Raw genomic sequence first — 115,343 nt, 5'->3', positions numbered from 1 at the left:
TATTAAAATTTTACTTAAAAACAAAATTACGGCGAAGCTCACTTAAAAAATATTATTTATTTCAAAAGTGTACATGCTTTGATTTATAAAACTGATTCAACAATCCTATCGCAATCTCCTCAACAAAAATGTATCCAAGCATTTAATCTGCATAAAGTGGATAAACACATGGAAAATCTGGATAGAGCCCTTCTTTAAATCGCGGTTCAATCAAACAAAGGACTGATTGGACAGAGGAAGAGCCCATGACTGCACGTAACCTCGCCGAATGGCAAAATTTTGTACACAGCTGTATCGATTTTCGACCAAATGATGGTGTTTATCGGATTGCTCGCGATATGTTTACCGAACCAGAACTGTTTGATCTCGAAATGGAGCTCATTTTTGAAAAGGTCTGGATTTACGCTTGCCATGAAAGTGAAATTGCCAATAACAATGATTTCATTACAGTACAGATTGGCCGTCAGCCGATCATTATCAGCCGTGATGGTAAAGGCGAACTACATGCCATGGTCAATGCCTGTGAGCATCGTGGTGCAACCTTGACCCGTGTGGCCAAAGGCAATCAGTCTGTATTCACCTGCCCGTTTCATGCTTGGTGTTATAAGTCGGATGGCCGTTTAGTCAAAGTCAAAGCGCCAAATGAATATTGTGAAGATTTTGATAAATCCAGCCGTGGTTTAAAACAAGGCCGTATTGCCAGCTATCGTGGATTTGTTTTTGTCAGTCTGGATACTCAGGCCACAGATTCACTAGAAGACTTTTTAGGTGATACTAAAGTGTTTCTTGACTTGATGGTTGATCAATCACCAACAGGTGAGCTTGAAGTATTACAAGGTAAATCTGCTTATACTTTTGCAGGCAACTGGAAACTACAAAATGAAAATGGTCTGGATGGCTATCACGTTAGTACCGTGCATTATAACTATGTTTCCACCGTTCAACATCGCCAGCAAGTCAATGCAGCCAATGGCAGTGAACTCGACACACTCGATTACAGTAAATTAGGCGCGGGTGATGCCGAAACTGACGATGGCTGGTTTAGCTTTAAAAATGGGCATAGTGTGCTGTTTAGCGATATGCCAAATTCAGCAGTACGTCCTGGTTATGATGTGGTGATGCCGTATCTGCTGGAAAGATTTGGGGAAAAACGCGCTAAATGGGCCATGCATCGTTTACGTAACCTCAACCTTTATCCAAGCCTGTTCTTTATGGATCAGATCAGTTCACAACTGCGTATTGTCCGCCCAGTGGCGTGGAATAAAACTGAAGTTATTAGCCAATGTATTGGTGTGAAAGGTGAATCAGCGGAAGCACGTCGTAACCGTATTCGTCAGTTTGAAGACTTTTTCAATGTATCTGGATTGGGTACACCAGATGATCTGGTTGAATTCCGCGAACAACAAAAAGGCTTTCAGGGTCGTTTAGAACGCTGGAGTGATATCTCACGTGGTTATCACCAATGGAATTATGGCCCATCACAAAATTCACAAGACCTTGGTATTGAACCGGTGATCACAGGACGTGAAATTACTCATGAAGGACTATATGTCAACCAGCATGGTCACTGGCAACGCCTGCTCCTCAATGGACTCAATAAAAAAGCACTTAAGATGCAAGAAGTCACTTTTTTAAATCAATCTGTTACGGATGAGGTGTAACCATGTCTCTAGAACTTCATTTTGCAGTTTCTCAATTTCTTTATAAAAAAGCGGAACTGTGTGATCGCTATGATTGGGATGCTTATCTCGAACTCTATGATGAAGACAGCGAATATCATATCCCACAATGGATTGATGATCATCACTACGTTGAAGATCCCAATCAAGGTTTGTCCTATATTTATTACCCCGATCGTTCAGGACTTGAAGATCGTGTGTTCCGTATCCGCACTGGAAAAGCAGCTTCTGCAACGCCTTTACCGCGCACTCAACATAATATTCACAATGTACAAGTAAAGACTCAAGAAGATGGTTTGGTCGAGGCAAAGGTAAGCTGGCGCACGCTTTATAATCGTCAGGGCCTTGAAGGATGCTTTTATGGTCATGCCACTTATTTGCTGCGTCCAACTGAAGATAGCTTCCGTATTCGTCGTCAACACAGCGTATTGCTTAATGACAAGATAGATTCGGTTCTCGATTTCTATCACGTCTAAGGAGAAATACAATGAGTCATTCTGTTGCACTCAACTTTGCCGATGGTAGAACATTTTTTATCGCGGTACAGGAAGACGAATTGCTGTTAGATGCAGCGGTTCGTCAAGGAATCCACCTCCCGCTCGACTGCCGTGAAGGTGTTTGTGGAACCTGTCAGGGAAAATGTGAAACGGGTATTTATGAACAAGAATATGTCGATGAGGATGCATTAAGCGAACGTGATTTGGCTGAACGTAAAATGCTGGCTTGCCAAACACGGGTTAAGTCTAATGCTGCTTTTTATTTCGATCATAGTTCCGAAATCTGTAATGCGGGTGAAGCTTTAAAAATCACCACGGTGGTTACTGCTGTTGAATTGGTTTCAGAAACCACCGCGATCTTGCATCTCGATGCCAGTAGTTTTGACAAGGAACTGAATTTTTTACCAGGTCAATATGCACGTTTACAAATTCCAGAGACTGACGATTGGCGTTCTTATTCATTTGCCAATCGTCCTAATGCCAACAATCAACTTCAGTTTTTAATTCGTCTGCTTCCGGATGGTGTAATGAGTAATTATCTCAGGGAACGTTGTCAGATTGGACAAAGCCTGATGATGGAAGCACCTTTAGGTAGTTTTTACCTACGTGAAGCTGAACGCCCTCTAATCTTTATTGCAGGTGGTACAGGCTTATCGGCTTTTTTAGGTATGCTCGATAATATTGCCGATCAACCAAATCAACCCTCAGTGCAACTCTATTATGGTGTCAATACAGAAGCCGATCTATGTGAACAAAAGCGTTTGATCGCCTATGCAGAAAAGATCAAAGACTTTAGTTATCATCCGATCATTTCAAGCGCCTCAGAACTATGGCAAGGAAAATCAGGCTATATCCATCAACATCTGGATAAACAACAACTTCAACAACAACGCTTCGATATGTACTTATGTGGCCCGCCACCGATGATCGAAGCCGTCAAATCTTGGCTAGATGAGCAGTCTATCGAAGATTGTTCGATTTACAGTGAGAAATTCTTACAGAGCAATACAGTTAGAACTTAGTTTTAACAACAAAATGCGTGTCATATCTTAAGATATGACACCAACTCACAGCAGGGTTAAGCTCAAGATGATTCAAATCTTATTTGGGCAACAAAACTTATTAAATAGCGAAATCATAGGATGATTTATTGATGGAATTTGGATATTTTTTCTACGTCGTCTGAATATTTCAGTTTTGTGATATCCTGATATTTAAAATAATATGAGAGTTTTTAATATAATTATATTATTCAATAAGTTATATCATTAAAGACAACTAAAAATAAATTGATCATTTTAGTCAGATTTGCTATACATAGAGATAGATCTTAAGGAATAGGATCATATAAAGAGTACAAAGCATGATCAACGCTATCCTTTATTTTTTTTAAAATACCATGACGTTTTTATTGATTTGATCACGCCAAACTAGACTAAAAATATGTTGTATCGAGGTATTTTACTTGGTCTATTTTTTGCTTAACTCTTTATATCACTGCCAGCCACTTAAAGTTTTAAGTATTGTTTAGTGCATTTTTAATCAGGTCATCATGTGACATAAAGATTAGCTGTAATAAACAAGCCAGCCAAAAGGAATATTTATGAGTCAGGTCGATCCTACTATGGAATTCAATGGACGTCATTTACAGCAATGTCCCATTTTTTCATCGCAAAACTTAGTCTTTCAGCATCAAGACTTGGGCGAAACCTGCAAAAGTGTTGGGCAAATCTTCAAACCACATCTATTAAAAATCGTACAACAACAAAACGATTTTCACTCATCCATGCACCATCTTAAAGCAGGACGATTATCCATCAGTCGTCTGGAATACAGTGCCGATGTCTATATTGAACCTGACCATTTAGAAAAATTTTATCTGATTCAAATCCCAACACAGGGATATGCAGAAATTGAAATGAATCAACAAAAATTTATTTCTTATCCGCAAGTTGCCTCTCTAATTTCACCCGAACAATCGCTAAAAATGCGCTGGCATGCCAACTCACCACAGCTGATTCTCAAAATTGATAAAGATGACCTTTTACAGCACTGCCGCCAGCATCTTCCAGACGCACAGCAGCACCCTCCTATTTTTGAACCCAAGCTTGATCTTTCTACCCAAGGCGGTGCTTATTTTTTCCAATTGATGCGTACATTGATGGATGCGCTTGCTTGTGAACAGCATCCTTTGCATCACCCAATGGCATTTAAGCAGTTTGAATCCAGTCTATTTAATGCCCTGATTTACGGCCAAGCCAACAGCTTATTGCATCAAATCGATCAGTACCGAGAAAAAGCCATTTCACCTTATTTTGTCAAACGTACTGAAGCCTATATGCGTGAAAATCTACACGCAAATTTAACCATTGAACAACTGGCTGAACAGGCAGGCGTAAGCGTACGTACCTTGTTTGCAGGATTTAAAAGCTTTTTAAACACCACGCCAATGTCATATTTAAAAGAGTTGCGTTTTGAACAAGCGCATATGGAACTGCTACAAAATGAGCATGTCTCAGTCACAGATGTCGCGTTTAAATGGGGCTTTAGTCATCTTGGGCGTTTTTCTCAGGAATATAAACGTCGTTATGGTGAATTGCCCTCATGTACACGCCGTAGCACCCTTGAACAGCAAGATCTTAGGTTTAAGCCGTATTCTTAAGCAACCGATGATTTTTAGTTAAAGAGATTTTATTCATTATAAAAAATTAAAAAACCTATTTAGACGTATCTAAATAGGTCAAGTATATCTGTCAGTATGTTGCCATAGCGTTTCAAATTAGAAGTGATGAATATAACGTAATTGCAAACGAGTTCCTTCAGGACGATTTTTTGCATCCTGTTCAAAATAGGCATTTGTCACGATATGATCATGTTTAGAAAAGCTATACATCGCCCCCGGTCCAATCGCCCACACTTGTTCACGTGTGCCTGTTAATTTTTCACCCTCTACTTTCGTGTCGGTCATTTGCTTGAGCCAGTAACCATTGATCCCTAAGCGTAATTGTGGTGTAAGCGCATAGTCTGTTGCAAAATTGGCATGGATCGCTTGCCCTGCTTGAATATCATCTGCAAGACCGAAGCTATAATTTGGATCATCATTTTTAAAATTGTACAAATAGTGCAGACGTGTAGAAACCGTCCACTTGGGATTAAACCAATAAGTTGCTGCCCAGTATGGATCAAATGAGACGGCATTATTGCCCGGATTAATATTTTTATTCTGATCATATTTTCCTGTCGGTAAATTAACCTGAAATTCAAAACGTTGTACGAATTTGGGCCCATCTTTGCCCATGACTGGGTCAAACTGGATAAATGGCCCAATCATCAGATCACCAAAACCCCCTTGGGCTTTAATCGCAGCATTATTTAAACCATCATCCATATCCATTTTGCTGACAAATGGAATCAGCACATTCAATCCTAACGATGCGTGTTCACCTACACGCACATCGGACAGATAACTGACTTGTTCAACAATGACTTGATAATTTAAATCGGTCTTGGGTAAAGCTAACCGATGAGCTTGATTGTCTTTTAACTTGTTCGAATCATAATTTTGCAGATACGTTTGAGAATACCACCCCGGCCCAGCAGGCAGTCCACCATCCAGAAAACTGGTCATGCCCAGATTCACTGTCGGCAAGTCATATGCCTGTGCTGCAACCGCTGTTAAGACCACTGTTCCAGCAAGAAAACCTCTTTTGATCACATTATTTTTCATTTTCGATCCCCGAAAAAATCACGATCAAAATTGATCGTGATTGTTGCTGTTAAATACTCAGTTCTGGATGCGCTGCAGCAATACGATACTTGCCCGCATGAAACACCAAAGGCTCACCAATACGATGTTGATAATGTTCAATCTGACCAATAAAAATCAGATGATCCCCCCCTTCATATTGATTTACGTTTTTACATACCAATGTTGCCAATACATCTTCTAGTAGGGGTAAACCGCGCTCACACTCACGATGTGCAATGTTGGCAAACTTATCCTCTGAACCACGGGCAAAATGCCCTGAAAGTGAGTGATGTTCTTGTGCCAGCATATGAATCGCAAAATATTCGGCCTCAGTAAAATCCAATAAGCTTGGTGCAGTCTTTGACAAACTCCATAAAATCAGCGGCGGATCGAGTGATAGTGAAGAAAACGAGTTGGCTGTCATCCCAATTTTTCGTCCATCTCGTCCACGGGTTGTAATCACCGTAACCCCTGTAGCAAACTGCCCTAACAGGTTGCGGATTTCTCTTGGATTTTCCGTATCAATCGGTTTTAAATCCAGTTCCTGCGATGTATTGATATTCATACCATTCACCTTTGACTTTGCTTTCCTGTTAAGCCACTTTTTGACAGCTTTTCGATTCGATAAAATGCTGCGCCTGTTCTGGATCAAACCACCATGGGGCAAAATTGCGTGGATTATCAAAATTATTGGCAATACTCGAAGCAATGGCATGGTTCTGCTCAGCCGCCGCCAAAAGCTCAATCATGTGCGGTTGTGGTGGTAACAATAAACTGTTGGTCCAAGCCACGACTTTTTCGGCATATGCCCAATAACGTTCAAATGTCTGTTGCATCCATTCATCTGTAAATGTTTGATTGTCATGCGCTAAAATGGCATCGAAATAAATTTTGCTACACTTGGCGGCATTGTTTGAACCTTGCCCAGTGATTGGGTCATTCACCACTAACGCATCGGCCATACCAAAAACTTTACGACCAGATGGCAGGGTTAATATCGGTTTACGCACTCCCGGTGGAAAACGTCCAGACAGATAGCCACCAGCGTCGGTTAATTCAATATTTTCACAACGTGCTGCTTCCCAAGGCACATATTTGTTTAAAATATCTTTACTCATTTGCAAATGCTGTTCTGGTGTTTTTGCATCTTGCCAGCAATCCATCGGCCCACCAGGAATGCCTTCAAACACCATAATTTCACAAGCACCTGTGACTGTAAGCGCAGGAAAACAGAAATATTCACCCACTTCTGGAATCACATTAAAAGTCACACGTGAATACGGCGACATTTGCTTCATACCTGTCACATAGGTCAAGGCAAGCGCGCGTTGTGGCTTATCAAAGCAACTACGCGCTTCATCACGCTCGAACTGTTTAACCACTTCCCCCTTACCTGCGGCCAGTAAGACCAGCTCATATTCAGCAGTGAGTTGTTCCAGTTCCTCTATCCCAACATCTTGAATAATCAACTGACCACCACGACGCTCAAACATTTCCATCCAGTACGGCATCTTGACGCGCTGATCTACAGATTGTGCATAACGCTCCAATCGCGCACTCCATGCAAAGGCAGGCTGTTTTGTTTCTGGGTTGACCAGTGTAAATCCAATCCCTTCAACCGCTGGACATTGCTCTTCCCAAAAATTAAGTCCAACATCACGCTCTGTTTGCAAGGCCGTGTGAAACATACACTGACTCGACATGACCTTGCCCTGACGAATTTCATCACCAGTACGGTTGGTGACAATCGTCACCTCATAGCCTGTGTCTAATAATCCTAAACCGAGCTGTAATCCAGATTGACCCGCTCCCACTATAGCGATACGACGCATCATGGTTCTCCCATATTTTTTAATTCATTGAGTGTTTTAAATGTTTGATTTGCTATCACGCTTCATCGGCTAAACGTGGAATAGCTGGTTGATTCCTTTCAGGCCCCATGACGGAGTAACCACCATCGACGGCATAATCTGCGCCTGTCACAAAACTTGCGGCTGGCGAGAGTAAAAACAGCACCACATTGGCCACCTCTTCGGGATGACCTAGACGTCCCAGCAAGTGATAGTCAGCTGCTACGGCATCAGCTTTACTTCGGTTATTGCAACTGACGTCGGCTATCACCCGTGACCATGTCCAACCAGGTGATACTGAATTAACCCGCACCCCATCTGTTGCAAAATCCATCGCCATGGACTGAGTGAGTTGTCGCATCGCTGCTTTTGAAACGGGATAAAGCCAACGTCCTGTTTGTGCGAATTTGGCGGAGATCGAGGTGAAATTAACAATCGCACCATGCTTGGTTTTTAAATCCTCATAAAACGCACGGGTCAGTTCGACTGCTGAAAGCAGATTAATATTCAATGCTTGTAGCCAGTCTTCACGTGAGGATTTAAAGCCATCATCCAGATAGGTACAGGCCAGATTGACCAAATAATCAACTTTGCCAAAGCTGTCGTGAATTGTTTTCACTGCGTTTACAATCGCCACATCACTGCTTAAATCAGTTTGAATAAATTGCGCTTGCCCGTGCATGGCATCCGCTACTTGCTGTCCTTGTTGGTCAATATCCAGAATAATGACTCTTGCGCCTGCATCAACCAGTGCTTGAACTACGGCCTGACCAATCAGGGTTGCGCCGCCACTGACCACAGCGATTTTCTGGTTCAATTGAATATCCATATTCCACTCCTAGATAGTTAAAACGATTTGCCTTCGCTGCTTGACCAAGACGGCATGAGGGTATTGGATGGCAAATCTTCATCCAGTAGTTTTTGAGCAGTTTCTACACCAGCAACAGGTAGTCCTTTAGGATTGAGTAATCCAATTTGAACCAGAACAGATGCCTGATCCCAGTAGATATGTTCATGGCAGAGTTTTGGGCCACGAAACTGAATCACACCCAACATTGGAATCTCAACATACTTTCCTGTTGGCGCGACACCCGGCAGTAACCAGTCAATTGCACTGTCATGGGTAAAACTCATAATGAATTCATCCACCACCTGTGTTGAACCGACAGTGCGTGAGATCGACGTGATCTTCATATCTTTTGGATTTTGATGAACGAAGTGATATTGATAAAAACGGGCAAGTTGGCTATATCCCACACCACCTGTCAATGTTGGAATATGATTGACATAGGGTTGCGCCACCATGGTTGCCATAGTGGCAGGCACATCGCGTGTATCAAATTCATAACGGATATGCGCTTCCCAAAGTGCAACCAAATCATAAACTGGTCCAATACTTTGATGCAGTGCGGTAATACTGCGTTCATGGGCAAAGCGTGCGGAAGGTTTGTGATAATGTTCGCTGTTTGGTCGGGCAAAGGCATGATCTACACCCTCATAGACATAAGCCTGAACATTGCTATATTGGGCGGCAGCATCCAGAATCTTTTGGCGTGCCTCTGGCGGTGTAAACTTGTCTAATTCAGCAATATGTAAAACTACTCGCCCTTTGGCATTTTCAAGTTCATCGAGTGCCTTCTCTATTCCTACCCCGTAATAACCCACAGCACAGGCCACTTCAGGAATACGGCAACCTGCCAGATACGCCAGTTTTCCACCCAGACAATACCCAACGACACCCAATCCTGCACTGGCATCGCAACTCTCTAAAGTTTTGAGAAAATTCAAGCTATCTTGAATATCTTCTACACCTTGATCTTCATCATAGTGTTGATAAAGCTCAAAGGCTTTTTGGAAATCTTGCTCGGTATAACCCAGTTCAATGCGAGGTGCAGTCCGCCAGAATAAATCTGGTACCAATACGGTATAACCTTCCTCAGCCAAAAAATCAGCCTTGATACGCATTGCTGCATTCACACCAAAAATTTCCTGACACAGTACAATTCCAGGCCCTTTTCCGCCTTCTGCAATTGCCAAATACCCAGCAAATGACTTCCCTGTTTGTGTTTTTACTTCAATATATTGACCTGACATTTCATCCACTCCAGACCTAACCGTTAGCGTTATCATGTCTGTGAAAGGTATTTAACGTCTGTCCAAAATCTGCGAGGATTATCCAATCAGTGCGGAATACTGTGAAAGATGAAAACTCAAGCCATAAAATTTATTTTAGAAATTGTTAGATCTTTCATAAATCAAAAAATGAGCATATTGAGCGAATCATTTTGATATTGAAATTGCCTTTGGGCTGAGGCGAGGATGAGAGGGCTTTTATGTTGAATTATGGTTTTAATAAGGACTTATGATAGAAGCCGATTGCCACTTTTTATAAATATCTTGTCATCTACTATTCTGAACAACATTATCTTAAACAAGATTTTGCTCACCACATCAATAAGCCATAGTTAAATAAGTAAATCTGCAATTTTGCAAAAGTTCTCAATAAAAGCCATTGTTAAAGTCCATCTCACTTAGCAATACATTGCAACAATACCCTGTTGTTCAGTAAGCTATGTCTAATGCTACATGTAATGCACGCTTCTGTGCGATTCGTCCCAACTTCTATAAAGCGGATTCTACCAAGCTGAGTGAATATATTAGACATGGTTTCTGATTTATTAAATTCTAATATGCACCCTGCATTTTCTGACAACAATCAAGTTCGTGTTGTAACGACTTTCTCTGAACTTGTAAATACGACATTTCAAGGCGAGATAAATGCTATTTGTTGGAACAGAGATTTGCTGGGTGATTTTAAAGAAATTGTGTCTAAACTTGAGTTAAAAGAAAATATTACCGAAGTTTCCACTGAAGATCTTTTAGCACTACAACTTTCAGAAAAAGGCATTTTGGCAAGAGATGTCATCTTAAGGGATATACAGCTTCTAACTGATTTCGGTGCATCACCTTCACTGAATTTACTTAAACATTATGAACGGGATCAAGATCTGGATTTCATTTCTACAGATGTATATTCGTATCATGTTGATCGTTCGCCCATTGAAACAGATACTTTTTTATGTACCTATCATGGCGCTGCCAGTGACATCATCTCCAATGATCAAGTGGAACAAAAAATTTTGATCCCAGAAATCAGGGAACAGCTTAAAGCATTACATGACGGTCCTGAAACGGAATTTGAAACCTTTCTACAAGAGTATTTTTTTGATCTGCATTACCAGCCAAAACCCGACTCAGAACCTGTAAATTTAGGCTCAGGACAGCTTTGGCGCTTAGCGGTAGATCATCCAACCCAACAGGTTTTACCTTGCGTTCATCGAGCGCCCGTTGAAAAGGATGGCGAATATAGATTGTTGTTAATTTGTTAGATCATGCCCCAATATACCTAATAAATAGAGAAAAACTGCCTCTTGAGATGACAAGTCTAAAAAGAATGATCAAAGCACGCGCTTGTAAATAATGCTGTGTAATTCCATTTTAAAATAATCAACGACTCGCACATTAAGCAAGAGTCTAAAGTGGTTTATTAACGCTTTCCCATTTTGGAAAGAATCAGGTTAAAAGCGCGAATATATTCACAGATTATATTTTTACTCGATTCTTGGTTTCACTTGGATTCTCTCCAAATTCTTCACGATATTCATGCGAAAAACGGCCCAAGTGATTAAATCCCCAATCGAAAGCTAATTTTGAAATGGAAATATTTTTATCCATAGAGGTACTTAAGGTCTTATAAACTTGTTGTAAACGATATCTACGTAAAAAAGTCAAAGGACTTGTTCCATAATACTGTTGAAATTCAGCATATAATTTAGACTTTGATACGCCAGCTAATCTTAGCAAATCTTCTGCACGAATCTCCTCATGGGCATACTTCTGAATATAGTCGCATACCTTACGTAAGTATTCTGGCGCTTGTTGATCAGATAAGGATCTTAACAAGCTTGAATAATTATTTTCTTGCGAGAGTAATAAAGCTTTAATCAGGAAATTTTCATAATCCTCTGACCAAAGTTGTAAGCCCTGCATACTTTTGTATTGAGATCGCAGCAACAAAAAATGATCAATATTTTGCCACCACATCCCGATACCCTGATCAATCTTCAAACTCATTTCAGGATTGAAAACCACGGGCTCTTCAACAGACCGACGTAGTAATTCGCCTAACACCTTCTGCATACTTTTTTCAGGAATAACCACTTGATATTTTTTACAATCTTTATCAATCGCTAAATCCTGCAAATCTGCATTAGATAAAATTAACCCTTTATCAGCACTGGAAATATAATTGGTGCCATTGATTGCTAAAGTCTGCTTACCTTGAATCGGTAAGCTAATACTATATGCCCTTAAATTAGACGTGTTAATGAGTACATTTGCACCATAGCTGATCTTACCGATCGCCATACGCTTGTGGGGTAATCGAATCCCTTCATAATGAAAATCTAATACATTTCGACCGCATGTATCTAAGTGATGCTCCCCACATATTGAGGACATTAAACTGTGTGCAAATTCTGCCTGACGGGAATAGTGATTTAGATCCATCTCTTGGCTTAGTGATAACATATTCTTTTCACCTAGCTAACGCTCAATACTTGTTAAGGGGCAAATTACGTGCCAATTCCTTTACTTAAAATATTAAGCTCTGTTTATCCATAAACAATGTAGAAAATCAATTTTGTATCTTTCTTTATAACAAATTTAATTGAGAACTTATATACTATTTGAGTATGAAATTATTACTAAAATAAGTCCACTTGCAAAAGGTCTCCAGCGTTTAAAAATCTGACTACAACATAAAAAATATTATTTTCTTTAGCTTGTGATTAAAAATATAAGCATAGATATTAAGATATCCAAAAAACCAGAATTCCCATCATCTATATTGTTTATTTAAGCTATCTTCAACATAATGAAAAATTATGAGGCTATTGACTCTAATTCACCTTAACTTGTAGCGATACTCAATATAACCTGCAATACTTATCATTATTTATTAAAGCTTACATCTAATAATCAAAATTATTTAAAATAATTCGACCTCTATTGAATAAATCAAAAAATAAGCATGTTAAGAAAATCATACTGCTATTCAAAGTGCCTTCTCCACTTTGAAGAAGGCTAGAATGATAGGTTTATTATAGATTTATGCTTTAAAAAAACTTATGCAAGAAAACTACTGATGATTACCATTGATAACGAAGTCTAAATAAATGCAGATCAGGCGTTGCTTTACTATCACTGGTATATAATCGTTCATAGTCAAAACCAATACCATAATTAAAGCGCAATGCCATACCTACTCCCAAATCGCGTCTTGAAAAATCCTCACCTTGAGTATATTTAATATGATCACCCATAACATAAGGTTGTATCGATTGAATACCATAATTTTGCACTTTAAACTTATATCCTGCATAGTATTCAATACCATAAGCTTCAGTATCCAAATAATGTTCTACGCCATAAGGTGCTGGCTGATTGCGCGCAAGATTATTCGGCACTAGGTTTTTATACCATCCTGCTCCCACTCCCCACATCCATTGACCATCAAAATAATATAAAGCTGTAGCGATTACATGTTGAGATAGATCATGATTATCTTGTGAATCAGATAAACTGACTTGATTATGTTTATAAGAAGTTCCCCAATGTAAATTTTTGCTCAAATGAACATCGGTTGCGATCTCTTCACCTGATTTCAACTTATAGTGGAAGTTGTTCAGTGAGGTTTCATCTCCAAATAAATACGCTGCATAAAAATCAACATATTGATTTTTCTTTTCATAACGTAATGTTTTACTTGAAACTAATGTACCATCATGAAATGAAAAAGGACTCCACGTAGAAACTTGACCTAGCATATCGTAATCCCAAAGATCTGTTTTTACTCCAACGACATCATGGTAAATACTATACATTTTGCCAAACTTTAATGTGCCATATTGAGAATTTTCCATACCCACATATGCTTGAATCGTTGTGAACTCTTCATCATTCTTAGCATAATGACCATCCCAATCCAAGATTTTTGGTAAATTAAAATAATTTTGATACCCTGCAATTAAATGTGTATTTTCATCCAATTTATAATCAAGATCTAAATACATACGGCTCGCAGCACTATAACCATTTCTACGATATTTTTGACTTTGATTGTTCGCATTATATTGATCAAAGTTTAAAGCTTGTAATCGCATGCTCCCATATGTTTTAACTGTCAAACTATCTTGATCAGAAAAAATTTGATCTTGGTGGATCAGCTCAACTTCAGCAGATACTGTTGTTGCATTTAGTATTACCCATGTGGAACACACAATTTTTAATGTTCTTTTTAACATTTCTACATCCTTGTCATTCAGATTTAAATCGTTAGACTATCCTTTCTAACCATGATGAAATTTATAACAATTAAATATTATCCGTGTATTTCAATGTAATATGAAAATTATGATTAAAATTGTTTAAACTTTTTACTTACTCAATTCAGAACATCAACAACCATAATATTAAAGATCACATTTACGGCAAAATACTCAAAGTATCAAAATTTTATAATTACTCATATTACTATAGTTTTTTTAATAATTTATTCGATAATCTCCTATTAATGTGCATATTAGCTAAACCTAATATCACATTTATTAGAAATTTTAGAAAAATATATTAATACGACCTTAGGATTATCTCATCGATTTTATGTGTTATTAAAAACCAAATTTCTCTTGGTTTATTCTCTTCAAAAAAACCGAAATGGATAACCAATTCGGTTTTAGATTGCATATCGTCATAAAACTATTTTTTATGAGTATTCCCTTGATTCTGGATAAATTCAGCAATATTAATTACATCAAGATCCTCACTCGCATGGACAGGACCTTTAAACTCACGCCCTGCTGTTGTTTGTAGATATTCACTATTAATTTTTTCATTATCGGGCCAAATATGGTTCAATACCAATCCCTTAGCCCCCATTTTCGTAGCAAATGCACCCACACCTAAGGTTGCTTTACGATTACGAGGATCTGTTCCTGAAATAATCGCTGTATGACCATCTAAAATCTGTGTCGTCATGGTTTTTTCTAAAGGTGTACCTGCAAACACTGCTACGGCTGCATTTACATCCATCACTTCATTAATCAAAATATCGGTATTTTTACCCAAACGAAGTAAATTTTCATTTGGAGCAGTATCACCACTAAATGTGACCGATCCATATTTAGTATCGAAGCGATAAGACCAAGCTGGATATACCAGTGGATGCTGAGCCAATGCTGCTGTCACTTTTACATAATCATCTTGATAGACCTGTATCGGATTCATCACAGGTGACATATTGCTAGGACTGGCATTTTTAGGTGCAGGTAATGCCATAATATTTAACATCCCTTGACCATTTGTTCCTGTTAAATCTCGTGGATGATCATCTGCACGACGTACTGTGTGAATTGCATTATTCATATCATAAGCATTCGCAGCAAAATGCAGCTGCATTAATTCTTTAATGCCTGGCGTTGGGTCCTCAGCATGGATTAATTTAGTATTTGGTAAATGACCAAATCCAGCATCATCACCTAATTTACCATTCGAGTCAGCACGATCTGGTCCAACCAATGCAATTTCTTGTTTGCCATATTTCCAGTTAGGGAAGTTAACATTCACAAATGGATAGAGATCATCTACATGATCAGAGTGCAAGTGTGTAATAAAAATCCCACGCACATCGCCAAAATTCAGACCACTTTCATAAAAGCGTTGTACCAAACCTGATCCTGCATCAATAACATAGACTTGACCATCTACAACCAGTGCTGTTGATGTCGCAGCCCTTAGACTTGGGAAAGGTCCTGCTCTAGTCCCCAACATAACAAGATACATACCATCGCGTGGCGGTGGAGTCGCTCTAACTCGTTTAGCTTGACGCTGCAAATAACTCGGTGTCGCACTCTTTAAACTCTTTGATTGTGTATCAGTACGATTAAAAGCTTGTTCATCTGCTGCAAAACTCAATTGGCCAATAAAACAAGTTGAAATAGCAACACACAAATATTTTTTTAAATTTTTCATATTAATTCCCTTTATATCAAACAGTCTTTAAAAATCACAGCACATCATTTTCTGTAATTTCATCCATTACGGTATTTTCAAAGCAAAACTATTGAGTTAATAGCGTTAGTTTTCTATTAATCTCAGCCAGAAAGAGAGTCCTTCACTTAATGTTTTACATTTTACTCATCATAATTTTAACAATCATTTTTGAACAATCTTTCTAATTTTTAGGTTAATTACAACGATATTTTGAATAAAATTTAAATAATAATGAAAAATCACTCATTATATTCTATTTTATAGATCCCATCCTATTCACTGGGTCTAGCTAACATTATGCTACTCACCTATATAAAAGCTTAATGTCATTAGACCTCAATAAATTGCTTGATGTTTAACATGCTATCTTGCATTGTTATAAGACTATTCCTTATCACCCATTCCACGATTTAATAGACAGTGAATTGTTTTAATATTATTCCATTCGTTCAAGAAATTTTCTTTTTAAACCAATAAACTATTAATAACACCATTAAAAATGGAATACCAAACTGCAATGTTGATTTAAACTCGTCGGTAAACCAAGTTGTAATCATAATGCTAAATATACTGACCAAACCTAGTACAGAAATAAGTCGACTTGCTGGAGTTTTAAATTTCAGTACCGTTTGATGGCTTGCAAGATGTTTTCGGAAAAAAATATGTGTTACAAAAATACTTCCCCAAGTAAATAATGCACCAAACATGGAAAGTGCAATCATGATAGGAAATGCTGACTCTGGATTAATGCTATAAACTACACTCGCAACTCCAATCCCTATAGCAGACAGCATTAATGCATTTATAGGCACACCATTGCTGCGGATTTTTCCAAAGATTTTTGGAGCATCTCCTGCACGTGATAAACTAAAAAGCATACGGGTTGAAATGTAGAGCATGCTGTTCATCGCTGAAAGTGCGGCCACAACAACAATAGCGTTTAAAATACTGTCCGCATATGGGATACCGACCAGTCTCATGACTGTAACAAACGGACTAGTTGCATCTTTTCCAATCAATTCAGTCCATGGTACTAGTGTCACAATTAAAAATAGTGACAGTAAATAGAATAGAATCAACCGTACAGCCGTACTCTTAAACGCATATTTTACCGCTTTTTCTGGATCAGCAGCTTCACCTGCTGCCACAGCAATCATTTCAATACTAAGATAACTAAAAATAGAAATAATGACACCAATCCAGACCCCACTAAAACCATTTGGGAAAAATCCCCCATGATCAGTTAAATGAGCCGTGATATGGCTTTGCTCAGTATTTTGCGTGAGAATTCCAATTGCGAGTAATATAAATACAATAATGGCAAAAATCTTAATGGTAGAGAACCAATATTCAACCAGTCCAAAGGCTTTAACACTATAAGCATTAACCGCGAGCAAAGTCCCTGAGAAAAACATGATCCAGAACCAAGCATGAACATCTGGAAACCACATTTTCATATAATCAGCGACAGCGGTAATTTCAGTACCAACAGCAAGAACCATACAAGCCCAATAACTATAACGCACTAAGAACCCAGCTAATGGACTAATATAGTGTTCTGCATAAGCTCCAAAAGATCCTGAGGTCGGGTGCTGAACCGTCATTTCTGCAAGACATGCCATCAGTGCAAAAGCGATTAATCCACCAATAGCGTAACTGACAATAACTGCAGGACCCGCATAACTAATCGCAAACTTACTTCCCATAAATAAGCCAGTACCAATCGCACCACCAATGGCAATCATACTCATTTGCTTTGCAGTCAATTTTTTATGTAGGCCCGATTCCCTAGTTTGAATTTCATCAAAATTATTCATAAACCCCTCCTGGGTAAATGTATTTTTGTTTATAAAGCAACTTAAATTAAGTGACTTGCCCGCGAACTTGATATTCGCTGTTCTCCCATTCACCTAATATCATGACTTGCTTTAGGTGCTGTACAGCATCCCAAATATCAACAAAACCGAGATATAAAGGGGTGATTCCAAAACGCAATACTTCAGGCTCTCGATAATCACCTATTACCCCGCGCTTAATTAAAGCTTGGATAATCTCATAACCAAATTGATGTTTATAACTCACATGACTACCACGATGTTTATGAACAACTGGGGTAATCATTTCGAATCCAAAGTCAGTACATTCTTGCTCGACTAAAGCCATAAATAAATCTGTCAGCTTTAGCGATTTTGTTCGAATTTTCTCCATGCTGGTATTGAGGAAAATATCTAAACCACACTCAATGAGACTCATTGAAATAATACTTTGAGTGCCACATAAATAACGACGAATACCTACTGCTGGTTCATAGTTTTGAGCCATATCAAAAGGTTTGTTGTGCCCCCACCATCCAGATAAGGGTTGCCAGAACGTATTGTGATGCTTCGGATTAACCCAAAGTAAAGCTGGAGAGCCAGGGCCACCATTTAAATATTTATAAGTACATCCAATCGCAAAATCACTATCTGTCTGATTTAATTCAATCGGAACAGCACCAACAGAATGACAAAGGTCCCAAATAATCAAAGCACCTTGAGCATGAATTTTTTGGTTAATTTCGTTCATGTCATACAAATAGCCAGTACGATAATTCACATGTGAAAGCACCACCACAGCAACATCGTTTTGATTTAAGAGTACATCTAAGTCATTTTCGTTTTCAATTAATTCCAAACGATAGCCTTGATGAATAAGATCCAAAAATCCTTCAATGATATAGATATCCGTTGGAAAGGCATCCTTCTCAGCAATAATTACTTTACGTGAAGCATCCTTTTCTGCTTGAATTTTCACAGCTGAAGATAAGACCTTAAAAAGGTTTAATGTCGTTGAATCGGAAATAACCGTTTCACCAGCATTTACACCAATTAATTCAGCAACTTTATCTCCCAAACGCGTAGATAATCCCCACCAATCTGCGGTGTTCCAGCTATTAATCAGGTCATTGCCCCATTCTTGAGAAATAACGTGTTGTGCTAAATCTAATGATTTGGCGGGTCGAGCACCTAATGAATTACCATCAAGATAAATAACATTTGTTGGAAGTGAAAATTCGTTTTTAAATTGTGCTAGTGGGTCTTCCTTATCCCAAACTTGACATTGTTCACGTGTAATCATATTTACTCCTTTTGAAAATCGTCCTTTATTTAGTTAAATATTATCATGATGAAAATATGATTTATTCGATAGTATCTAGTCATTTTCTTATATTTTGATATATAATTCTAATTAAATGGATTATATTTGAAGGATATCCCATCATGGATTTAGATGTTATTGATCTTAAAATTCTAAAACTGTTGCAAGGAGATGCACGCTTAAGCAATCAAGATCTGGCTGATCTTGTGCACTTATCTGCTTCTGCTTGTCATCGTAGAGTAAAGATTTTGGAATCAAATGGAATTATTGAAAAATACCAAGCGAAAATAAATTATGCAAAATTGGGTATCAAAATAGAGGCAATGGTTGAAATCAAGTTGGCTCATCTTACCGATGAAGATCATCACACCTTTATGACTCAAATTAGGGATTTTGATGAAGTAATCAACGTTTATATTATTACTGGCGAATCCAACTATGTATTGTGGGTGGCAACAAAAGACCTAGATTCTTTTTCACAATTTATCATCAACAAACTCAATAAAATTAAAGGTATTATGAATATAAACTCGAAGATCGTTTTGAAAAAAGTGGTGCAAAAGAGTTTGATTTAAAATTCACTTAATTTTATTATCAACTTACAATAAAAGTATTAACAATATTCTAATAAAAATTTAGGAAGCCTTCTGATAAATATTTTTCCGTTTTTTTTTTACTTTTGGCTATATCTTGAGCTAATCATTATTTTGACATCTGGATATATTCCAACGGCTTTGTTGCACAAAGATTTGAAATGCAAAGCGCCCCTAATTGAGCCAAATTTAAGGCGTAACTTGGGTAAGTGGTCGACCTAATTCCGTAAATCTGTTAAGGACTGCTACACGTGCATGGATCTCATTCACTTGGCTATCAAAACTCCTTGCACTGAGTTTATCTCCTAATAATTTGATGCAATGCATCTTAGTTTCAACCAAACTTCGCCGATGATAGCCTGACCATTTTTTCCATAGTGTCCTGCCTAAACGTTTAATTGTTCGAAGTAATTCATTTCGCTCTAGCGAGCTACTCTTTGTATCTTTCCATGGTTTCGCATTTTTTCTAGGTGGAATCACCGCATGCGCTTGCCGATCTGCAATGACCTGACGGCATTGCTTGGTGTCATAAGCTCCATCGGTATAAACAGAGTTAATCCGCTCATCTTGTGGAATCTGATTAAGTAAATCACCAAGCACCTGTGAATCACTGACATTATTGGTTGTAAGCTGAACTGCTCGTATTTGCAGGGTTTTAGCATCTATACCAATATGAAGTTTACGCCATTGGCGACGATATTCAGGTCCATGTTTCTTGCGTTTCCATTCGCCCTCACCTAGAAACTTCATGCCTGTAGAGTCCATGAGTAGATGCAGCCCATCGCTACTTTTTTGGTAGCTGATTACAATATCAATATGCTTTTGTCTTCTACAAAGCGTGGTGTAATCTGGAGCTATCCAATTTAATCCGCAAAGTTTAATCAGACTTTGCACAAAGCCAGTGACCATACGTAAAGACAGACGGAATAAGGATTTAATCATTAAGCAGCATTGGATGGCTGCGTCGGAGTAGGTTTGATTTCGCCCTTGTTTGCCTTTTGATGGCGCATACCATTGCGTAGCAGGATCAAACCAAATGGCAATATTTCCGCGACTCATGAGTGCTCGGTTATATGCGGGCCAATTGGTTGTGCGGTAGATTTTGTGTGTAGGCTTCTTCATTTGAAAATTATATCGCTGAAAAACCCTTTACAGATAGGTTTGTGCAACAAAGCCTATTCCAACTGTAGTTTGAATTGACTAAATATATCTAATTTAATTAGACTTCATTAATGAAGTCTAATTAAATTTTCCATATAAAAGCACATTAAAAAATTATTTTTCCTAAATTAAAGAAATTACTCTTACTTTTAAAAACTAGCAAACCATCTTGAAACGTCTTTTAAGAAGTAATCTGGTGGGTAATGTCCTTTTAAACTTCCACCTCCAGAATACTGACCAAGTTGATAAAGAGTCAATCTTACAGGTGCGACCTGACATTGGGTGTATTCAGTTGTTTCGATTGATAGTTTTTTAGTCGAAGAGATTTTACATTTATGATTATCTAACCAAAATGTATTCTGCTCTTTTCCAAACAATCCATTTGGACTCTTACTGCCAAAAAAATCATCTGCCAAACCAAATACAGTCCAAACTGCAGGATTACCTTTGCATTTAACAGCATTATTATTATCATCATAAAACCAATATGGACTATTGGCTGCAACTGGTGCAATTGCTTTAAACTGATCTCCTAGCGAACATCCAACTACAGCAGCCATATCGCCTCCCCAAGAATGCCCAGTAACAAATATTCTTGTTGAATCAATTGAATAATTACGCTTAACTAAAGAAAGTAATTCCTCAGTAAATTTGATATCATGATTTCCAGAAAAATCCCCACCGTTTGGCCCTAAGGCCCAACCTTTATCAACTCCCCAGCGCCATTTTTGATCAGGATAAATAAAAATAGTATCAGACATATTTTTTTCTAATCCATGAGCCGAAGAACTCCATCCCTGCCCAAACCAATCCTTCATTTCTTTACCTGTAGTATCTGTTCCCGCAAAAACCAATACCAACTTATATTTTTTCAATGGGGTATAATTTTTAGGTAAAGTAACGAAATAACTTCTATTTCCTCCAGCAGCTTCAGAAAAGCTATTATTCAGTTGCCCACTTGGGGGCATAGCCGCAAAAACCATATTAGTAAATAAGAAAAATAATATATTTATCTTAAATAAAATTTTTAAAATACGTTTTATTCCCATATCATCCACCTAATTTTAAACATCATATAATTTAAGAGTTATATCTAGATTAAAATTAATATATTTAAAATATATTAATAATATAGCAACATGAAACAAACCAATCTTGAAATTCAGTTAAATATAAGATTGCACAACAAGCTTCTTAAAGCTAAAAATATTACAACCCTTTTTAAACGATCATAAATTCAATAACTTTCCTGTTAATATGTCTTCCTAAAAAGAAAAATCTGGTACCACGACTAACTCGAAGATAACTAAGCATTCTTTTTCTTTTTAAAATAAGGAGCAAGTAAAGAATCCCAAGCATCAACTATTTGTTGATATTCATGTTCACAGTCTTCAGCACGTTCCTTATGAAGCAACTCATCATCTATAAGACTCTGGAAGTTCTTCGGATCAGAACCGTAAACGTAACAAAGAAAATTTACAGCACGTTGTGCATCTAAAGAATGTGAATCATAAAAAAGTAAATCATCCAATGAAGTCGCTCTTCTTGCAGCAAGACCGTAGGTATCTGAAACTGTAAGAAGGTAATCTTTATCTTGGTCGTCATAAGTTAAAATATATGCTGCCAACTGATCTGCTACATCTTCTTCTCTACCCGTAATTTTTAAATCGAGCTCTGCAATAAGGGCGTGTCCAGTTTCATGGAATAAAGTTCCCACGGCGCTTTGATATAACTCGTTTTCTAATATGGCACCTGAATCGCCAGCTTCAGTGAACATTTTCCTTTCTTCTGCACCCAATTCGTAACATAGTTCAATTGTTTTCTTATCACTGTCATAAAATGCATTCGCTTCATTACACTCTTTTGCAATAACTTTGATATCAGAGGGAATATTAACAAAATCATTCATTTCTTCAGTATAGCCTTCTAATAACTTCCGACTACGCCAAAGACCTTCCTCAATTCTATTGTCTGCATTTAGAGCAGGTTCATAAATTGGGATAAATTTTCCTTGTAAAGTAGGTACCTTACTTGATGCCTGTTGTTGAGTATTTGTAGATTTACTGTCTGAACTATCATTACAAGCCGTCAGGCCTAACAGCGTTATGAATGTAACAGAAAATAATCTTAAAATTTTAGAGTATTTTAAAACATCATCTTTCATATATAGATTTCCTTTTTAATTAAAATTATTTGAATATTAATCAAAGATAAAATTCAAATAAAAAATAGATTATTAAATTCTTACACTAAAAAAAATCATTTCAATTAAAATAATAAATACCCCTTGATCATCAAAAAAATTCATCGATATCTTTTCTTTCAATTTAAAAACTAAAAATTAAAAATCCATTACAGATTTTATTTTAGTTAAAAAATCCTCTATGCAATTATTTAAAATATTTTAGCAATGCTTATACTGGTACCAATTAATTGCATTTTTAATTAATAAATCAGTTGCATCTATGAATAAATCCGGGTGTATTTTAATCCAATCTTCTAAAATTAGAGGAATTTCTGTACATGCAAGAAGGAACTTTTTATCATCTTTTAATGTATAATTTTTAATAATGCTGTTCATTATTTCTTTAGCTTTTGCATATTCTCCAGCTTTATACATATAAATGCTTTCCATTATTAGATTCTGAAAAACAGAAGGAGGAATAGTGAAGTTAATTTTATTATTAACAAATTCCTTTTGATAAAGTTGAGTACTAATTGTAGCCGTAGTCGCTAAAATACAGACTTCATGAATATTACTATTTTTAATATATTGAATAGCTGATTCAACAATACTAATCATTTTTGTATGAGTAGATTCTTGCAACCGATCAAACCAAAAGTGGGCAGTATTACATGGAATGATTATACATCCGACATTGGCATTTTCTAAAATTCGTAAATATTCAACCATCTTTTCTAATGGTTTATCATTTTTATTCAAAATGGATTTTGTTCTATCAGGTATGTCTGGAATACATACAGTTATGACCGGAATATGTTCTTGATCACAGTTTGCTCTAGTATTTTTAATAATTTTATTCATGGCATCAACTGTCGCCTGTGGCCCCATTCCACCTAAAATTCCAATTGGTTTATTCATATCCATTTCCGAGCAATTACTATATGAAATTAGCATTGCAAGAAAAAAATCTATTAGTTTGCAAAAAATAGATGTAAAATCCAAAAAATGCATAATCATTCTATTTGTATTTTTTAAATTTTAATATTAAATTATTGATTTAATTACATTAATTAAATCTAGGTATTATATAATGATGCGTAATTTGCATAGCTATATTAAAAAATGCATAAGTTTTGCATCATTTTAATGCACTCTTTGGGGAATGATGTTGATATTTAAAATACCTTTTAGTTTAATCATTATGATTAACTAAAAAATAGGCTAAACAATAATATTTTTTTTGATATTTTTGTATAAGCATATTAAATGATTATAAATCTATATGATTTTATTTTTATTTTAATGATTTTGACTGTATGAATATCTTCACTTTTTTGAGTTATTGGTGTGTGCAATAGACTGATATAAACATTATTATTAGATCAGAGCTACAAACTTAAAAGTACAATTATTTAAAAAACTAAAGTGCTACGGATTTATTTCCATCTATGTAATTTCCCAATCTATAGCTTTAACAAAACTCCATAATCCTTCTGATGCGGCATTTAATCTAGAACTACTTCTATATAAATATATATCAACAGATAACACAGAGTTTTTTAGAGGAATAACCATGAGTTCATTATTTTTAAGTTCATCTTGGATACTGTAATCTGGCAACCAGCCCACACCATATCCCCCTTTAATCATATCTTTAAGTAAGATACTCATTGATGATACAAACGTAGTACTAAAAGAATGAGATTGATGTTCTTGAAGAAATTTATTTACTTTCTTTCCCATATAACTATCATCGGTATAATTCATTAAAGGAAGCGAACCATCTTCAAGGGAAAACTTAGGACACCCTAAATGATTTGGGGCCGTAACTAAATATAATTTTGCTGAGAAAAGTTTATGACATAAAAATTGAGTGTTCATAAGCTCATCATCATAAAAAGAAGCGATAAAATCACATTTCCCATTTCTTAGATGATCAACTGTCTAATTTACATTGATTGACTCAACATAAAAGATTTTTTCTTGATAATTTTTTAAATTCCCCAAAATTTTAGGAAAAATATATCCTGCTAATGAATGTGCTGAAGCTATAGTTACTCTACTTCTTATATCATTAGTACCTTTAATTTTATCGATGTTGTATTCAAAATCATCTAATAAACTTCTTACATGTAAAAGAAATAGCTTGCCCTTTTCTGTCAATTTTAGAGGAGATGTATCCCTGTCAAAAACCTCAAATCCCAAAGAGTTCTCTAAAGTCTGAATACGTCTACTTAAAGAGGATTGCGAAATATTTCTTATATCTGCGGCAACTGTAAAGTTTCGATACTTTTCTAAAACAATAAGATCATACAACCACCTTAACTCTATGTTTTGTATCATAAAAACTTACCACCCATTTATAACTAAATTTATACTTTAGCAATGAAAAGTTCACAAAAATATGACATAACTCATTTATTTTGAGCTACTGCCAAGACTGGTTCTACAAAGTTATCATCTCATGATTTAATCAAACATGAATATAGAAAAATCTTCACTTAAGGTTGTCACTAAATGGTTTAAATATCTATAACTTCCTATATTTAATTTTCCAATAATTAATATGATTTCTGCTAATCTTTCTTTATCAAAATTATCAGATTTTATTAGATCGTAAAGGAAATTAGCAAGCACAGCAAAAATGCTTATTTTTTGACTAGAACCTAATTATTTATAGCTAAGATTCTAAAAAATATACTTAAAAAAACCATTCATTTTAAATTAAGCAATATTTATAATAGCGTATATTCTAAAAATTGGTTAATAATTATCAAAAAAAACCTTGCAATAGAAAATTGATATTAAAATTATTTTTTTATTTTTTAAAAATATTAATACGTTAATTTTCCATATAATATATTATAATTTATAAAAGTCTGCATTAAGTATTAGTTATGACATTAGTAATTCGATGGATTGAAGACTTACTTGCTCTAGAGCAAGAAAAATCAATTTCTCAAGCAGCAGAGGTACGACATGTCACACAATCTGCATTTACACGGAGAATTCAGAACATTGAAAATGCATTTGGATTCCAAATTCTAAAAAGATATAGTAAAAATATTGATTTTACCGAAGCGGGACAAATTTTATTAGCTTCCTCAAAAAATATCCAAAACCAACTTAATGCAACAATCAACTATCTTGAAAAAAATATTAAAAATAATGAATTAAATATAAGGTTTGCTGTATCACACTCCTTAACAACCCAATTTTTCCCACGATTTATCAATGATTCATTAATAAATTTAGAAGATTTAAAATTAGAAATTATTGCATCCAACTTCAAACAAGGGCTGGGTTTACTCAAAGATGGCTCTTGTGATTTATTAATTTGCTATTGCGATCAAAAAACATTACAGCAACTTGATCTTTCTCTTTTTGTCTTTCATAAAATTGTGAAAATGGAAATACTCCCTGTTACTGCACTTGATAATGGTATTCCTAAATATTCAATTGATCAGCCTTTCCCCCTATTGGCATATAGTAAACAAGCATATTTAAGAAACTGCGTTGATGAGGTGATTGAAAAAAATCTAAATTATCGAACTCTATATGAAACAGATAATGCCAGTGATTTAAAAGAATTAGTTATACAAGGTTTGGGTATAGCATGGCTACCAAAATTATTAATTGAAAAAGAGATCTCCGAAAACAAATTAAAAATAATAGATAACAAAAACTATAATACATCTCAAGATGTCTACATTATCAGACACAAAATTATTATTTCAAATAGTATTAATCAGATATGGAGATCAATAACTGCACCAAAAAAATAAAAAATTAGCATATGGTATTTTAATTATGATCTTAAAAACCCGCATCAACATAGTGATCATTAAATTAAGTGACAAATACAACATCAAGCTTACTATTTAAAATCACTGTTGATACTCTTTTTTAGTAGGTTATTTATATGCTACATAAAACAGATTAGCAATTATCTGCTAATCGATTTACTGGGGTAGCATTTGAGTCAATCACTTCATTCTCTTGTTCAGCATGCTCATATTTATCGCCTTCTGTACGAGCAATTACAGCAGTTGCAATACTATTGCCAATGACATTAGTTGCAGTACGTCCCATATCTAGAAATTGATCGATTGCTAAAATTAATAAAATACCAGCTTCAGGCAATTTGAACATGGCTAGAGTTGAAGCGATAACGACAATAGATGCACGAGAAACACCAGCAATTCCCTTACTGGTTATCATTAACGTAACTAGAATTAAAGCCTGCTGAGTCCAGCTCAAATCAATATTATAAGCTTGTGCAATAAACAAAACAGCAAATGCCATATACATCATAGACCCATCAAGATTAAATGAATAACCTAATGGAAGCACAAAGCTGGTAATTCGTTTAGGAATCCCAAATTTGTCTAAAGCCTCCATCGTTTTTGGGTATGCTGACTCACTACTGGCTGTAGCAAATGCCAATATGGTAGGCTCGCGAACCACTCGCATCAATCTAAATACATCTTTTTTCAAGAAGATGTAGCCGAATGAAATGAGGATCATCCAAAGAATCAGTAATCCGATATAGAATTCTCCAATAAAAATACTATAATCAAGAATTAACCTAGGTCCTTGAACTGTAATGGCAGAAGCAATTGCCGCAAAAACCGCAACAGGTGCAAAAGCCATAACATAATCTGTAATGCGGAACATGACTCGACAAAGCTCATCAATAATCCGGCCAATTACAGTAGCTTCATTTTCGTGCTGAACATAGGCTAATGCGGAACCAAAGAAAATTGAAAAAACTAGAATTTGCAAAATCTCATTATTCGCCATTGCTTCAGCAAAACTGCGTGGAAAAATATGAGTAATAAAAGTTTGTAGACTTAAACCTGATGCACTAACACCAACATCGATAGCTTGCTTCGGAATAGTCAGGTTCATTCCAGCACCAGGTTGGAAAAAATTTGCTAGACTCATACCGAGTAAAAGTGAAAGTAAAGATGCCCCAATAAACCAACTCATAGCTTTTAAGGTAATTGATCCTAAAGAAGATGACTTTCCCATTGATACCAAGCCAGAAACAATTGTTGCAAATACTAAAGGCGCAATAATCATTTTAATTAATCTTAAAAAGACATCAGTGACAATCTTGAAGTATGAAGAAATTTCAGTTGCTTGTATGGTATTTAAATTACTATGGCATACCCAACCCACCAATACTCCTGATATCATTGCAATCAAAATATATTTGAGTAATTTTTTTTGATTCATAAAACAAATTCCTTCTTTAATATTATTTACATCAAAATTTTGATCTTACATACAAACTTTGATGATTATCCATTTTGGTTACATAGCGAAGGCTTTACTTTTTCGTTAAAAAAATTGGCTCAACAATCCGCTGTCGCAAGTGTTGCTTTTTTTTTTATAAAACGACAATGCAAAAATTAAATCTTGTATGCAAATAATGCATATTTTTAACCACACCTTATCATTACCAAAACAGCTATTTTTTAATTCATCTATTTGTTAAAAATCGAATACAAATGATGTATTGGAGCAATCTCATTTCATTTTATTGTTTTAAATCATATCACTAGATAAAATTAAAAATCATAAGTTTGAATTACAAATTTTGTCTACCTTAGTACTTACTTTAATATTTGCTCTATTAGTTTTTGATTAAACGCTGCTACCTTGATGTGCTTTAAAAGAGCTTTTAATTTCTCTTGCAGTCATTTTCTAGTAACCCTATTATTTTTCTAACATAGGTTGTTATACAAATCTAGAATTGAGTTGCCATATTTATTTTATGGTTCTAAATTTCTAAAATATCCCCAATTTATTCTAAAAAAATATAAAATGAATTTTTCAAATTAAACCCAATCGACAATCATCCTAAATGCCAAATGCTATCTGTTAACAGTTTGACTTCCTCGATATCATGAGTCACATATAACATAGGAATTTTAATCTCATTCTTTATTTGTTGAAAGAATGGAATAATTTCAGCTTTATGCTCTGCATCTAAGGCTGATAAAGGTTCATCTAATAGCAAAATATTCGGCGAATATAAAATCGCACGACCCAATGCTACACGCTGTTTTTCACCACCAGAAAGGTGTATTGGCATCCGATCAAGTAGATGGCTCAGCTTTAATAATTCAACGATATAGTCCAACTCAAATTGACGTCGCTCAACATCAATTCGGTTATATCCAAACTTTAAATTTCCCATAACATTTTTATGTGGGAATAATTGGGCATCTTGAAAGACTAACCCCACACGGCGTTTTTGAGTGGGGATATTTATTTTTGTTTCATGATCAAACCAAGTATCTTGGTTCACTTTGATCCAGCCTTGTTGTGGCGTACGTAAGCCAGCTATCGCATTTAAAATGCTGGTTTTACCTGAACCAGAATGTCCAAATAATCCCACAACACTTTCATCAGACTTAAATTGCTGATTTAAATTAAATTTATTAAATTTCAGGGTTATTTTAAAATCGAAATGCATTACGTTAACTCTGTTTTTTCTTTTGATAGCGGTGAAACCACTGCGCAAACCATAATGCCAAAAATGCCACAGTCAATGAAATCATAATCAGACGTTGTAATGCATGATTCATATCAGGCTGTTGCATCAAACTATACATCGCAAGCGGCAGAGTTCTGGTTTCACCCTCAACATTCCCCACAAATGTAATTGTTGCGCCAAACTCTCCTAAACTACGACAGAAACATAAGATTGCACCAATTAAAATACCGCTACTCGCTAAAGGCAAGGTCACATGCATAAAAGTTGAAAATGCAGATGCACCCAAAGTTTTTGCAGCCATTTCTAGCTTTTGATCAACAAGCTCAATCGCCAGACGAATCGATTGTACCAATAATGGAAATCCCATCACTGCTGAAGCCAAGACTGCACCTTTCCAATTAAATGCAAAATCTAGGCCGAACTCCGTTAAATATTTCCCTAAGAAGCCGCGATTACCAAAAACTTGTAAAAGTAAAAAACCTGGCACAACTGGCGGTAATACCAAAGGTAAAAAAATCAATGTTTCAAATAATGATTTTCCGAAAAAATCTTTACGTGCCAAAATCCAACCAACGATAATGGCTGGAATCAAGCTAAAAATCAGACAAAAACCAGCAACTTTACAAGAGAGTTTTAAGACTTCAATTTCTGCTGGTGACAGTACATCAAACATAACCGATTTCTAATTGAGAACGCTAAAGCCATATTTCTTAAATATGGTTTTAGCTTCATTACTTTGTAAATATTGATAAAATTTAACAGTTTCAGGAGTAGCTTTTACCATACCCATAGGATAAACAATCGGTGTATGCGTGTTTAACGGAAACTCAGCGATAACCTTAACGTCTGGGCTAATTGCAGCATCAGTTAAATAAACAATTCCCACATTACATTCACCACGTGCCACAAAATTCAGTGCAACGCGAACATCTTCTGCTTGAACTAAACGCGGCTGAATTTTTTCCCACCACTGCAATGAGGTCAAAGCTTGCTTCGCATACTTTCCAACAGGAACACTTTTGGTATCGCCTGTACAAAGCTTGCCTTTAAATGCGGTGGTCGGGTCAAAGGACGGAGTCATTTTGAATTGTATGTTTTGATTTTTCGGGCTAATCAATACCAAACGATTGCCAAGTAGATTCTTTCTATTTTTAGGGTCAATCAATTTTTTATCTTGTAAATAATTCATCCACTGCTCATCGGCAGAGATAAACAAATTGGCTGGTGCCCCTGCTTCAATCTGTTTTGCCAGTGTCGATGAACCGGCATAAGATGTTTTAATTTTTATATTATTTTTCTTTTCATATTTTTGATCTAGTTCTGCTAGAACATTGGTTAAACTGGCTGCAGCGTAGACTGTGATTGTATCTTCTGCATAAGCATGGCCCATAGCAAGCAAACTTAAACTAAATAAAATTTTTTTCATCGACATCTTCCTTTGAATAACAAAAAATTGTTCGCTAAGCATTACTGACTATAAAGGACGAAACCGTCACCCCGACAAAAGCTTGCCAATGTGAGACTTGAAGCTTGTGCCATCTCTATTGCCAAACTGGTAGGCGCAGAAATTGTTGCAAGTAATGCGATATTTAATACAACACATTTTCTAATCAGTTCATAACTTGCTCGACTGGTCATCACCACAAATCCTTTTGACAAATCAAAGTTCTCTGCTGAGATATGGCCCAGTAATTTATCTAGCGCATTATGTCGTCCAACATCTTCAAAAATAGCATGAATGTTCCCCTCCACAACCCAAGCAGCAGCATGCGCTCCGCCAGTCACAGCAGTAATCTTTTGCTGGTTTTTTAATTGTTTGATTGCGTTAGGAATTTCTCTTAACCATTCTGGTTGAATTGTAGAACTAATTTTTGGTAATGAAAATTGAAGTTGTTGAAGACTTTCTATACCACATAAACCACATCCTGTTCTACCAATCAGCATTCTGCGATGTTGTTTTAATGCCATAAAAGCTTTTGATGAAATTTTCATCTCAACCTGTATACCAAAATTGTTGTGAATAATATCAAGCGAGTAAAGTTCTTTTAAACTTGCAATTATTCCTTCAGAAAGGCTAAATCCTTTTGCGAATTCAGCGATATCAGTTGGTGTAGCCATCATCACCGCATGAGATATACCGTTATAAACCAATGCAATCGGATATTCTTGAACAACCTGATCAAACTGAACATCTGTTTTATCTTGATCAAATCGTGTAATTTGAACTGACGCATAACCTGAAAATTGTGGTTCCAACTTGAGCTTTCCTTACCATTCAGGATAGCAACCACAGGTTACTATCCAATTTCACATATCCTGCAATAAACCAGTAAATAATTAAATCTCAACCTTTTTTTCTGCATTCTCAGGATCAACTTCAGTAAATAAATTGAAGTGCTCAGGTGCATCGCCAGCATGTAAAATAACAGGAACACTTTTTGAAGCTGGAATCTTGGCAAATTGATCATGACTTGAAAGCGCAACCAGTGGATTGGTTTCAGGATAATAAGCGGCCAGACTTCCTGATGGAATGTTATAGGGAACGATTCGGAAACTTTTCACGACTCTTTTTACCCCATCAGAGAATACACTTTCAATATCAACCCATTGATCAGCAACAAATCCTGCTTCATCAATATCTTGTTGATTTATAAATAATACACGGCGCTGACCAAACACACCTCTATAGCGGTCATCAAGGCCATATAAAGTGGTATTGTACTGATCATGCGAACGAATCGTCATTAAAGTGTAGACTTTGCTCTTCGTATACTGGGCAGAAAATTGATTTTCTTGATCGTTATAGACTTGGGTTAATGGCGTAATCAGGAATTGTGCTTTACCCACAGGGGTATTCCAAACTTTAACATTGGCAGGATGAATAAGATGGAAACCACCCGGTTGATAGGCTCGCCCATTGAAATCTTTAAATTCCTCAAAAACCTCTTCAATAGAGTCACGAATACGATCATAGTCCTCAACATACCAACGCCATTTAATTTTAGAGTCAGGTAACGTCGCTTCAGCCATTCGTGCAACAATATCAGGTTCAGAAAGCAAGTTCTTTGATGCAGGTTCATTGCGCCCAGCGGATAAATGAACATTACTCATTGAATCTTCAACTGAGATCGCCTGATTCCCTTTCAGTTGCTTATCAAGTTCGGTACGACCTAGACATGGAAGAACCAAGGCGTCTTTACCACACACGAGATGGCTACGATTGAGTTTTGTTGCGATATTTACCACCAGTGAGCAGCGTTTTAGCGCTTCTTGAGTATATGGGGTGTCAGGTGTCGCAACTGCAAAATTCCCGCCTAAAGCAATAAAGACCTTAACATCGCCCTCATACATCGCTTTAATCGTTTCTACCACACCATAGCCATGTTTGCGTGGCGATTTAATGTTAAAAACACGATCAATATCATCCAGCATTTTTGCACTTGGTAATTCATTGATTCCCATGGTCCGATCACCCTGCACATTACTGTGCCCACGAACTGGACATAGGCCTGCTCCAGGACGACCAATCTGTCCTTTCGCCAAAAGTAAATTAGCCAACATATGAACATTTGCAGTACCGTGTCTATGTTGTGTTATGCCCATTCCCCAACAAAAAATTGAACGCTCAGACTCGCAAAACATTTTAGCAATTGATTCTAAGTTTTCTGGAGAGAGGCCTGAATACTGATAGATATCACGCCATTCTGTTCGGTCAACTTCTTTTAACATTTCATCAAAACCAACGGTATTCTCAGCAATATACTGCCGATCAAATACCCCTGTTTTACCTGCGAGTATTGCCTGTTTATCCCATTCATGAAGATGCTTCATCATACCTAACAGAAGCGCATAATCTCCGCCAATTTTCGGCTGGAAATAAAAACGACTAATGGGCGTACTGCCATTCGTCATCATCTCAATTGCTGCTTGAGGATCCTGAAAACGCTCTAATCCACGTTCTTTGATTGGATTAATCGCAATAATATTTCCACCTCTACGCGATACTTCACGTAAAGTTCCTAACATTCGAGGGTGGTTGGTACCAGGATTATGCCCAAAGCTAAATACCGTATCCGCTTGATCAAAATCATCTAAAGTAACGGTCCCCTTGCCAAGCCCAATTGAATCTTTCAAACCAATACTGGTGGTTTCATGACACATATTTGAACAATCAGGGAAATTATTTGTTCCATAACTTCTGACAAATAACTGGTACAAGAAAGCCGCTTCATTGCTTGCCCGACCAGACGTATAAAATGCTGCCTGATCTGGATGATCCAAAGCTTGAAGATGTTGAGCGATAAGCTTAAATGCATCATCCCAAGAAATTGGGACATATTTATCTGTAGCCGCGTCATAACGTATTGGATCTGTGAGTCGCCCCAAATCTTCGAGGTAAAAATCATTTTGCTCAGCTAACCAACTCACCGTGTGATGCGCAAAAAATTCGGGAGTAACTCGTTTACTGGTTGCTTCGAATGCAACAGCTTTTGCACCATTTTCACAAAAGTTAAATGCGTGCGTATCTTTTTTTTCAGGCCATGCACAACCAGGACAGTCAAAACCTGTCGGTTGGTTAATATTCATTAATGTAATTGAGCCTTTGGCAAAGACTTCTTGCCTTTTTAAATTTCTAGCAACACTCAACAAAGCGCCCCAACCTCCAGCTGGGTGCGTATAGGGTTCGATACGCGCGAAATTAGTATTCTCCTGAATATGGCGTTCTTGGCCTTCTGTTTCAGCTTTATTTTTTTCTAAATCGTTCATTTGAGTGCCCTCTTTAATGGCTTATCTGATTAAAAAATCAGCTCAAGAAAAAATTCATTTACTTTACATGGTAACTTTTCATAATAATCATTCATCATTCTTATAACTTAAGCAGCTTAATTTACAACGACTTAATGAGAATGTGAATTCAAATGAAGATGTTTATGCGAAACATCGTCATCTTTTCGGATACAACAGCCAGCGACATATTCACTGGAACCATCTGAGTAAAACTCTTCCTTCCAGACTGGAACTTCATGTTTTACACGTTCTACAGCCTCTTCACACGCCATAAAAGCTTCTCTTCGATGCGGCGCATAAGCCACTGCGATGATTGCTTTGCCTCCGATTTCTAGAGCGCCAATTCTATGAATGACCTGAATATATGATACTGCATATTTGTTTTGTATTTCTTGCTCAATTGCACGAATCATTTTTTCAGCAATGGGCGTATAAGCAGTATATTTTAGTGCCTTAACACTGCGACCTTCATGATGATTTCGAACCGTTCCAATAAAAATTCCAATACCACCACACTCAGGAAAATCATCGATGGTTTTAAAATCATCTAAACTCAGATCCGTTTCCTTAATCCGAAATCCATTTGTCATGTTAGCCTCCTGCTACAGGGGATAATAAAACCAATGTACAATGGTTTGTTAATCGATGTCGACGGGGAATAATTTCTTCACCAATCGCACATGCGCACTTCTCTAAAAGACTAGCGCAATCAGGATATTGATCAGAAATTTGCTGCAAAATTTCTGAGACCATACTATTTTCAACACAAGAAAAATTTAAATCTTTAGGTAACAGTCTTTCAATTGCACCATAAGTTTCAATCTTAATTTGAATCTCTGCCATTTAACACCTTTACTTAACCATAGCGCCACAATGAGTATTTAGGGTGAACTAACTTGATTTTGAATGACTGAATATATGTAATTCTTCACGGTATAGTCTTAACTCCTGTTCTGAATTAATGCTATGGAAACTTATAGGACTTTCGTATTTAACGACTTGTGGCTTTAAATCATCAAAGCACTTTCGAATACTTAATTGCTCGTTAGCCAAATGCTTTTCAAGCGTAGCTAAGCTGTCTCTTTTCAACAAGCAAAAGGGGTAAAGGTTTTGTTCGTTTATAGAGATAAATACAGCTTGAGAATTTTCTGCCTCCAATAAAGTTTGATGCATTTTTGATAAGACATCTTTAGGGATAAAAGTAATATCACAAGGAATAAACAGAATATAATCTGTAGTTACATGTGCCCATGCGCTTTTCATTCCCATTAATGGCCCTAAAAATCCCGCCTGATCATCTGAAAAACAGGCTATTTCAGCGATGATCTCCTGATAAACAATACAGTCCTGATGACTATTTACCCAAATTTTCGCAACCTCATCACAAAATTGACGATAGATTTTAAGCAGTTGCATTTCATGATCAAACTGCTGCAAAAGTTTGTTTTTACCTTGCATCCGTCTAGCTTGACCACCAGCTAAAATGACTAAGTCAGTATTTGGATATTGAGACATTTTATTGTTACCCAAGCGTATCAGACTCAAAATACTAAAGACGAATGAACTCAATGAATTTGGGGCAATTTTCAGTATTGTTAAACACTGGAATTCGACCAATGACATTCGCTTCACTTAAATTACTTAGCATATGCGATTGCTGTTTTTTGAGTTTTGAAACACTAAGTTGCCCTTGCTCATCAACATTCAGTTTCATACGCAACAGTTGTTCTCGACTATCACCCTTTACAGCTTCGCTTAAGCTTGCCTTCTCCCATTCTGGTTTGGCTTCTTTTAAACCTTGCATTGCTTTAAGCAAAGTCAACACATGGATTTCTAAACAAACAAATACTGCTGCTGGATTACCCGGTAACCCTAATAAATAGGAAGTCTGGTTTGGTTTTTTATATTCAGCAAAATAAATCGGTTTGCCTGGTTTCTGAGCAACTTGCCAAAAAATTTCATTTGCCCCTAATGCAAGAGAAACAGGACGAATCAAATCATAATCTCCAACTGAAACCCCGCCAGTCGTGATAACTAAATCGTAATGATCTAATGCATTTGCTAAAGCCTTTTTCAAGACAATTTCGTCATCTATCACATGTTCTAAATGGATCGAGTAAAAACCTCTTTCCTTCAACCATGTTAAAACCATTGGCGAATTCGCATCAAAAACCTGAGCGCTATTATCAAGACTTTTGCTAACTTCATCGCCTGTAATCAGTACAGCAATATGAGGACGGTTAAAAACACTGACCTCTTTTACCCCTGCCATACTTAGTGATGCAACTAAGCCACTTTTTAGATATTGGCCCTGCTTTGCCAATATTGTCCCAATAGATAATTCTTCGCCTTGATAACGAATATCCGTCCCTTTGTTAAGCGCTTGATTTAAGCTAATTCGGCTATCTAGTTTAGATACTATTTCTTGTCTGGCAACCGTATCAGCCGACTCTGGTAATTTACCGCCTGTGAAAATTCGAACACATTGTCCAGACTCGATCTGGATATATTCTTCAATACCTGCGCGTATTTCTCCAACCAATTCAAACACGGTAATACCAGCAAGAATATCTTCACTTTTTAAGGCATAGCCATCTACTGCACTCTGAGTAAATAGAGGTAATGCAATCTCAGACAGAACATCTTGTGCCAGATAATGTTGATGTGCTTCTACCAGTGGCAGAGTCTGAACCGCTCGCGGTTCAACCGTAGAATAAGCTGCCAATGCTTGATCTAAACCTATTAATCCTTGACCAGAACAACTCATTCATAACCTCCTGGGTGTGGTAAGTCTCGACATACATCAAAGATATGCACCAAGGCAGGTAAAATCGCTGCCATAGATTCAGATGCGCCACCACGGCTTCCTGGTAAAGTAATGACCAGTGATCGGTCAATAAAACCAGCAACACCACGAGACATTGCAGCATAAGGTGTCCGTCTTTGACCAAAAGCACGTGCTGCTTCCATCAGGCCATTCAGCTCTCGTTCCAATAATGGTTCTATCGTATCGACAGTAATATCGCGCTTACCTATGCCTGTCCCACCCACCGTAATGATGCATCCATAAGATTGCACCAATTCTGAAATCAATTGTTTTAATTGCAAAGGCTCATCAGCGATGATTTGATAGTGAATTGGATCAAATCCAGCCTCAGTTAAGGTTTCAACCACAGAACGTCCCGCAGTATCAGGTTTTTTACCAGAAGCGACGCTATCTGATAAAACAATGACTGCAGCTGATACAGCTTGTCGAAGATGGCGTTTATAGTGCGATTTCCCGCCCTTTTTCAATTCAAGTTTGCAATGACCAATCATCAGTTCATCTGGTTCACAATGCGGTTTCAACATGTCATAAATCGTGAGCGCAGCCAGACTTGCGGCAGTTAAAGCCTCCATTTCAACACCAGTTGGCGCAATCGTTTCTACGGTTGCCGTAATCTTGACGTGATCTGCTAGTATTTCAAAATCGACATCAGCTCGATAAATAGGTAAAGGATGACAAAGCGGAATAAGCTCATCAGTACGTTTGGCTGCAAGAATCCCTGCGATTCGTGCTGTTTTTAGTGCATCGCCTTTTTCAGTATTACCCTCTGCTAATAATTGTAAACAATGCGGAGGCGCGAATAACTCTGAACTTGCAGTAGCAATACGATAACTCTCAGGCTTCATGCCTACATTTTTCATAAAAAATCCTGTCAATTTAAATAATACACAACTTCACAATAAGCGATTCATTTCAAATAAAAAAAGCATATACAATTCTATCTCTATGTATAAAATCAACCGCCAATAGAATGCATACTAATCTTACGAATAGGTGCAGCTTGGTAAGCAATATATCCTGCCTTTTTTTGCCAAACCGTATCCAAAATTGTTGCTATCAATTGTTTTCCCTGAGCTTTATCCAATAAATGTCGAACAGAAATACCTGTATTGGCAAACAAACATGTAAATAACTCACCGGTCGCGGTTAAACGCAAACGATCACAACTTTGACAAAAAGGCTTGCTGATGGTGGAAATAATACCCAGTTTAAAACGTTGATTGAGTGTATATATTGTGGCTGGGTCATTATTTCGCTCTAATTTATCGATGCGAAAATGTGGCGAAAGTATATTGATAATGTCATCCTCAACCACGACTTTCTCACGCTTCCAATGCTCAGGTTGATCCAATGGCATGTATTCAATAAATCGTAGTTCAAAGTCATTTTGATAAGCCCACTCAGTTAATGACAATATTTCCTGATGATTCTGTCCATACAGCAAAACACAGTTGAGTTTAATTGGGATATTTGCAGCGTTTGCCGCCTCAATTCCTTTTAATACAGGCGTTAAGGGTTTTTGAGTCATTTTAAAAAAGGTGGCTGGATCAATACTGTCTAAACTTATATTTAGATCATCAAGCCCAGCTTGTTTTAGCTCAACTGCATATTTTTCTAAATAATAAGCATTCGTCGTCATTGAGACACGCTGTAAACCTAATGGTCTTAACGTATTGAGCGTATAAATAAAATTCACGAGCCCTTTTCGCATCAACGGCTCGCCACCCGTTAAGCGAATTTGAGTGATGCCAAGCTTAATCATCACTTCGCAAAATCTATAAAGTTCTTCAAAACTTAAAATATCCTGTTTAGCTAACCAGCTCGGATGATCAGGCATACAATAACTGCATTTAAAGTTACATCGATCAGTCAACGAAATTCTTAGTTTTCTTTTGTGTCTTTGAAACTGATCAACTAATTTCGATTCAGGTAAATGTGCTGATAAAATAGATTCAAACTGGCTTTTTGTTTCAGAGCTTATGCTTACAGAGCTTTGTTTTGATACCTTCATCGTTTTATTTCTCAGCACTTAAAAACAGTTTTGCTTCGTTAAAGTTGCGTGGCAAAAATAGATAAAACCAGCAATAACGCCTAATCTAGGTACCCTACACTTGCTCATTCAAAGCCTAATCAACCTTTCTTATTGAACTTTGTTGTAAAACCAGTCCGTATGGCCTTGTTCAGCAATATCATTCACAGATCAACAAACTCGTACCTAAAACCTATCATACAAGCCATTCATCTTCTACTGCCAAGCCCCGATAAATCGATGAAATCTTTTAATCTTCTTTGATCCAAAACGTGGTCGTATTTACCAACGCAAAGGCAAACATAATAGAAACACACCATCCAGGATATCTTGGAGCAAAAGATATCTTTTACGTTGGCAATCTCAAAGGTGTTGGTCGAATCTTTCAACAAACTTTCATCGACACCTACAACAAAGTCGTTCGTAAGCTCTATACAACGAAAATACCGATTACAGCAGCAGATCTTTTTAAATGATCCTGTATACCATTTTATCAGTCACAGGATCTACCAATGCTGCGTATCCTGACAGATAGAGGTACTGAATATTGCGGTAAGGTTGAACAACATAATTATGAGCTATGTTTAGCCATCAATGATATTGATCACACAAAAACAAAACCAGCACTCCCACAAACGAATGGAATATGCGAGCGTTTCCATAAAGACGATCTTGCAAGAGTTTTATCAAATTACATTTAGGAAGAAGCTATATAGTACATTAGAGGAATTACAAGCGGCTCTAGACGTTTGGCAAAATTCTATAATACTGAACGAACTTATCAGGAGAAAAATGTGCAGTGGTCACACACCACTAGAAAGATTACTTGAAGGGAAGCGAATTTAGCCTGAAAAGAATCTAGCTCAAATTTAACCTGACAGACACACTAAAAAAGGGTAACTGTCAGATCAGGTTTGAGCGAGTACATGTAAATTTAACAGAAGTAATTTCTGAGCCATTTCTAATAAAACTTAGTGAATTTAACAAAACAAATATAATTCTTTAACTTTACCTATTTCAAATAGCATCTTTATTAAAATCTTTTCTCCATTGTATTGGGCTCATACCAAACCAAGTTTTAAATGCTCGGTTGAAAGAACTTTGTTCGTTATAAGCGAGCAAAGCTGATATCTCATTAATGTTCAATGACCTGTCCTCAAGGTATTGTAATGCCAGTCCTTTTCTAACTTGGTTAAGACGTTGCTTAAATGTATAACCTTGTTTTTGTAATTTGTATTGAAAAATTCTCGTAGGAAGACCTACTTTTTTGGAAACATATTCAATATTGATATTACCTTGATGAATAGCTTTGATAATATTTTGTTGCACCAATTCATCAAATGAATTCACTTCTGGTAGCTCAATCAACAAAATGTCTGCTTGCCTATTTAAAATATTTTTTAAAACAGGATCAGCCTTATTTATGGGCAACTCTAAATTACTTTTCGCAAAAAGCATTCTTGTTCTATTTTTCGAAAACTCAATATTACAATCAAAATATTTTTCATAAGTACGTGGATTTTTGGGTCGATCGAATACAAACTCCACTTTGTTCAACTTCACAACATTGGGTGCTACAATGATGTTTACAATATTAAAAAATATAGCAATCATTGTCTCATCCGCTAACTTACCTGCTTTAAAGTTTGCATCAAACTCCCATGACACAACAAGGCTTTCATCTTCAATAGAAACTTCCATTTGCATAAAATCATAACAAAGCCTTTGATATTTAATAAAAAAAGGCAGTGCATCATATAAGCTTTCACATGATAAGCCGATGTATCCTAAAATACCTAAATGTGAAGGTTTTACATATCTAGCAATTTCTAATCCTAGAGATGGTCTATTATATTTTTCTTCAATTGCTTTCAACATTGCTAACCATTCAGTGAATGGAATTCGTTTGTCTTCATACAAATTGTTTGCAATTTTAGCGACATTTAAATTTTTTTTTAAAATAAAAAGCTCTAACAAATCAATTAAACCGCTCGTCACAGACTTTAAACTATAAATACGCTTCATCTTTAATTTTCCCTGTACATCTAAAAAAGATTAATCGCTAAGCATCAGATTTTATTAGAACATATAGAACTATACCAAGGTTCTATATCATTAGCTAAATGGGTTCAGATTTCTCTGAAAGTGAATTGCATTACCATCATCATCAAGGAAATCAAAGCTAAGTGTATATAAATTATCATTTTTATTAAGTTCACCAGCTATTTCATAACGTTTAGTTGAATACGGGTAGCACATCATGTCCATTTCTGATTGTATATATTTTTTTTGAGAAAGACTTTCAATTTTTAAGTTGATCAATGAAGCATGATAAGGCGTGGGATTTTCACACTCGATATAATTTTTTTTATCTTGTTCAACGATTTTGAAATGTATTTTTTCTACAATCATTTCAGGCAACATTTTTGCGATCTGTTTAGGACGATAAAATAATTTAAGCTGAGTATTCATTGCTAAATTCATATACGCAGCTTGATCGCTATGGCGCTTAATCATTGGTATTTCATATAGATTTAACCAAAAAACAGTCTCTCTATCGTTTGGTAGAGCCTTGCCATTATACAAAATTCTAAGCCCGTGAATGTCATTTGATGCGAGTTTTACAAAAGGTGGTAATATTAGAAACGGCATATTATTAATATCAGGATCCCCTTCTCCTTGATCAACCCATGTTTGTAGAATAATAGGATAGTCATTAGTATTTGCTAACATTAGACTTTGCTCATGCTCACCGTCCTTAAAAACTATCCGTGTTTTAGCAGCCAATACCCCAGCTTGACATAGAAATGAATAAAACAAACAAATACATAATAGTGTAAATTTTGTTATTTTCATTACTGCACCTTAACTAATACATATGCTGTGGAATTAACTTTTCCAGCTTTAATCGGTTCAGTTCCAGGTAGTTTTTTTAAGATTGCGGTAAAATTATGTAGATAATGCGTATAGCCTGATTCTGTTGATGCCCCTGTTTGTGCTCCACTTAGTACAGGATACCAACCTGCAGCTGTACCCCCACCTGCTAAACCTGGCTGACCAACAAAATTCATATCTGTCCCAGTATTTGTGTTTTTTAAGAAAATTCCTACACCTTTTGCTGATTGTGCATCAGTATAATTATCTGAGAGTAAAGCAGTCACACCATTTTGGGCATTTACTAAACCTAATTGTTGTGCTGCTGCAAATGCACCATTTGAAGTCTGTATTCCAATAGCAGTCTGATTACTTGCTGTACCTGAAGTAACTTGATTGGAACATTCAATAGATACATTAAAGTTCTCTTGTACAGATTGATTTGCACCAAGCGCTAGAGTATTAATCGTATTGAAAAAAACAATAGGAGTCGCATTGCGAGCAACACAAGTTGGCTGATTCGAAAGTGAGTTTCCAGTGCGCATTCCATAGCCTATCCCATTATTTACTCCCCAAAATCTATAATTTGTATTCGAATCTTCTCCAACATTATCACTGGTTAAACCTGGTCCTTTTAATTGAATATATGCATTAGGCTGTATACAAGTATATGAACCCACCGTGATTTGATTGTCTATACCAGTTCCACAATAAGCGCTACCTGAACCAGACTGAGGTGCTAAACGGCTAACTCTATAGAGTTCTGCATAAAGCGATGGGATATCTTGTAGTCTAATTCGTATTTTACTTCCGACAGTTTGGTAATTTTTGACCGGCAAGGATTTCCAATAGCGAGTTAAAACTACCCCATCCATTGTTTGTTTAAGACCAACATACTTATAGTAAGTTGCATATACATCGGGAAGTCCATCATAGAGTCCACCCAAATCCCAATAGCCCCCTACTCGATCATCGCCATTTGTAGCAACCAAAAATTGGATATTCGGTAAATCTGTAAGGTCACACTCCCAAAATACTGTCGAAGCATTCGCTCCACCATAGGTATAACTTGTTGGAGGGACAACAGTACTCCCCATTAAACTCCCAACAGGTTGTAAATATAAACTGGTTAAGTTTACTTTTCCAAACACAATAGGTGCAGTAGTACCATCAGTTGCTAGAAAGTTTCCCACTTTTGTACAGTTAGCATGGGCAAAGATAGATAAAAAGAATCCCAATAAAATTAATATTTTGAATTGTATGCGGATCATTTCAACTCTCCAGATTTACACGTTTCTTCCAGACGAATAATCGTTTGTTTAAGAAGTTCATCATTCAGCTGATAATGAACATCACATTTCTGATCTGATTCTTCGCCCCATTTGACAGTTAGAACCCCTTGCTTTGCTGGAGTACGAATATACATTTGACCACTTTGCCCCACCATTCCAATCACATTATTTTGCGAATCAATTACATCAGCACCTAAAGGAACAAATTCATCAGCATCCAATTTTGCTTGGATGAGTAATGGATAACCCATTCTGGTTTTAAACATTACTTTTACCGCTGCACCAGCATAGGGAACAATACGTTGATCATTTGTTTCAATCTCAACACGATCAGAAATGCCTTTTGGTTCTAATGAAATATTGTTATAGCGATAAGGTGTAATTGCAGGAATCAGCGCATAACCTTGATGATTAATTCGTGTACCTTGACCATTGAAGAGTCGTGCACCTTCAGCACCTTTGGCTTCAACTAAAGCAAAAGTTTCACCAAGGTATGGACCAAATGTGATCCCTCCAGAATGCATCGCTAATGCGCCTTGCAGATTAGTTGAAACTTGCCAGTAGTTATCACTCATTGAAGCATTTAGACCTAAATTACTATTGTCTAGACGTTTATTGAGATTTGTATTCCAAGTCGTCACTTGCATATTTCGATCATGGCTGAGACCTACTGCATAATTCAGTGATTGATCCTGAGTTAAAGAACCAGACAATGTACTTTGATAAAACTCTTTAGCGTTTTCAGAATGTGAGTAAGCTAAATCTAAATTCGGTAAATTTGCTTTTTTGTATCGTCCTAAAGGAAAGCTCAAGGAAAGATTCACTGAGGTATCTTGACGATTATCAAGTAGCTTTGAATCTATTTCATCAAATCTATTGTTGATGATATTGTCATAAGCATAATGTTGTCGCATTACAGCCAGATTGAGCGTCAAACCATTTTGAAATGCTTTGCCGTATCCAATTTGTGCCTGCACATCATTATCACGACCATCACGGTAGTTTTGTGCTGATCCTGATAAAAATAATATCCCGTAATCACCAAGGCTTTGGTTCAGTGTAATTTCAAAACGGGAGCGTTGTTGGTAAGTCGATGACTCCCAACGATAACCATGTTTATAAGAATTCCTCAGCCCAATAACATCGCCTAGATCTCTATATCCTTCAGTTGAATAACGATAGCCTGCTAAAGATACTGTCGTGCTGGTAGGCTGAAAAGTCTTACTATAGGTGAGGTTAGTCATCCAACCTGTTATTATATTTTCATCAGGTAAACTTGCTCTAGAGTAAGTTAAGTTAGCACCAAAAGCACCGATATTTGATGCATATGTTCCACCTAGGAGGCCAGCTTGATAACCATCTGCTAGCCGTAATCCTGAATTTAATGTGACGCTATTACTTATTCCTCGTTGATAAGTAAGATTAGAGAAAAAAGTGTCCTCTCCAATATCACGAGTTTTCCCTACATCTAAGTTATAACGTGAAGCACCTAAACGTAGAGACTCAGGTACAGCTGAAAATGGAACACTAAACTGAGAAATCGTTCCATCAGCTTCTCTAACTTTAACGATTAAATCACCATTAAAATTTGTAGGATATAAATCAGAAATTTTAAACGCGCCTGGCGCTACTGTTGTCTGATAAATCTCCTTTCCATTTTGCAATATAGAAACATTTGCATTGGTTTTAGCTATACCTTGAATCGTTGGTGCATAGCCTCGTAATGAATCAGGTAACATCCTTTCATCGGAACTAAGGCTCAATCCATTAAAACTTAACCCTGAGAAAAACTTTCCAGAACTATAGGTCTGCCCTAAAGTCAGTACACCTTGAATAGGTTCTATAGGGCGAGAAATATAACTACGAATATTGGTCCATTTTGTCCCTATTTCTGGACTATAATTAATATTAGACTGTTGACGATATTGCCATTTTCCAATGTTTACACCACCATTTAATGATACATATGCAGCAGATTGAGTCTGCGAATGGCCCTGTAATTGATATGAAGTATGATAATAATTACCCAGATAATTGATAAAACCAATACTTTCACCCGCATCCCATTGGGATGCATTAACATAGCCTCGTGGAATATTATGCATATCATTTTGAGGGATACTAATATCAAGTCGAAGCTTTTCAAAATTAAAATCTATTGAGCTGGATTGAATATAATTTGATAAGAGAACACATTGATCTTGCTGTTTTTTAATATTTATCAAAATTTGCTCTGAAATTCCTAATTTTTCTATAGCAACTAAATCAAAACATGGTGAAATATTTTTTTGTTGGTCTTCTACAAACTTTAAATCCATACGTTCAATAATTTGCTTGTTAACAAAAACATCCACTTTGTAAAAGCCTGGCAATATATCTTCTTTTTCACTTAGACGTTCTAATAGCTTAATTTGATGATCAGATTGTCCACGGAATAATGCTTGATCAAATATATATTCACCATCGTTATTAACATGATCATTTGCATCGGCAGAATTATTACCACCAATCAAGTAACCTACTAAAAATATAGACAATAAGCTTCTACGGCCAAAATATTCAGCAAACATAATATTATACTCGCTTATTATTTATTCAGAGGAATCTCGTGGACGACTAAAGCACCATAATCATTAACAAGGGTAAGTTTAATTTTTGAATCTTTTAAACTATGCGTATTATTATTTATTACCCAATTAACTTTAGCTTTTGGAGCAATTAAGTCATTTTTTTTCACCACGATTTCGCTATTTCCAGCAATCAAACTTAATTCTTTAATATTCACATAATATTCAGACGAATTTTGAATGTTTAATTGCTTTTTTGTTCCATCATTTTCCAAGGCAAATTGAACTTTTTTATAAGCATCTGCTGTAGAACCTTTCAAATTTTTAGGACGGTAAAAAACCTTGACACGATTCTTAAATACAATCATTAAACGGCTACTATCGCTGTCTTGTTTTTTTAGCGCAGGAAACTCAGAAAAATTCAAATAAAACAGTGACTCAACATCCTTTGAGACATTTTCCTCACCCGTAAATATTAAACGTACAGTTTGTCCAGTATTTGGATTTATCCGGAAAATCTGTGGACTAACAACAAAGGGAGCTTTGCTTTTTTCAAGAGTAGAATCTTCATCCCCTTCATCTAGCCAAATTTGTACAAGGTTTGGATATTGATCTTTATTTTGTAAGTAAATCGTCTTTTCATTTTGGCCATCAGGAAAAATTACACGTGTTCCTGTAAGAACTACACCTGAGAAGGCAGCGGACATTATGGTTAAGCCACCAATCAAAATATGACTTTTTATAATATTGACGATCCACCTACTCATTTTTACCACTCCAACCAAAAAATTGATTGATCTGCTACTTAAGTAGCAGATCAGATAAAACCTTATTGATAGCTTAAGGTGTATTCAACAACTGAGGTCACAGCACCTTGTGTTGCACCACCAGCTTCAGAAATATAACGCGCACCAAAATCATGGCTGGCACTTGTTGCACCATTGAGTAATTTCAAACCTTCAACAGCTGTTGGCCCATTTAGAACAACTGAAGTTGTTCCAGCAGCTTCTTTAGTCAACTGAATCGCAACATTAGTAGCAGGATTAACTGTTGCTACATTGCCTAAATTGCCACTCGTAGTTACTGAGTGACCTAAAAATTTTGTTTTAATATCAAGATCTGAGCTAGGTGCAGTACATCCTGTGACATTAATCGTAAAAGGTGTCAAACCTGCTGTGGCACCAGAAGAAGTTAACGTATTTGCTGATACCGTAGGTAGTAAAACCACGCCATTGGTTCCACCATTGATTGAAGCTTGACAAGTTTGATCTGTAACTTCCCCTTGAAATGTTACTGTAGGCGCAGCATTTGCAACGCCTGTAACCATAATGCTCATAGTTGCTATTGCTAGAAAACGATTTACTAATTTCATAAATACACCTTTAAATGATAAATAAAACCAAATGAAACTATGAGGATAATAATCTTTAAGCGATAAACAATTCTTTACATTTCACACAAATTACTTATACATTTAAAACAAATTTTCTTAAAAATTCAAATATAAATTTATTATTTTAAAAAATTATATACTGAATTCAATTAGATAAATTTACTAAAAATTCACAAGAAAAAGAGTGATAAGTTTAACAAAAATAATAAAATACCCAATACAAGACAAATTATTGAATTTTAATAATGACTTAAAGAAATAAAATGAAATCAATCATATTTATCAAGTTTATTTATCAAATAACTTGAAAAAAAAATATTTTTCAAACTAAAATAAAAACAATCAAACGCTAAAAAGGAAATTACCTGAATGAATTTTTATAAATGTATTACTACAGCCTCAATAATCTTCGTATCAATTAACACTTCAAATGCTCAAAATTTTCAATCATGCGAATCAAAACAACAAGAAATCGAAAGTAAATTAAAAATTGCGATACAACATAATAATAGATACGAAATAAATGGTCTTAAAAAAGCACTAAAAGAAAATCAGATACATTGCAATAATGTGACATTAAAGCAAAAAACAGGCACTAAAATTAAAGAAAAAGAAATTAAAATACAAAAACTTAAATCAGAAATACAACTAGAGCAAAAATCTGGAAATTTAAATAAGATTAAAAAGAAAGAACGTAAAATTAAAGTGTTAGAAAATGAAATAAAAACATTAAAATTTCAATAATTAAAAAGGGAAATTCAGTTCCTTTGAACTGAATTTCCAATATACCTTAAATATTTTCCTTATCTAAACTCATTTTTAAAGTAAAATATAAATATTCATAATCTTTACTTGTCGCTTCTTTCAATACTTTTTTAATTTGTCCATCATTCCAACCTTGATATTTAACTCTCGTTAAGAAGATAGAAATGAGAATAAATGCATGATCACCTTTCCTTAGATAAGTTCGATTATATTTTCGTTTAACCTTTGTGCTTGATTTTGACAAAACAATAATTACTTAAAATAATTGGATGTTAAATTTTAAAATTATTGATTATTGTTTTCTTTACATCTTAAACATTTTGTTTATCATCTAAAACAAAAATGCCAAATACTTAGAAAAATTCTATAAATATAAACACCTTACATTAAAAAAATTAATCATATAATTATTTCAAACCAAACAATCAATTATTGAATTTGTAAACATATAGATACTTTAATTTATCTTAATTAATTGTTTTTAAATAATATTAATCATCTAACAATAAAAAACGAAGCCGTACTCGATGAGGTTTAAATTCCAGTCCAAAATCGTAAAATTATCAATAGTTGTGTTGAATCTGCATAGTTAAACCTTGCCCCCTTACCTTCAAAAAACAATGGAAATTATTATTTTTCGGAATACCATAATTTTTCATACTAACCTTTTCTTTTAATTCCAATAATTTTCGATTCCATAAAAAGATTTCGACCATTTGCAAAGTGCGTAGAATGATAAATTGATTGCTGCACTTTTCATTCCAAGGAATTAAGAGATATTGGATTCACCCAAGAGATATCATTGACAATATTCCAGGCTATAAACATTCGAATGCCTTTACCAACAAACAAAGACTTATTTTAGAATATGCGGAAGCAATTAAATTTTTGTCTGAAAAAATTGAAACGGTTAGAGAGAGTTTAACTGAGAAAGAGCTAGTTGACCTAACGGCAAGCATTTCTTTGATGGAAGCATTAAATAGATTAAGAATCACGCTAGGTGATAGAGATTAATCAAACAATTGATATAGTAAAAACTTCATAGCCCTCACTTAAGGGCTTTTTAGGCAGTTACAAAGACTCTCCATATTCTATATAGCCATCTTCTACTGCAGGAATAATTTCTACAAGCTCAAAATATGGAGTCGAAAATATTTCTGAGTCTCTAAGTGCATCTATTACAAAATAGTATTCCTGTAAAGATGATGTCTCGAAAACTGCAATATCGCTAGCACGAGCATTAAATGCCTCTGCATCATACCAACGTACTTTAACAGATTTATATTTTTTCAATATTTCTTGAATTGTCTTTTCTCCTAAGTTATTACGATATTCTCTGGGCAGTGCAAGCCAAGTAGGTAATGCCTTTAAATGAATAAAAAAAGTAAATATTTTAGACATAGTTTCTCCATTAATTATTGATTTCAATTGATATATGATTTTGCTTGTAATGAGTGAATGACCAAATCATTATATGAGTCATTACTCACATTTAATACTCGCATTTTTTACCATGACAGAAACCTTTCCAAACCCACGTAAAAGGCCGCGACAAGCGCGTTCAGTAATCACATTTGATATAATTCTGGAGGCAGCAGCTCGCATTCTTGAATCAGATGGATTCTCTGGATTTAATACCAATATTGTGGCAGATACTGCTGGAGTGAGTATTGGTAGTCTGTATCAATACTTTCCTTCAAAAAATGCATTAATTGTTGAACTCATAAGACGAGAAAGAGATCAACTTTATAATAGTGTCTTAAAAATTATTGAACAAAATGAGCGGTTAGATTTAAAAACGCTATTGAAAATGATTATAGAAAGAGCAGTATTTCATCAATTGAGTCGTCCTAATTTAGCGTTAATACTTGAATCTGCCTCAATATTTATCGGAAAAGATTATGAAGAAGAGTCTTTTCAATACAAATTAGAGGAAATATTGTCTAATCTTCTATCTAAATTTCAAATTACTAATGCACTCAAGACTGCAAGAGACATTATCGCCATCAGTAAAGGGATGATTAATACAGCGGGTATGACTGGTGAATTTGATGTAGAAGATCTACAGCGACGAGTTGAAAGAGCAATATATGGTTATTTAGCCCTTATATAAAGATAAAACTGAGCAGTCCAAGTCTCAATTTTAACAATATCACTTTTTAAGATATCCCCCTTCTTCATCTTATCAATAGCACGAGCAGATCATGCCATTTTCTTTTTGTTGCTAATTTCCGCACTCATCTTCGGATTCCTTTTTGTGAATCAGCCTCAATTTGTTAAGATGGCGACCGAGAGAAACCAATTTGTTTCCTCACACATTGTTGACTCAATTTTGGCACGAACAAAAGTACACTAAAGCTATGCTTTTTCCTTTGCTTAGGTCAGATTTGCACAGAAGTTGTTAGAATTGGTTAGATTGCCAAACTTTCAAAACAAACTTATTTATTATTTAAATTTAGAGATTTAACATACATGAATAGCATGGAAACAATGGCTGACTTATCCTCCCACACCCCTATGATGCAGCAATATCTAAAAGTAAAAATGCAGCATCCACACTCTTTAATGTTCTATCGCATGGGCGATTTTTACGAACTATTCTTTGACGATGCAAAAAAAGCCGCAAAACTTTTGGGTATTACCCTCACTCATCGTGGTAAAGCCAATGGTGAACCTATTCCAATGGCGGGTGTTCCATACCATGCTGCAGAAGGTTATTTGGCGCGTTTGGTTAAAAAAGGCGAAGCGGTTGTCATCTGTGAGCAAATTGGTGAAGTCACAGGTAAGGGACCTGTTGAACGCGGTGTAGTACGAATTATTACCCCTGGAACATTGACCGATGATGCCCTGTTAACCGCAACACAAGCATCGAATCTTGTTGCGATCTGCTTCCAACAAAACCAAATTGGTATGGCACTGCTGGATTTAAGTGCGGGTATTTTTAAAGTTCAACAACAAGAGTTTAAATCTGAAAGCTTGGCGATTGAATTAGCTCGCTTAATGCCAAGCGAAATATTGGTCGATGAAGACATAGTCGACCCGAATATTATTGAAGATATTAAACGACAAATTGAATGTCCAATTACCAAAAGACCTAATGTCGATTTTAATTTAAATAACGCACAAAAAACCTTATGTGACCAATTCGCAGTTTCCACACTTTCTGGTTTTGGTATTGACCATCTCCCCTTGGCTAAAGCAGCTGCCGCTGCATTGATTCACTATGCCAAAGAAACTCAAAAAACTGCGTTACCACATATTCGTTCAATTAAATTAGAACAAAGCTCAGATTTTATTGCACTTGATCCTGTTACACGCCGTAATTTAGAAATTATTGATCCATTATTCGAGCACGGCACTTCGCTGTTTAGCTTAATCAATGACTGCCAAACCGCAATGGGCGGACGATTACTGGCACGTACCTTGATGCAGCCCATTCGTGATACTCAAATCTTAGATGCACGTTTAGATGCAACGGATACTTTACTCAAAGGCTACCATGAAAGTCCTGTTCGCTTAGTCTTAAAAGAAATTGGCGATATTGAACGGGTTTTAAGCCGTGTTGCACTTGGCAGTGCACGTCCTCGTGATTTGGTGCAGCTTCGTCAAGCATGTGCACAAATCCCATTCTTAAGACATGCAATCCAACCGATTCTTGAGACTCAGCAATCTAAATTGATTGTACAATTGAATGAAGAATTGGGCGATTTTAATGGATTACACCAACGTTTACTGTCTGCGATTGTTGAACACCCACCTGTATTATTGCGTGATGGCAATGTAATTGCAGAAGGCTTTGATGATGAGCTCGATGAACTGCGTAAAATCCGTGATCACGCAGGCCAATTTCTGATTGATTTAGAAATCAAAGAGCGAGAAAACACGGGCATCAATACCCTGAAGATTGGTTATAACCGTGTTAGTGGTTACTATATCGAACTCACCCGTGCTCAAGCTGAACAAGCGCCTGATCATTACATCCGTCGTCAAACACTGAAAAATGCCGAGCGTTATATCACCCCAGAATTAAAATCTTTTGAAGATAAAGTACTTTCCAGTGAATCACGTGCACTTGCGCGAGAAAAACTACTCTTTGAAATGTTACTGGAAGAATTAAGAGCAGATATTGCCAATTTACAAATGATGAGTGCATCGATTGCCCATATCGATTTATTGGCAAACTTTGCCCATCAAGCCCGTTTGAATAATTGGAACCGACCTGAATACAGCCCAGAAATCGGGATCAAAATTACCGCTGGTCGACACCCTGTAGTTGAATCACTCAGTAAAACGCCATTTACCCCCAACGATACCCTACTCGATTTCAGTCATCGTATGGCGATCATTACAGGGCCAAACATGGGCGGAAAATCGACCTTTATGCGTCAAACTGCACTGATTAGTTTGCTGGCGTATTGCGGCAGTTTCGTCCCTGCTAAAACAGCGAAGTTAGGACCGATTGACCGTATATTTACTCGAATTGGCTCTGCTGATGATTTATCTACGGGTAAATCTACCTTTATGGTGGAAATGACCGAAACATCTCAAATTTTGCACCATGCAACCAATCAGTCTTTGGTGCTTATGGATGAAGTTGGTCGTGGTACAAGTACTTATGATGGACTATCTCTAGCTTGGGCATGTGTGCTTGATCTAACCAAACGAATCAAATGTCTATGCCTCTTTGCCACACACTATTTTGAATTAACTGAGCTTTCAAAAGAAGTGGCAATTGATAACTACCATGTGACGGCCAAAGAGTTAAATGGTAATTTGATTCTATTGCATAAAGTTCAACAAGGTCCTGCCAGTCAAAGTCATGGTTTACAAGTTGCAAAACTTGCGGGGATCCCTGCGGGGGTGATTAAAGAAGCGCAAAAGCGTTTAAAAATTTTAGAGAAACAACAACAGCAACAATTGCAATCCGTTGTGCAAAATGACTTATTTGCAGAAGTTGAAACCGTTGAACCTGAAAAGCTTGAACACATCATTGAGATTGAAAAAGTCGTTGAAGTTGAAAAATCATCACCTGTACTCGATGCTTTAGCAAATATTGATGTCGATGATTTAACCCCTCGCCAAGCGCTAGATCACCTCTATGCATTAAAAGCAGCACTAAATGCATAAGCAGTAACAGCTTTCCAGTCTAAGTAAGTTTGAAATTCTCTACTTAGGCTGGAAATAACTTGAGTCTATTGATCTTTAAATAGCAATCTAGACGATAATTTAAAGCACTCCATAATGAGTAATTGAATGCTAAGTTTTAGGAGAATAATATCAATATTTCACTCAAGCCCCTGCAGCTTTCCGATATAAATCTCATTTGGCAACATATTGATCGACGTGAATTAATCACTCAAATGTATCTACAACAAAAGCAAAAATTACATTTGGTCGATTGTTTTTATGATGTGCAAAGCTGGGGTGAATATCATTTAGAAAATGATCCCCCGTTGTTAAAGCAGCATCTTATTCAAGGTGGACTATGTGTGGGTGCATTCAATCAATTGAATCGATTAATTGGTGTGCAACTGGTATCCAATCAAGTCATCAGAGATTATCCAGATGCGAAGCTATTACAATATTTTTATGTCGATGCAAATCATCAAGGTCTTGGTCTTGGTACACAGCTCATGCACTCTGCGATAAAATCAGCTGGGCAACTTGGTGCACAACAACTGTATATTTCAGCAACACCAACCCAGCGTACTGTCGACTTTTATCTTAAACAAGGCGCGCAGGTCTTAGAAAAACCTGATCAGCAATTATGGGAATTAGAACCCGAAGATATTCATCTTATCTATACATTGTCATGATCTAACGGATACTAAAAATACAGGTCTAAATAATTCTAAAGATGATGGCTGACTAAAAAAACCAGCACACGAAGGTAATAACCCCATTTCGCTTCTGTGATTTAGTCTCATATTTATGTTCTTTTTTGAATATGTTTAGCATTTTTTCACCTATGGACACATCAAAATAACAGCGCATATTTTAAAAAATGCATAATTCTTCACAAGTTAGGAGAATTTTCTATAAAAAAAATTGATTTAGCAGGTTCTTCTATATTAAATATCAATAAAAGCAATTGTTAGTTTGCGGCGTTTTCCCTAAAATACAGCATTATTAATTAGAACCATATTTTTAGGTAGCTGACGCCATGACCTTTGTTGTCACTGAAAATTGTATTAAGTGTAAATATCAAGACTGCGTAGAAGTATGTCCAGTAGACTGTTTTTATGAAGGTCCAAATTTCCTAGTCATTAGTCCAGATGAATGCATTGACTGTGCGCTATGCGAACCTGAGTGTCCTGCAAATGCAATTTTCTCTGAAGATGAACTCCCTGAAGGTCAAGAAGTATTTATTGAACTAAATGCTGAACTTGCTCAAAAATGGCCAAACATTACTCAAATTGGTGATCAACCTGAAGATCGTGAAGAGTGGAATGGTAAAGCCGATAAATTACAATACTTAGAAAAATAAGTATTGTATAAAAAAGATCAGCTTAGGCTGATCTTTTTGCATTTTAATATGTAAATTGTACATTTATTTGCAATTTATCCATAATACACGCGCCAAACTAGACTAAAATAGCCCGTTACTTGCTTTAGCTAATATTGAGAATGAAATTTATTTTGAAAGGTTTACTTGCTGTCGGTGTTACTACAATGATTCTGGCTGGATGTACATCTTCCCCTCAAAAGAATCCAACAATTAGCACGTCGCATGGTCAGCGTATTTACATCCCCGAAGAAAAAATTACGATTGAGCGACCCATTCCTCCTAAAACGATGCCTTCATCTTATCGCCAATGGTTGATCTATGGCGACAATCAGTCACGTGCACGTGATTATGAACGTTTTCTTGAACAAAATAATGCTGGAAATATTATTCCTAGTTTTGAGTTATTTAAAACTGCGCGTGATTGGGACAAGTGTGGTAAGTCTGAATATATGATTCCAAGTCGTGAGCTTTGGAGTAATCAATTACCGACATTAAAAGTATTTAAATACTTGGTTGCCTCTAAAGTTCTGACTGATTTTACTGTAACCTCGGTATATCGAGACTTACCTTTAAACCAATGTGCCGGTGGTGCTGGATCTTCACGTCACTTATTCAATTCAGCCATTGATTTCCGTATTGGGCCAGAAAATCCGCAACCTCAAGATTATGCGTATATTGAGCATACCAAATTCAAATTATGCCAGTTCTGGTCGCAGTATGGTCAAAGCTTAAACATGGGCTTAGGACTGTATGCTTCAGGGCAAATCCATATTGATACTCAAGGATATCGTACTTGGGGACCTGATCTCACCCGTAATAGCTCAATGTGTAATTTTTAATACTTACATTCAATTTAAAAGAGATCAATAAGATCTCTTTTTTATGACCAAGTATTTGATCATATTTTAGATCAAAACACCCTTAAATAAAAAACGCCCAATGAAATTCATCGGGCGTTTTTTGAAATAAAATCAATCTATTTCAAACGTCAATCAACTGGATATCAATCTAGTCAATTGCAGGCGTATAGGTACCATCAGCAATTGCATCTTTAATACGATCCGCTTCTTCTAACACCAAGGTAAGAAGATTCTTGACGTTTTCTAAAGTTGCAACTGGACTTAAAGTGGTCATTTTCAAAGATTGAACCTGTCCAACTTTAGTCACACCAATATTGGCTTCACCACGCGCAAATAATTCATCTGCAACGTTTTGATTCAAAGTATCAAGTAATTCAACTGGATAATTGTCAGGTATTACACGGAATAATACAGATGCAAATTGTGGATCAACCAGCATTTCCAAACCTGCAGTAGCATTGATGTAATCTGCTACTTCACGAGTTAGCTTAACGCCATGGTCAATCATTGAGCCATAAAGCTCTTCACCTAGGTTTTCAATCGTCATCCACAATTTCAACGCATCAAAACGGCGTGTAGTTTGTAGAGATTTAGACACTAGGTTCGGTACACCATGTTCTTCATCATAAGCAGAATTTAAATATTCAGCTTCATAATGCATGAAACGATAGTTCGCTTCATATTTCAACAAGAACGCACCACATGAAATACTTTGGAAATAATGCTTATGGAAATCCAATGTAATCGAATCAGACAATTCAATACCATCAAGCATTGAACGGTAGTCATTCGATAAAATCAGTGCACCACCCCATGCTGCGTCGATATGCATCCACGCGCCATATTTATTGGTGATTTCACGCACTTTCTTCAATGGATCAATCGCACCAGCGTCGGTTGTTCCAGCAGTTGCAACAACACAAGCAACAATTTTACCTTCAGCCTGTAAATGCGCCATGGTTTTTTCGAGCGCATCAACATCCATCTGTGCATTTTCATTGACTGGAACAGTCACCACAGATTGGAAGCCCATGCCCATCATTGCCATGTTCTTTTGCACAGAAAAATGTGCATTTTCAGAACAGATCACTTTGACATTACGCATGGCATCACTTGGAACGCCATCACGTTGCACAGACCAAGGCAGACCATTTTCGTCTTTCCAGTTCTTGGCAATACACCAGTCACGCGCTAACAATACGCCCATCAAGTTAGATTGAGTGCCGCCAGAGGTGAACACACCTGCTTGACCTGCACCATAACCTACTTTTTGACGCAGCCAGTCGATCAATTGAACTTCCATCAAAGAACCTGCTGGGCTTTGATCCCATGAGTCCATTGATTGGTTGGTCGCATTAATCAAGACTTCAGCAATTTGACTTGTCACCATGGTTGGGCAATGCAAATGTGCTAAAGAGTGCGGATGATGTACTTTTAAACTTTTGTTCAGAAAAAGATCAACCATACGCTCAAGCGATTGGTGTAAACCTAGACCTTGTTTAGACGGTGCAAAAGAAATCGCTTCACGAAGTTCTTTAATGCTCCCACCTGTATACATTTTGTCATTTTGCAACCATGCTGCGACCGCTTTAGTCGCCTCACCCATTGCTGACTCATAGTCAGCAATAGATTGAGCATCATTGCAGAGTAATGCTTTACGATGTTCTGCAAAATCTACCATGAATTAAGCGCCTCGAACTGCAATAAGAGCCTCTGCAACCGCTTTCTTAAAGCGCGCAATAGCTTCTTCACATTCTTCTTGAGTAATGATCAATGGGCAAAGTAAACGGATCACCGTACCGCTACGGCCGCCTTTTTCTAACAATAATTTATTGTTAAAACATGCCGTTTGAATTGCAGCAGCCAATTGTGAATCCGCAGGAAGAGAACCCATATGATCCGCTTGCTTACGCTCATCCACAATTTCGATACCGATCATTAAACCGCGACCACGAACATTACCAATACATGGGAATTCTTGCGCTAATTTTTTCAATTCAGCTTGTAAGAAATCACCACGTTGTTGCGCATTTTGTGCAAGGTTTTGCTCTTTAATGGTATTGATCGTTGCAAGACCAGTACCCATTGCAAGTTGGTTACCACGGAAAGTACCTGTGTGACCTGCAGGTTGCCAAGCATCAAACTTACGTTTAATACCCAAAACAGCCAATGGTAAGCTACCACCCACTGCTTTTGACATCACCACAACATCAGGTTCAATACCAGCATGTTCAAAAGCAAACATTTTGCCTGAACGTGCAAAGCCCGCTTGAACTTCGTCCAAAATCAACACAATGTTATGACGCTCAGTCACTTCACGGATTTTTTGCAACCATTTCGCAGGCGCTGTAACCACACCGCCTTCACCTTGAATTGCTTCAAGAATCACAGCTGCAGGCTTAGTTACACCGCTTTCGACATCTTCAATGAAGTTTTCGAAATAATAAGTTAAGGCATCAACACCTGCTTCACCGCCAACACCCAACGGGCAACGGTATTCATGCGGGTATGGCATAAATTGTACGCCTGGCATTAAGCCATTTACCGCATTTTTAGCAGATAAGTTACCTGTCATCGCTAACGCGCCATGAGTCATCCCATGGTAACCGCCAGAGAAACTGATAACTGTATTGCGACCTGTATAGGTTTTCGCCAATTTAATCGCTGCTTCTGTACCATCTGCACCAGATGGGCCACAGAACTGTAAGCAATACTCTTCTTGCCCACCCGGAAGTTGTGCAAGCAGTGCTTCAGTGAAAGCATCTTTTAAAGGCGTTGTTAAATCTAAAGTATGTAAAGGGAGACCACTCGCTAAAGTGTCTTGAATACTTTTAATCACCGCAGGATGGTTATGGCCTAATGCCAATGTTCCTGCCCCAGCTAAACAATCGAGGTACTTTGTACCTTCAACATCGGTAACCCAACAACCATGTGCTTCCGCTATCGCTAACGGTAATTTACGTGGATAACTACGAACATTCGATTCCATCTGACTTTGGCGAGTCAAGTAGTATTCGTTTGTGGAAGTGGCAGCAGGATTTACAGAAGTAACGCTCATATCGAATTACCATCTCTGATATGGGTTGAAAGAAATAAGTCGGGTGACTTGTGGTCCTTTGACTCGGTGCTTTATAGAAATCTAGTTAGAGTGCTTTTAATCTTCATAACTAGGAGCGCGATAATACAGTTTTTTACAAGAAAATAAATATCTTTTATGTACTTATCCACACTCCATTTATCGAAAAAAACATTTAGCTAAATCTAATTTGTTATTATCATCATACTATGTGACAAAGCAAAGAAAAGCCGATAATTAAAATCACTTTATAAATCTTAACCATTCTGATCACTTTTTATCACAACCAATCTCGATAAGCTTTTAATTTTTAAAATATTTTACTCAAAATAAAATTGCAATTCATATGCAAATTATTACAAATGCACCACAAAATCTGCCATAGTTTTCCGCAAACCAGATTTATGATTAAAACAGATTCAATTTATACAATATATCTTTCGGTCATAAAATTTAGTCAAACAATTTTAAGGATTCATTATGCGTTATTTAGCTTTAACTACTTTACTCTTGGGAACCACACTGAGCACAATGACGATGGCAGCAGAAAATGACCCGTTAAACTACAATATTGTCAATGTTCAAGCAGATGCGACACGTCAAGTGTCTAATGATGAAATGCATGCTGTACTTTTTATTGAGAAAAACAACAAGCAACCTGCTGAGTTATCTTCTCAAATTACCCAGTTAATGAATCAAGCCATTAGCATTTCGAAAAAGTATCCACAAGTTAAAGTCGAAACAGGCTCACAAACCACTTATCCTGTTTATGACAATGACAACCAAAAATTGAAAGAATGGCGTGGTCGTGCAGAAATTCAAATTGAAAGTAAAGATTTTAAAGCAGCAAGCCAATTAATCAACGAGTTGCAAACCAGCTTCCAAACACAATCGATTAATTTCACAGTGTCTGATGAACAACGTAAAAAAGTTGAAAATGAATTGATGGTTGAGGCTTCAAAGAACTTCCAACAACGTGCGCAAATTTTAACGCAAGCATGGAATAAATCGTCTTATAACTTGGTCAATATCAACATCAATACCAGCAACTCTTATCCGCAACCAGTATATGCAGCGCGTGCATCTATGGCTAAGTTCGAAGCTGCCGATGCAGTCGGTGGTCAGAACATGGCCGCTGGTGAATCAAAAATCACAGTCAATGCCAATGGTTCGATCCAGTTTAAATAATTTTGATTAGTATAAAGACCGTGCTTATGCACGGTTTTTTGCTATTGCACTATATAAATTTGCGATTGCAATATAAAAAGTGAATATTTGATTAAAAAATCTATTAATTTGAATTAAACAATAGTTTTAAATGATAATCATCCTGATTTAAAAATATGCTTGAAGAGATTAAGATACGCACAATTTCAAATGCCTATCTCTTTATGAAAATTTCAAGCCATAGAACAACTGACTTCACCCTGTTTAAACCCTCACATCTCAGCCTTGCAATTGCTGTTTCACTTAGCTTTATATCCAATGCTGCTTTTGCCGAAGACAATCAAGAAACTTCAACACAAACACTTAAAACAATCACCGTACAAGCTGAAGGAAACTGGCTTGAAGCAGCCAATGCTGAAAAAGTTCACAAGCATGCAGGTGCACGTACCATTATCGATCGTAAAAAAATGGACGGATCTGCGGTGACCTCTATCCGTGATGCGCTAAAACAAGTGCCAGGGGTTCAGGTTCAGGACAGCAATGGCACAGGTGGAAGTGATGTTTCACTCAATCTGGGTGTACGTGGCTTAACCTCTCGCCTCTCACCGCGCTCCACTGTGTTGATGGATGGTGTTCCATTATCCTTCGCGCCTTATGGTCAACCACAATTGTCTATGGCACCTGTTTCAATGGGCAATATTGAATCTGTAGACGTTGTTCGTGGCGCAGGTTCAGTCCGCTTTGGGCCTCAAAACGTGGGGGGAATCATCAACTTTAATACTCGAGCAATCCCTGAAAAACTATCAGGCTCTGTTGGTTTAACCACAGAATTCGCCACAGGTACCGACCAACTCAAGTACAGTCCAAACCTCTTTATCGGCGGTACTATGGATAATGGTTTAGGTCTTGCGCTACTTTATTCAGGAACCAAAGGAAATGGCTATCGCGAAGCCAATAACGACATAGATATTGATGACGTCATGTTAAAGTCGTCATATCAGTTTACAGATGCAGATTCGATTGCACTTAATTTGCATCATTATGAAGGTCGTGGCGAAATGCCAGAAGGCTTAATGACTGCGGATTATGCCAAAAACCCATACCAGTCAAACCAATACCGTAACTATTTTGCTGGCCGTCGTTCAGATGTTTCTGTTAAATACAGCCATAAAGATGAACTCAATAACTTTGAAATCCTTGGTTATTATGTCGACTCATTCCGTACCAGTGATCTTGAATCGCCAGATAAAAGTAATAAAGCCAATAGCATTATCAGCAACTCACCGCGTGATTATAAATATTTTGGCATTGAACCACGTTATTCACGTGCCTACACTTTAGGCAATATGAATAATGAAGTCACAGTTGGTTATCGCTATTTACAAGAAGACAGTTCAGAGTTTTCGGGTCGTACAGCGCCATATAATACTGTAACAGGAACGCCAGGCGAACGCCTTGCCAACACCAGCAGTGAAGGTGGAACCAAAGCTCATGCTGTATATATTGATAACCGTTTTGGTCTCGGTGCACTGACCATCACTCCGGGTGTACGTTTTGAGTCAATTAAAACCCATAATGATTATACAGCTTATCAAAATGGTAAATTCATCAATACAGTACATCCAAAAATAAATTCTGATGAATTTTTACCAAGCCTTGCTGTGCAATATAATTTCAATGAACAATGGAATGTCTTTGCCAATGCAGCGGTTTCTTTTGGTCCTCAGCAATATAACCAATTGGCTAAAGTTGAAGGAATCAGTGCTGTTACCACTTTAGATGGTCTTCACCCTGAAAAATCCAACAACTATGAAATCGGTACAAAATACCTCGGCAATGGTTTAAATGCTGAATTTACAGTGTTCTATTTAGACTTTGATAAAGAGCTATCTCTAGAGCGTACAGACGTTATTGGTACAGGCATCTGGACCAATTTAGGCGCAACGACTCATAAAGGTATAGAACTCGGCCTAAGTTATGACTTTGGCAACCTCTATGACTCACTTCAAGGCTTAAAAGTCTATAGTAATTATACATTTACCAAGGCTGAGTCTGAAGCAGGTAAATTTGCTGGTAAAGACTTACCTTATTATTCACGACATGTTGGAAATTTAGGACTTGGTTATAGCTTTGACAAATGGTCTGTCAATGCAGATATGTTTGCTCAATCTAAACAGCATGCACCAGGTTCAGGCAATGTTTACCAAACCGTTGAAACTTCAGATGGTCGTACTGGTGATATCCCGGGTTACTCAACTTTTGCGGTACGTACTGGTTATGATTTTGGACAAGATTTTTACGGTTTAAAAGTTGCTGGTGGGATTAAAAACCTATTTGATCAAGAATACTTTACTCGCTCATCTGACTCTACAGGTGGTAAATACGTAGGACAGCCACGTACTTTCTATCTACAAACTTCTGTTGATTTCTAATTTTTTGAAAAACTTGTAGATTTACAACGCATTTAAAACTAAAGCGCTAATCTCATAGATTGAGATTAGCGCTTTTTAATTACTTTTATTTGAATATATTCTATGATTATTCTCTTAAAATAGCAGTTAGAACAATCTGTAATGGAATACGAGACAATACTTCTGAGTTTAGGCTTCTTCGCTTTTTGTGCGGGTTTAATTGATGCTGCGGTGGGTGGAGGTGGATTAGTGCTACTCCCAGCACTAATGCATGCCTTTCCCAATCAAAGTCTCGCCACAGTTTTTGGAACCAATAAAATCATTGCCATGGCAGGGACTGTATCTTCTGCATTTGCTTACTTTAAGAAAGTTACGATCAATTGGAAACTTATATTACCCACAATGTTGGCAGCATTTATATTTTCTTTTTTAGGTGCAATGTCAGTTTCGTTGATACCTAAAGAGTTGATGCGTTATATCGTATTCTTTTTACTGATCTTGATTGCGATCTACACCTTTGCCAAAAAAGACTTAGGTAAAGTCCATACTGTGTTACAGACGGGTAAGAAAGAAATTGCGTTAGGTTTATTTTTTGGCGCCTTAATTGGATTTTATGATGGAATTTTTGGCCCTGGGACAGGCAGTTTTTTACTCTTTCTGTTTGTGAAAGTATTTGCTTTTGATTTTTTAAATGCTTCTGCATCTGCCAAATTGGTCAATGTCGCCACCAATATTGCTGCCATGTTTTTCTTTATCCCTTCTGGGCATATTTTATGGATGGCTGGCATCATTTTAGCAGTTTGCAATGTTTTAGGCTCACTTGCGGGTACAGCTTTAGCATTTAAATATGGAAGTGGTTTTATTCGTATTTTCTTTTTAATTTTACTGGTATTTTTAATTGGCCGAATGGGCTATGACTTATTTATCGGTTAGTCATTCATACTAAATATAAAAATTGAATGAAGCCCACCAAAATGCGGGCTTCTAAACTAAGATTCTAAAAAAACTTCCTATGGAAGTTTTTCCAAAGATTCAAATCTTTTCAGCTTTATCTAAAAAGTATTGTGTGGCTTCAGTTAAATCCATATCTAATTCATTGGCAATAATGGCTAACCACCAAACACATTCACCTAACTTATGCTGCAACTCTTGTTGAGCATCGCCTTTGTGTAGCCACTTCCCCGTCTGCGCCATGACTAATCTGCCAACCAATCCAGCATCAGATAAAAATGCCAACGCATCCTCTTGCACTGTCCATTCAGCATGATGATTTATTCGCTCTAGCTCATGATAACGTTCTCTGATTTTTACTGAACGTGCTACAACCTCATCAACCGTTATTTTATGATCCATCATTTTGCTCGTTTAAACATTAGAGCTTACTTGATTTTGTAAAATTGATTCGATTAGAAATGTAATACGTTCAAAATTGAGTGTGTAGCAATAATCGCTATTGATACACTTTTTATGAGTGAAGCGTTCAAACATAATTTTATAAAATGATTTTTCTCAAAAAAGCTAAGTAAAATCAGGGCGCGCCCAGCGTTCACTCATATGCCAATTGACCAAATCAATAGCTGCATCACTTTCTAAAAATTCATTTTCATCTTCTAAAGCATCTTCATTCAGCTGATATAAGTCACTGTCTAAATCATCTGAAAATTGTTGAAGCAAATCGGTAATCGAGTTGGCGACTAGAATACCAACATCATATTCATGATCAATAAAGATTACTTGCCCAGTTTGACCTACGGGGGTGGGTGCTAAATCCACATACAAACCTGTTCGCCCACCATCATGTGCAAACTGAACCCAATCCCGATGGTGGGCATTGGTTGGATTGATTTGTGGGTCAGCATGTTGAAGAACAAACAACTCATCAACGAGATCCGCAAGATCAGCACGTTTATTTTCAATATTGGTCAGCGATAAAAATTCCATACCATAAAATAAACTGCCTAAATTTTCCTCTTCATTCATCCCATTATGCCAACAGTACAACTGTTTAAAATCATCAGGTAAATGTTTAGAAAGCCTTTGTTCAAATTGTTCTATATCTGAAATACTTGCCGCAGGATTGAGTGATTGATTTGCGATCTTTGCAGCATGTTGCACTAACCAATTTTGTATATTTTCTAATTGTTTTTGAATCATGTTCTTCTCATTAACCCTAATAACAGTCAAATAAACTTTACTGAAAAACCCAATCATTGACAATAAAAAAGCCACTTAAAAGTGGCTTTAGCTTTAGCAAATCAACTATTTTTTAAATGGAAATGCATATTTCACAATACGTCCAAGGACTTGACCATATTGCTTAAACAAACTTGCATTGTTGTAGTTTAAACCATACTTTTTACATACCGCTTCAACTTTAGGCGCCATTTTACGATAGCGACGAGCAGGTACTTCAGGGAATAAATGATGCTCGATTTGATGGCTCAAATGACCTGTCAAAATATGAAATGCTTCTGAACCAGTTAAATTCGAAGAACCGCGAATCTGGCGCATATACCAATGTCCACGACTTTCATCCTGTAAAACAGTTTTAGGGAACACTTCGACATCTTTGGTAAAGTGACCACAGAAAATGATACTAAATGTCCAAATATTACGGATACCATTGGCAACTAAATTACCTGTAAATACAGGTAAAGCTGCTGGGCCTGCAATCACGGGAAAGAAAAGATAATCTTTAAAAAACTGTTTACCAATTTTCTTTTGAGTTGGCTTCCACTCTTCTTTAAATTGCGCCCACGTTTTACGTTTATAAACCAATTTACCAATTTCAAGGTTTTGAATCGCAACGCCCCATTGGAACAATAAACAGAATGGAATTGCATATAAAGGCTGCAATAAAAAACCCGGTTTCCAACGTTGTTCTGGGAATAAACGTAATAAACCATAGCCGATATCATCATCCATCCCTTTGATATTGGTATAGGTATGATGCTTATAATTATGGGTTTGGCGCCAGTTGTCAGAGGTTCCAACAATGTCCCATTCGTAAGTTGTACCTTTAAAGCGTGGATCATTCATCCAGTCATATTGTCCGTGCATGACATTATGACCGAGTTCCATGTTTTCCATGATCTTGGCAAAGCTCAGTAAACCTGTACCAAGTAACCATGCTGGTGGGAACCAACCCGCAAATAAGCATGCTCGACCTAAAATACTACTATAACGGATAGCGGCATATACTTTTTTGATATATTTGGCATCTTTTTCGCCAATATCATCTAAGACTTCTTGCTTAATCGCATCTAGCTCGCGCGCTAAAGCATCTAGCTCAGTCTGGGTCAGTTCACGGTTTTTGGTGTTTTTAAAATATTGAATTTTAACTGGCATATTCATGATAAAACTCGCTTAAAGATCAATAACTAAATCAGTTTTGGCAGTATTTACACAAATTCTCAGCAAATTATTTGGTTCAAAATTCTCTTGACCATTAACTAAGTTTTTTGTGGCACCCTGTGCTTTATTACACGCGCATTTATTGCAAATACCCATTCTGCAACCATGTTCTGGTTTGATATTTTGTTGTTCTAAACCAACTAAAATGGCTTGACCTTTAGGGATTGCAACCACTTTATTAGATTTGGTTAATGTGACATTGATATAACCTGTGTCATCAGAAATCACGGGGCTTAGGCTAAATGCTTCGCTTTTGAGTACTTTGGCCTGTTCAAATAATTGTTCAGCTGTTGCCACAAAACCTGAAGGACCACATACATACACTGTGCTTTGCTCAAGATTTTTAATGATATGTAAATATTCATTATTTAAACGTGCATCCGCAGGTACTTCTTGGGTATAGAACACATCAAATTTAAAATCGGGATACTGTTGGGCTAATTGTTCAAACTGTTGTATAAAGGCAACGTCTGCATTTTTTTTAACCCAATACATTAAATGTACTGGCTGACGATCAAGCTGCTGGTTCGCTGCCAATGCCTGAATCAAGCTATACATCGGCGTAATACCACTGCCCGCAGCGACCAGAATCAATGGACTGACAACTTGAGGCAATAACATATCACCATAAGGTCGACCAAATTCAATCACCTCACCCACTTGGGCATGTTCAAACAACCAGTTACTCACAATGCCTTTTTCTACTTTTTTTGCCGTGAGTAATACATGTTGCGTATCTAATTGAGTCAGACTATAGGTACGTTCATAACGACGACCATTGATTTCGACAGTGATTGGATGATGCTGCCCGGCTAACCCCATTTTAAACAAACGGTTAATTTTGATGGTTAAGCTGATCGTATCTGCGGCGGATTGTTCTTTTTCAACAATTTTCCCCAAAGCTTGTTGAACTGACCACAATGGATTAATTTTCTGTAGCCAAAAATTAGTCGTATGAGTACCTAACACCATATCAAATATAGCGTTTACGGGAGATTTTTGCTTTTCAATAGCGTGCATACTAGGCTCACCATCTGAGTGATTTTTAATTATTATACACATGTATATATATTTGTATATACGCGTGTATTGTATCTAGACATTTCATTTATGTAATGACAAAGGCTATAATGAAAAAAATATTTTAACTATTTGATACTTTATGAATCCAACGTCCGTATTACCTCAGAACCCAGCTACCCTTCAAGATCAAATTCATGAGCTTGAAAAAGTTTCTGTACGTACTGTTGGACGCAAAGCGACAATTACCAAAGAAGAATTATTCCAAGCCGCCTTAAATTTGATTGGACCGCAAAAAAGTATTTCCTCTTTAAGTTTAAGAGAAGTTGCTCGTGAAGCTGGGATTGCGCCAAATAGTTTTTATCGTCACTTTAAAGATATTGATGAGTTGGCGATTGAACTGATTGATCGTTCAGGTGTGGTGCTTCGTCAAATTTTGCATGAAGCTCGAATCAAGGCAATCAGACAAAGCAGTATTATTCGCAGTTCAGTTGAAGTATTTATTGAACAACTAGATGCCGATGAAGGTAACCTCAGTTTACTACTGCGTGAAGGTTATACAGGATCAAAGCAATATAAACTTGCTGTAGACAAACAACTTAATTATTTCCAACAAGAACTCCAAGAAGATTTGATTCGAATAGAACGCATCAATCACAGTAAATTAACCCATCCTGATTTAGTCGCCAAAGCAATTACTCAGCTGGTATTTAATATGGGTGCCAAGGTGATTGATTTACCGATTGCTGAACGTAAAGAAGTCGCTGAACAAACCATGGTGATGATTCGTATGTTACTCGAAGGTTCGCGTCATTTAGACGAAGCGCAAATTAAATAATAGCTATTCTTTCATAGCCTATTAAATACAAGTATCAAGACCCTATGATCAGTCACAATCAACAAAATATTCGTGTAGGCATACTGGGTGTGACTGGCCGCATGGGACAAATGCTAGTTCAGGCCTGTCTCAATGCGGGACTAAACATCACTGTTGCTACAGCAAGAGTTGCAAGTGCAGCGATTGGTCAGGAACTAGGACAGTATCTCAATATAGCACCATTAAATGTGCTCATTTCAGATCGTTTGGAAGACGTCATTCAGCATTGTGATGTGGTGATTGATTTCACTACAGCAGAAGCATTATCGCAACATTTAAAAATTTGTCAGCACGCTAAAAAGCCCATGATTATTGGTATCACTGGTTTATCTGAGCAATTAAATCAATACATTGCTCAAGCCGCACAAGATATTGCTATCGTGCATTCAGGCAATTATTCCATTGGCGTCAATCTTAGTATTGATCTGGTTCGAGTTGCTGCCCAATTATTAGGTACAGAATTTGAAGCTGAAATCATCGAAGCGCACCACCGACAAAAAATAGATGCGCCATCAGGCACTGCATTGATGTATGCAGAAGCGATTGCTCAAGTCCGAGCACAATTGCTCAGCGATTTAGCGGTCTATCAACGCCATGCTCAGGTTGCTGAGCGAACACCCCAACAGATCGGTTTACAAGCTATACGTGGTGGTGACATTGTTGGTGAACATAACACGATATTTTATGGTCATGGTGAACAGATAGAAATCAAACATATTGCAAGCAATCGGATGAACTTTGCGACTGGTGCAATTCGTGCCGCAATGTGGTGTATGTCTCAACCCGCTGGCTTATATAATATGCATGACGTGATTCATTTGAATCACTCGCTTTAATAGCGCTCTATGTACTATTCAATGCACTGCTCAATGTACGCAGCAGTAAAATTTTTCTGATCAATCCCACGATAGTGATCTTTTATCTTTCTATAATGTTTTTTAAAGACTTTTCACCCAGTATTCAGGCCAAATATTTTCACATTGAATTAAGCTTTGTATTTAAAAATAGCTATCTCGCCGCGAGTTAGAGTGATATAAATCTAACTTAGTATTTTTATATTCCCCTATACATCAATTGTATAATTGAGCTCTATTCACATGAAACTGTTAAATGATCGTCAAAGTATTATTGCAAGTTACTTACTCATGCTGATCTTTTTGTCTTTACTGATTCCCTTGCATCTTTTAGCGTCATTTTTTGCAGGTTTTGTTGTTTTTGAAATCATCAATAGTTTAGGTAGCATTACAGAAAGATATATTGATGGTCAAAGAGCGCGCTTGACCATTAGCATTATTCTTGCCATTTTTATTATTTCTTTGATTGTGCTCAGCATTACTGGGTTAATCAGCTTTGTTCAACACGATTTGCAAGGTGCGGGGATCAATGCTATCAGTGACCAAGTCGATCAAACCTTACAAAAACTACAACTTGAAGTGGCACAATATATTCCCGGATTTATTCCTTATTCACTCACTGAATTAAAAGATCAAACCTTTGATTTAATCAAAGATAATTTATCCACCTTAAAAAGTACTGGAACAGGCTTTTTACATAATTTAGCCACGATGTTGATTGGTATGATTGTGGGGATCCTTGTCTCATTAAACCAATTGCGTCCACAGCCGGATCAGCCAGAATTTAAGCGTGCCATGATCACACGTATTGAGAATCTTTCGTCATCTTTTAAAAATGTGGTGTTTGCGCAGTTTAAAATTTCGTTAATCAATACCTTTTTATTTTTGATTTTCTCTCACCTGATCCTCCCAGTATTTGATATACATTTACCTTTTGCCAACACCTTGGTGATCCTGACTTTTATTTTTGGATTAATTCCAATTGTCGGAAACTTACTCTCCAATACCATTATTGTTATGGCAGGTTTAACCATTTCAGTATCTACCGCTGGTATCGCATTACTTTATCTGATTTTTATCCATAAACTGGAATACTTTATTAATGCCAAAATTATTGGCACAAAAATCCATGCAGCGTCATGGGAAGTGTTATTGGCAATGTTAGTCTTTGAGTCGTTCTTTGGCTTAGCGGGTTTAATTGTTGCACCCATTTTCTATGCCTATCTCAAGTTAGAACTTAAACAAGCCGAAATGATTTAAAGCATAGTTCGTTTGAGTCAACAAGAAACCCTTCTTTTTAAAGGTGTGAAGTATTACTTTGTAAAAGAAGAGAATTAAAAAAGCCTGAGTTGATCAACATTACAATTCAGGCTTTTTTGCTAATAATACGAATGTAGTTAAAAACTTTTATTCCCAGACCACTTCTCGTTTCTGTTGTGCCCAAGCATCTAAGAATGGCTCATAGCGACTTTCAATTTTATTACGTTTAATTTTCATCGTTGGGGTAAGTAAATCATTTTCCATGGTCCATGGTTCATTGACTACGACAAAAAAGCTGATTTTTGCATGAGGCTCCAGTTCTTCATTGATCTTCACTCTTAATGCTTTTAAGGCGTTTTCAATTTCATCTCGCTTCGGGTTCTGCTTCAGACTGTTACGAATATCTTCAGCCAACATAATAAAGGCAACTGGTTGTGGTTGGCTTGAACCACCAATACATACAGATTCAATTAAGGCCTGATTTCCGATTTTTTGCTCAGTCGGAACTGGCATGATGTATTTGCCTTTACTTGTTTTAAAAATATCTTTAATTCGACCCGTAATTTTTAACCGCCCTTCTGCATCGATCTCGCCCAAATCCCCCGTACGTAAAAATCCATCTTCGGTCATATCTTCTGCAGTTTTTTCAGGATTTTTATAATAGCCCAACATGGTTCCCGGGCTTTTTACCAGAATTTCACCATTTTCATCAATTTTACACTCCACTTTAGGTTGGGCATGCCCCACATAACCACTGGCAAACTGCCCCACACGTGTCACATGCGAATAACCACAATTTTCAGTCATGCCATAGACTTCAAGTAACTCTAAACCTAAATTTCGATACCATAAAATAATATCTGTAGGTAGCGGTGCCGCAGCAGTAAATGCATAACGGACATGATTTAGCCCGAGTTTAGTGAGTAATTTCTTTTTAACCAACTTACCCAACACAGGTATTTTAAATAAAATCTTTTGTATATGGAGCGGTATTTTTTCATTAACGCCCAAATAGAACTTGGTCCATAAGCGTGGCACTGAAAAGAATAATGTAGGTTTGGCACGATTCAAATCTTCGACAAAGGTTTCAATTGAATTTGCAAAATACACGGTAAAACCGCAAACCATCAATGAAGATTGAATAAAAATACGTTCTGCAACATGTGCAAGTGGTAGATAAGATAAGGCCCTATCAGATGTTGTCACTTGATAAGTTAATCTCAGCTCACGAGCAGCCGATAAAAGTGTCGCAAAACTTTGCATAACTCCTTTAGGTACACCCGTACTACCAGACGTATAAACGATGGTCGCTAAATCATTTTTATTGGGCAAGATCGGGTTTTCTAGTGGGGCGACAGATTGCACAATATCATTCCATTGCGGTGCATCGAATTCTGGTGATAATGCCAAACGCACGCAAGCTAAATCTTGTGGAATGATTGTTTTTACCTCATTCCAGCTATCCGCTTTACCGTCCAATTTTCCAATAAATAAGAGTTTTGCTTCACTGTGGTTGAGTACATAAGCTGCACCTTCCGCATTGAGTGTTGGGTAGAGCGGGACTGAGATATGACCTGACATCCAGATCGCTAAATCTGCCATAAGCCAATGCGCACTATTTTTACCATAAATTGCAATCGCACTCTTTTCAGGCAAGTTTAAAGACTGTAAATAACTCGCCATACTGCGAACTTGTTGTGCAACTTCCGACCATGTGTAATGCACTGCATTGCCATTGGCCAATGGTTGTACAAACACATCTTTTTGCGGTAATTGCTTTTCCCAATGAAGTAGATAGTGCACATGGGTATCATGAAACTCAACAAAATCCTTGTTTTCCATATCATTTCTTCCATTATTTTAAGTTTTTATCTTGGCTATAGACCGTTGCTTTCGAACTTGTCTATTTGAATACACAATACTGAATGATCAAATTACATGGGTGGGTAAACTTTATCTCTAAAAGAAAAAATCGAGATCAAAGTACACTATTTAAATAGCATAAAAACGGTTGCAATGTATACAACAAACTCCTTGTAAATCGTTCATTGATTATTGTTGTAAAGTAGATCTCATTCAATGATACATGGGGTTTCTATGGTGTGGTGAAATTGATGAATGGTCTATAGCCCCCACACAAGACATGGTCATATAAATGGTTCAATAATAGGAATTAATTTTTATAAATTGGTATAACTTTTACATTTAAAATCAAATAAATAGAAATAACCTAATAATTGATTATTTAAATCTGGATAATATATACATCAAAAAAGCTCCCGAAGGAGCTTTTAGAATCTAGATAAAATTGCGCTAAATTAAGGTTTAACCACGACCAATACCTGAATCGCCTCTGGCGTTACAGAAACACCTTCCAATAGGCTTAAACCTTCTTTCTGGAATTTCTGTAAACGTTCAATTTCATCTGCACGAATACTTGGATTAAATTGCTTTAAGTAACTTAAACGATCAATTTCATATTGCCATTTGCTACCATAAATTTCTTTAGCTTGTTCTTTTAACTGCGGTAAAACACCTTTAGCAATATCTAAAGCTTGTGCATAGCGTTCTTCAATCACTTCACGACGTGCTTTCACCACTTGACGACAGCTATTGCTATCTAAATGATGCAAATACGGCTTAATAATTTCCGGATCAAGCTTGGCAGTAATATCCTGACCCGTTTCAGTCAATAACACTCGAATCAATTGTGTCGGCAAACTTGAAGGTAAATTTAATGCCTTAGGTGCAACCACATCCACTTTAAACCAAACTTCCAACAAGATCGTGCCTTGTTTAAGTGCATTGGTTTTTAGAATCGCAACATTGGTACTACCAAAAGATTGAGTACGGATAATTTCCATCACACTTTCAGTAAACGGATGTTCAAGTGTTAAATATTGCGCGTCTTCACGGATCTGTGCTTGATCACGATAGAAGGTTGCAGTCATGCCCTCTTCGTCGATATCCAAGCCTTGCACTTGCATTTGATCGGTGGGTTTAATAATCACCGTACCATTGCTTTGCTCATCAAAGTCAATGTTAGTCGATGCCATAAACCGCTTCATAAACATTGGCAACAAAGTATTGTCATCATAGTCTTCAAGCGCAGTAACAATTTCTTGTGCCACGATCGGACGACATGAATTGTATTCCAATAAACGGTCACGACCATCTTGCAATTCAACTTCAAGCGCTTGACGCTGTACATTGACCGCTTCAAGAAGCTCTTCAAAGGCTTGGCCTTTATCATCCAATAAGCAATCTTTTAAATCGACAATAAAGTTTTCTTGTAAGGTTTGTGCTGTAGGCGAAATATTACTGAAAATATTTAGCGCTTCATTGTACCAACGGAACATACGCTCTTGCGCTGTACCGACAAGATAAGGCACATGAATCTGAATACGATTTTCCTGACCAATACGGTCTAAACGACCAATACGCTGTTCAAGTACATCTGGATTTGCTGGCAAATCAAACAACACAAGATCAGAAGCAAACTGGAAATTACGCCCTTCTGAACCAATTTCAGAACACAGTAAAATCTGTGCACCATAAGAATCTTCAGCAAAATAAGCCGCTGCTTGGTCACGTTCCAATAAGCTCATGCCTTCATGGAACATTGCGGTGCGAATACCCGCGTGGATGCGTAAAGCATTTTCAAGTGCTTCAACAACTGGACCACTACGTGCGATCAGCAGTACTTTTTTATGTTTTAAATCAGAACGTAATCGTTCCATCAACCACATAACACGTGGGTCTGTTTCCATCCATGCGCCATCAAGTTGCAGTTCTTCTGGCCACATTTGCTCACGTAATTTTCCATCTTTAGACCAGTTTTCTGGTGCTGGCAATGGTGCTGGTTGGCAATCACGTCCAGGGAAACCTTGAATTGCTTCACGGGTATTACGGAACAAGATACGACCAGTACCATGACGGTCTAAAAGTTCATGAATTGCACGGAAACGATGTTCAGGCTGATCTTCAATCGGATGACCTAATAATTTTTCAACCGCTGCCAAATGTTCCGCTTCAAGTGGCAAATCTGACATCAACACTTCAGCAATTTTAGCAGTGTGATGATATTGCTCTTCTTCATCAAGGAAACGATCAAGCGAACTAAAACGTTGTGGATCAAGTAAACGTAAACGGGCAAAATGACTTTCTACACCTAACTGTTCAGGCGTTGCCGTTAAAAGCAGCACACCTTCAGTTTTTTCAGCAAGCTCTTCAACCAGATCATAACGGTCATTACCGCCTTCTTCTTCACTCCACATCAAATGATGCGCTTCATCGACCACTAACAGATCAAAACCAGCTTCAATGGCTTGCTCACGCAAATCATCATGGTCAATCATCAAATCTACTGAAGCAATGATACATTGTTCAGTCAGGAATGGATTGAGTTCAGGATCATGCTCTTTGATTGAAGCTGTACGAGTCAGATCAAACAATGAGAAATTCAAATTGAAACGACGACGCATTTCAATCATCCATTGATATTGTAATGAATCTGGCACAAGAATCAGAATTCGCTCAGAACGACCCGTTTTGAGTTGTTGATGGATGATGAGTCCCGCTTCGATTGTTTTACCTAAACCGACTTCATCTGCAAGTAGTACACGAGGGGCAAATCGTTTACCCACTTCATGAGCAATATACAGCTGGTGTGGAATCAAACCTACACGCGCACCAACCAAACCACGTAATGGTGACGTTTGCATATTGGCTTGCATTTGCATCGCTTCAATACGTAAGTCATACCATTCTTTATAGTCAATTTGGCTTGCCAATAAACGCTCTAAAGGCTTTGACAATTGAATTTGTGCGCCAATACGCGTTTCGTTTAATGCTTTCTTCTCTTGTTCACCACTATCCAATGTACGAATAACATTGTAACGAATCACACCACTGCGATCGTCTAAAGACTCGACAATCCACTTGATGCCTTCTTGGTCTTGAACTTCATCATTGATATTAAAAACAATACGAGATAATGGGGCATTATTACGTGCATAGACACGAGTTTCGTCACTTTTTGGAAAAAGAATACTGATTGAACGTTCATCGACGTCAATCAATACACCTAAACCTAACTCAGTTTCTGTGTCCGATAACCAACGTTGACCTATAGCAAATTGTTGCAATTTTTCCACCTTTATCTCATGTTAGGGCTAAAACACGGTTGCTCAAATCAGGAGAATATTTGAACAAAGTTTATACCCATTACGCAATACTTTTTGACATAAAGCTCATTAAATTTTGAGCGACTTAATTTCAACTTAAAAATCTAAACTAAAACGGAACTGGACAATCAAATTGTACAAGCTCCTCTGTTTTAGGATGATGAAAACTCAGTTGTTGTGCATGTAGACAAAGTCGTGGCATAAGCTGCTGTTGTTCTACAGTTGCATATAAAGTATCACCAATAATAGGATGTCCTAAATATTGCATATGCACGCGTAACTGATGTGACCGTCCTGTAATTGGAGTTAACTCAACACGGGTTACAGCCTGTCCTTGAATTTGAAAATATTGGATTGCTTTCCAATGTGTTAATGCAGGCTTGTTATGTTCTGGATCAGCAATATGTAAGGGTGGATGTTCTGGATCATAAATCACAGGAACATCAACTGTGCCTTCACCATGTAAAGTGCCAGCAACAACAGCTTGATAGGTTTTAGAGGTTTGACGTTCTTGAAACTGTCTAGAAATACTTTTTTGTCCCCATTTACTCAGTCCGAATAGCAAAATCCCAGAGGTATCGCGGTCTAAACGATGAATGAGTAAAGTCTTAGGCTCGATTTTTAATAATCTGTTGATAACACAATCTTGTAAATCTGCTGTTTTTCCTGGAACTGTGAGTATACCTGCTGGCTTATGGATCACCATAAAATCATCATCACGATGGATCAGGTGTTCGGTTAGAAAATTACTCAAAGTTCAGTTCCAATGATCACGCAAACAAGCAGGCAATTCTAAGAATCTTGGAATGAAATTACAATCAAAATTATCTGATTTATTCGATTATTCTAAAGAAAGAATAATAAATCGTACAATTGCTTTAAATTCATTGGCAATTTACAAGACAATCAAAAACTTTAGATACATTTTGCCAATCAATTGTGGAGAAATTGGATTAATTCATTGAAAAAATAAATTATTGTCTATTTTTTGGTAGGCTAAAAACTTAACACCCTATTTTTTTAATGGTATAAACAATACCTTAAGATTAAATGAGCAAAATATGAATAAATTAAATTATAAATCTACATTGTCCATTTGTATTATTTCCGCATTTGCCATGACCGGCTGTGCAACTTCAACCCTTTTAAAGAAAGACAACGGTGTCCGTACCCGTAATGTTCAAACCGTATTGGTCAATGATACGGTTTTAGCATTTGGCAAACCATCACAAGCAATTTCTGCACTACCTTCTGACAGCATTGTTATTGCAGGACAAAAAAATAGTTATGTCATCACCAGTGGTGGTACTCGATTTGTCAAAGTGATCACAGGACTTGATCCAAAATTTATTCAAATTGATAAAGCGCTGACCTTCAATTCAGAAAAAAATGATGGGCATTTTTCAGGAATCCTACCACTCAAATATGTCAAACTTTCGGAAGATGTCACTAAACAAGATCGTGCATTCTTTATTGAAAATGGTGCAGAAGAATGTACCACTTCAAGTGATCAACGTCTAAAAGCACAACGTTTCTGTTTTAACATTGCCTTATCTGGTCTGGTTTACCCTTCTGCTTCTAATATTTCATCACTAAAAGCACTGAGTAAACCCTATCAAGTCAGTATCTATACCACTCAAGAGGTCAAAGATTACTCAAAGGCTGGCAGTAAAACTGCAGATAAACTGGTGTTATTCCCTTTTGCTGTCGCTTTTGATGTAGTGACTTTACCGTTCCAAGCGCTTCATAAGATTTTTGATTGATTGAAAATAATTCAGGATATTGCATACAATATCCTGAATCTTAGCAAATATAAAAATACGATTCTCAGTAGCATGATTCCACTTTCTTTTAACTATCTTTGGATTTTCTTTGTCGCCGGCTTTGGGACCATTATTTTTAGTCTCTTTGCGATTGGATTAATATTTAGCTCAAAATTCAGAAATGCCCTTAGGCATGGCAATATTTTTATTCAGTCTTTATTTGTCTGTAGTGTACTCTGCGTTTTTTTGAGCTTGGCACTTTATTTTCTTGTTCTATATACAAAAAATGAGATTGAAAAAGAGCATCATTCCCTACATAAAACATTAAGTTCGCCTGAGAAAATTTTAGGCATCCAAATGCCACAAGGGACTGAACTTGAATTATTTGCACCCAATCAATTGTCCTCATTGAGACAAGCCAAATTTCCCCAACCCGTATTATTTGGAAAGCTACAAATTAACAGCATGAAAATTCCTCGTGGTATTGATTTGGAACTTTTTGATGATCGTTCCACCACCTTAATGGGGACAGGTAAGGATACGATCGAAGGTTGGAATTGTCAGCTGATGAGCTATATTCAAGTCTATTTAGATGATGCTGGCAACATCGTTGGTTTAGAGCACTGTAATCTTGCTCAAGATACGCAGCTAGACAATATTACGCTTATGGCACAGGCAGGTATCGAGCGTTCTAAATATCAAAAATATCCAGACAACTTTGTTTCTACAGATTACTGGCGGATTCACAATCCCCTCACCCAATACAAAGCTGTTTCCCTACAATGGGCAAATGTCTATTTGGATCAAAATAAACAACTCATCGGGATTGAAAATGGCACACTGGCAGAAAAATTAACCTTAGGCGGTATTCAATATCCAGCAAATACTGAATTCAATTTACTGGTTCATCCTTTTACACAAGATGAAACATGGTTATTTACCCCGCCCAATGATCAAAATGCGATTGCTCGTAATGGCAAAGTCTATACGCATGATCAAACGATTCTTCAGCACCCTAATGGCAAAATTGAACAAATCCTCAATAGCAATGATCCTAGAATTTTAGCCCGAAGAATGAATCACTAATGCTTAAATATTGATATTCCAAACAGCATAAGCACTTTTCATGGTCTTTGACTTTTTATCTCTAATATTTATTTACAATTATTCATTTCAATTTTCAAATTCTTGACCACATGCTTCGCGTATAGCAATTTACTGCCATTTAAAGATCAATAGAAATCTGCTAGCCTAATCTACAAGATCAAGAACTGGCTTTTAAACGATATCAGCACCCATAAAATTAAACGCAAAGTACCAAAAATTAGATATTTTTTTTAATATTTAAGCCGATTGATAAAAAAACAAACAAATTCACAAAGATTCTGTTGTAAAAAACAACAAAATCTTTATAATCCAACTAAACAGACAAGTCTGTATAATTTGCTGAAAAAAACGAATGACATGTGCATTCAGAGGGTATAAGAATAAATATAAGAAGATGCTTCAAGCATCTCTTTACCTGATAATTTATTGTTATGACAATAAATTATCAGGTATATAAAAAACTTATCAGCAAAGCGCGATTCACTTCAAGTGATCGCGCTTTTTTATTTTCAAGTTTTAAGGAGTAAATTAAAACTTGAAAATAGTCTCGCTATTCTCATTCATGCTTTACGACGTATACGTCTCATGCTCAATTTTAACCTACAACGCAAGCCATTTATGAAATCTCAACAGACCCTAAACAAATCAGCAAGCGCAAATATTGATTACACTTGCAATCTGCGATTATTCAACAAACTTAAAGGTTAAACTGAACTCGGTTGGGCTAAAGCCAATTCCATCTGAATCAGGGTCTCTACCCGTCTCCAATAATCATCCAAACACACTTGCTGAGGATCTATTTGCGCCTGAATCGTCATTCCGTCAAGAAGACTCGACAAGAAAGAAGCAAGTTGAATATCTTGTTTAACACCTAAATGACGCAACGCATTACTCAAATGCCCTTTTAACCACTCTTTGTAGTCAGTTGCAGGTTGAAGTGATGACGGATAAACTTTTGAAATTTCTTCTACGGCTTTTTGGAACATACAACCATTAAAATCTTCACTATGAAACCATGCGTTGTACCATGTGAAAATGGCTTTAATATGAGATAAATAATCTTGTGGATCACATTTAGCGATTGCAGCATCTAATGATTCTTGCAAATTGAGATTTCTCGTGACCAAACATTCTTCAATCAATTTGGCTTTAGATGGAAAATATTTATAAAAAGTCATTTTTGCAACGCCAGACTCACTAATAATTCGGTCTATACCGATAGAATTATAACTATATGTATTAAAGAGATTCAACGCTGTATTAATGATGTCCTCTTTTTTTGACATTTGTTTTTACCTGATGTACAAAAATTTAAGATTAAAATTAAAGCATTAGCTTATAAGAACAGCACATAAATACGAATTACTTCAAGTGTATGCTAAGAATTATATCTTAAATTCATATGAATACTGAGTTTTTATAAAAAAACATCAAGACTACAAAGGCAAGTATATGAAATATAAAATATTAAACCTGTATAAATACTAGCAAAACAATTTGTTTTTTACTATTATAAAAACGGCAAAATTAAAATTTTAATGCAGCATATGAGCATATTATCTTTCACGCAATCTGAACATACTCGTTTCGAGTTGCTGCATTTCATTCAAAATTCCTTGCAACCTGAATTATGGCAGCAAAATACTCAAGCTATCGCAAATTTAAAGCGACAAACACACTGTCATGTTTTATTTAAGCACCCAATATTAGTCCAGTTGAATCAAAGCCAGCTGACACTTGAACAACTTAAATTTATTCATATTAATTATTTTACGGCGATTGTTAAAAATTTTACAGATGCACTTAGCATGGTAATTTATCAAGCCGTTAGCCTCGAAAAAAACCATAATATTCATCCAGAAAATAGGATTGCAGCGAAAATATATGCACGCTATTTACTGTCGCTAAACTTAATTGATGAACTGGGTTTCAATACACACCAAATCGAAAAAAGTGCTGCATCCAAATCACATCTGGTTTATTTTTTAAAATTGATGCAGCAGTTGGAATTAGACCCATTGGATCAGCAACAGACTGAAATAGAAGCTTTCGCATTGGCCCAATTTATTCACCGACATATCAATTCTTATACAGAATTATTGCTTATTTTGGCTTGTACAGAGCTGCAAGTCATAAAGTTTAGTGAAGCACTCCGTAACAACATGTCGATTTACAACAGTAAATTTATTGAAGGTTATTATGCTTGCCATGGTCTGGCTGATCAAAATGACGCGACCCTTGCCAATGATGACAACCATCAAGATGACATTTGGACCCTACTGATACAATGCTATGATCAAAACGACCAACAGTATTTGGACCAAGTCCAGTCTGAGTATTTAGCACTCTGGAATAATTTCTGGAGCAAAATGGCAATGCGTATAACTGAAATTTAAACGCTTACTTCATGATGGTTTTTTGATCCCATTGCTGAGATCAAAAATACTTTATTGTGGAGTCGTTGAGCGTCATTGTAAGACGTGTTGAGTTGGCATATTTTGTTTACGTTCTTGTAGTGCTCTCTTCATCACCTGATAACCGCCGGTTAAGCCTAAAGTCGCCATAATCACAGCCACAATAATATCTGGCAACATGCTTCCTGTACCAAAAACCCCAATAGCTGCAAAGATTACGGCGACATTTCCAATCGCATCATTACGACTACACAGCCAAACAGACTGCATATTGGAGTCGCCATCTCTAAAAGCATAAAGCACAAGGGCTGAAATCACATTGGCGATTAAAGCCAGTATACCAATCGCTCCCATGGTAATCGCTTCTGGCGGAATCCCTTTCGTATAGGCATAGATCGTTTTGCCGATCACGACAAAACCAAAAATTGCCATGATTGCCCCTTTAAACAAGGCAACAGTCGCTCGCCAATATAGCGTTGCGCCTAATACCGCTAAAGAAACGGCATAATTGATGGAATCACCAAAGAAATCCAGAGAATCGGCCCAAAGTGCAGAAGAATGTGCATACGCCCCACCAATCAATTCAACAAAGAACATGGCAAGGTTAATAAACAGTGCAATCCACAAAGCCGTTCTAAACTTGCTATTCGGTTTCTGTGGTGCAGGTTCATGACTACATGTACACGCCATGACACTTCTCCTTGATTCAATATAAATGGGCTTATCTGCTTATTTTTTTCAGTCAAGTTGGTGCTTTAAAGAAAATCAGCACATGCTTCAACAATGATGAAAAATTCAGCTATACTGCTATTTAAAACTATGGAGTTAGTCCAAGGTCAAGTTGATTCAGGAAAATAAAGCATGCAGCAATACTTAATTAGTGATCTCGCTAAAAAAACTCAGCTGTCGACGGATACTGTGCGTTTTTATGAGAAAAAAAATTTGATCAGATCCAGTTATCGTGCAGATAATAATTATAAATATTATGATGATGAAACATTAAAGCGGCTTATTTTTATTAAACGTTGCCGCGCATTAGATATGACCTTACATGAAATTACTCAACTTTTAGAGCATCTACAACATCCTGAACAAGGCTGTAAAATCATTGACCAATTGATTGAAGAACATATTCGACATGTAGAAACTCGAATATATGAATTACAGCATTTTAAATCGCAACTGCATGAATTACGTCAATCCTGCTCCTCGAACACCACCATTGATCATTGTCAGATTGTCAAAAAACTTGAAGCATCGGAATAATTTATAGTCAAACCATCTATTTATTCATACAAGTCATTGGTCATAAATGAAGCGTATATTTTTGCATGAACTTTAAAAAACTATTAGTTATCAACTCGTTTTTTGTCCTTTTAAATCATACAAGGTGTAGCTATCGCATGGCGACATGGATGTCGCCGTTGAGCGGGGGTATAGGATGTACCCCTCGCTCAGCAAAAGATTTTTGTCCCTTTTTATCTCTAAAAAGGGAGGCAATCGCCTACGCAAAGGTATTTAAACTTTGAATATAAGGTGCGGCATTGCAAGCTTTACAAGCTTTACAAGCTTTACAAGCTTTACAAGCTTTACAAGCTTTACAAGCTTTACAAGCTTTACAAGCTAAAAAATCACCCCATGCAATTGATTTAACTAAAAATATTTATTAATAAAAATTATATTCTTGTTCCTAAATTTTTTGACAGATTGACTATACATTGTGTTGAATGGGTCTTTCGGCTATTCCCTTTGCTGATTGAGCCCATGCGCTGATTTAAAAATAGTTTTGCGCAGCCATAGCGAAACACTGACCAACGCAATCAATACAGGGACTTCAACCAAAGGACCAATAATCGTGGTAAATGCGACAGGTGAAGCCAATCCAAATGTTGCAATCGCGACAGCAAGTGCCAACTCAAAGTTATTTCCTGCTGCGGTAAAAGAAATCGCCGTAGTTTTAGGATAATCATTGCCCATCCATTTGCTCATAAAAAAGCTCAGGAAAAACATCACCACAAAATACAGGGTTAATGGGATGGCAATTCGCAGTACATCGAATGGTAAGCTAACTACATCCGCCCCTTTTAAACTAAACATCGCCACAATGGTAAATAACAATGCCAATAAACTCAGCGGACTGACTTTAGCGATAAACGTATGTTGATACCAATCTAATCCTTTACGTTTAACTAGAATGATCCGGCTTAGAAAGCCCAATAAAAATGGGATACCTAGATAGATTAAAACTGCATGTGTAATCGTCCAGAAGCTAACATCAATAACTTTTCCTGCTACACCAAAATACGGTGGTAGAACTGTTAAAAACAACCAAGCATAAGTACTAAAAAAGACGATTTGGAAAATACTATTAAAAGCAACCAAAGCTGCGACATATTGGTTATCACCACATGCTAAATTATTCCATACCAATACCATCGCAATACAACGTGCTAAACCAATAAGAATTAAACCCGTCATATATTCAGGATAAGCATGTAAAAACACAATCGCTAAGGCAAACATCAGGCACGGCGCGATTAACCAGTTTTGTAGCAAAGACAAAGTCAGCGTTCGTTTATCTTTGAAGACTTCAGCTAAGGTCGCATAATCCACTTTGGCAAGTGGCGGATACATCATCAAAATTAAACCTATCGCAATGGGTATATTGACTGAATCTAGGCTTAAACGATTTAAAGCCACAGTAGCCTGCGGGAAATATACGCTGATGCAGATCCCCATTACCATCGCAATAAAGATCCATAAAGTTAAATTTCGATCTAAGAAAGAGAGCCGCGAAGTTGACTGATTTGAGTTCATAACAGCTTACTCACAACAACTGTTGATCTGGATCAAGTCTGAACGACCCACAACTGAATTCGCAGTTTGCGCTGCAATTATTTTTAATACAGCATTGGCCCATTCTGGTAATTCAGGATTTAAACGGTAATACACCCATTGGCCTTTGCGTTGATCAAGTAAAATGGACAAATTCCTCAACAAGGCCAAGTGTCTAGAAATTTTTGGCTGGCTTAAATTTAAGGCTTCGGTGATTTCACAAACACAAACATTCTCCTGTGCCAACACAAGTTTTAAAATATCCAAACGAGTTGGGTCAGATAAGCACTTAAAGAAATCGGGTTGATCCATCGCAATTACTCAATTTTATGGTTTAGCATATTCACTATTGCGAATATACGCATATCCATATATAAATGCAATATTGCTTTTTAACAGAGAGTCGATCGATGTCATCTCAAATTAAGATTTATCATAATCCTGCCTGTGGGACTTCACGCAATACCCTTGCACTCATTCGAAATACTGGTATCGAACCAGAAGTGATCGAATATTTACAGTATCCGCCAAGCAAAGCACAACTCATCGATTTGATTCAGCAATCTGCTTTGTCGGTACGAGATGCAATACGTAAAAATGTTGATGTTTATAAAACCTTAAAACTAGATCAAGCAGAGTGGACTGACGATCAGCTGCTTAATTTCATGTTGCAATACCCGATTTTAATCAATCGCCCCTTTGTCGTGACTGAATTGGGTGTTCGTTTATGTAGACCATCTGAATTGGTTTTAAATCTCTTATCTGCGCCACAGCGTGCTGCTTTTAGTAAAGAAGATGGTGAAATTATTATCGATCAGCAATTAAAAAGGCTTAAATAATTTTTTAGGGTTTTTCAAAAAACCCAATTAATTAAACATAAAATATTGAATATTAAGTGTTTTAATAAAAATTCACCCAGTTAATCCTGAGTGTTTTACTAGGTTGAATCTTATTTTCAAACCCTTACAATAAAACCATATTTTTAGTATGCCTTTTACATTTATATGAGCATCTCACACATTACTGAACTCCTATCACCAGCTGGATCATTGAAGAATATGCGTTATGCATTTGCTTACGGTGCCGATGCGGTATATGCAGGTCAACCTCGCTATAGCTTGCGAGTTCGTAATAATGAGTTTGATCATGATCATTTAAAAATAGGGATTGCTGAAGCGCATGCCTTAGGCAAAAAATTTTATGTGGTGGTGAATATTCAACCACACAATGCTAAATTAAAAAATTTTATTCGTGATCTTGAAACTGTGGTCGCCATGCAACCTGATGCACTGATCATGTCAGATCCTGGCTTGATCATGCTGGTTCGAGAAAATTTCCCACAAATATCCATCCATCTGTCTGTACAGGCAAATGCGGTCAATTGGGCAACCGTAAAATTTTGGAAAAATATGGGACTCACCCGTGTCATTTTGTCACGTGAGTTATCTATCGAGGAAATTGAAGAAATTAAACAGAATGTACCCGATATGGAAATCGAAGTTTTCGTACACGGTGCACTCTGTATGGCTTATTCCGGTCGTTGCTTACTTTCAGGCTATATGAATAAACGTGATGCAAATCAAGGCGCTTGCACCAATGCATGTCGCTGGGAATACAATATTCACGAAGCAACAGAAGATGCATCTGGGGATGTCATTCCAGTCCAACAACTGGAGACAGCATCAGACTGTTGCAACAATAAAGATGCCGACGAGCAACACGCCATACAACAACATCAATTTGGCGAACCGGTTTTATTACAACGTCATAAAGAAGACATGTTTGCTGCTGAAGAAGACCAACATGGCACTTACTTTATGAACTCTAAAGACTTACGTGCAGTTCAGCACGTAGACCGTTTAACCAAGATGGGCATCCATTCCTTAAAAATCGAAGGACGCACCAAATCTTACTTTTATTGCGCCAGAACAGCACAAATTTATCGCAAAGCGATTGATGATGCGCTACAAGGAAAACCGTTTGATCGGGCGTTAATGTCACAACTCGAAGGTTTAGCCAATCGAGGTTATACCGAAGGTTTCTTACGCCGTCATGTCCATGCTGAATATCAAAACTATGCAACGGGATCTTCTCAGTTTGATCATCAGCAATTTGTTGGTGAAGTGCTTGAACGCAACGATGATTACATCAAGATTGAGGTAAAGAATCGTTTTGTTGTGGGTGACTCTATGGAACTCATGACCACATCTGGCAACATCACATTTATTCTTCATGAAATTTTAGATAAAAATAGACAACCGATCATAGATGCAAAAGGCTCAGGATATATTGTAGAAATTCCAATTCCTGCTGATATTGATATGCAATATTCCTTATTAATTAGAAACTTACCAAATTCGACTGCTGATATTTCAGCATCATCATTGGCTTACCAAGCAGTTTAGGATATCGAAATGGCTTTAATGATTACAGACCAGTGCATCAATTGTGATATGTGTGTACCAGAATGCCCTAATCAGGCAATTTTTGAGGGCGAAAAGTTCTATGAAATTGATACACAGCGTTGTACTGAATGTGTCGGATTTTATGAGCATCAAACCTGTGTGGATGTCTGTCCGATTGAATGTATTGTTCAAAATCCACAACATATAGAAAGCAAAGCGCAATTATTAAATCGCTTTCATTATCTAAGTTTGTTTGGCTAAGACAAAATGCGACACCAATTCTAATCTTGGAACGTATTTTGCTTAGTTAACGCATAGATTCAGATAATAATAACAATAAAGAAAATGGAGCTGAGCTGTATGGCAACACAGCTCATGAAAAGGGGAAAACAACAACATTAGGGAAAAGCCAAGGTGTATTTGGGGAACACTTTGGCTTTTTTCTTAGTTATATTTAAAAATTCTATTTACTAAAAAACAATTATAATTATAATTATAAACAAATAATCAAAGACTTATATTTATGAAATCTATAGTTATGTTTAATAACAAAGGTGGTGTAGGAAAAACCACCTTACTTTGTAATATGGCTGCATATCTTCAAATCAAGCATCAAAAAAAAGTTATAGTAGTCGATGCTGATCCACAATGTAATGCCACAACTTATATGTTTAACAATGATCAAATTGAAGAAATATATGAGCAAAAAAATACTATAAATAAAATTATTGAACCTTTATCAAAAGGAAAGGGTTATATTTCTGGAAATTTACCAATTAAAAAAAGCCCAAATTTTGAAGTAGATATAATTCCAGGAGATACAAAATTATCACTTAGTGAAGATTTTCTCAGTAAGGATTGGATTGATGGAAAGTCAGGTGATTATCGTGGTTTACAAACAACCTTAGTTTTTAAAGACTTGCTAATTAAACTTGAAGTTCTAGGATATGATTATGTTCTTTTTGATGTTGGCCCATCATTAGGCGCTTTGAATCGCTCTGTTTTAGTGGCTAATGATTTTTATATTGTACCTATGTCATCGGATGTATTTAGTTTACAAGCTATAGAAAACATACACCAATCGTTATCAACTTGGGAAATACAATTGAATCGTGGATTAAATGACTATTTTGAAAAAGAACAAGAAAACTTTTGCATTTCTGACAATCAGATAAATTGGTCGCTTCAATTTGCAGGCTATATTACACAGCAATATAAGGCTAAAACTACAAATGGAGTTAAAAGACCTGTAAATGCTTTTGAAAAAATTATAAAAAAAATACCTAGCACAATTAGCCTATTATCGTCAAAGAATACTCATTCTTTAGCTCAAGATAAATTAGGAGAAATTCCAACTCTTAATAGTTTAATACCACTATCTCAAAGTGCTGCTGTACCTATTTTTGCTTTAAAATCAGAACATGGAGTCGTTGGTTCTCATTTTAATAAAGTTAAAGAGTATGAAGAAACAATTAGTATGATTACTCATAAATTATTAGAAAATATTGGTGGAATAAATGATTAAATGGCCTCAAGAGCTTATTGAAGATGTTGCTAGACGGAAAACCATTCTCATTCTTGGTGCTGGAATTTCAAAAAATTCAACGAATAAAGACGGAATACGCCCTAAGGATTGGAAAGAGTTCTTAATCCATGCAACTGAGCAAGTTAGTAATAAAATTAAAACTGAAATTAATAAGCAAATTAAATCTGGAGATTACTTAACTGCTTGTGAATTAATAAAAAATGATTTAGGTCGAGATAATTTTAATACATTGATAAAGAAAGAATTCCTCAAACCACAATTTAAAAAATCATGTATTCATGAATACATTTACAATCTTGACTCAAGAATTGTAATTACTCCTAATTTTGACAAGATTTATGATGTATATGCAAACAATATTTCTGAAGGTAGTACTCTAATAAAAAGTTTTGATAGTATTGATTTAGCAGATTGTATTAGAAGACCAGAACGGTTAATTATTAAAATCCACGGAAGCGTTGATACTACTGATAATATCATTTTCACTCGTAAAGATTATTCTGAGGCGAGGACGAAATATAGAGATTTTTATCAAATTATTGAAGCACTTTCACTTACACATACTTTTATTTTTTTAGGCTGTGGTATTAATGATCCAGATATAAGATTAATTTTAGAAGATTTAAACTTTAAATATCCTTTTTCAAAGCAACATTACATTATTATGCCTAAAAATACAGTTCACAACAAAATTAAAGAGATTAGACTTCCTTCATAAATCATTTTTCAATCAATTTAATTGTTTATCTTTCACCCAATCTAAATTGTATATGCCAGCAAGTAAATTAAACCGCAGGTTTAATCTTTTACGACGATTTCTATATACACAAGATAAAATCTTAAAACATTTCATCCTTCCAAATACATGCTCTACTTGAATTCGTCTACGACCAATCTCTCTATTTAACTTTTTTAATTCAGAATCTAATTTTTCAGTTTTCTTTGCTTTAGATGGCATGAGGCATCCAAAACCCAATTTTTTTATCCCTAAATACCCCTTATCAACGATAAAAAAGGGCTTAAATTTTAATTTCCTCATACTTTTTTTAAATATTTTAAAATCATGCATGCTTCCATGACTTCCACATACACTCAGTATTTCACCTGTTGTATAGTGCATAGATAGCTGAAATTTAAAGGTATGTCGCTTTTTTTTACCGCTATACCATTTCTTCTGTTTTTTTTGGACGTTGAACTAATATTTCAGTTGCATCAATCACAACAACTTCCCAATCCACTTCATCTCGATTAGGAAGTTGTTTTGGCAAGTTAAATTTTCCAGAACGGATTAAGGTATCTTCAATAACACGTGTGATACGAATTGCACTCGTTTCAGATACACCGTAACTCATACCAAGATGGAAAAATGTTCGATATTCTCTCCAATATTCTATACATAAGAGCAAGCGATCTTCCAACGGTAATTTATGCGGTCGTCCTTTACCAATATGACGAGGTAAATGCTTATTTAGCTCGGCCAACATGAGGTTAAATGTAGCCCAACTAACACCGGTAAGCCTACGAAACTTAACGTCTGATAATTTTTGAATATCTTTGAATTTCATCCAAGGATTATCCCTTGAATTAAATAATTTTGCTGATTAATTTAAGATCAAATAAATTGTACGTTTTTTGATTTATGACGGAAGTCTATTGTTAGCGATACCATGAAATTACATTTTATTGAATATGATTCAAAAAACTTTCATGAAGATTTAACAACTTCAATTAAAAATTTAGTAAATGAAGTTGAAAGCGCACGTCAAAATATAGCTGATACACAATCTTGGTAGATGACAAAGCCAAGGTGTATTTGGGGAACACTTTGGCTTTTTTCTTATTTAAAAAATTCTGTTTGATTTAATTTTTAATTTCAAGATAGGCAATATAAGCAAAAAGCCAAGCGACGAAAAAAATTCATAGATCTTTATTCATGGGCAAAATTTTGCGAAAACTTCTCCTTACACCACTGTTTGACTTCATTTACAATAAAATCAGCATCTGGCAAAGTTAAAAAATAGTAATTCCATGCCGTTTCAACACATGGCGATACAATTTTCAGTCGCCCATGTTGTAAATCATTGGCAATCGAAATGCGGCTTAATAATGCAATACCCTGTCCAGACAATACAGCCTGAATTGCATGACTTTCTTGCGTATAAAATACCTGCGCTTGCCCTGCTTGAATATGTAAGCCTTGTTTTTCAAACCATTTCTGCCAATTGACTCGATTTGGACAGTATTCGTCTCCCCAGGTAAAGTGAATCAATGGCACAGTCGTCCAGTTCATAGTTGCAATATCCAAAGAGGGATGCCCGACAGCCACATATTCATCAACTGCAAATAATTCTGCATCAACATCTTGATAGCCCCCTGAACCATACCGAATCGCCAAATCATAGAGACCAGACGTCATATTGATGAGGTCATAACTCGCATGTACCCGAAACATAATATGGGGAAAGCGACTTTGTAACTCTGGCAAATAGGGAATAATCCACTCACTTGCAAAGGATGGTGTTGTCGTAATGGTAAATAATCTTTGTTTATTTTGCTCAAGTTGAAACAAAGCAGTTTGAATCTGTCCAAAACCTGACTGTACATGCTTAAGCAAATACTCTCCTTCTGGCGTTAGGCTAATCGAGCGTGTACGTCGTTCGAATAACTGTATATTCAATTGCTGTTCCAGCTTCTTGATACGATGGCTTAAGGCGGTAGCTGTTAAAAACAATTGGTCTGCTGCTTTTTTAAAGCTGAGTTGTTCAGCGACATGCTGAAAGGCCAACAATTGCTCCAAGGAATTATGCAAAACCACCGAAGATCACCGTGTAAAATATAAATGAATTATATTCAGTTATAACATGTATTTTTATCGTTTGTTGTTTTTTTCATATTCTATAAAAATCAATTTGAACAAACAACAAATTGAGTAATGATCATGGCAAATATACTAAAAATAGATACTAGTTTAAGAACAGGTATTTCAGGTACGCACCCACATGGTTCTTTAAGCCGACGCTTAACCGAATTATTTATTAATCAATGGAATGAAATTGATTCATCTGTGCAAGTTAAACATCGTGATTTAGGTCGAAATCCACCCCCTTATATTGATGAAGAGTGGATCATTTCTGAATTTGGCTATGCAGAATCTGAAGAAAAGGCACAACAACGCCTACAACTGAGCAATGAGTTTATCGAAGAATTACATTGGGCAGATATTATTGTGCTTGGCGTACCGATGTATAACTTTGGCACACCTGCTCATCTAAAAGCCTATATTGATCACATCGTGAGAATGAATAAAACCTACTCATTTGATCTTAGCAAAGAGCAACCGTACTCAGGGCTTTTGGATCATCAAAAAACCATGATTATCCTTTCTGCCCGTGGTGGGCATGACTTTGATTCAGCTGATGCGCCATTTCCCAATCATGCTGAACCCGCAATAAAAACAGCATTCAATTTTATAGGTATCGAAAAATTTCATGAAATCGCAATTGAGTATCAGGAATTTGGTGGCGAGTTGTTAGCGCAATCGATCCAAGCCGCAGAACAAAAAACCATTGCGCTTGTTCAAGATTTGCAACATTAACAAAGCTTATTTTCACAAGCTCTCTTCAATAGTATTCAATCTCCAACACAAAAAAAGGAATTGAGCTGTTAGCAACTCAATTCCTATCAAGGGTAAAACATGAAATAAATGTTAAGACAAGCCAAAGTTATCATTGCGACACTTTGGCTTGCTTTTCAACGTGCAATCATTGAAAGATTATTGACCTGAACGAATGATGTAATCGAATGCAGATAAAGAGGCTTTTGCACCCTCACCAGCGGCAATGATGATTTGTTTATAAGGCACTGTTGTACAGTCACCCGCAGCAAATACACCTTTTACATTGGTTTCATTACGATCATTCACCACAATTTCATTACGGTTTGAAAGTTCTACAGCAGTTGCTTTTAAGAAATCTGTGTTTGGTAATAAACCAATTTGTACAAAGATTCCCGCAAGTTCAATAGTATGCAATTCATCAGTTGCACGGTCTTTATACTTCAACCCTGTCACAATCGAACCATCACCAATCACTTCTGTAGAGAGTGCATTCAAAATCACCGTGGTATTTGGCAAACTATTCAATTTATCTTGAAGCACTTGGTCAGCACGAAGTTGAGTATCAAACTCGATCAATGTGACATGTTCAACAATACCTGCAAGATCAATTGCGGCCTCTACACCTGAGTTACCCCCACCAATCACGGCAACCTTTTTGCCTTTAAATAATGGACCATCACAGTGTGGGCAATACGCAACACCACGTGTTTTGTACTCTTTCTCACCTGGTACATTCATCTCTCTCCAACGTGCACCTGTAGATAAGATGACCGTTTTTGATTCAAGTTTTGCACCATTTTCCAGTTCAACTTCAACTAAACCATTAGTTGTTTGATCCGCACCAACAATGTTTTTCACTTTTTGTAAGTTCATAATGTCCACACCGTACTCACGTACATGCGCTTCCATATCTGAACCAAACTTAGGACCTTGTGTTTTTTGTACTGAGATAAAGTTTTCAATATCCATGGTGTCCATGACCTGACCACCAAAGCGCTCAGAAACAATACCTGTGCGAATCCCTTTACGTGCAGCATATACCGCAGATGTTGCACCAGCAGGTCCACCACCAATCACCAATACATCAAACGCGTCTTTAGCATTCAGCTTTTCAGCATCTTTAGCCGCAGCACCGCTGTCTAATTTCGCAACGATTTCTTCCAAAGTCATACGACCTTGACCAATATGTTCGCCATTTTGGAAAACCATAGGTACAGCCAAGATTTTGCGTTCTTCAACTTCATCTTGGAAGAATGCACCGTCGATCATGGTTGCTGTAGTGCCTGGATTATTAATTGCAATCAAGTTAAGTGCTTGAACAACATCTGGGCAGTTGTGACAGCTTAAAGAAACGAATACATCAAAATTTGCAGTCAGGTTTAAACCTTTAACTTGAGCCAAGATTTCATCAGAAACTTTTGGCGCATAACCTGATACTTGTAATAAAGCTAAAATTAACGAGGTAAACTCATGACCCATCGGTAAACCAGCAAAGAATACGCGAGGTTGTTCACCTACTTTTGCAATACCAAAGCTCGGTTTACGATCATTCTGACCATCGAAACGTGCAGTCACTTGATCTGACAGCGCAGCAATTTCAGTCACCAATTCTTTAATTTTATCTGACTTTTCAGAACCATTTAAAGAAGCAACAATTTCAATTGGGCTCTCAAGACGCTCTAACAATGTTTTTAATTGAGCAGAAGTATTTGTATCTAACATGCTAACAATCTCCAAGGGAGTAAATTTCTTTCGTTGAATGTATATTACGTCTATTTAAAAAATAGATAAAACAGTTTGTTTTTATTAAATCAATCGGTTTTTTAGTTTAACAAAAATCAGCCACGTTCTCATCAGCATATCCCCCTACTCTCAAATTTAAATTCTTTAATGCTGGTATATATATGGGCATTGGCTAGAAAATCAATAGACATCCCCCGACTTCCTCGAAACTTAAAATTAGATTAATTTTCAACAAAAATAATATTTCTTCGACCATCTCTCTACAAAAAATCATGCGCAGCCAAGCCACAAAGTTTTAAGCTAAATTTATGTTGTGGTTTCTCCAATTAAGTACAACAAGGTGTACTTATTCACAATTCCTGTATAAATAAGTGAAGAGGTAAAACAATGAAAATAGAGTTCGTATTCGATATCGTCTATCCAATGAGTTATGTGGCGTTTGAAAAACTCAAACAACATTGGAATCAACCCATGGCGAAAAAAATCGAATTATTACCTGTGCAAGTTTTACCAGAAATTCCAGAACAAGGCTTAGATGTTTATCAATACCTGACTGAAAGATATGGAACCAAAGAAGCCAATCGCAAACTTGATATGGCAAAATTTGCTGCTTATAGTCAAGATTTAACCGTGGATATTGAGCATATGAAGCGTATGCCCAATAGCCGTTTAGCCCATCAAGCGATATTGGCTTTAGACAATATCTTTGACCAATTTGCGTTAACGCAGGCTTTATTCCACGCCATATTCGCCCATGGTAAAGACATTGCCAACCCAGAAGTACTGAAACAAATCATCGAAGGTATGGGCTTGGATGGCACGAAAGTTCTACGTTCTATTCAACATAAGGAAATCGCAGATAAACAAACTGAGATCACCCACTATGTACAAGGTTTCGGTAAACACCCAACGCCTTACTATATTGTAGATGGTGAAATTTGGGATAAAACCTTTGATACCTTAGAACTGAAAGACCTGATTACCAACCGAGCGAAAGATGTCGCTTAGGACAACGAGATTTAATTTTACAGCAATAAAAAAGCACTTTTGCTCATCACAAAAGTGCTTTTTTATCAGAATTTTTACAAAGTATAAGCTTTGTAGCGTTGCACTAACCGATACGATGACCAATTCGATGTAAACGTTTCGCAATTCGACTTGCTACCCAATAAATCATCAAGCTAAAAAATAAACTGAGTGCTGAAATTCCCCATAAAACCTTTTCAACAATGTTCGACCAAAAGCTTGCACGACTCACTTGCGCTTCAACACCTTGCGCAATCGGGGAAAGCGCTCGATTAAATACCTGATGTTGAATTGTCCATAATTGCTCAGGTTTAAAGCCGTATTCTAAAAAGCGCGAATCAGATTGCTCCGCTTTAATCAATTTTTCTGCGTAAACCGTAGCCACGACCTTATCAACTGGTTTATGCATCAACGCGGTTTGTGCCAATAAATAGCTTTGTACTGTTTCAGGCGCATCCGATCTTTGCAGATATTGATAAATAGCGCTTTGCTGAATGTTTTGATCATATTTTATAAATGATTTTAACTCTTTGTCTTCATCATCTTTCAGATCATATTGCACATAAGTCAAACCAGACCAGAGCACAATCAAGGATAAAAGCCATGCAACAAATTTAATGATAAAAGATTGAAAGCGGACTTTAAAAAAGCGAATTTTTTTTAATACACCCACAATAATAAATGCGCCAATAAATGACACTATTAATTTTAAGATCAACCAACCCAACCATGACAATGCATTCATGAGGTAGTCTGGTTGATGGATATATTCTCTTAACTGCTGATCTAGAATATATGGCAAGTGCAATTGATGAACCTGTTGTGCCACACCAAACAAGTTAAAAACCAATTCCTGTTGAAAAAAAACAGAAACTAAACTTGCGATACCCACAGAGGATAAAACCACAGCCGAAACCATCAAATTCCGTTTTCGATGCTGAAGTATTTTTAATCCATGTTCGATCTGTTGAATATCTACAGGATATTGAGTTTTTTCAGTCAACCTTTACACCTTTAGATGAGATTGTGCCAAGATTTAAGCTTTGGCTTAGGATTGATGTGTACTGGTATCTAATACCAACTGTTGTAAATTCGATTGAAGCGCTTTAATCCGAGTCGAAGCCTCTTCACGTTTTTGCATGCCCTCTTTCTGAATTTGAATGACATCATTTACAGTTTTAATCAGGGTATTTTGAACATGTTCAAGCGTTTCAATATCAATCACTGAACGTTGATTGGCTTTGGCAGTATCCACAGAATTTTGATGAAGTAAATCTGCATTGCGTTTTAATAGCTCATTGGTTGCATCATCAATCGTGTTGGCAAGTTGTACACTATTACGTTGCTCATTTAGAGAAATCGCCAAGCTGATCTGGTTTTTCCATGCAGGTAGCGTAATATTTTTAATCGCATAAAATTTATCGACCAACATCATATTATTGGATTGAATAATACGAATCATCGGTAAGGTTTGCATTGCAGATTGTTGCAAGACTTGTAAATCACTAACCCGCTTTTCTAGATTGTTGGCTAAATGGTTAAGGTCATAAACACGCTGATTGGTTTTAGGATCTTGCTCTTGCTGAGATAAAGTGGCAATTTCTTGCTGTACTTCAACTTGCTTGATTCGACCTGCGGCAATATAAATACCCAACTGTCGATATTCCTCTTGAACCCCATTAAACATACGATCTAATGTATCTACCCGCGCTTTTAAACCTGTTTGTGATGTTTCAATTTCCTTGACCAATGAATCTATTTGCTCTTTGGTGGTATTAAAATGTTGATCAAAACTTTGCTTAGCACCTTTAAATTTACTGAGTATGCTTCCAATAAATCCTGAGTTTTTTGATTGATTCAAAATGCTGGATGTATTCAATTGCTGAGCAACTTGCACAACTTCATTTAATTTTTGCCCAGTCACATCTAAGTCTTTATTTTTGACCAAGTTGAGTAATTCATCTGTATATGAGGATGTTTTGGTCGCAATATTTTTACCATATTCAGCAACGGATGCATGATTAATATTGGCTAGGTCTTTATGCGCATTAACAACCTCATTAAAATCTTCGGTGTTTAAACCTATTTCTTTCAAATTCAATTGTTCAAACTTTTGTAATTCCAATGGCGTATTGGATTGTTCAGTTAATGCTTGATGATTCGAATCACTCATACTTCTATCCTATTTATTTTCTAATGATTTCTTTAATGATTGAATTAATTTATCACGACTTTTATCCAATTCTTCAGTCGTTGTAAAAGAATTCTGCGCACTACTCTGTTTGACATGATATTGCCATGCAGGAATCAGGACATGCTGAGCTTCATTAAAGCGATCAAGTAAGCTCAATGAAAGTTGTTGTGTTAACTGCATTTGTGCTAACGCAATATCATTACTGGCTTGTAGCGTTTGTAGCGTATTGACTTTCTTAGACAGCCGATCTGCAAAATTATCCAAGGGATGACGATGTTGTACAAAAGCAGGATATTCATGTAAAAATTCCTGCGCTGCACGAATATATTTCGCCATTTGCTCTCTTAAGCCATTGGCTTGTTGGAATCTTGCTTCCGACTTTTGAATTTCGATTTGTAATCTTTGACTCAAATGTTTGGCTTCATCAATTAAACTTTCCAAATCATTTAAATATTTGACTTGTCCAACACTAAACTCCAAATCCAAACCTAACCATTTTTGTATCACATTGAATTTACGTTGATTTAGCTTTTTCTTCGATGCAGATAATTGCTGAATAATTTGTGCAATAATTTGACTCAGCTTTTGCATCAAACTTGGATCAATGGCTTTTAACAGTACCGATTGAGCTTGAATCAACTGATCAGCATACAAATTCAGTCGTGTTTGATTGTCGAGTAGTGGAACCAAATCATTTCTTTTAATCGAAAGTAATTCATCAGAACTACATGAGATCTGTTCAAGCGGTGTAAGTACAGTAAATTGCTTCATATCAGTTCAAAATGGATAACTTTTCAATGATTTAAGGGAAATCAATCAACAAACCCTTTCTATTTAAAACTTATAATACAAATTAGGAAGAAAGCCCATACAAATAGCAAAAAACATACAGATAGCAAAAAGCCAGTTTATAAAAACTGGCTTTTTGCTATAACACAATGCGTTAAAACGATTATTTTAGGTATATTGAGTTTCCTGTTATTGCTTTGACTGTCTATTCGCTTGATAACGACGATAACCTGTCAGCCCTAACAGCCCAAGAAGACTCAACCAACCCAATGAACCACCGCCACTGACCCGTGGGCTTCCTGGCGCAGTACCTGAGTTTTTCAAAGTAACGGTAGCCACTTCAACACTACTATTTTCAGGAGTAGAAATTTTTCCATCCGCATCATACACATAATAGGTAAATTTATAACTAAATGGATCAAGTGTATTTCTAAGTTGGATATGGATTTTGCCACCATAGCAGGTATATTTATTATCGCTACCAGGACAAGGCCCACTACGATCCGCGGTAATGACCACAGGATCAATATTTGTTCCAATTCGGATTGGCAATTCAACCCCATCTGTATTGACATAAAATTTTGGTTTATTTGGCTTCTCTGTTAACGCAGCAGCATTACCATCACCATCATCATTTGCATATTGCAGTAGATCTACATCAATCGCTTTGGTTGAGCCTTGTTCAATATTAAATGTTGCATCTTTAGCAATAGGTGCAATATTGGTAAAGCTTCCAATGATATAGGCTGAAGAGCTAATGCTTTGATCTGTCTTTAACTCTAGTTTATAGCTACAGAATTCATTGTCACCTGATGGTGTAACATTGTCATCTATACGCCATAACATAATTCTCTTTAAGTCTTTATTCCATACACAATCGAATTTTGGCTCTTTTTTACCTACAAATTGTTTCTTATCATTTAATACTCCGACACCAAGTGGTTCTACAATCACATTATAATTGTCCGCAGTTAAATGTTTTACCACTCGCACATCATTACCATTAGCGTCTTTGGTTATAATTTCCGCAGGCAAATTGGCTACAAAAGGATCGACAAAGATCGTGCGATATTTCTGGTCTGATTTGGTGTATTTGATTAAATTACTATACAACTCTGATTGGATTTTATAAAAAGGAATATATTCTTGTTTGGTCGCTGGATCTGCAATCAACTTATTATAATTATCCAATATGTTTTGATAAGAATTAAGTGCCACAACAACCGAAGTATTACTTGCACTCAGGTTATTGGCAGTGAGACGTAAAACCTCTGTCGAGCCAATATCACATGAGTTTGCCACATCATTGGGACCATTTGAGTTCTCCGCAATCACGCGTGTAACACCACGCTGATCAACGCCACTACAGCCCGTATAACCAACATCAACCAAGTCTTTGTCTGTGCCTAAGTTTATAGGGAAATACATCGGCATAAAGCCTGTAGATTCACTTGGTGGTTCTATCTTATTTAAAATAGTCGTGAATGCAATATTACTCACATCAAATGTATGATCTTTATCCTCTTTCCTTACTTCATCTGCAACCTCACATTGATCATCACCAGCAGCCAATTTTAAAGCATTGTATACAAGCACTACACGCGAACCTTCAACTTTGCTTACATCACCATTTGCATAACGGCAAGATTTTCCAGTATTGTAAGCCAAAATATTATTACTTAATGCTTTTATACCATTGTAACCATACAATAATGTTGCCCAAGCATTATTATTGACAATGGTATTACTGACCAGTGATAAAGAAGAATTATCACTAAAATTAACTTTTCCTTGTGGTGTCAATTGGCTAAATTGAATGATACGACCTTGACTTGCACTTGCGATATTGTCAGTAATCGTATTTGCAGAAAAAGTCACTGCAGGTTGCCCACAAAAATTAAGCATGCTTAAACTATCTGCAGCACCATTGCCAATAAATGTTACCCCACTCACTGCGATATTACGTTTGGTAAACTCTAAATTATCAGCACAGGTCATTCCAAGTACACTGCCCAGTTCCGCTTTATTGGTTTGGAATACACCATAATTTATGGTCAGAGAACTTGAAACATCATTTAAATAAATTGCCCCACCTGCTTTCGCATTGGAATCTATAATATTTACATTATTTAAGGTGAGTGCACCGCCAGCATAAATTGCTCCACCCACATTATTATTGCTGTCATTTAAACTCGAGCCATTTTTTAAAATTACATCATTCAGCGTTAGACTCGGCTTATTTTCATAAATGGTATTGAAAATACGTGAGTTTCCTTGACCTGAAATTGTAGTTTTTAATGGGGTTGCAGCAGGGAAATTATTGGTCAATACATCTGGGCGACTATAATCACCTGGCTCTTTACCAATGATAGAAACATCTGAGTTGGGTCTTAATTCTTTAGTCAGCTTATATTCACCTGCCTCCAACTGAATTACATTGGGTACTGTTGAATAAACCTGTCCTGCACTACAGCCACCATAAGCTTTATGTGTCGCGGCGGCGTGTAATGCTTCTCTTAATGAACACTTGTCAGGATTTGTCCCATCCTCATCATCAAAGGTGGTTACATAAATCGTTTTATCTTCTGCCGCCATCAAAGACATGGTCGACAATACAACAAGTGTCAGAAATCCTTTTTTATAATTTTTCATGTGCAATCCTTTACTTATACTTGATCCGTCGATAGCCAGCTAAACCAATCAGTCCAATGATTGAAAGAAATCCTAGACTTCCACCAGAGGTCTTTACTTTATAGTTTTTAAAATCATCTGGCTTTCTTTGTACAATTCGTGCAGGAATCGTAATATAAGGATTATCCGATTTATTAAAACTTGTGGTCGATGTCACCACATTAATTTTAAATTCATCTGAACCTTGCCATTGACCGTTCGGTGTATACACAATATCACCTGCCTGATTTATCGTCATGGTGCCTTTAGATGGCGTATTGGTTTGAATAATCTTTAAACAACCTATTTGCCAAGGCTTACCATTATCATCCAATTCGCGATTAAAAATTTGTTTACACTTTTCAGCACTAACAAGTTCACCATCTTGTAATTGATCAGAAATTGAAAATTTAGCTGTTTCACCATATAAAATATCTTGCCCTACGGTCGAAATGTTTCCAAGATCAATCACCAGTTCAATCGCACCACGATCACATAATTCTGAATTGGAATTTCTCTGTTTACTTCGCTGATCAAGAGTCGAACAAGCTGTTATTTTATCTTGAGGTTCTGGACCGTGATTAATAATCACAGAATCTTCAGCCGAGTTATAACTTGGTAAAATTCTTGGTAAAAAATAACCTAAGGCCACGCTCGGTGACTCAGCAAATGGGCATAAAATCCCATTAGTACTAAAGTCACATTTTCCTTCTGTGGTACTTCCTGCAATCAGTTGCGCATTACCCAATGCTGTTGCTTTAAAACCATTGCATCCTGAAGAATAGAGGTTATTGCTGATCTGTTCTGCTTCACCACCAGACACAATCGTACAATCTTGTGTACCATTTTTGGCAATAATACTATTTGCGACAAAACCTTTCTTTTGAGGGGCGTCTACAATAAGGCCCATATTATTGAGGATCATGGTGATATTGTTGAGCTGCATAGCATCGTAGACTTTAACCACATAGCCTTTATTGTTAAAAATCGTACTATTTTCAATCCCATAGGGCGCAGTAGAACCAAAGGCTTTTAATGCATCTTCAGAAAATTGATTTTTTGTTTCAAAATTTGAACTTGTAGCATCAGTAACCTCATTATCTCGAATCAATGATTGTGTGATAACAAATGCAGGTAGTTCGGTATAAATTACACCACCTTTTTCTGCTTTATTGCCTTTGATTAAGGTCTTGTTAATAGCAACGATACTTAATGCGGTATTCGCAGCATAAATGCCTGCATTATAGATTGCACCACCTTCTTCAGCATGACCATCTAAAAGCTGGCTATTACTTATCCCCAATGCTTCTTTGTTATAGATCAGACCGCCTTGCTTAGCACATACATCTTGGCCACAGCCTTTCAGGGTAATTTCATCAAATGAAACTTTCAGCATTGCAGGTGGTGTCTCTGCTTTCTCATCTATATCTTTTTCGATCTGAAATAAACGTTCTTTTCCAACCATTTTAATAATGGCATTGTTTTTACCTACAAGCGTTTGTGTATTATTTACGTTACTTTCATAGGTCGAACCAAATGCGACATCCTTTAATATTCGGATTTGCTTATTCAGTGAATACTCTTTATTGCCTTGTAATATAATTTTTGCAGTCACCTCTTTGCCGCCACCACAACCATTATAGCCAGCTTCAGGCATTCCCTGATTGACGTATTCAACTGCTTCTCTTAATGAACACTGATTATCAGCTTTTACAATATCGTCTGTGGTAGTCACAGTAATATTTGCACTAAATGCCTGACCAGTAATACATAATAATCCTAAGCCTATGCCCCGTTTGAGCATTATAGTCTCCTTGATTTCTTTTAATTATTTCTTATTAGCCAGCATTACGCTTTGCTATCAGTCCTTTTTGCGTACTTTGTCACACACAATAAAAATTCTCAAGAATTTTCATCGGCCGATCTATTGATTTCACTTCTTGTGTTACGCGCACTCAACAATAGTAAAAATCAACTATTGTCGATATTCATCAATCAATGCATAGAGCTGTCTTAAAGTTGCATGAGATAATTTAGTCTTCTCACCCTTTAATAACTTTTCTAGCTGTTCAACAGACTGAAGTAGTGTACTCGTTTGATGTGGCCCATGTAATAGCAAATATTCCGTTATTTGTGGGTCAAAATGTACACCCCGACGTTCCAACACAGAATGCAATAAAGCATGTCGATCTGCATAGGACTGTCCACTTGGTACTTTTACACTGACTGCCTGAGTAAGGCGAGATTGTAGGTCTGGTAATTCTAGCTTTAATTCTATCGGCGCAAATCGTGATGAAAACACCAACTGTCCGCCATCTTCGTTATTGTTATTAATCAGATGAAATACCGCTTTTTGCCAATGCGGTACGCCACTAATGGCCTCGATATCATCCAAGGCAACCAAATCATAGCTTTCTAATGAGGTAATTGCCTCGATGGGCGCATCAAGTAATTCTAACAGCGATACTTTAATCGCAGATTTGCCAATCTCTAAATAAGAATCACAAATCGCCGTGAGTAAATGACTTTTTCCAGTTCCAGCACCACCATAGATGTAGAAACGATTCATCAGCCCTGCATGAAGCTGACGCACAGCATCAATTACAGGTCCCCAACCTGGCCCAGAAAAATCACTAATTCTGGCATCCAGTTGTGGTTCTATATCCAACTGTAATTGACGCATATATTCAAATCATTCCTAAAGTGGATTTTGATCATTTTTAATCGATTGATCAGTATCTTGCGTGTTTTTAACTTCAATATCAAGATCAACTTTGTCGCTTTCGACTGAAATTGTTTCAGTAGTGCCATTATTTTGTATGGTCACTAAAGTATCCTCTGCTTTAAAGAACTGACTTTCTTGATATAAATCTTTGAGATGCTTGAGTAAAACCACGATAACAGCTGCAACTGGCAGTGCGATCAACATCCCGACAAAGCCACCCAACTGAGCCCCCGCAAGTACTGCAAATACCACAGCTACAGGAGATAAACCAATTTTATCGCCCAATAAGAACGGTTGAAGAATATATCCTTCGATGAGCTGCCCTACACCAAATACAGCCAGAACCATTAATAAATGTTTTGGATCTAAGCCGAACTGGAAAAAACAGGCAATCACTGCCGCAATAATCCCCACACCAAAGCCAAGATATGGAATGATACTGCACAGCCCCGCAATCATACCAATAATTAATCCGACCTCTAAACCCACCAACTGCAAGCCTACGGCATAGACGATTCCCAATAAAATCATCACAAGGAACTGTCCTTTGACAAAAGCCCCCAAAACGCTATGACATTCACCAACAATTTTAAGTACATTGCTTTCATATTGACGAGGAATAAAACTTTTTAAGTGTTCCAACATCCGCTTCCAATCAAGCAAGAAATAGAATGCAATAATTGGAATTAAAACAATTGTTCCGCCGATCGAAATAAAACTCAGTCCAGATTGGGCAATTTTTAAAGCCATCGCTTGGATACTGTCCGCACTATAGTTGGTCTGAACATACTCCATCACTACTTTAGAAATTTGGTCTGTATCCAATTCCATATGTTCAACATTGAAATTGTTGGATAACCACGGTAGGAAAGTAGAATTCACCCAATGGATTCCCGCAGGAATACTGTCACGGGCATAAATTAATTGTTTCCAAACCAAGGGCACAACAAACCATATTGCCCAAGTCAGTAACACGCCTATTCCAATAAAGACCACCGAAATAGAAAGCCACCTTGGTAAAACTTTTGACAGCTTATCCACCACTGGACTAAATAAATAGGCAACCAGAAAAGCCGCAACAAAAGGAATCACTACAGGTTTTAATAAATATAAAATCCATAAAACTAAAGCAATTCCAGCAAGGATAAAAATTCGTTTTAAAGTCCGATCGTGCATCGAATCACGCCTTTTTCAAATTTATTCGTTATGGAGGGGAAAATATTTTCATAAAGATAGCATTTTAGTGCAGAAATAACATAAGAGTTTCGTATATTCGGGTATAATCCCCGCGCGAATGCGGAGACTTCAATTATGAGCAACTCAACTTCTACCCCAAACACTGGTTTAAGCTATAAAGACGCTGGTGTCGATATTGAAGCGGGCGACGCACTTGTCGATCGAATCAAATCTGTCGCTAAACGTACAACACGCCCTGAAGTAATGGGTGGTTTAGGCGGCTTCGGCGCACTTTGCAGAATCCCTAAAGGTTATGAAGAACCTGTTCTTGTATCTGGTACAGATGGTGTCGGTACAAAATTACGTTTAGCATTGAACTTAAATCGTCATGACACCATTGGTCAAGACTTGGTTGCAATGTGTGTAAACGATCTTCTTGTATGTGGTGCTGAACCTCTATTCTTCCTCGATTATTACGCAACTGGACATTTAAATGTTGATGTTGCTGCAAATGTTGTGACGGGTATTGGTAAAGGTTGTGAGCTTGCAGGCTGCGCATTGGTCGGTGGTGAAACTGCTGAAATGCCTGGAATGTATGAAGGTGAAGACTATGACCTCGCAGGCTTCTCTGTGGGTGTAGTTGAAGCAAGCAAAATCATTGATGGTACCAAAGTAAAAGCAGGTGATGTTCTTATCGGCTTAGCCTCTTCTGGTGCACACTCAAACGGTTATTCTTTACTTCGTAAAATCTTAGACGTGAAAAACGTCGATTTAACTCAAATTGTAGATGGTCGTCCGCTTGCAGATGTTGCAATGGAACCAACACGTATCTATGTAAAACCAGTGCTTGAACTGTGCAAACAAGTTGATGTCCATGCAATGGCTCACATCACAGGCGGCGGTTTACCTGGTAATTTACCTCGTGTACTTCCAAATGGCGCTCAAGCGGTGATTAATGAATCGTCTTGGCAATGGCCTGAATTGTTCAAACTTTTACAACGTGAAGGTGCTGTAGAACAATTTGAAATGTACCGCACATTTAACTGTGGTGTGGGTATGGTCATCGCAGTTGATGCTGCTGATGCTGACAAAACTATTGAAGTTTTGACTGCTCAAGGCGAAAAAGCATGGACAATTGGTCATATTCAAGAAAATGCGGCTTCTATTGAAGGCGCAGATGAAAAAATTCGTGTGATTTTTGCATAAGTCTCTCACATGATTAAAATTGCTGTACTTGTCTCAGGCAGTGGAAGTAACCTTCAAGCCTTGATTGATGCCAATCTTTCAGGGCAAATCGTGGGGGTCATTTCCAACAAACCTGAAGCATTTGCCTTAGAGCGCGCTGCAAAAGCAGGCATTGCAACCACGGTGATTGAGCATAAACACTATCCTGATCGGGAAACTTTTGATGCTGTCATGCATCAACAATTACTGGATTGGGATGTTGATTTAGTCATTCTCGCTGGTTTTATGCGTATTCTCAGTGCCAAATTTGTCCAAGCATGGGAAGGGAAAATGGTCAACATCCACCCTTCACTATTGCCCTATTACAAAGGCATGCATACACATCAACGTGTTTTAAATACCGGTGATGTTTTACACGGGTGCACTGTGCATTATGTCACTGCTGAGTTAGATGCTGGACAAGCGTTGACTCAGGGTGTTTTAACAGTCGATCTACATGATAATGTGCAATCCCTTGCAGCACGTGTACATGTACTTGAGCATTTAATTTATCCTCAAGCAGTTGAGTGGATCTGTAATGGCACCATTCAACACTTGGAAAATGGTCAGGTTTTATATAAGGGACAAGCACTTAAACAGCCAATTCAATTTTGCCAGCTTTAAGTATTGCTTGATTTAAAATACTGTCGAAAAAATGCATCCTCGGATGCATTTTTTATGGCTAAACGAAATTTGTCTGTGTAGTAACCTTATATAACAATAGGTTTATAGCAGCACAGTCGCTTGAACTGCTACGTTTGACATAAAAAGATTTGAATCAATTTATGGGAAAAACAGCTGACTTTTTAGCAATAGGCCGTAATAAAAAACCTTTATTTAGCGAGAGGTACAACCTGCCACTCATTCAACGACTGATTAATGGGTATTAGATAAATTTTGTTGAATCAGCTTTTTAATTAATTCAACAGTTTCAACTGGATGTTCCAAAGGAAACATATGTCCTCCAGCCGTCAGGGTAAAAGGAATATTAAATTTCTTTTTGGCTATTTGTGGAAATTTACGTTTTAAAAAAGGACTCTCTGAACCAATCACCAAATTTACAGGAACTTGTGGCTGTGGATGCGGTAACCACCAATAAGAAGGACCTGTTCTAAAAATTGCAACTTCAACATCTTTAGGAATAGTCAAAGTTACGCCTCCACGAACATGGTCTTCTGTTAGCGCATAATCGATATAAGCCTGAAAACAATCTGCATCAAAATGTTGATAAAACCCCTTTGGACGTAACAACTCTGCGGCTTGTTGACGTGATTCCCAATGATCTCGACGGCGTATGCTGAGATGTGCTGGTGTCATTGCATCGATTTTTTGAGGATAAAATTTCTTTGCAAGATTAAAAATAAAGGAGGCGGTCCCCATAATCAAAGGAGGATCCAATAAAATCGCTTGTTCAAATAAATCTGGACGCTTAAATGAGGCTAAAAAAGTTGCCACAGCGCCTAATGAATGACCTAAACCAATTACTTTACGTCCATTAGACTGTTGCACAATACTATCAATCACTTGATCTGCAAAATTCGACCAATTGTTATCAATAGGATAACGTTGATCTGTACCTAACAGAGAAACATAAATCACATCATATTGATCTTTCAGTAAATCAAACAGTTTGGTATAGACTTGAGATGGCACACCATTGGCATGGGCAAAATGAATAACAGGTTTCATGTGAGATAGGCTAACCATGTCTTGCTTTACACTCTAAATATGATGAATTGAAAATACTGTAGCCGATAAATAGGATTCAGTTAAACATTTTAAGTGAACTCCGTGCTCTTATTTTACACTTAGCGATGCCACTCAAATGAATTAAACAGGTTTAAAGCTGTTATAAAGGCTTAAGGTAACAAGAAAATAGTGTTTTAAGATTGTGCTTGGCTTAATTTTTCATTTTTCTTTTTTTCATACACTTTGTTTTATTTCATACAGGTTGGATCAGTAAACAGCAATGCTACCGCTATATTACTGTTTATTGATCCATAAAACCTAGACTATTGCATTTTCACATCTTGGTTCATACCAAGTTTTTGGCTCACAGCTTCACCTAAGCCATTCCCCATTTCTGAACCTAAACGGCCTAGAACGGAGTCAAATGGGCTACGCTCAACTGTATAATTGACTGTCTTTTTCACTTTTAATTCGCGTTTCAATGTTTCGATATTTCCTGCTTTATCTGCGATACCCAATTTAATGGCTTGGTCACCTGTCCAGAATAAGCCAGAGAAGATTGCTGGATCTTTCGATTTCAGCTTTTCACCACGGCCTTTTTTCACAGCATCGATAAAGTGATCATGAACATTGTCCAATAAAGCTTGAATATGCGCACGTTGTTCTGGATTAATCGGCTTGGTCATACTGAGTATGTCTTTATTACTTCCCGAAGTCATGGTACGGTCTTCAACACCTAATTTTTGGGCTAAACCATTTACACCATAGTTCGGCATAATTACACCGATTGACCCCACCAAACTCGATGGATTTACCCAAATTTCATCTGCTGCTGATGCAATATAGTAAGCACCTGAAGCACCCATATCACCAATCACAGCATAGACTTTTTTCTCTGGATTCTGTTTTTTAAGATACTGAATCTCTTGCCAAATATCATCAGACTGAACTGGTGATCCACCAGGTGAATTCACATTCAATACAACAGCTTGGGCAGACTTTGCTTCAAAGGCTTTCTTTAATGATTTAATCGTATCAGTACTATTTACGCCTTGACTGCTTGAATCAATCGTACCAACAATATTGACCACGCCTAAATGATTCTCTGAGGTTATTGTTGCATCATCTGAACCAGATAATGAACAACTCTTACCCAGTGCGACTAAGACAAACAGAATATAAAGAAAAGTGAGTATTTTAAAGAAGATCCCCCAACGACGAGTACGACGTTGCTCTTCAACTGAAGCAAGAACGGCTTTCTCTAAGATCTTCCATTCCTGTCCTGTAGGCTGTTGACCCGAAGAGGAATTCAAATTTGTATTGTCATTTTGAGGTTTCGGCGGCCAATCTGACATTTATACCATCCAAATTAATTATTCATGCTTCATTATATACACGGAATCCGTATAATCTATTTAATCATTACGATTTAACTTATAATAATTTGCTAAATCTCACCATTACTTAACTTCTGCATTAATTTTAGATCCAGATGACTGATAAACATAAGACTACAACTTCGCGACTCCTCAATTTTTTCAGCCGACTGCCGATCCCAATCGCGCGTTTTATCGCGCGTATTTTGGCAGGACTGGTCAATTTATTACATATCACAAAAACATCTGAAACCATTCGTCAAAATATTGAAATTTGCTTTCCAGATCTTGATAAACCTAAACGCGAGAAAATTACAGAACAGGCGATTCGTAATGAACTCCAATCTTATATGGAGTTCTTTACGGTTTGGGGGAGTTCCAATCAAAAAAATATCGATCGTATTCATCATGTTGAAGGTGAACACTATTTTCATGAGGCCATTGCTGAAAAAAAAGGGCTGGTATTGATCGTGCCGCATTTCGGTACATGGGAAATTATGAATGCATGGTTTGCCCAATATACCCAAATGACCATTATGTATGAACCGATTAAGGATGAAAGTGCAGATCGTTTTGTTCGTGCAGCGCGAAGTCGTGAAAATGCCACATTGGTTCCAACAGATGAGTCTGGGGTACGACAAATATTTAGGGCGTTAAAACAAGGTGGTACAACCGTGATTTTGCCTGACCATTCACCTCACCAAGGTGGAGAACTGATTAAATATTTTGGGATTCCACTCTCTTCGAGTAATTTAAGTGCCAAACTGATCCAAAAGACCAAATCCAAAGCACTTTTCTTATATGCGATCAGAAATGACAATCAGGGTTTTGATATGGTGGTTCAGTCGATTGATGAAAAGATCTATCAGGTGGATGCCAATCAAGGTACGCATATCATTTACACTGCACTGGAAAAATTAATCTGCCAATATCCAGAACACTACCACTGGAGTTATAAACGCTTTAAAGCTCATCCAAAACTTAAACAAATTTATAATGTACCCAATAAAGAAGCGATGGAAATGGTCACTTCAGTCCGCAATGATGCGATTGCGGAAAGTGAGCCACTTTAAAGTTTGGCGATAACCGGTCACCTCCATCTGCCCTTGCGGATTTAGCTTAAATTGAATAGAGCCTTGTTCAATCGTGGTTTTGACTGGAATGTTCAACACGTCTAACCGTTTCAATACAATTGGATGTGGATGGCCATAACGGTTGGCATATCCAGCCGATACAATCGCAAGTTTAGGTTGTAACTGCTTTAAAAAGGCATAAGAAGAACTATTTTTACTGCCATGATGACCCAGTACTAAGACATCGACCTTTAAATCGGGATATTGTGTTAACAGCTTAAATTCTGTTTCCCAACCAGCATCCCCCATCAATAAAAAGTTTTGATATGACTTTGACTGAGGGACTTGGATATAGATCACACAAGACAGTTCATTTCGATCATAGGCAGCTTTACTTAGGCTATTTTTATCAGGTGCCAAGACGGAAATTCGAACATCTTCATATTGCCAATATTGTCCTTGATGGCAATAGTCAAAGTCATGCAGGTTAAAACGTGCATCTGTTTCATTTGAATAGACTTTGTTCATTTTGATCACTTTCTCTATTTCTGCAAATGCACCACTATGGTCTTGATCTAAATGCGTCAAAACCACCTGATCCAATTGGGCAATCCCTTGTCGCATCAGATATGGAATGATGACATTTTTGCCGATACTAAATCTTGCTTCATCAAATGAACCGCCTGTATCAATCAGCATTTTATGTTGGGGTAGGTTTAAAAAAATGGCCTGCCCTTGCCCAACATCTATGATATCTAGTTGAAATATTGCAGAACTCTTATGCGAAATCACTAAGGGGATTAAACAGAGTATTGCCCAAAATTTTGGCAGCACACCTTTGGGCAAAAATAAAATAAACACAGCCAAAGCAATGCAAACAATTTCTAGAGAAGTAAACGCCCACCAATTCAATTTAAAATTGAGTAGCTGATCTAATCTTTCCAGTAGGTACAGCAACATAGACAATAAAAGATCAGAAATCGTGAAAAGCCATAATCCCAAAGGTTCAAACAGCATACTTATACATGCGGCTAAAACTTCAATGGGAACAATCAGTGCACCGATCATTGGAATTGCAAGCAAATTGCTCAAGGGTGTAATCCACGAAAATTGTTGAAAAATCCACAGCACCATTGGCAGTAATGCAATAAATATTTTCCATTGTGAATCAATCAATACCCGTATAAATAGCTTAGTCTTGGTCTTCCATGTCTCTACAGTTGGGAGAGCATGTTGTTGAACCGTTTGATAGACGCGAATCAAAATAAAACATGAACCAAAGGACAGCCAGAAAGCAGAAGATAAGATACTAAAAGGATCAAGCAGTAATAAAATACTGGCCGTCAATAATAAATGTTTAAGTGGTTGAATTTTTTGCTTGAATAAAATAATAACGCTTAGAATTGAGACTGTTAGCATGGTTCTTAATGCAGGAATTTCAAAACCAACAAAAGCACTATAAAACACCACACAGGCTAAAAATGGATAAACCAATAAATAAGGTTGTGGAATATTCAAAAAAATCTGTGGATAAACTTTTTTAATGCTTGAGTTAAATAAAAAGCAAAACAATATTGCAAAAATTAATACGTGCGGCCCAGAGATTGCAAGTAAATGGGAAATACCCATGGTCTTAAACAGGTCTTGAGTTTCATTTGCCAAGAGACTTTCATCCCCTGTCAATAATGCGAGGACTAAGCCCTTATTTTTTAATGAAGAAGCGGCAATTAAATCGCGAAACTTTAAACGTAATTTCTCGATACTAAGTTGAATTCTATATCGCACGCTATTTTGTTGCTCAACAAAGCTGCTATAGCCCAATTGCTTCACTTGATCTTCATCGATATGTTCAACTGACTGGGGCTTGAATACAGCCAGAATATTTTCTTGTAGAAACCATTTTTCTTTATCAAACACCCCTGCTACAGCATAACCATGAATCGGTTTGATGTGCCCTGTGACCCGATAATATTGCCCCAGCTGGATCATTTCAGACTGTGAGCCATCCAGATACATCAACATTTGTCTGACTTTGTTGGGTTCGAGTAGCAATACTTTTTGTTGGATACGCTGTTGAGCTTTTGACAATTGAGTATTGGAGGATGAGTCTGTTTGCTTAATGCTATTTATGTTAGAAATATAAATAATTTTTTCAATTTGATGAGGTGGTGTATCACGTAAACTTAATCTTTTTTCGAGTGCGGAATCTGCATAATAAAAACCAAAGAGACCACTTGATATCCCCACTACACTAAGAGAAACCAACTTAAATACAACAGAATTGATCAAGCTATAGTTTAAGCATCGACATACACATAACACTAGGCTTAATGCTAAGCTGATCCAAATCAAGAGATTTAAATAAGCGGGTGAATAATATCCCATAAACGAGATACCCAATATCCATCCGATTAAAGCAATTTACATATACATAGTTTTTCTATTTATTGTTTTCAGTGTTTATTTATTGATTAAGCCCAATCAGATTGGGCTTAAGTCTAAAAATTATACATCAATTCAGCATGATATCATCAAAATAAATGCTGAATTAACCATCGATCCAGATACCATCTTGCATATGTAGGATTCTATCTGCTGATTTTGCCAGTTGCTCATCATGCGTCACAATCAACATAGCCATATTAAATTCCTCACGCAAATCACGCAGTAATTCAAAAATAGATTTTGCTGTTTTGCGATCCAAATTCCCTGTCGGTTCATCGGCTAACATCAACTTCGGTTGTGTGACCAAGGCACGTGCTAAAGCCACACGTTGACGTTCCCCCCCCGATAGCTCACCAGGTTGATGCGTTAAACGATGTGATAATCCAACCCGTTCAAGCAAATATTCAGCACGTTCTTTAACCTTTTTATACTCGGCATCTTTTCTTAACATCAACGGCATCGCGACATTTTCAAGCGCAGTAAATTCAGGCAATAAATGATGAAACTGATAAACAAAACCTAAATGTTCATTGCGTAAAAAGCCGCGTTCAGCTTCACCTAAGTTATCAAAACGTCTGCCATTTAAATTGACAAGACCTTGGGTCGGACGATCAAGTCCGCCCAAAATATGTAAGAGTGTGCTTTTACCTGAACCACTTGAACCTACAATAGAGACAAACTCACCTTGCCCGACTTGTAAAGATAAACCTGTAATCACGTCTACATGCGATTTACCATCTGTAAACGATTTATAGATATTTTGTGCCTCTAAAACCAATGGACTTTGTGTAGCACTATTCATAACGAAGCGCCTCCGCAGGTTGAATTTTAGCTGCTCGCAATGCAGGATAAATGGTTGCAATAAAACTTAGCCCCAAGGACAAGCTTACAATCACCACCACATCTTGCCATCTTAAATAAGAAGGTAAGTAATTGATAAAATAAGCATCGAATAAATGTAATCCAAATGCAGTATTCAACCAGCCAATAAAGTTACTGATTCCTAATGCAGAGATAATCCCCAAAATTGCACCAGCAACCGTTCCAACCACACCAATCACAGTCCCTTGCACCATAAAAATGCGGGTAATTGTTGCTGGTGACGCGCCTAATGTTCTTAGAATCGCGATGTCTGATTTTTTATCCGTCACAACCATGACCAATGAAGAGACAATATTAAACGCAGCAACAAGCACGATGAGGAATAACAATAGACTGACCATTGCCTTTTCCATTTGGATTGCGCTGAATAAATTACCATGCGTATAGGTCCAATCTGAGGCATAGAAACCGCTCGGTAACTCACGAACAATTTCATTGGCAACCTGTGGCGCTTGGAAAATATCATCCAGTTTCATACGCACACCTTGCGCACCGTCAGGTAGACGTAATAGTGTAGATGCATCATTGAGTGCGATGTAACCTAAACTCGAATCAACTTCTGCGCCTATACTAAAAATACCAACAATTTTGAAACGTTTAAAACGTGGTACAACGCCTGCTGGCGAAGGGGTTGCTTCAGGTAAAACCAAGGTAACATTGTCATTTAGACCAAGGCCTAACGCATCAGTCATTTGTTTGCCTAGAACAATGCCATATTCACCTTTTTTTAGTTGATCTATGCTACCTTCCACCATATGATTTTGGATAATTGAAACCTTCTTTTCATATTGAGGTTCAATACCGGTCACCATGATCCCAGCGACTTGTCCTTGTGCGGTAAGCATACCTTGTAGTTGTGTAAATGGAGCAACACCAGTTACATGCTTATGTTGTTCAATTTTCTTTGCAAGCACAGGCCAGTCTGTTAGAATTTGTGTTGAAGAAACAGTGGCTTGAGGTATCATACCTAAAACACGGTTCTTTAACTCTCGGTCAAAACCATTCATAACAGATAAAACTGTAATCAGTACAGCAACCCCTAAGGTTAGACCGATCATGGAAACCAAAGCGATAAAAGAAATAAAGTGATTACTACGCCGTGCGCGAGTGTATCTCAACCCTATATACAGCGAGATTGGTTTAAACATACCATTCTAGTCCGAGGTGTTTTATGGAAGCGTTACAGCATCAAAATGAAGCAAATGAACGTCGTGTCATGTCACGAATCGATGCTGCGTTAAGGATCAACTATCAAATCATTTCTGAAGAAGTTGCGCTGAACGATCCATATGATGCTAATTTTGTATTACCGCGCTATTTTCTACTACTTGCAGAATTAGATCAATTTGATCATGCACTTCACTACGAATTAGAACAATTAAATGAAAAAGATCAACAAATTGCTCGAATCTTATCCTTATTCAACCAAAAGTTAAACCTTATTACTGGTTCTCTTTACGATTCTATTGTACAAACCATGTTACCAACACCACAAAAAGTCAATTTTTCTGAAAGTGGCTTCAGTTTTACCAGTCAACAATACATGAAACAAGGTAGCTTTATTCATGTCACCCTGAGTCATCCTGAAAATTTCTTCCATATCGCAGCAACGGCACAAATTGCGTACTCAGAACCTGCTGATAATGAGCAATATCGTGTAGGTGCTTACTTCATTACCTTACATCCACAAGATAAAGTCAAACTGGCTGAATGTATTCAACAAAACATCACCCTACAGAATAATTGATATTACACATATGGACTCTACTTTATTCGCTTTTGCCTTGATTGCCTTAGGTATGGCACTCACCCCTGGCCCAAATATGATTTACCTGATCTCAAGGTCCTTGTGTCAGGGCAAAACTGCGGGAATGGTTTCATTGGGCGGCACAGCGCTCGGTTTTGTATTTTATATGCTGTGTGCTGCTTTTGGGATCACCGCTTTATTAATGACGATTCCAGTTGCATACGATGTTTTAAAAATTGCTGGTGCGCTCTACTTGATTTATCTTGGCTGGAAAGCAATTCGCTCTCCTCACTCGCCTTTTGAGATTGCCAGTCAACAGTCTTATTCTAATTCAAAACTATTTTTGATGGGCTTTTTGACCAATCTACTCAATCCTAAAATTGCGATGATGTATTTAGCTTTGTTGCCACAATTTATCAAACCACACCAAGGCGATGTTTTAGTGCAAACGCTGAGTTTGGGTTTTGTGCAAATTGTGATTAGCCTACTCGTCAACATGCTGTTGATTTTTACTGCCAGTTCATTTACCCAATTTTTAAATCGTCACGCACTTTGGTTAAAAGTACAAAAATGGTTTATGGGTACGGTGTTTTTTGGCTTAGCAACACAAATCATGCTGAGCTCCAAAAGATAAAACCAAGCAACCTAATATAAATTTAAAATTTTTCAATAAGATGTAGCCGAACCAGCTATATAGTAATACGCATCAACGTATATCCAATGATATCCATCTTAGCCACACCCATAAAAAACGACTCAAAGTGGAGTATTTACTTTGAGTCAAATGTACTAATTTAAAAAGTTTCTTTTTGATAAGCAATTATTCTGCCAACTTATGAATTCGCTTGGCATAACTTGAATGGGCAGAATGATCAAGCTTAGTCAAAATACCATCATCCCCCAAGATACGACGGGCACCTGTTTGCGCCCATTGCGGCAATAAAGCATAAGCACTATGTACTGTTTGCAAGTAATCAGGTACCGCAATAAATAACCGTGGTTTAATCAATGCACTCACAACTGCATCGGCAACCTGTTGTGGTGTCACCGCCGGAATCGTTTTTGCCGCATTTTCAGTTCCAGTGGTGAGCTCTGTTAGCACTTTACTGGGTAAAATTGCAGTGAACTGAATAGCAGAATCACGAAACTCACCTGCAACTGCTTCGGTGAGACCAATCACAGCAAATTTAGTCCCTGAATAAACCGCTGAACCCGGTAAGGCAAAGCGCCCTGCAAGTGATGCGATATTAACAATATGGCCTTGTTTATATTTAAGCAATTCAGGAAGTGCCAATTGCATTCCAATGATGACACCACGAAAGTTAATATCAATCTGTGCATCTGCTAAAGCGGGATCTTCATCCAGAAAAGCCCCCATCGGCATAATCCCAGCATTATTCACTAAAGCATAAAGACTGCCATAATGTTGAATGGTGTTTTGAATAAATTGGGCAAATGATTCACGATCACGCACATCCACTTTAAAAGCTTTGGCACCAATACGTTGTGCTTCTTTTTCAGCAAGTGCTAAATCGAGATCACCGATACTGACTTTTGCACCTTGTGCAATTAAAGCTTCCGCGGTAGCTAAACCAATACCACGTGCGGCACCAGTAATCGCAATCACTTTGTCTTTTAATTTTTGTTTTTTAAACATTGCGTTATCCTTTATTTAAAATCTTGTTAAATTTCATATCCATCCTCTTTATTTAGGTTTGAATATGATGAAAGTTAAAATCTCTTTTTCATACAACATCTTCTTGCTTTAAGCATGTGCTTGGTTCAGGTTGATGATCAATCAGATACTCAGCTAAATTAAAATGTTTCATCTTTTCTCGGAGTTTATAGGTTGACCATGGCCAAACTGTACTGTTACGTCCATTGCGATCAATAAAATAGCTTTGACATCCACCCTTATTCCATACTGTGGTTTGCAAAGCTGCTTGGACTTTTTCATTAAAAACTTTGGTGATTTTGGGATTTGGTTCAATGGTCTTGATGCCCAATTGAATTGCCTGTTTCAAAGCATCGATAATGTAATCGAGCTGAGCTTCAATGATAATAAATGCTGAGGAACTCACAGCGACATTTGGGCCAAACATCAGAAAGCCGTTTGGACAATTTTCTATCATTGTCCCCATATAGCCTTCAGGACTCCCCTGCCAAACATCTGACATACGCTGCCCAAAACGGTTATAGACACGATTGGCAATGGGTGGTTCTGCAATCTCAAACCCTGTACCCAGAATAATCACATCC

General features: G+C 36.9%; 99 protein-coding genes and 5 pseudogenes (1 of these 104 only partly in view). 38 read left to right on the top strand and 66 right to left on the bottom strand.

The features are described 5' to 3' along the window. Positions 1-245: 245 nt before the first annotated feature. From antA to MTO68_RS08370, 4 genes are all read left to right on the top strand, one after another. Positions 246-1,661, top strand: a complete 1,416-nt coding sequence (gene antA, locus MTO68_RS08385; RefSeq protein WP_034614163.1) for an anthranilate 1,2-dioxygenase large subunit — start codon at positions 246-248, stop codon at positions 1,659-1,661. Between the two features lie 2 nt (positions 1,662-1,663). Then, positions 1,664-2,155: an anthranilate 1,2-dioxygenase small subunit gene (gene antB, locus MTO68_RS08380; protein ID WP_004721618.1), complete on the top strand. Its 492-nt coding sequence runs from the start codon at positions 1,664-1,666 to the stop codon at positions 2,153-2,155. An 11-nt stretch (positions 2,156-2,166) separates the two neighbouring features. Beyond that, positions 2,167-3,198, top strand: a complete 1,032-nt coding sequence (gene antC / locus MTO68_RS08375; protein WP_004721619.1) for an anthranilate 1,2-dioxygenase electron transfer component AntC — start codon at positions 2,167-2,169, stop codon at positions 3,196-3,198. Positions 3,199-3,779: 581 nt separating this feature from the next. Next, a complete protein-coding gene (locus tag MTO68_RS08370; RefSeq protein ID WP_004721620.1) occupies positions 3,780-4,838 on the top strand; it encodes an AraC family transcriptional regulator in 1,059 nt (352 codons plus the stop codon). Positions 4,839-4,955: 117 nt separating this feature from the next. Here MTO68_RS08370 and MTO68_RS08365 read toward each other — a convergent pair whose 3' ends face one another. From MTO68_RS08365 to MTO68_RS08345, 5 genes are read right to left on the bottom strand one after another with little or no spacing between them, the layout of a single operon-like run. Further along, a complete protein-coding gene (locus tag MTO68_RS08365; protein WP_004820388.1) occupies positions 4,956-5,903 on the bottom strand; it encodes a transporter in 948 nt (315 codons plus the stop codon). A gap of 49 nt (positions 5,904-5,952) precedes the next feature. Further along, complete coding sequence (locus tag MTO68_RS08360; protein WP_035371150.1) at positions 5,953-6,483, bottom strand: flavin reductase family protein; 531 nt, start codon at positions 6,481-6,483, stop codon at positions 5,953-5,955. A 34-nt stretch (positions 6,484-6,517) separates the two neighbouring features. Continuing rightward, positions 6,518-7,756, bottom strand: coding sequence for a styrene monooxygenase/indole monooxygenase family protein (locus MTO68_RS08355; RefSeq protein WP_244015962.1), 1,239 nt, complete (start codon positions 7,754-7,756; stop codon positions 6,518-6,520). A 55-nt stretch (positions 7,757-7,811) separates the two neighbouring features. After that, positions 7,812-8,603 carry an SDR family oxidoreductase gene (locus tag MTO68_RS08350; protein ID WP_244015606.1) on the bottom strand — a complete coding sequence of 264 codons (792 nt, stop codon included), beginning with the start codon at positions 8,601-8,603 and terminating at the stop codon, positions 7,812-7,814. 17 nt (positions 8,604-8,620) lie between these two features. Then, the gene (locus MTO68_RS08345; RefSeq protein ID WP_244015605.1) at positions 8,621-9,868 is read right to left on the bottom strand and encodes a dienelactone hydrolase family protein; all 1,248 of its coding nucleotides are present in this window, start codon (positions 9,866-9,868) and stop codon (positions 8,621-8,623) included. A gap of 596 nt (positions 9,869-10,464) precedes the next feature. On the opposite strand from MTO68_RS08345, the gene MTO68_RS08340 reads away from it, so the two are divergent. Then, positions 10,465-11,163, top strand: a complete 699-nt coding sequence (locus MTO68_RS08340) for a DUF1826 domain-containing protein (RefSeq protein ID WP_244015961.1) — start codon at positions 10,465-10,467, stop codon at positions 11,161-11,163. Positions 11,164-11,377: 214 nt separating this feature from the next. Here MTO68_RS08340 and MTO68_RS08335 read toward each other — a convergent pair whose 3' ends face one another. From MTO68_RS08335 to kynU, 5 genes are all read right to left on the bottom strand, one after another. Continuing rightward, positions 11,378-12,364 carry an AraC family transcriptional regulator gene (locus tag MTO68_RS08335; protein ID WP_105714281.1) on the bottom strand — a complete coding sequence of 329 codons (987 nt, stop codon included), beginning with the start codon at positions 12,362-12,364 and terminating at the stop codon, positions 11,378-11,380. Between the two features lie 620 nt (positions 12,365-12,984). Beyond that, a complete protein-coding gene (locus MTO68_RS08330) occupies positions 12,985-14,139 on the bottom strand; it encodes a porin (RefSeq protein WP_244015604.1) in 1,155 nt (384 codons plus the stop codon). A gap of 454 nt (positions 14,140-14,593) precedes the next feature. Next, complete coding sequence (locus MTO68_RS08325) at positions 14,594-15,865, bottom strand: MBL fold metallo-hydrolase (RefSeq protein WP_004721642.1); 1,272 nt, start codon at positions 15,863-15,865, stop codon at positions 14,594-14,596. 470 nt (positions 15,866-16,335) lie between these two features. Continuing rightward, positions 16,336-17,703, bottom strand: coding sequence for an amino acid permease (locus MTO68_RS08320; RefSeq protein ID WP_244015603.1), 1,368 nt, complete (start codon positions 17,701-17,703; stop codon positions 16,336-16,338). 46 nt (positions 17,704-17,749) lie between these two features. Next, the gene (kynU, locus tag MTO68_RS08315; protein ID WP_105714277.1) at positions 17,750-19,003 is read right to left on the bottom strand and encodes a kynureninase; all 1,254 of its coding nucleotides are present in this window, start codon (positions 19,001-19,003) and stop codon (positions 17,750-17,752) included. Between the two features lie 143 nt (positions 19,004-19,146). On the opposite strand from kynU, the gene gigD reads away from it, so the two are divergent. Next, complete coding sequence (gene gigD / locus MTO68_RS08310; protein ID WP_244015602.1) at positions 19,147-19,599, top strand: Lrp/AsnC family transcriptional regulator GigD; 453 nt, start codon at positions 19,147-19,149, stop codon at positions 19,597-19,599. Between the two features lie 207 nt (positions 19,600-19,806). Here gigD and MTO68_RS08305 read toward each other — a convergent pair whose 3' ends face one another. From MTO68_RS08305 to MTO68_RS08285, 5 genes and pseudogenes are all read right to left on the bottom strand, one after another. Then, positions 19,807-20,739, bottom strand: coding sequence for an IS5-like element ISAba12 family transposase (locus MTO68_RS08305; RefSeq protein WP_002114401.1), 933 nt, complete (start codon positions 20,737-20,739; stop codon positions 19,807-19,809). A 188-nt stretch (positions 20,740-20,927) separates the two neighbouring features. Then, entirely contained in the window at positions 20,928-21,827 is a 900-nt protein-coding gene (locus tag MTO68_RS08300; RefSeq protein WP_244015601.1) for an alpha/beta hydrolase-fold protein, read from the bottom strand. A 257-nt stretch (positions 21,828-22,084) separates the two neighbouring features. Beyond that, the gene (locus MTO68_RS08295; protein ID WP_244015600.1) at positions 22,085-22,942 is read right to left on the bottom strand and encodes a DUF4344 domain-containing metallopeptidase; all 858 of its coding nucleotides are present in this window, start codon (positions 22,940-22,942) and stop codon (positions 22,085-22,087) included. 240 nt (positions 22,943-23,182) lie between these two features. Next, the gene (locus tag MTO68_RS08290) at positions 23,183-23,881 is read right to left on the bottom strand and encodes an amino acid racemase (protein WP_244015599.1); all 699 of its coding nucleotides are present in this window, start codon (positions 23,879-23,881) and stop codon (positions 23,183-23,185) included. A 528-nt stretch (positions 23,882-24,409) separates the two neighbouring features. Beyond that, a pseudogene (locus MTO68_RS08285) lies at positions 24,410-25,306 on the bottom strand (LysR substrate-binding domain-containing protein). Positions 25,307-25,860: 554 nt separating this feature from the next. Between MTO68_RS08285 and MTO68_RS08280 the strand changes: the two are divergent. Continuing rightward, on the top strand, positions 25,861-26,748 hold the full coding sequence (locus MTO68_RS08280) for a LysR substrate-binding domain-containing protein (protein ID WP_244015598.1): 888 nt from the start codon (positions 25,861-25,863) through the stop codon (positions 26,746-26,748). A 154-nt stretch (positions 26,749-26,902) separates the two neighbouring features. Here the strand turns inward: MTO68_RS08280 and MTO68_RS08275 are convergent, their stop codons facing one another. The 12 genes from MTO68_RS08275 to moaA all read right to left on the bottom strand — a co-directional run bounded on the left by MTO68_RS08275 (position 26,903) and on the right by moaA (position 39,097). Next, positions 26,903-28,204 carry a dicarboxylate/amino acid:cation symporter gene (locus tag MTO68_RS08275; protein WP_056515364.1) on the bottom strand — a complete coding sequence of 434 codons (1,302 nt, stop codon included), beginning with the start codon at positions 28,202-28,204 and terminating at the stop codon, positions 26,903-26,905. Positions 28,205-28,826: 622 nt separating this feature from the next. Then, complete coding sequence (locus tag MTO68_RS08270) at positions 28,827-29,450, bottom strand: ATP-binding cassette domain-containing protein (RefSeq protein WP_244015597.1); 624 nt, start codon at positions 29,448-29,450, stop codon at positions 28,827-28,829. A 4-nt stretch (positions 29,451-29,454) separates the two neighbouring features. Beyond that, positions 29,455-30,144 (bottom strand): molybdate ABC transporter permease subunit, encoded by a 690-nt coding sequence (modB, locus tag MTO68_RS08265; RefSeq protein WP_004820372.1) that lies wholly within the window; start codon positions 30,142-30,144, stop codon positions 29,455-29,457. Between the two features lie 9 nt (positions 30,145-30,153). Beyond that, a complete protein-coding gene (gene modA / locus MTO68_RS08260; RefSeq protein WP_151803143.1) occupies positions 30,154-30,897 on the bottom strand; it encodes a molybdate ABC transporter substrate-binding protein in 744 nt (247 codons plus the stop codon). A 41-nt stretch (positions 30,898-30,938) separates the two neighbouring features. Continuing rightward, positions 30,939-31,727: a formate dehydrogenase accessory sulfurtransferase FdhD gene (fdhD, locus tag MTO68_RS08255; RefSeq protein ID WP_244015596.1), complete on the bottom strand. Its 789-nt coding sequence runs from the start codon at positions 31,725-31,727 to the stop codon at positions 30,939-30,941. An 81-nt stretch (positions 31,728-31,808) separates the two neighbouring features. Further along, positions 31,809-34,238, bottom strand: a complete 2,430-nt coding sequence (locus tag MTO68_RS08250; RefSeq protein WP_244015595.1) for an FdhF/YdeP family oxidoreductase — start codon at positions 34,236-34,238, stop codon at positions 31,809-31,811. A gap of 131 nt (positions 34,239-34,369) precedes the next feature. Further along, positions 34,370-34,849 carry a molybdenum cofactor biosynthesis protein MoaE gene (locus MTO68_RS08245; protein WP_034614131.1) on the bottom strand — a complete coding sequence of 160 codons (480 nt, stop codon included), beginning with the start codon at positions 34,847-34,849 and terminating at the stop codon, positions 34,370-34,372. A 1-nt stretch (position 34,850) separates the two neighbouring features. Then, positions 34,851-35,102 (bottom strand): MoaD/ThiS family protein, encoded by a 252-nt coding sequence (locus tag MTO68_RS08240; RefSeq protein WP_004820361.1) that lies wholly within the window; start codon positions 35,100-35,102, stop codon positions 34,851-34,853. 48 nt (positions 35,103-35,150) lie between these two features. Beyond that, entirely contained in the window at positions 35,151-35,774 is a 624-nt protein-coding gene (locus tag MTO68_RS08235) for an NTP transferase domain-containing protein (RefSeq protein ID WP_034614128.1), read from the bottom strand. A gap of 34 nt (positions 35,775-35,808) precedes the next feature. Further along, complete coding sequence (locus tag MTO68_RS08230; protein ID WP_244015594.1) at positions 35,809-37,026, bottom strand: molybdopterin molybdotransferase MoeA; 1,218 nt, start codon at positions 37,024-37,026, stop codon at positions 35,809-35,811. Beyond that, positions 37,023-37,946, bottom strand: coding sequence for a bifunctional molybdenum cofactor biosynthesis protein MoaC/MoaB (moaCB, locus tag MTO68_RS08225; protein ID WP_244015593.1), 924 nt, complete (start codon positions 37,944-37,946; stop codon positions 37,023-37,025). The genes MTO68_RS08230 and moaCB overlap by 4 nt, the downstream gene beginning before the upstream one ends. 95 nt (positions 37,947-38,041) lie before the next feature. Further along, on the bottom strand, positions 38,042-39,097 hold the full coding sequence (gene moaA / locus MTO68_RS08220; protein ID WP_244015592.1) for a GTP 3',8-cyclase MoaA: 1,056 nt from the start codon (positions 39,095-39,097) through the stop codon (positions 38,042-38,044). Positions 39,098-39,420: 323 nt separating this feature from the next. Here moaA and MTO68_RS08215 point away from each other — a divergent pair. After that, positions 39,421-39,961: pseudogene (locus tag MTO68_RS08215) on the top strand (integrase core domain-containing protein); the annotation flags it as partial. A 171-nt stretch (positions 39,962-40,132) separates the two neighbouring features. On the opposite strand, the gene MTO68_RS08210 reads toward MTO68_RS08215, so the two are convergent. From MTO68_RS08210 to MTO68_RS08185, 6 genes are all read right to left on the bottom strand, one after another. Next, a complete protein-coding gene (locus tag MTO68_RS08210; protein ID WP_004820352.1) occupies positions 40,133-41,140 on the bottom strand; it encodes an AraC family transcriptional regulator in 1,008 nt (335 codons plus the stop codon). Positions 41,141-41,230: 90 nt separating this feature from the next. Next, the gene (locus MTO68_RS08205) at positions 41,231-41,971 is read right to left on the bottom strand and encodes a molecular chaperone (protein ID WP_244015591.1); all 741 of its coding nucleotides are present in this window, start codon (positions 41,969-41,971) and stop codon (positions 41,231-41,233) included. After that, positions 41,971-43,260: a fimbrial protein gene (locus MTO68_RS08200; RefSeq protein ID WP_244015590.1), complete on the bottom strand. Its 1,290-nt coding sequence runs from the start codon at positions 43,258-43,260 to the stop codon at positions 41,971-41,973. Before MTO68_RS08200 ends, MTO68_RS08205 begins: the two co-directional genes overlap by 1 nt. Continuing rightward, positions 43,257-45,851, bottom strand: coding sequence for a fimbria/pilus outer membrane usher protein (locus tag MTO68_RS08195; RefSeq protein WP_244015589.1), 2,595 nt, complete (start codon positions 45,849-45,851; stop codon positions 43,257-43,259). The genes MTO68_RS08200 and MTO68_RS08195 overlap by 4 nt, the downstream gene beginning before the upstream one ends. Positions 45,852-45,868: 17 nt before the next feature. Beyond that, a complete protein-coding gene (locus tag MTO68_RS08190; protein ID WP_244015588.1) occupies positions 45,869-46,615 on the bottom strand; it encodes a molecular chaperone in 747 nt (248 codons plus the stop codon). Between the two features lie 62 nt (positions 46,616-46,677). Continuing rightward, positions 46,678-47,220, bottom strand: coding sequence for a fimbrial protein (locus MTO68_RS08185; RefSeq protein WP_056515326.1), 543 nt, complete (start codon positions 47,218-47,220; stop codon positions 46,678-46,680). Positions 47,221-47,610: 390 nt separating this feature from the next. On the opposite strand from MTO68_RS08185, the gene MTO68_RS08180 reads away from it, so the two are divergent. Beyond that, entirely contained in the window at positions 47,611-47,985 is a 375-nt protein-coding gene (locus MTO68_RS08180; RefSeq protein WP_244015587.1) for a DUF1090 family protein, read from the top strand. Between the two features lie 555 nt (positions 47,986-48,540). Here MTO68_RS08180 and MTO68_RS08175 read toward each other — a convergent pair. Then, positions 48,541-48,747, bottom strand: a pseudogene (locus tag MTO68_RS08175) (IS1595 family transposase); the annotation flags it as partial. A 4-nt stretch (positions 48,748-48,751) separates the two neighbouring features. On the opposite strand from MTO68_RS08175, the pseudogene MTO68_RS08170 reads away from it, so the two are divergent. Then, positions 48,752-49,020, top strand: a pseudogene (locus MTO68_RS08170) (carboxymuconolactone decarboxylase family protein); the annotation flags it as partial. Positions 49,021-49,077: 57 nt separating this feature from the next. Here the strand turns inward: MTO68_RS08170 and MTO68_RS08165 are convergent. After that, entirely contained in the window at positions 49,078-49,407 is a 330-nt protein-coding gene (locus MTO68_RS08165) for a darcynin family protein (protein WP_004820336.1), read from the bottom strand. Positions 49,408-49,519: 112 nt separating this feature from the next. Between MTO68_RS08165 and MTO68_RS08160 the strand changes: the two genes are divergently transcribed. The 5 genes from MTO68_RS08160 to MTO68_RS08140 all read left to right on the top strand — a co-directional run bounded on the left by MTO68_RS08160 (position 49,520) and on the right by MTO68_RS08140 (position 55,353). Then, on the top strand, positions 49,520-50,119 hold the full coding sequence (locus MTO68_RS08160) for a TetR/AcrR family transcriptional regulator (protein WP_239046023.1): 600 nt from the start codon (positions 49,520-49,522) through the stop codon (positions 50,117-50,119). Between the two features lie 359 nt (positions 50,120-50,478). Beyond that, the gene (mutS, locus tag MTO68_RS08155) at positions 50,479-53,133 is read left to right on the top strand and encodes a DNA mismatch repair protein MutS (RefSeq protein ID WP_244015586.1); all 2,655 of its coding nucleotides are present in this window, start codon (positions 50,479-50,481) and stop codon (positions 53,131-53,133) included. A gap of 149 nt (positions 53,134-53,282) precedes the next feature. Further along, positions 53,283-53,822 carry a GNAT family N-acetyltransferase gene (locus MTO68_RS08150; RefSeq protein WP_347814811.1) on the top strand — a complete coding sequence of 180 codons (540 nt, stop codon included), beginning with the start codon at positions 53,283-53,285 and terminating at the stop codon, positions 53,820-53,822. 347 nt (positions 53,823-54,169) lie between these two features. Beyond that, positions 54,170-54,493 carry a ferredoxin FdxA gene (gene fdxA / locus MTO68_RS08145; protein ID WP_004721686.1) on the top strand — a complete coding sequence of 108 codons (324 nt, stop codon included), beginning with the start codon at positions 54,170-54,172 and terminating at the stop codon, positions 54,491-54,493. A 140-nt stretch (positions 54,494-54,633) separates the two neighbouring features. Continuing rightward, a complete protein-coding gene (locus MTO68_RS08140; RefSeq protein WP_004721687.1) occupies positions 54,634-55,353 on the top strand; it encodes a D-Ala-D-Ala carboxypeptidase family metallohydrolase in 720 nt (239 codons plus the stop codon). A gap of 169 nt (positions 55,354-55,522) precedes the next feature. Here MTO68_RS08140 and MTO68_RS08135 read toward each other — a convergent pair whose 3' ends face one another. Next, on the bottom strand, positions 55,523-57,055 hold the full coding sequence (locus MTO68_RS08135; RefSeq protein ID WP_244015585.1) for an aspartate aminotransferase family protein: 1,533 nt from the start codon (positions 57,053-57,055) through the stop codon (positions 55,523-55,525). Positions 57,056-57,058: 3 nt separating this feature from the next. Beyond that, entirely contained in the window at positions 57,059-58,432 is a 1,374-nt protein-coding gene (locus tag MTO68_RS08130; protein ID WP_004721690.1) for a diaminobutyrate--2-oxoglutarate transaminase, read from the bottom strand. Positions 58,433-58,930: 498 nt separating this feature from the next. Between MTO68_RS08130 and MTO68_RS08125 the strand changes: the two genes are divergently transcribed. The 3 genes from MTO68_RS08125 to MTO68_RS08115 all read left to right on the top strand — a co-directional run bounded on the left by MTO68_RS08125 (position 58,931) and on the right by MTO68_RS08115 (position 62,961). Continuing rightward, positions 58,931-59,638: an SIMPL domain-containing protein gene (locus tag MTO68_RS08125; protein ID WP_004721692.1), complete on the top strand. Its 708-nt coding sequence runs from the start codon at positions 58,931-58,933 to the stop codon at positions 59,636-59,638. A gap of 203 nt (positions 59,639-59,841) precedes the next feature. Continuing rightward, positions 59,842-62,049 (top strand): TonB-dependent siderophore receptor, encoded by a 2,208-nt coding sequence (locus MTO68_RS08120; RefSeq protein ID WP_244015584.1) that lies wholly within the window; start codon positions 59,842-59,844, stop codon positions 62,047-62,049. Positions 62,050-62,190: 141 nt separating this feature from the next. Next, complete coding sequence (locus MTO68_RS08115) at positions 62,191-62,961, top strand: TSUP family transporter (protein WP_004820319.1); 771 nt, start codon at positions 62,191-62,193, stop codon at positions 62,959-62,961. A gap of 99 nt (positions 62,962-63,060) precedes the next feature. Here MTO68_RS08115 and MTO68_RS08110 read toward each other — a convergent pair whose 3' ends face one another. The 4 genes from MTO68_RS08110 to MTO68_RS08095 all read right to left on the bottom strand — a co-directional run bounded on the left by MTO68_RS08110 (position 63,061) and on the right by MTO68_RS08095 (position 66,462). Beyond that, positions 63,061-63,381, bottom strand: coding sequence for a hypothetical protein (locus tag MTO68_RS08110; protein WP_004721698.1), 321 nt, complete (start codon positions 63,379-63,381; stop codon positions 63,061-63,063). 165 nt (positions 63,382-63,546) lie between these two features. After that, a complete protein-coding gene (locus MTO68_RS08105) occupies positions 63,547-64,182 on the bottom strand; it encodes an SMI1/KNR4 family protein (protein ID WP_244015583.1) in 636 nt (211 codons plus the stop codon). Positions 64,183-64,287: 105 nt separating this feature from the next. Then, positions 64,288-65,382 (bottom strand): fatty acid desaturase, encoded by a 1,095-nt coding sequence (locus MTO68_RS08100; RefSeq protein WP_004721703.1) that lies wholly within the window; start codon positions 65,380-65,382, stop codon positions 64,288-64,290. Positions 65,383-65,394: 12 nt separating this feature from the next. Beyond that, complete coding sequence (locus MTO68_RS08095) at positions 65,395-66,462, bottom strand: ferredoxin reductase (RefSeq protein ID WP_244015582.1); 1,068 nt, start codon at positions 66,460-66,462, stop codon at positions 65,395-65,397. A 142-nt stretch (positions 66,463-66,604) separates the two neighbouring features. On the opposite strand from MTO68_RS08095, the gene fabR reads away from it, so the two are divergent. From fabR to MTO68_RS08080, 3 genes are all read left to right on the top strand, one after another. Then, positions 66,605-67,300 (top strand): HTH-type transcriptional repressor FabR, encoded by a 696-nt coding sequence (gene fabR, locus MTO68_RS08090; RefSeq protein ID WP_004721706.1) that lies wholly within the window; start codon positions 66,605-66,607, stop codon positions 67,298-67,300. Positions 67,301-67,344: 44 nt separating this feature from the next. After that, complete coding sequence (dapB, locus tag MTO68_RS08085) at positions 67,345-68,175, top strand: 4-hydroxy-tetrahydrodipicolinate reductase (RefSeq protein ID WP_244015581.1); 831 nt, start codon at positions 67,345-67,347, stop codon at positions 68,173-68,175. 261 nt (positions 68,176-68,436) lie between these two features. Continuing rightward, the gene (locus MTO68_RS08080) at positions 68,437-69,453 is read left to right on the top strand and encodes an AI-2E family transporter (RefSeq protein WP_004820310.1); all 1,017 of its coding nucleotides are present in this window, start codon (positions 68,437-68,439) and stop codon (positions 69,451-69,453) included. 147 nt (positions 69,454-69,600) lie between these two features. On the opposite strand, the gene MTO68_RS08075 is transcribed toward MTO68_RS08080, so the two are convergent. The 3 genes from MTO68_RS08075 to MTO68_RS08065 all read right to left on the bottom strand — a co-directional run bounded on the left by MTO68_RS08075 (position 69,601) and on the right by MTO68_RS08065 (position 75,393). Then, the gene (locus MTO68_RS08075) at positions 69,601-71,295 is read right to left on the bottom strand and encodes an AMP-binding protein (protein ID WP_004820309.1); all 1,695 of its coding nucleotides are present in this window, start codon (positions 71,293-71,295) and stop codon (positions 69,601-69,603) included. A 476-nt stretch (positions 71,296-71,771) separates the two neighbouring features. Beyond that, the gene (gene rapA / locus MTO68_RS08070) at positions 71,772-74,609 is read right to left on the bottom strand and encodes an RNA polymerase-associated protein RapA (protein ID WP_034617785.1); all 2,838 of its coding nucleotides are present in this window, start codon (positions 74,607-74,609) and stop codon (positions 71,772-71,774) included. Positions 74,610-74,748: 139 nt separating this feature from the next. Beyond that, positions 74,749-75,393: an RluA family pseudouridine synthase gene (locus MTO68_RS08065; RefSeq protein WP_244015580.1), complete on the bottom strand. Its 645-nt coding sequence runs from the start codon at positions 75,391-75,393 to the stop codon at positions 74,749-74,751. A 307-nt stretch (positions 75,394-75,700) separates the two neighbouring features. Here MTO68_RS08065 and MTO68_RS08060 point away from each other — a divergent pair, with 307 nt between their 5' ends. Then, positions 75,701-76,402: a hypothetical protein gene (locus MTO68_RS08060; RefSeq protein WP_034617784.1), complete on the top strand. Its 702-nt coding sequence runs from the start codon at positions 75,701-75,703 to the stop codon at positions 76,400-76,402. A 357-nt stretch (positions 76,403-76,759) separates the two neighbouring features. Continuing rightward, positions 76,760-77,488, top strand: coding sequence for a hypothetical protein (locus MTO68_RS08055; protein WP_227504284.1), 729 nt, complete (start codon positions 76,760-76,762; stop codon positions 77,486-77,488). 725 nt (positions 77,489-78,213) lie between these two features. On the opposite strand, the gene MTO68_RS08050 is transcribed toward MTO68_RS08055, so the two are convergent. Next, positions 78,214-78,795, bottom strand: coding sequence for a TetR/AcrR family transcriptional regulator (locus MTO68_RS08050; RefSeq protein ID WP_004721722.1), 582 nt, complete (start codon positions 78,793-78,795; stop codon positions 78,214-78,216). Between the two features lie 261 nt (positions 78,796-79,056). Between MTO68_RS08050 and MTO68_RS08045 the strand changes: the two genes are divergently transcribed. After that, on the top strand, positions 79,057-79,905 hold the full coding sequence (locus MTO68_RS08045) for a hypothetical protein (RefSeq protein ID WP_244015579.1): 849 nt from the start codon (positions 79,057-79,059) through the stop codon (positions 79,903-79,905). 72 nt (positions 79,906-79,977) lie between these two features. On the opposite strand, the gene MTO68_RS08040 is transcribed toward MTO68_RS08045, so the two are convergent. Then, on the bottom strand, positions 79,978-80,613 hold the full coding sequence (locus MTO68_RS08040; RefSeq protein WP_004820297.1) for a cation transporter: 636 nt from the start codon (positions 80,611-80,613) through the stop codon (positions 79,978-79,980). A 171-nt stretch (positions 80,614-80,784) separates the two neighbouring features. Between MTO68_RS08040 and MTO68_RS08035 the strand changes: the two genes are divergently transcribed. Beyond that, on the top strand, positions 80,785-81,189 hold the full coding sequence (locus tag MTO68_RS08035) for a Cd(II)/Pb(II)-responsive transcriptional regulator (protein WP_004721728.1): 405 nt from the start codon (positions 80,785-80,787) through the stop codon (positions 81,187-81,189). A gap of 278 nt (positions 81,190-81,467) precedes the next feature. Further along, on the top strand, positions 81,468-81,593 hold the full coding sequence (locus tag MTO68_RS23115) for a hypothetical protein (RefSeq protein ID WP_279578604.1): 126 nt from the start codon (positions 81,468-81,470) through the stop codon (positions 81,591-81,593). Between the two features lie 70 nt (positions 81,594-81,663). Here the strand turns inward: MTO68_RS23115 and arsB are convergent, their stop codons facing one another. Beyond that, positions 81,664-82,740 (bottom strand): ACR3 family arsenite efflux transporter, encoded by a 1,077-nt coding sequence (gene arsB, locus MTO68_RS08030; RefSeq protein WP_244015578.1) that lies wholly within the window; start codon positions 82,738-82,740, stop codon positions 81,664-81,666. Between the two features lie 6 nt (positions 82,741-82,746). Continuing rightward, the gene (locus MTO68_RS08025; RefSeq protein ID WP_244015577.1) at positions 82,747-83,070 is read right to left on the bottom strand and encodes a metalloregulator ArsR/SmtB family transcription factor; all 324 of its coding nucleotides are present in this window, start codon (positions 83,068-83,070) and stop codon (positions 82,747-82,749) included. Positions 83,071-83,168: 98 nt separating this feature from the next. Here MTO68_RS08025 and arsC point away from each other — a divergent pair, with 98 nt between their 5' ends. From arsC to MTO68_RS08000, 5 genes are all read left to right on the top strand, one after another. Then, positions 83,169-83,597, top strand: a complete 429-nt coding sequence (gene arsC / locus MTO68_RS08020) for an arsenate reductase (glutaredoxin) (RefSeq protein WP_244015576.1) — start codon at positions 83,169-83,171, stop codon at positions 83,595-83,597. A 165-nt stretch (positions 83,598-83,762) separates the two neighbouring features. Next, positions 83,763-85,163, top strand: a complete 1,401-nt coding sequence (yegQ, locus tag MTO68_RS08015) for a tRNA 5-hydroxyuridine modification protein YegQ (protein WP_244015575.1) — start codon at positions 83,763-83,765, stop codon at positions 85,161-85,163. Positions 85,164-85,172: 9 nt separating this feature from the next. Next, positions 85,173-85,424, top strand: coding sequence for a YfhL family 4Fe-4S dicluster ferredoxin (locus MTO68_RS08010; protein WP_004721738.1), 252 nt, complete (start codon positions 85,173-85,175; stop codon positions 85,422-85,424). Between the two features lie 262 nt (positions 85,425-85,686). Beyond that, positions 85,687-86,688, top strand: a complete 1,002-nt coding sequence (locus tag MTO68_RS08005; RefSeq protein ID WP_151807083.1) for a ParA family protein — start codon at positions 85,687-85,689, stop codon at positions 86,686-86,688. Continuing rightward, positions 86,681-87,427: an SIR2 family protein gene (locus tag MTO68_RS08000; RefSeq protein ID WP_244015574.1), complete on the top strand. Its 747-nt coding sequence runs from the start codon at positions 86,681-86,683 to the stop codon at positions 87,425-87,427. The genes MTO68_RS08005 and MTO68_RS08000 overlap by 8 nt, the downstream gene beginning before the upstream one ends. A 12-nt stretch (positions 87,428-87,439) precedes the next feature. Here MTO68_RS08000 and MTO68_RS07995 read toward each other — a convergent pair. From MTO68_RS07995 to MTO68_RS07985, 3 genes and pseudogenes are all read right to left on the bottom strand, one after another. Continuing rightward, positions 87,440-87,832, bottom strand: a pseudogene (locus tag MTO68_RS07995) (transposase family protein); the annotation flags it as partial. Between the two features lie 37 nt (positions 87,833-87,869). Continuing rightward, a complete protein-coding gene (locus MTO68_RS07990) occupies positions 87,870-88,274 on the bottom strand; it encodes a transposase family protein (RefSeq protein ID WP_008942454.1) in 405 nt (134 codons plus the stop codon). 362 nt (positions 88,275-88,636) lie between these two features. Next, positions 88,637-89,494: a LysR substrate-binding domain-containing protein gene (locus MTO68_RS07985; RefSeq protein ID WP_244015573.1), complete on the bottom strand. Its 858-nt coding sequence runs from the start codon at positions 89,492-89,494 to the stop codon at positions 88,637-88,639. Positions 89,495-89,647: 153 nt separating this feature from the next. Between MTO68_RS07985 and MTO68_RS07980 the strand changes: the two genes are divergently transcribed. Beyond that, positions 89,648-90,304 carry an NAD(P)H-dependent oxidoreductase gene (locus tag MTO68_RS07980; RefSeq protein WP_244015572.1) on the top strand — a complete coding sequence of 219 codons (657 nt, stop codon included), beginning with the start codon at positions 89,648-89,650 and terminating at the stop codon, positions 90,302-90,304. A gap of 177 nt (positions 90,305-90,481) precedes the next feature. Here MTO68_RS07980 and ahpF read toward each other — a convergent pair whose 3' ends face one another. Continuing rightward, entirely contained in the window at positions 90,482-92,047 is a 1,566-nt protein-coding gene (ahpF, locus tag MTO68_RS07975; RefSeq protein ID WP_034613215.1) for an alkyl hydroperoxide reductase subunit F, read from the bottom strand. A gap of 408 nt (positions 92,048-92,455) precedes the next feature. On the opposite strand from ahpF, the gene MTO68_RS07970 reads away from it, so the two are divergent. After that, on the top strand, positions 92,456-93,076 hold the full coding sequence (locus MTO68_RS07970) for a DsbA family protein (protein ID WP_004721747.1): 621 nt from the start codon (positions 92,456-92,458) through the stop codon (positions 93,074-93,076). A 103-nt stretch (positions 93,077-93,179) separates the two neighbouring features. On the opposite strand, the gene MTO68_RS07965 is transcribed toward MTO68_RS07970, so the two are convergent. The 7 genes from MTO68_RS07965 to cxpE all read right to left on the bottom strand — a co-directional run bounded on the left by MTO68_RS07965 (position 93,180) and on the right by cxpE (position 102,648). Further along, positions 93,180-94,097, bottom strand: a complete 918-nt coding sequence (locus MTO68_RS07965; protein ID WP_244015571.1) for a hypothetical protein — start codon at positions 94,095-94,097, stop codon at positions 93,180-93,182. Between the two features lie 45 nt (positions 94,098-94,142). Further along, positions 94,143-95,267, bottom strand: coding sequence for a toxic anion resistance protein (locus tag MTO68_RS07960; protein ID WP_004820278.1), 1,125 nt, complete (start codon positions 95,265-95,267; stop codon positions 94,143-94,145). A 9-nt stretch (positions 95,268-95,276) separates the two neighbouring features. Then, positions 95,277-96,059 (bottom strand): tellurium resistance protein, encoded by a 783-nt coding sequence (locus MTO68_RS07955; RefSeq protein WP_244015570.1) that lies wholly within the window; start codon positions 96,057-96,059, stop codon positions 95,277-95,279. Between the two features lie 207 nt (positions 96,060-96,266). Beyond that, positions 96,267-98,729: a CSLREA domain-containing protein gene (locus MTO68_RS07950; protein ID WP_244015569.1), complete on the bottom strand. Its 2,463-nt coding sequence runs from the start codon at positions 98,727-98,729 to the stop codon at positions 96,267-96,269. Between the two features lie 10 nt (positions 98,730-98,739). Next, complete coding sequence (gene rbtA / locus MTO68_RS07945) at positions 98,740-100,551, bottom strand: rhombotarget A (protein WP_244015568.1); 1,812 nt, start codon at positions 100,549-100,551, stop codon at positions 98,740-98,742. Between the two features lie 171 nt (positions 100,552-100,722). Continuing rightward, complete coding sequence (gene hda / locus MTO68_RS07940) at positions 100,723-101,430, bottom strand: DnaA regulatory inactivator Hda (RefSeq protein WP_004721759.1); 708 nt, start codon at positions 101,428-101,430, stop codon at positions 100,723-100,725. 15 nt (positions 101,431-101,445) lie between these two features. After that, positions 101,446-102,648, bottom strand: a complete 1,203-nt coding sequence (gene cxpE, locus MTO68_RS07935) for a chloramphenicol efflux transporter CxpE (protein ID WP_004721760.1) — start codon at positions 102,646-102,648, stop codon at positions 101,446-101,448. Positions 102,649-102,783: 135 nt separating this feature from the next. On the opposite strand from cxpE, the gene purM reads away from it, so the two are divergent. Both purM and purN read left to right on the top strand, forming a co-directional pair. Continuing rightward, positions 102,784-103,854 (top strand): phosphoribosylformylglycinamidine cyclo-ligase, encoded by a 1,071-nt coding sequence (purM, locus tag MTO68_RS07930; protein ID WP_004721761.1) that lies wholly within the window; start codon positions 102,784-102,786, stop codon positions 103,852-103,854. Positions 103,855-103,863: 9 nt separating this feature from the next. After that, the gene (gene purN, locus MTO68_RS07925) at positions 103,864-104,496 is read left to right on the top strand and encodes a phosphoribosylglycinamide formyltransferase (RefSeq protein WP_004721762.1); all 633 of its coding nucleotides are present in this window, start codon (positions 103,864-103,866) and stop codon (positions 104,494-104,496) included. Between the two features lie 252 nt (positions 104,497-104,748). On the opposite strand, the gene MTO68_RS07920 is transcribed toward purN, so the two are convergent. Together MTO68_RS07920 and sppA are read right to left on the bottom strand one after the other, a co-directional pair. Then, a complete protein-coding gene (locus MTO68_RS07920) occupies positions 104,749-105,561 on the bottom strand; it encodes an alpha/beta hydrolase (RefSeq protein WP_016539044.1) in 813 nt (270 codons plus the stop codon). A gap of 323 nt (positions 105,562-105,884) precedes the next feature. Continuing rightward, entirely contained in the window at positions 105,885-106,916 is a 1,032-nt protein-coding gene (gene sppA, locus MTO68_RS07915; RefSeq protein WP_244015567.1) for a signal peptide peptidase SppA, read from the bottom strand. A gap of 137 nt (positions 106,917-107,053) precedes the next feature. Between sppA and MTO68_RS07910 the strand changes: the two genes are divergently transcribed. Continuing rightward, positions 107,054-108,010, top strand: coding sequence for a lysophospholipid acyltransferase family protein (locus MTO68_RS07910; RefSeq protein ID WP_244015566.1), 957 nt, complete (start codon positions 107,054-107,056; stop codon positions 108,008-108,010). Here MTO68_RS07910 and MTO68_RS07905 read toward each other — a convergent pair. The 3 genes from MTO68_RS07905 to MTO68_RS07895 form a co-directional block, all read right to left on the bottom strand. After that, positions 107,969-110,395 carry a DNA internalization-related competence protein ComEC/Rec2 gene (locus MTO68_RS07905; RefSeq protein WP_244015565.1) on the bottom strand — a complete coding sequence of 809 codons (2,427 nt, stop codon included), beginning with the start codon at positions 110,393-110,395 and terminating at the stop codon, positions 107,969-107,971. The genes MTO68_RS07910 and MTO68_RS07905 overlap by 42 nt on opposite strands. Before the next feature lie 163 nt (positions 110,396-110,558). Next, positions 110,559-111,257: a lipoprotein-releasing ABC transporter ATP-binding protein LolD gene (gene lolD, locus MTO68_RS07900; RefSeq protein ID WP_244015564.1), complete on the bottom strand. Its 699-nt coding sequence runs from the start codon at positions 111,255-111,257 to the stop codon at positions 110,559-110,561. Beyond that, on the bottom strand, positions 111,250-112,485 hold the full coding sequence (locus MTO68_RS07895; protein ID WP_004721775.1) for a lipoprotein-releasing ABC transporter permease subunit: 1,236 nt from the start codon (positions 112,483-112,485) through the stop codon (positions 111,250-111,252). Before MTO68_RS07895 ends, lolD begins: the two co-directional genes overlap by 8 nt. 23 nt (positions 112,486-112,508) lie before the next feature. Here MTO68_RS07895 and MTO68_RS07890 point away from each other — a divergent pair, with 23 nt between their 5' ends. Together MTO68_RS07890 and MTO68_RS07885 are read left to right on the top strand one after the other, a co-directional pair. Next, positions 112,509-113,084, top strand: a complete 576-nt coding sequence (locus tag MTO68_RS07890; protein ID WP_004820257.1) for a PilZ domain-containing protein — start codon at positions 112,509-112,511, stop codon at positions 113,082-113,084. Positions 113,085-113,094: 10 nt separating this feature from the next. Continuing rightward, on the top strand, positions 113,095-113,718 hold the full coding sequence (locus tag MTO68_RS07885) for a LysE family translocator (protein ID WP_244015563.1): 624 nt from the start codon (positions 113,095-113,097) through the stop codon (positions 113,716-113,718). Positions 113,719-113,904: 186 nt separating this feature from the next. Here MTO68_RS07885 and MTO68_RS07880 read toward each other — a convergent pair whose 3' ends face one another. Both MTO68_RS07880 and MTO68_RS07875 read right to left on the bottom strand, forming a co-directional pair. After that, positions 113,905-114,741 carry an SDR family oxidoreductase gene (locus MTO68_RS07880; protein WP_244015562.1) on the bottom strand — a complete coding sequence of 279 codons (837 nt, stop codon included), beginning with the start codon at positions 114,739-114,741 and terminating at the stop codon, positions 113,905-113,907. A gap of 88 nt (positions 114,742-114,829) precedes the next feature. Then, positions 114,830-115,343 carry the final stretch of an NAD(P)/FAD-dependent oxidoreductase gene (locus MTO68_RS07875; RefSeq protein WP_244015561.1) on the bottom strand. Its footprint extends 1,007 nt past the window's final position, so 514 of the gene's 1,521 nt are visible here — the last part of the coding sequence; the start codon falls outside the window, past its right edge — the gene reads right to left on this strand; the stop codon is at positions 114,830-114,832.

It is taken from the genome of Acinetobacter sp. NyZ410 (assembly GCF_022828975.1).
Classification (GTDB): Bacteria; Pseudomonadota; Gammaproteobacteria; order Pseudomonadales; family Moraxellaceae; genus Acinetobacter; species Acinetobacter guillouiae.
The sequence above is the reverse complement of the archived record's forward strand: the minus strand, read 5'-3'. Positions and strand labels throughout refer to the sequence as shown.

Coding starts and splice junctions, on each gene's coding strand:
- antA (WP_034614163.1), top strand. CDS start 246: ATGACTGCACGTAACCTCGCCGAATGGCAAAATTTTGTACACAGCTGT.
- antB (WP_004721618.1), top strand. CDS start 1,664: ATGTCTCTAGAACTTCATTTTGCAGTTTCTCAATTTCTTTATAAAAAA.
- antC (WP_004721619.1), top strand. CDS start 2,167: ATGAGTCATTCTGTTGCACTCAACTTTGCCGATGGTAGAACATTTTTT.
- MTO68_RS08370 (WP_004721620.1), top strand. CDS start 3,780: ATGAGTCAGGTCGATCCTACTATGGAATTCAATGGACGTCATTTACAG.
- MTO68_RS08365 (WP_004820388.1), bottom strand. CDS start 5,903: ATGAAAAATAATGTGATCAAAAGAGGTTTTCTTGCTGGAACAGTGGTC.
- MTO68_RS08355 (WP_244015962.1), bottom strand. CDS start 7,756: ATGCGTCGTATCGCTATAGTGGGAGCGGGTCAATCTGGATTACAGCTC.
- MTO68_RS08350 (WP_244015606.1), bottom strand. CDS start 8,603: ATGGATATTCAATTGAACCAGAAAATCGCTGTGGTCAGTGGCGGCGCA.
- MTO68_RS08345 (WP_244015605.1), bottom strand. CDS start 9,868: ATGTCAGGTCAATATATTGAAGTAAAAACACAAACAGGGAAGTCATTT.
- MTO68_RS08340 (WP_244015961.1), top strand. CDS start 10,465: ATGCACCCTGCATTTTCTGACAACAATCAAGTTCGTGTTGTAACGACT.
- MTO68_RS08335 (WP_105714281.1), bottom strand. CDS start 12,364: ATGTTATCACTAAGCCAAGAGATGGATCTAAATCACTATTCCCGTCAG.
- MTO68_RS08330 (WP_244015604.1), bottom strand. CDS start 14,139: ATGTTAAAAAGAACATTAAAAATTGTGTGTTCCACATGGGTAATACTA.
- MTO68_RS08325 (WP_004721642.1), bottom strand. CDS start 15,865: ATGAAAAATTTAAAAAAATATTTGTGTGTTGCTATTTCAACTTGTTTT.
- MTO68_RS08320 (WP_244015603.1), bottom strand. CDS start 17,703: ATGAATAATTTTGATGAAATTCAAACTAGGGAATCGGGCCTACATAAA.
- kynU (WP_105714277.1), bottom strand. CDS start 19,003: ATGATTACACGTGAACAATGTCAAGTTTGGGATAAGGAAGACCCACTA.
- gigD (WP_244015602.1), top strand. CDS start 19,147: ATGGATTTAGATGTTATTGATCTTAAAATTCTAAAACTGTTGCAAGGA.
- MTO68_RS08305 (WP_002114401.1), bottom strand. CDS start 20,739: ATGAAGAAGCCTACACACAAAATCTACCGCACAACCAATTGGCCCGCA.
- MTO68_RS08300 (WP_244015601.1), bottom strand. CDS start 21,827: ATGGGAATAAAACGTATTTTAAAAATTTTATTTAAGATAAATATATTA.
- MTO68_RS08295 (WP_244015600.1), bottom strand. CDS start 22,942: ATGAAAGATGATGTTTTAAAATACTCTAAAATTTTAAGATTATTTTCT.
- MTO68_RS08290 (WP_244015599.1), bottom strand. CDS start 23,881: ATGAATAAACCAATTGGAATTTTAGGTGGAATGGGGCCACAGGCGACA.
- MTO68_RS08280 (WP_244015598.1), top strand. CDS start 25,861: ATGACATTAGTAATTCGATGGATTGAAGACTTACTTGCTCTAGAGCAA.
- MTO68_RS08275 (WP_056515364.1), bottom strand. CDS start 28,204: ATGAATCAAAAAAAATTACTCAAATATATTTTGATTGCAATGATATCA.
- MTO68_RS08270 (WP_244015597.1), bottom strand. CDS start 29,450: ATGCATTTCGATTTTAAAATAACCCTGAAATTTAATAAATTTAATTTA.
- modB (WP_004820372.1), bottom strand. CDS start 30,144: ATGTTTGATGTACTGTCACCAGCAGAAATTGAAGTCTTAAAACTCTCT.
- modA (WP_151803143.1), bottom strand. CDS start 30,897: ATGAAAAAAATTTTATTTAGTTTAAGTTTGCTTGCTATGGGCCATGCT.
- MTO68_RS08250 (WP_244015595.1), bottom strand. CDS start 34,238: ATGAACGATTTAGAAAAAAATAAAGCTGAAACAGAAGGCCAAGAACGC.
- MTO68_RS08245 (WP_034614131.1), bottom strand. CDS start 34,849: ATGACAAATGGATTTCGGATTAAGGAAACGGATCTGAGTTTAGATGAT.
- MTO68_RS08240 (WP_004820361.1), bottom strand. CDS start 35,102: ATGGCAGAGATTCAAATTAAGATTGAAACTTATGGTGCAATTGAAAGA.
- MTO68_RS08235 (WP_034614128.1), bottom strand. CDS start 35,774: ATGTCTCAATATCCAAATACTGACTTAGTCATTTTAGCTGGTGGTCAA.
- MTO68_RS08230 (WP_244015594.1), bottom strand. CDS start 37,026: ATGAGTTGTTCTGGTCAAGGATTAATAGGTTTAGATCAAGCATTGGCA.
- moaCB (WP_244015593.1), bottom strand. CDS start 37,946: ATGAAAAATGTAGGCATGAAGCCTGAGAGTTATCGTATTGCTACTGCA.
- moaA (WP_244015592.1), bottom strand. CDS start 39,097: ATGAAGGTATCAAAACAAAGCTCTGTAAGCATAAGCTCTGAAACAAAA.
- MTO68_RS08210 (WP_004820352.1), bottom strand. CDS start 41,140: ATGAAGCGTATTTATAGTTTAAAGTCTGTGACGAGCGGTTTAATTGAT.
- MTO68_RS08205 (WP_244015591.1), bottom strand. CDS start 41,971: ATGAAAATAACAAAATTTACACTATTATGTATTTGTTTGTTTTATTCA.
- MTO68_RS08200 (WP_244015590.1), bottom strand. CDS start 43,260: ATGATCCGCATACAATTCAAAATATTAATTTTATTGGGATTCTTTTTA.
- MTO68_RS08195 (WP_244015589.1), bottom strand. CDS start 45,851: ATGTTTGCTGAATATTTTGGCCGTAGAAGCTTATTGTCTATATTTTTA.
- MTO68_RS08190 (WP_244015588.1), bottom strand. CDS start 46,615: ATGAGTAGGTGGATCGTCAATATTATAAAAAGTCATATTTTGATTGGT.
- MTO68_RS08185 (WP_056515326.1), bottom strand. CDS start 47,220: ATGAAATTAGTAAATCGTTTTCTAGCAATAGCAACTATGAGCATTATG.
- MTO68_RS08180 (WP_244015587.1), top strand. CDS start 47,611: ATGAATTTTTATAAATGTATTACTACAGCCTCAATAATCTTCGTATCA.
- MTO68_RS08165 (WP_004820336.1), bottom strand. CDS start 49,407: ATGTCTAAAATATTTACTTTTTTTATTCATTTAAAGGCATTACCTACT.
- MTO68_RS08160 (WP_239046023.1), top strand. CDS start 49,520: ATGACAGAAACCTTTCCAAACCCACGTAAAAGGCCGCGACAAGCGCGT.
- mutS (WP_244015586.1), top strand. CDS start 50,479: ATGAATAGCATGGAAACAATGGCTGACTTATCCTCCCACACCCCTATG.
- fdxA (WP_004721686.1), top strand. CDS start 54,170: ATGACCTTTGTTGTCACTGAAAATTGTATTAAGTGTAAATATCAAGAC.
- MTO68_RS08140 (WP_004721687.1), top strand. CDS start 54,634: ATGAAATTTATTTTGAAAGGTTTACTTGCTGTCGGTGTTACTACAATG.
- MTO68_RS08135 (WP_244015585.1), bottom strand. CDS start 57,055: ATGGTAGATTTTGCAGAACATCGTAAAGCATTACTCTGCAATGATGCT.
- MTO68_RS08130 (WP_004721690.1), bottom strand. CDS start 58,432: ATGAGCGTTACTTCTGTAAATCCTGCTGCCACTTCCACAAACGAATAC.
- MTO68_RS08125 (WP_004721692.1), top strand. CDS start 58,931: ATGCGTTATTTAGCTTTAACTACTTTACTCTTGGGAACCACACTGAGC.
- MTO68_RS08120 (WP_244015584.1), top strand. CDS start 59,842: ATGAAAATTTCAAGCCATAGAACAACTGACTTCACCCTGTTTAAACCC.
- MTO68_RS08115 (WP_004820319.1), top strand. CDS start 62,191: ATGGAATACGAGACAATACTTCTGAGTTTAGGCTTCTTCGCTTTTTGT.
- MTO68_RS08110 (WP_004721698.1), bottom strand. CDS start 63,381: ATGGATCATAAAATAACGGTTGATGAGGTTGTAGCACGTTCAGTAAAA.
- MTO68_RS08105 (WP_244015583.1), bottom strand. CDS start 64,182: ATGATTCAAAAACAATTAGAAAATATACAAAATTGGTTAGTGCAACAT.
- MTO68_RS08100 (WP_004721703.1), bottom strand. CDS start 65,382: ATGAATATGCCAGTTAAAATTCAATATTTTAAAAACACCAAAAACCGT.
- MTO68_RS08095 (WP_244015582.1), bottom strand. CDS start 66,462: ATGCACGCTATTGAAAAGCAAAAATCTCCCGTAAACGCTATATTTGAT.
- fabR (WP_004721706.1), top strand. CDS start 66,605: ATGAATCCAACGTCCGTATTACCTCAGAACCCAGCTACCCTTCAAGAT.
- dapB (WP_244015581.1), top strand. CDS start 67,345: ATGATCAGTCACAATCAACAAAATATTCGTGTAGGCATACTGGGTGTG.
- MTO68_RS08080 (WP_004820310.1), top strand. CDS start 68,437: ATGAAACTGTTAAATGATCGTCAAAGTATTATTGCAAGTTACTTACTC.
- MTO68_RS08075 (WP_004820309.1), bottom strand. CDS start 71,295: ATGGAAAACAAGGATTTTGTTGAGTTTCATGATACCCATGTGCACTAT.
- MTO68_RS08060 (WP_034617784.1), top strand. CDS start 75,701: ATGAATAAATTAAATTATAAATCTACATTGTCCATTTGTATTATTTCC.
- MTO68_RS08055 (WP_227504284.1), top strand. CDS start 76,760: ATGCCACAAGGGACTGAACTTGAATTATTTGCACCCAATCAATTGTCC.
- MTO68_RS08050 (WP_004721722.1), bottom strand. CDS start 78,795: ATGTCAAAAAAAGAGGACATCATTAATACAGCGTTGAATCTCTTTAAT.
- MTO68_RS08045 (WP_244015579.1), top strand. CDS start 79,057: ATGAGCATATTATCTTTCACGCAATCTGAACATACTCGTTTCGAGTTG.
- MTO68_RS08040 (WP_004820297.1), bottom strand. CDS start 80,613: ATGGCGTGTACATGTAGTCATGAACCTGCACCACAGAAACCGAATAGC.
- MTO68_RS08035 (WP_004721728.1), top strand. CDS start 80,785: ATGCAGCAATACTTAATTAGTGATCTCGCTAAAAAAACTCAGCTGTCG.
- arsB (WP_244015578.1), bottom strand. CDS start 82,740: ATGAACTCAAATCAGTCAACTTCGCGGCTCTCTTTCTTAGATCGAAAT.
- MTO68_RS08025 (WP_244015577.1), bottom strand. CDS start 83,070: ATGGATCAACCCGATTTCTTTAAGTGCTTATCTGACCCAACTCGTTTG.
- arsC (WP_244015576.1), top strand. CDS start 83,169: ATGTCATCTCAAATTAAGATTTATCATAATCCTGCCTGTGGGACTTCA.
- yegQ (WP_244015575.1), top strand. CDS start 83,763: ATGAGCATCTCACACATTACTGAACTCCTATCACCAGCTGGATCATTG.
- MTO68_RS08010 (WP_004721738.1), top strand. CDS start 85,173: ATGGCTTTAATGATTACAGACCAGTGCATCAATTGTGATATGTGTGTA.
- MTO68_RS08005 (WP_151807083.1), top strand. CDS start 85,687: ATGAAATCTATAGTTATGTTTAATAACAAAGGTGGTGTAGGAAAAACC.
- MTO68_RS08000 (WP_244015574.1), top strand. CDS start 86,681: ATGATTAAATGGCCTCAAGAGCTTATTGAAGATGTTGCTAGACGGAAA.
- MTO68_RS07990 (WP_008942454.1), bottom strand. CDS start 88,274: ATGAAATTCAAAGATATTCAAAAATTATCAGACGTTAAGTTTCGTAGG.
- MTO68_RS07980 (WP_244015572.1), top strand. CDS start 89,648: ATGGCAAATATACTAAAAATAGATACTAGTTTAAGAACAGGTATTTCA.
- ahpF (WP_034613215.1), bottom strand. CDS start 92,047: ATGTTAGATACAAATACTTCTGCTCAATTAAAAACATTGTTAGAGCGT.
- MTO68_RS07970 (WP_004721747.1), top strand. CDS start 92,456: ATGAAAATAGAGTTCGTATTCGATATCGTCTATCCAATGAGTTATGTG.
- MTO68_RS07960 (WP_004820278.1), bottom strand. CDS start 95,267: ATGAGTGATTCGAATCATCAAGCATTAACTGAACAATCCAATACGCCA.
- MTO68_RS07955 (WP_244015570.1), bottom strand. CDS start 96,059: ATGAAGCAATTTACTGTACTTACACCGCTTGAACAGATCTCATGTAGT.
- MTO68_RS07950 (WP_244015569.1), bottom strand. CDS start 98,729: ATGAAAAATTATAAAAAAGGATTTCTGACACTTGTTGTATTGTCGACC.
- rbtA (WP_244015568.1), bottom strand. CDS start 100,551: ATGCTCAAACGGGGCATAGGCTTAGGATTATTATGTATTACTGGTCAG.
- hda (WP_004721759.1), bottom strand. CDS start 101,430: ATGCGTCAATTACAGTTGGATATAGAACCACAACTGGATGCCAGAATT.
- cxpE (WP_004721760.1), bottom strand. CDS start 102,648: ATGCACGATCGGACTTTAAAACGAATTTTTATCCTTGCTGGAATTGCT.
- purM (WP_004721761.1), top strand. CDS start 102,784: ATGAGCAACTCAACTTCTACCCCAAACACTGGTTTAAGCTATAAAGAC.
- purN (WP_004721762.1), top strand. CDS start 103,864: ATGATTAAAATTGCTGTACTTGTCTCAGGCAGTGGAAGTAACCTTCAA.
- MTO68_RS07920 (WP_016539044.1), bottom strand. CDS start 105,561: ATGAAACCTGTTATTCATTTTGCCCATGCCAATGGTGTGCCATCTCAA.
- sppA (WP_244015567.1), bottom strand. CDS start 106,916: ATGTCAGATTGGCCGCCGAAACCTCAAAATGACAATACAAATTTGAAT.
- MTO68_RS07910 (WP_244015566.1), top strand. CDS start 107,054: ATGACTGATAAACATAAGACTACAACTTCGCGACTCCTCAATTTTTTC.
- MTO68_RS07905 (WP_244015565.1), bottom strand. CDS start 110,395: ATGGGATATTATTCACCCGCTTATTTAAATCTCTTGATTTGGATCAGC.
- lolD (WP_244015564.1), bottom strand. CDS start 111,257: ATGAATAGTGCTACACAAAGTCCATTGGTTTTAGAGGCACAAAATATC.
- MTO68_RS07895 (WP_004721775.1), bottom strand. CDS start 112,485: ATGTTTAAACCAATCTCGCTGTATATAGGGTTGAGATACACTCGCGCA.
- MTO68_RS07890 (WP_004820257.1), top strand. CDS start 112,509: ATGGAAGCGTTACAGCATCAAAATGAAGCAAATGAACGTCGTGTCATG.
- MTO68_RS07885 (WP_244015563.1), top strand. CDS start 113,095: ATGGACTCTACTTTATTCGCTTTTGCCTTGATTGCCTTAGGTATGGCA.
- MTO68_RS07880 (WP_244015562.1), bottom strand. CDS start 114,741: ATGTTTAAAAAACAAAAATTAAAAGACAAAGTGATTGCGATTACTGGT.